Annotated in this window: 92 protein-coding genes and 1 pseudogene (1 of these 93 running past the window's edge); 34 read left to right on the top strand and 59 right to left on the bottom strand. The window is 45.1% G+C overall.

Features of this window, described 5'->3' with window-relative positions; genetic code table 11:
• The 16 genes from QUB30_RS10395 to nadD all read right to left on the bottom strand — a co-directional run.
• Positions 1-11: the 5' portion of a class I SAM-dependent methyltransferase gene (locus QUB30_RS10395; RefSeq protein WP_333332847.1), read on the bottom strand. The gene continues 649 nt to the left of window position 1, outside the view; only the first 11 of its 660 coding nucleotides appear in the window; its start codon is at positions 9-11; its stop codon lies off the left edge, out of view.
• A gap of 161 nt (positions 12-172) precedes the next feature.
• Entirely contained in the window at positions 173-2,047 is a 1,875-nt protein-coding gene (locus tag QUB30_RS10390; protein WP_333332844.1) for a B12-binding domain-containing radical SAM protein, read from the bottom strand.
• A 148-nt stretch (positions 2,048-2,195) separates the two neighbouring features.
• Positions 2,196-4,844, bottom strand: a complete 2,649-nt coding sequence (locus tag QUB30_RS10385) for a TIGR04372 family glycosyltransferase (RefSeq protein ID WP_333332841.1) — start codon at positions 4,842-4,844, stop codon at positions 2,196-2,198.
• A gap of 18 nt (positions 4,845-4,862) precedes the next feature.
• The gene (locus tag QUB30_RS10380; RefSeq protein ID WP_333332838.1) at positions 4,863-6,404 is read right to left on the bottom strand and encodes a tetratricopeptide repeat protein; all 1,542 of its coding nucleotides are present in this window, start codon (positions 6,402-6,404) and stop codon (positions 4,863-4,865) included.
• A 45-nt stretch (positions 6,405-6,449) separates the two neighbouring features.
• On the bottom strand, positions 6,450-9,029 hold the full coding sequence (locus QUB30_RS10375; protein WP_333332834.1) for a tetratricopeptide repeat protein: 2,580 nt from the start codon (positions 9,027-9,029) through the stop codon (positions 6,450-6,452).
• A 44-nt stretch (positions 9,030-9,073) separates the two neighbouring features.
• Complete coding sequence (locus QUB30_RS10370; RefSeq protein ID WP_333332831.1) at positions 9,074-10,072, bottom strand: GDP-mannose 4,6-dehydratase; 999 nt, start codon at positions 10,070-10,072, stop codon at positions 9,074-9,076.
• A gap of 9 nt (positions 10,073-10,081) precedes the next feature.
• A complete protein-coding gene (locus tag QUB30_RS10365; RefSeq protein ID WP_333332828.1) occupies positions 10,082-11,143 on the bottom strand; it encodes an alpha-ketoacid dehydrogenase subunit beta in 1,062 nt (353 codons plus the stop codon).
• A gap of 8 nt (positions 11,144-11,151) precedes the next feature.
• Positions 11,152-12,117, bottom strand: coding sequence for a thiamine pyrophosphate-dependent dehydrogenase E1 component subunit alpha (locus QUB30_RS10360; protein WP_333332825.1), 966 nt, complete (start codon positions 12,115-12,117; stop codon positions 11,152-11,154).
• Positions 12,118-12,179: 62 nt separating this feature from the next.
• Positions 12,180-13,169, bottom strand: a complete 990-nt coding sequence (locus tag QUB30_RS10355; RefSeq protein WP_333332822.1) for an SDR family oxidoreductase — start codon at positions 13,167-13,169, stop codon at positions 12,180-12,182.
• 121 nt (positions 13,170-13,290) lie between these two features.
• On the bottom strand, positions 13,291-13,920 hold the full coding sequence (locus tag QUB30_RS10350) for an HAD family hydrolase (RefSeq protein WP_333332819.1): 630 nt from the start codon (positions 13,918-13,920) through the stop codon (positions 13,291-13,293).
• Positions 13,921-13,922: 2 nt separating this feature from the next.
• A complete protein-coding gene (locus QUB30_RS10345; RefSeq protein WP_333332816.1) occupies positions 13,923-15,470 on the bottom strand; it encodes a PfkB family carbohydrate kinase in 1,548 nt (515 codons plus the stop codon).
• 321 nt (positions 15,471-15,791) lie between these two features.
• Positions 15,792-17,783: a hypothetical protein gene (locus QUB30_RS10340; protein ID WP_333332813.1), complete on the bottom strand. Its 1,992-nt coding sequence runs from the start codon at positions 17,781-17,783 to the stop codon at positions 15,792-15,794.
• 255 nt (positions 17,784-18,038) lie between these two features.
• Positions 18,039-18,815, bottom strand: coding sequence for a glucose-1-phosphate cytidylyltransferase (gene rfbF / locus QUB30_RS10335; RefSeq protein ID WP_333332810.1), 777 nt, complete (start codon positions 18,813-18,815; stop codon positions 18,039-18,041).
• Between the two features lie 93 nt (positions 18,816-18,908).
• A complete protein-coding gene (locus tag QUB30_RS10330) occupies positions 18,909-19,868 on the bottom strand; it encodes a GDP-mannose 4,6-dehydratase (protein ID WP_333332807.1) in 960 nt (319 codons plus the stop codon).
• A 421-nt stretch (positions 19,869-20,289) separates the two neighbouring features.
• Positions 20,290-21,309 carry a type I glyceraldehyde-3-phosphate dehydrogenase gene (locus QUB30_RS10325; RefSeq protein WP_333332804.1) on the bottom strand — a complete coding sequence of 340 codons (1,020 nt, stop codon included), beginning with the start codon at positions 21,307-21,309 and terminating at the stop codon, positions 20,290-20,292.
• Between the two features lie 190 nt (positions 21,310-21,499).
• On the bottom strand, positions 21,500-22,216 hold the full coding sequence (gene nadD, locus QUB30_RS10320; RefSeq protein ID WP_333332801.1) for a nicotinate (nicotinamide) nucleotide adenylyltransferase: 717 nt from the start codon (positions 22,214-22,216) through the stop codon (positions 21,500-21,502).
• A 629-nt stretch (positions 22,217-22,845) separates the two neighbouring features.
• On the opposite strand from nadD, the gene murC reads away from it, so the two are divergent.
• The 4 genes from murC to QUB30_RS10300 all read left to right on the top strand — a co-directional run bounded on the left by murC (position 22,846) and on the right by QUB30_RS10300 (position 26,579).
• The gene (murC, locus tag QUB30_RS10315) at positions 22,846-24,399 is read left to right on the top strand and encodes a UDP-N-acetylmuramate--L-alanine ligase (RefSeq protein WP_333332798.1); all 1,554 of its coding nucleotides are present in this window, start codon (positions 22,846-22,848) and stop codon (positions 24,397-24,399) included.
• Between the two features lie 152 nt (positions 24,400-24,551).
• Positions 24,552-25,508, top strand: a complete 957-nt coding sequence (gene murB / locus QUB30_RS10310; protein ID WP_333332795.1) for a UDP-N-acetylmuramate dehydrogenase — start codon at positions 24,552-24,554, stop codon at positions 25,506-25,508.
• A 62-nt stretch (positions 25,509-25,570) separates the two neighbouring features.
• Entirely contained in the window at positions 25,571-25,921 is a 351-nt protein-coding gene (locus QUB30_RS10305) for a YbaB/EbfC family nucleoid-associated protein (RefSeq protein ID WP_333234470.1), read from the top strand.
• 166 nt (positions 25,922-26,087) lie between these two features.
• Positions 26,088-26,579: a low molecular weight protein-tyrosine-phosphatase gene (locus QUB30_RS10300; RefSeq protein WP_333332791.1), complete on the top strand. Its 492-nt coding sequence runs from the start codon at positions 26,088-26,090 to the stop codon at positions 26,577-26,579.
• 10 nt (positions 26,580-26,589) lie between these two features.
• On the opposite strand, the gene QUB30_RS10295 is transcribed toward QUB30_RS10300, so the two are convergent.
• Both QUB30_RS10295 and QUB30_RS10290 read right to left on the bottom strand, forming a co-directional pair.
• Positions 26,590-27,330, bottom strand: a complete 741-nt coding sequence (locus QUB30_RS10295) for a response regulator transcription factor (protein WP_333332788.1) — start codon at positions 27,328-27,330, stop codon at positions 26,590-26,592.
• Positions 27,331-27,393: 63 nt separating this feature from the next.
• Positions 27,394-28,986, bottom strand: a complete 1,593-nt coding sequence (locus tag QUB30_RS10290) for a glucose-6-phosphate isomerase (RefSeq protein ID WP_333332785.1) — start codon at positions 28,984-28,986, stop codon at positions 27,394-27,396.
• A 475-nt stretch (positions 28,987-29,461) separates the two neighbouring features.
• Between QUB30_RS10290 and dusB the strand changes: the two genes are divergently transcribed.
• Positions 29,462-30,475 carry a tRNA dihydrouridine synthase DusB gene (gene dusB / locus QUB30_RS10285; RefSeq protein WP_333332782.1) on the top strand — a complete coding sequence of 338 codons (1,014 nt, stop codon included), beginning with the start codon at positions 29,462-29,464 and terminating at the stop codon, positions 30,473-30,475.
• 196 nt (positions 30,476-30,671) lie between these two features.
• On the top strand, positions 30,672-31,592 hold the full coding sequence (argF, locus tag QUB30_RS10280) for an ornithine carbamoyltransferase (protein ID WP_333332779.1): 921 nt from the start codon (positions 30,672-30,674) through the stop codon (positions 31,590-31,592).
• 155 nt (positions 31,593-31,747) lie between these two features.
• On the opposite strand, the gene QUB30_RS10275 is transcribed toward argF, so the two are convergent.
• The 5 genes and pseudogenes from QUB30_RS10275 to QUB30_RS10255 form a co-directional block, all read right to left on the bottom strand.
• Positions 31,748-32,332: a Uma2 family endonuclease gene (locus QUB30_RS10275; protein WP_333332776.1), complete on the bottom strand. Its 585-nt coding sequence runs from the start codon at positions 32,330-32,332 to the stop codon at positions 31,748-31,750.
• A gap of 210 nt (positions 32,333-32,542) precedes the next feature.
• Positions 32,543-34,042 carry a family 10 glycosylhydrolase gene (locus QUB30_RS10270; protein WP_333332773.1) on the bottom strand — a complete coding sequence of 500 codons (1,500 nt, stop codon included), beginning with the start codon at positions 34,040-34,042 and terminating at the stop codon, positions 32,543-32,545.
• A 227-nt stretch (positions 34,043-34,269) separates the two neighbouring features.
• A pseudogene (locus QUB30_RS10265) lies at positions 34,270-34,410 on the bottom strand (alpha-E domain-containing protein); the annotation flags it as partial.
• Between the two features lie 4 nt (positions 34,411-34,414).
• Positions 34,415-35,212, bottom strand: coding sequence for a Rho termination factor (locus tag QUB30_RS10260; RefSeq protein ID WP_333332770.1), 798 nt, complete (start codon positions 35,210-35,212; stop codon positions 34,415-34,417).
• Positions 35,209-36,573 carry an AAA family ATPase gene (locus QUB30_RS10255; protein ID WP_333332767.1) on the bottom strand — a complete coding sequence of 455 codons (1,365 nt, stop codon included), beginning with the start codon at positions 36,571-36,573 and terminating at the stop codon, positions 35,209-35,211. Before QUB30_RS10255 ends, QUB30_RS10260 begins: the two co-directional genes overlap by 4 nt.
• Before the next feature lie 121 nt (positions 36,574-36,694).
• On the opposite strand from QUB30_RS10255, the gene QUB30_RS10250 reads away from it, so the two are divergent.
• On the top strand, positions 36,695-38,836 hold the full coding sequence (locus tag QUB30_RS10250) for an Eco57I restriction-modification methylase domain-containing protein (RefSeq protein WP_333332763.1): 2,142 nt from the start codon (positions 36,695-36,697) through the stop codon (positions 38,834-38,836).
• A 134-nt stretch (positions 38,837-38,970) separates the two neighbouring features.
• Positions 38,971-40,335 carry an MFS transporter gene (locus tag QUB30_RS10245; protein WP_333332760.1) on the top strand — a complete coding sequence of 455 codons (1,365 nt, stop codon included), beginning with the start codon at positions 38,971-38,973 and terminating at the stop codon, positions 40,333-40,335.
• Positions 40,336-40,546: 211 nt separating this feature from the next.
• On the opposite strand, the gene QUB30_RS10240 is transcribed toward QUB30_RS10245, so the two are convergent.
• Both QUB30_RS10240 and QUB30_RS10235 read right to left on the bottom strand, forming a co-directional pair.
• Positions 40,547-41,902: a calcium-binding protein gene (locus tag QUB30_RS10240; protein WP_333332757.1), complete on the bottom strand. Its 1,356-nt coding sequence runs from the start codon at positions 41,900-41,902 to the stop codon at positions 40,547-40,549.
• A 215-nt stretch (positions 41,903-42,117) separates the two neighbouring features.
• A complete protein-coding gene (locus QUB30_RS10235; RefSeq protein ID WP_333332754.1) occupies positions 42,118-43,479 on the bottom strand; it encodes a calcium-binding protein in 1,362 nt (453 codons plus the stop codon).
• Positions 43,480-43,615: 136 nt separating this feature from the next.
• Between QUB30_RS10235 and QUB30_RS10230 the strand changes: the two genes are divergently transcribed.
• The 4 genes from QUB30_RS10230 (at position 43,616) to QUB30_RS10215 (ending at position 46,301) form a co-directional block, all read left to right on the top strand.
• Complete coding sequence (locus QUB30_RS10230; protein ID WP_333332751.1) at positions 43,616-43,819, top strand: hypothetical protein; 204 nt, start codon at positions 43,616-43,618, stop codon at positions 43,817-43,819.
• A 4-nt stretch (positions 43,820-43,823) separates the two neighbouring features.
• Positions 43,824-44,360 (top strand): GNAT family N-acetyltransferase, encoded by a 537-nt coding sequence (locus QUB30_RS10225; RefSeq protein ID WP_333332748.1) that lies wholly within the window; start codon positions 43,824-43,826, stop codon positions 44,358-44,360.
• 242 nt (positions 44,361-44,602) lie between these two features.
• Positions 44,603-45,349, top strand: a complete 747-nt coding sequence (locus QUB30_RS10220; protein ID WP_333332745.1) for a HEAT repeat domain-containing protein — start codon at positions 44,603-44,605, stop codon at positions 45,347-45,349.
• Between the two features lie 37 nt (positions 45,350-45,386).
• Positions 45,387-46,301: an Rpn family recombination-promoting nuclease/putative transposase gene (locus QUB30_RS10215; protein ID WP_333332742.1), complete on the top strand. Its 915-nt coding sequence runs from the start codon at positions 45,387-45,389 to the stop codon at positions 46,299-46,301.
• A 111-nt stretch (positions 46,302-46,412) separates the two neighbouring features.
• Here the strand turns inward: QUB30_RS10215 and QUB30_RS10210 are convergent, their stop codons facing one another.
• From QUB30_RS10210 to QUB30_RS10185, 6 genes are all read right to left on the bottom strand, one after another.
• Positions 46,413-47,186 carry a class II aldolase/adducin family protein gene (locus QUB30_RS10210; RefSeq protein ID WP_333332739.1) on the bottom strand — a complete coding sequence of 258 codons (774 nt, stop codon included), beginning with the start codon at positions 47,184-47,186 and terminating at the stop codon, positions 46,413-46,415.
• A 132-nt stretch (positions 47,187-47,318) separates the two neighbouring features.
• Positions 47,319-47,987, bottom strand: coding sequence for a hypothetical protein (locus QUB30_RS10205; protein WP_333332735.1), 669 nt, complete (start codon positions 47,985-47,987; stop codon positions 47,319-47,321).
• Positions 47,988-48,152: 165 nt separating this feature from the next.
• Complete coding sequence (locus QUB30_RS10200; protein ID WP_333332731.1) at positions 48,153-49,418, bottom strand: NAD(P)/FAD-dependent oxidoreductase; 1,266 nt, start codon at positions 49,416-49,418, stop codon at positions 48,153-48,155.
• Between the two features lie 24 nt (positions 49,419-49,442).
• Positions 49,443-49,601, bottom strand: a complete 159-nt coding sequence (gene rd, locus QUB30_RS10195) for a rubredoxin (protein ID WP_333332727.1) — start codon at positions 49,599-49,601, stop codon at positions 49,443-49,445.
• A gap of 321 nt (positions 49,602-49,922) precedes the next feature.
• Entirely contained in the window at positions 49,923-50,690 is a 768-nt protein-coding gene (locus QUB30_RS10190; RefSeq protein ID WP_333135748.1) for a ChaB family protein, read from the bottom strand.
• 360 nt (positions 50,691-51,050) lie between these two features.
• Positions 51,051-51,212 carry a DUF433 domain-containing protein gene (locus tag QUB30_RS10185; RefSeq protein ID WP_333036613.1) on the bottom strand — a complete coding sequence of 54 codons (162 nt, stop codon included), beginning with the start codon at positions 51,210-51,212 and terminating at the stop codon, positions 51,051-51,053.
• Positions 51,213-51,291: 79 nt separating this feature from the next.
• Here QUB30_RS10185 and QUB30_RS10180 point away from each other — a divergent pair, with 79 nt between their 5' ends.
• The 4 genes from QUB30_RS10180 to QUB30_RS10165 all read left to right on the top strand — a co-directional run bounded on the left by QUB30_RS10180 (position 51,292) and on the right by QUB30_RS10165 (position 55,073).
• Positions 51,292-51,981: a polysaccharide deacetylase family protein gene (locus QUB30_RS10180; protein WP_333332723.1), complete on the top strand. Its 690-nt coding sequence runs from the start codon at positions 51,292-51,294 to the stop codon at positions 51,979-51,981.
• A gap of 4 nt (positions 51,982-51,985) precedes the next feature.
• Entirely contained in the window at positions 51,986-52,972 is a 987-nt protein-coding gene (locus tag QUB30_RS10175) for a DUF6263 family protein (protein WP_333332719.1), read from the top strand.
• A gap of 265 nt (positions 52,973-53,237) precedes the next feature.
• Entirely contained in the window at positions 53,238-54,719 is a 1,482-nt protein-coding gene (locus tag QUB30_RS10170) for an S-layer homology domain-containing protein (RefSeq protein WP_333332715.1), read from the top strand.
• A 180-nt stretch (positions 54,720-54,899) separates the two neighbouring features.
• A complete protein-coding gene (locus QUB30_RS10165; RefSeq protein WP_333332712.1) occupies positions 54,900-55,073 on the top strand; it encodes a hypothetical protein in 174 nt (57 codons plus the stop codon).
• A 139-nt stretch (positions 55,074-55,212) separates the two neighbouring features.
• Here QUB30_RS10165 and QUB30_RS10160 read toward each other — a convergent pair whose 3' ends face one another.
• On the bottom strand, positions 55,213-55,410 hold the full coding sequence (locus tag QUB30_RS10160; protein ID WP_333332709.1) for a hypothetical protein: 198 nt from the start codon (positions 55,408-55,410) through the stop codon (positions 55,213-55,215).
• A 514-nt stretch (positions 55,411-55,924) separates the two neighbouring features.
• Here QUB30_RS10160 and QUB30_RS10155 point away from each other — a divergent pair.
• Positions 55,925-56,869, top strand: a complete 945-nt coding sequence (locus QUB30_RS10155) for an acetoacetate decarboxylase family protein (RefSeq protein WP_333332706.1) — start codon at positions 55,925-55,927, stop codon at positions 56,867-56,869.
• 37 nt (positions 56,870-56,906) lie between these two features.
• Entirely contained in the window at positions 56,907-57,338 is a 432-nt protein-coding gene (locus QUB30_RS10150) for a VOC family protein (protein ID WP_333332703.1), read from the top strand.
• A gap of 221 nt (positions 57,339-57,559) precedes the next feature.
• On the opposite strand, the gene QUB30_RS10145 is transcribed toward QUB30_RS10150, so the two are convergent.
• The gene (locus tag QUB30_RS10145) at positions 57,560-58,036 is read right to left on the bottom strand and encodes an orange carotenoid protein N-terminal domain-containing protein (protein WP_333332700.1); all 477 of its coding nucleotides are present in this window, start codon (positions 58,034-58,036) and stop codon (positions 57,560-57,562) included.
• A 288-nt stretch (positions 58,037-58,324) separates the two neighbouring features.
• Between QUB30_RS10145 and QUB30_RS10140 the strand changes: the two genes are divergently transcribed.
• Complete coding sequence (locus tag QUB30_RS10140) at positions 58,325-58,909, top strand: Uma2 family endonuclease (RefSeq protein WP_333332697.1); 585 nt, start codon at positions 58,325-58,327, stop codon at positions 58,907-58,909.
• 86 nt (positions 58,910-58,995) lie between these two features.
• On the opposite strand, the gene QUB30_RS10135 is transcribed toward QUB30_RS10140, so the two are convergent.
• The 4 genes from QUB30_RS10135 to QUB30_RS10120 form a co-directional block, all read right to left on the bottom strand.
• Positions 58,996-62,166 (bottom strand): MFS transporter, encoded by a 3,171-nt coding sequence (locus QUB30_RS10135; RefSeq protein ID WP_333332694.1) that lies wholly within the window; start codon positions 62,164-62,166, stop codon positions 58,996-58,998.
• Positions 62,167-62,534: 368 nt separating this feature from the next.
• Positions 62,535-62,840, bottom strand: a complete 306-nt coding sequence (locus QUB30_RS10130; RefSeq protein WP_333332691.1) for a hypothetical protein — start codon at positions 62,838-62,840, stop codon at positions 62,535-62,537.
• 80 nt (positions 62,841-62,920) lie between these two features.
• Positions 62,921-63,898, bottom strand: coding sequence for a hypothetical protein (locus QUB30_RS10125; RefSeq protein WP_333332688.1), 978 nt, complete (start codon positions 63,896-63,898; stop codon positions 62,921-62,923).
• A 158-nt stretch (positions 63,899-64,056) separates the two neighbouring features.
• Positions 64,057-64,449: a hypothetical protein gene (locus QUB30_RS10120; RefSeq protein WP_333332685.1), complete on the bottom strand. Its 393-nt coding sequence runs from the start codon at positions 64,447-64,449 to the stop codon at positions 64,057-64,059.
• Here QUB30_RS10120 and proS point away from each other — a divergent pair.
• The 3 genes from proS (at position 64,448) to QUB30_RS10105 (ending at position 71,575) form a co-directional block, all read left to right on the top strand.
• Entirely contained in the window at positions 64,448-66,253 is a 1,806-nt protein-coding gene (gene proS / locus QUB30_RS10115) for a proline--tRNA ligase (RefSeq protein ID WP_333332682.1), read from the top strand. The two genes, QUB30_RS10120 and proS, sit on opposite strands and share 2 nt — an antisense overlap.
• A gap of 174 nt (positions 66,254-66,427) precedes the next feature.
• Complete coding sequence (locus QUB30_RS10110) at positions 66,428-69,400, top strand: adenylate/guanylate cyclase domain-containing protein (protein WP_333332679.1); 2,973 nt, start codon at positions 66,428-66,430, stop codon at positions 69,398-69,400.
• 114 nt (positions 69,401-69,514) lie between these two features.
• The gene (locus QUB30_RS10105; RefSeq protein ID WP_333332675.1) at positions 69,515-71,575 is read left to right on the top strand and encodes an adenylate/guanylate cyclase domain-containing protein; all 2,061 of its coding nucleotides are present in this window, start codon (positions 69,515-69,517) and stop codon (positions 71,573-71,575) included.
• 84 nt (positions 71,576-71,659) lie between these two features.
• On the opposite strand, the gene rpmB is transcribed toward QUB30_RS10105, so the two are convergent.
• The 5 genes from rpmB to rppA form a co-directional block, all read right to left on the bottom strand.
• Complete coding sequence (gene rpmB / locus QUB30_RS10100) at positions 71,660-71,896, bottom strand: 50S ribosomal protein L28 (RefSeq protein ID WP_015177569.1); 237 nt, start codon at positions 71,894-71,896, stop codon at positions 71,660-71,662.
• Positions 71,897-72,066: 170 nt separating this feature from the next.
• On the bottom strand, positions 72,067-74,055 hold the full coding sequence (gene htpG, locus QUB30_RS10095; protein ID WP_333332672.1) for a molecular chaperone HtpG: 1,989 nt from the start codon (positions 74,053-74,055) through the stop codon (positions 72,067-72,069).
• Positions 74,056-74,308: 253 nt separating this feature from the next.
• Positions 74,309-75,640, bottom strand: a complete 1,332-nt coding sequence (gene rppB, locus QUB30_RS10090; RefSeq protein ID WP_333332669.1) for a two-component system sensor histidine kinase RppB — start codon at positions 75,638-75,640, stop codon at positions 74,309-74,311.
• A 129-nt stretch (positions 75,641-75,769) separates the two neighbouring features.
• On the bottom strand, positions 75,770-76,057 hold the full coding sequence (locus QUB30_RS10085; protein WP_333332666.1) for a hypothetical protein: 288 nt from the start codon (positions 76,055-76,057) through the stop codon (positions 75,770-75,772).
• Between the two features lie 160 nt (positions 76,058-76,217).
• Entirely contained in the window at positions 76,218-76,907 is a 690-nt protein-coding gene (gene rppA / locus QUB30_RS10080) for a two-component system response regulator RppA (protein WP_333332663.1), read from the bottom strand.
• A gap of 307 nt (positions 76,908-77,214) precedes the next feature.
• Between rppA and QUB30_RS10075 the strand changes: the two genes are divergently transcribed.
• The 3 genes from QUB30_RS10075 (at position 77,215) to QUB30_RS10065 (ending at position 80,440) form a co-directional block, all read left to right on the top strand.
• Complete coding sequence (locus tag QUB30_RS10075; protein WP_333332660.1) at positions 77,215-78,219, top strand: multicopper oxidase domain-containing protein; 1,005 nt, start codon at positions 77,215-77,217, stop codon at positions 78,217-78,219.
• A 160-nt stretch (positions 78,220-78,379) separates the two neighbouring features.
• On the top strand, positions 78,380-79,408 hold the full coding sequence (locus tag QUB30_RS10070; protein ID WP_333332657.1) for a helix-hairpin-helix domain-containing protein: 1,029 nt from the start codon (positions 78,380-78,382) through the stop codon (positions 79,406-79,408).
• A gap of 87 nt (positions 79,409-79,495) precedes the next feature.
• A complete protein-coding gene (locus QUB30_RS10065) occupies positions 79,496-80,440 on the top strand; it encodes an FTR1 family protein (protein WP_333332654.1) in 945 nt (314 codons plus the stop codon).
• A 114-nt stretch (positions 80,441-80,554) separates the two neighbouring features.
• On the opposite strand, the gene QUB30_RS10060 is transcribed toward QUB30_RS10065, so the two are convergent.
• The 6 genes from QUB30_RS10060 to QUB30_RS10035 form a co-directional block, all read right to left on the bottom strand.
• Positions 80,555-81,034 carry a hypothetical protein gene (locus tag QUB30_RS10060; protein ID WP_333332650.1) on the bottom strand — a complete coding sequence of 160 codons (480 nt, stop codon included), beginning with the start codon at positions 81,032-81,034 and terminating at the stop codon, positions 80,555-80,557.
• Positions 81,035-81,073: 39 nt separating this feature from the next.
• Complete coding sequence (locus tag QUB30_RS10055; protein WP_333332647.1) at positions 81,074-84,187, bottom strand: efflux RND transporter permease subunit; 3,114 nt, start codon at positions 84,185-84,187, stop codon at positions 81,074-81,076.
• Positions 84,188-84,252: 65 nt separating this feature from the next.
• Entirely contained in the window at positions 84,253-86,208 is a 1,956-nt protein-coding gene (locus tag QUB30_RS10050; RefSeq protein WP_333332644.1) for an efflux RND transporter periplasmic adaptor subunit, read from the bottom strand.
• 193 nt (positions 86,209-86,401) lie between these two features.
• Complete coding sequence (locus QUB30_RS10045) at positions 86,402-86,536, bottom strand: hypothetical protein (protein ID WP_333332641.1); 135 nt, start codon at positions 86,534-86,536, stop codon at positions 86,402-86,404.
• Between the two features lie 256 nt (positions 86,537-86,792).
• Positions 86,793-86,918 (bottom strand): hypothetical protein, encoded by a 126-nt coding sequence (locus tag QUB30_RS10040; protein WP_333332639.1) that lies wholly within the window; start codon positions 86,916-86,918, stop codon positions 86,793-86,795.
• 21 nt (positions 86,919-86,939) lie between these two features.
• Positions 86,940-87,659 carry a DUF305 domain-containing protein gene (locus tag QUB30_RS10035; protein ID WP_333332636.1) on the bottom strand — a complete coding sequence of 240 codons (720 nt, stop codon included), beginning with the start codon at positions 87,657-87,659 and terminating at the stop codon, positions 86,940-86,942.
• Between the two features lie 316 nt (positions 87,660-87,975).
• Between QUB30_RS10035 and QUB30_RS10030 the strand changes: the two genes are divergently transcribed.
• The 4 genes from QUB30_RS10030 (at position 87,976) to gloA (ending at position 91,564) form a co-directional block, all read left to right on the top strand.
• Positions 87,976-88,182 carry a heavy-metal-associated domain-containing protein gene (locus QUB30_RS10030; protein ID WP_333332633.1) on the top strand — a complete coding sequence of 69 codons (207 nt, stop codon included), beginning with the start codon at positions 87,976-87,978 and terminating at the stop codon, positions 88,180-88,182.
• A gap of 291 nt (positions 88,183-88,473) precedes the next feature.
• Entirely contained in the window at positions 88,474-90,729 is a 2,256-nt protein-coding gene (locus QUB30_RS10025; RefSeq protein ID WP_333332629.1) for a heavy metal translocating P-type ATPase, read from the top strand.
• Positions 90,730-90,823: 94 nt separating this feature from the next.
• Positions 90,824-91,060 carry a hypothetical protein gene (locus tag QUB30_RS10020; protein WP_333332625.1) on the top strand — a complete coding sequence of 79 codons (237 nt, stop codon included), beginning with the start codon at positions 90,824-90,826 and terminating at the stop codon, positions 91,058-91,060.
• 75 nt (positions 91,061-91,135) lie between these two features.
• Positions 91,136-91,564 (top strand): lactoylglutathione lyase, encoded by a 429-nt coding sequence (gloA, locus tag QUB30_RS10015; protein ID WP_333332622.1) that lies wholly within the window; start codon positions 91,136-91,138, stop codon positions 91,562-91,564.
• Positions 91,565-91,686: 122 nt separating this feature from the next.
• On the opposite strand, the gene QUB30_RS10010 is transcribed toward gloA, so the two are convergent.
• The 3 genes from QUB30_RS10010 to QUB30_RS10000 form a co-directional block, all read right to left on the bottom strand.
• A complete protein-coding gene (locus QUB30_RS10010) occupies positions 91,687-93,459 on the bottom strand; it encodes a hypothetical protein (protein WP_333332618.1) in 1,773 nt (590 codons plus the stop codon).
• Positions 93,460-93,729: 270 nt separating this feature from the next.
• Complete coding sequence (locus QUB30_RS10005; protein ID WP_333332616.1) at positions 93,730-94,707, bottom strand: DUF459 domain-containing protein; 978 nt, start codon at positions 94,705-94,707, stop codon at positions 93,730-93,732.
• Positions 94,708-94,712: 5 nt separating this feature from the next.
• Entirely contained in the window at positions 94,713-96,065 is a 1,353-nt protein-coding gene (locus tag QUB30_RS10000; RefSeq protein WP_333332613.1) for an MBOAT family O-acyltransferase, read from the bottom strand.
• A 338-nt stretch (positions 96,066-96,403) separates the two neighbouring features.
• Here QUB30_RS10000 and QUB30_RS09995 point away from each other — a divergent pair, with 338 nt between their 5' ends.
• A complete protein-coding gene (locus tag QUB30_RS09995; protein WP_333332918.1) occupies positions 96,404-99,355 on the top strand; it encodes an AAA family ATPase in 2,952 nt (983 codons plus the stop codon).
• A 185-nt stretch (positions 99,356-99,540) separates the two neighbouring features.
• On the opposite strand, the gene QUB30_RS09990 is transcribed toward QUB30_RS09995, so the two are convergent.
• Positions 99,541-99,771, bottom strand: coding sequence for a photosystem II protein, Psb35-related (locus QUB30_RS09990; protein ID WP_333037381.1), 231 nt, complete (start codon positions 99,769-99,771; stop codon positions 99,541-99,543).
• Positions 99,772-100,359: 588 nt separating this feature from the next.
• On the opposite strand from QUB30_RS09990, the gene treS reads away from it, so the two are divergent.
• Positions 100,360-103,728: a maltose alpha-D-glucosyltransferase gene (gene treS, locus QUB30_RS09985; protein ID WP_333332610.1), complete on the top strand. Its 3,369-nt coding sequence runs from the start codon at positions 100,360-100,362 to the stop codon at positions 103,726-103,728.
• 188 nt (positions 103,729-103,916) lie between these two features.
• Here treS and QUB30_RS09980 read toward each other — a convergent pair whose 3' ends face one another.
• Both QUB30_RS09980 and QUB30_RS09975 read right to left on the bottom strand, forming a co-directional pair.
• Complete coding sequence (locus tag QUB30_RS09980) at positions 103,917-104,237, bottom strand: 2Fe-2S iron-sulfur cluster-binding protein (RefSeq protein ID WP_333241388.1); 321 nt, start codon at positions 104,235-104,237, stop codon at positions 103,917-103,919.
• 173 nt (positions 104,238-104,410) lie between these two features.
• Entirely contained in the window at positions 104,411-105,058 is a 648-nt protein-coding gene (locus QUB30_RS09975; RefSeq protein ID WP_333060700.1) for a sigma-70 family RNA polymerase sigma factor, read from the bottom strand.
• A 217-nt stretch (positions 105,059-105,275) separates the two neighbouring features.
• On the opposite strand from QUB30_RS09975, the gene QUB30_RS09970 reads away from it, so the two are divergent.
• The gene (locus tag QUB30_RS09970; protein WP_333332608.1) at positions 105,276-106,064 is read left to right on the top strand and encodes a phage Gp37/Gp68 family protein; all 789 of its coding nucleotides are present in this window, start codon (positions 105,276-105,278) and stop codon (positions 106,062-106,064) included.
• On the opposite strand, the gene QUB30_RS09965 is transcribed toward QUB30_RS09970, so the two are convergent.
• From QUB30_RS09965 to QUB30_RS09955, 3 genes are all read right to left on the bottom strand, one after another.
• On the bottom strand, positions 106,045-107,169 hold the full coding sequence (locus tag QUB30_RS09965) for a three-Cys-motif partner protein TcmP (RefSeq protein WP_333332605.1): 1,125 nt from the start codon (positions 107,167-107,169) through the stop codon (positions 106,045-106,047). The genes QUB30_RS09970 and QUB30_RS09965 overlap by 20 nt on opposite strands.
• Positions 107,170-107,206: 37 nt before the next feature.
• Positions 107,207-110,920 (bottom strand): hydantoinase B/oxoprolinase family protein, encoded by a 3,714-nt coding sequence (locus QUB30_RS09960; protein ID WP_333332601.1) that lies wholly within the window; start codon positions 110,918-110,920, stop codon positions 107,207-107,209.
• A 145-nt stretch (positions 110,921-111,065) separates the two neighbouring features.
• Positions 111,066-112,025, bottom strand: a complete 960-nt coding sequence (locus QUB30_RS09955; protein WP_333332598.1) for a M28 family peptidase — start codon at positions 112,023-112,025, stop codon at positions 111,066-111,068.
• 47 nt (positions 112,026-112,072) lie between these two features.
• Here QUB30_RS09955 and QUB30_RS09950 point away from each other — a divergent pair, with 47 nt between their 5' ends.
• Complete coding sequence (locus tag QUB30_RS09950; protein ID WP_333332595.1) at positions 112,073-113,182, top strand: AAA family ATPase; 1,110 nt, start codon at positions 112,073-112,075, stop codon at positions 113,180-113,182.
• Between the two features lies 1 nt (position 113,183).
• Complete coding sequence (locus tag QUB30_RS09945) at positions 113,184-113,855, top strand: phage tail protein (protein WP_333332591.1); 672 nt, start codon at positions 113,184-113,186, stop codon at positions 113,853-113,855.
• A 30-nt stretch (positions 113,856-113,885) separates the two neighbouring features.
• Here the strand turns inward: QUB30_RS09945 and QUB30_RS09940 are convergent, their stop codons facing one another.
• Both QUB30_RS09940 and QUB30_RS09935 read right to left on the bottom strand, forming a co-directional pair.
• On the bottom strand, positions 113,886-114,962 hold the full coding sequence (locus QUB30_RS09940) for a DMT family transporter (RefSeq protein WP_333332587.1): 1,077 nt from the start codon (positions 114,960-114,962) through the stop codon (positions 113,886-113,888).
• A gap of 56 nt (positions 114,963-115,018) precedes the next feature.
• Positions 115,019-115,343 (bottom strand): hypothetical protein (locus tag QUB30_RS09935; protein WP_333332583.1); only part of this gene is annotated, 325 nt, incomplete at its 5' end.

Raw genomic sequence — 115,343 nt, 5'->3', positions numbered from 1 at the left:
ATTTCGGTCATTTTATTTATCTTTCCTTTTCTGTTATGTCAATTGGTTGATTTTTTTGTCATTTTATGATATTAACCCTACTGAAACTGGTAAATTTCTAAGAAATTAGTTTCCTGATTTCAGCATCATATCAGAACAGCTTGATTTGTCGATAGAGCGCATTTTACCACTATTATGCAACTGTGCGTTCGCGGTTCTGTCCTGGCAAATCAACTTCAGCAAATTCTAACATCTCTGGAAACTCCTGAATTCGGCGTTGCCAATAAGAGGATTCTGAGACAATGCTTAGAAACTTGTGTTGATAAAAGCTCATTTTTTCTTGGTTGCCCAGTAGCTTGTAGCCTTTCACCAAACCAGCACACATTGAGGCATCATAGGGATAACCCCAATGAATGGACTCAAACCAGCGAACTATCTTGGCTGGATTTCCCCCTGGAGCAAAATTGGGATTGTCTAGGAAGTTGGCGACAAAGTTGAAGGTAAACCAAATCTCTTTTAACTGTTCACGACTGGGTACTGAGTCGTAGGGAAAGTTAAAAATGTCTTTGCCTGTGAGAATATGCGAAGTTCCCTGACCAGCAAGTACGCCAAATTCCCCGCGTTTGGACGAGCGACCTGGGTTGAGGGTTTTGTCGTAGTTTTCGACTTCACAGCCGTCATCTCCCAACTCTTGGAAAGCCGAAAACATTTCTGTCCCTTTTAGGGGTTGGCAGATGTAGATGCTTGCCCAGTCCCAGTTGAGCTCGCGGGCAAAGTTGTAGGTATCCATCATTTGCCCAAAGGTTTCGTTGGGAAAACCGATGATGAAGTTGCCACTGAGGAAGACTTCGGGATACTTCTTAAAGAGTTTACTCTTTTTTAGTAGGGCTGGCTTGGTTGTCGGCTTCTTGACCAGTTTGAGCATTTCGTCATTGCCGGTTTCAATCCCAACTTTAAATGCCTTGAGCCCGGATTTGACCATCCAGTACATGATCTCTTCCGTGACGGCAACGGCAATGAGCCCGTTATTGCAAACCCATTCTAGTTCGGGGACTTCTTCGGCCAGCCGCTTAAAGAGTTCTAGGGAGCGATCGGCATTAAACAATAAGTCATCATCAAGCCAGTCAATTTGTTTGATGCCTTTTTCCCGCACTAAAAATTTTATCTCCTCAATTACGCTTTCTACTGAGCGCTGTCTCACCCCCTGTCCGTTAAAGTCGCGAACGGTACAGAAAGTACACTGAGCACGACAGCCACGATTGCTCAAAACTGTGGCAAAACTTTTTTCTTCGCCGTTGTAGCGGGAGAAAGCAGCTAAGGAACCATACTTGTGATAGTTTTGGATGTCTAGGAGGTCGTAATAGGGTCTAATGTCTCTGTCCCAATCTTCTACGCCAGGCCCTGGTGTCCCCAGTTCATAGACTTGACCGCCTAATTCAAAAGCTGCTCCCCAAGGGAGAGACACGGCTTTCCCTGTTAGACAGGACTCCATAAAAGCCTTGAACTGGGTTTCTCCCTCTTTGCGGAAGAGAATATTGCAAAGCTTTTTAGTCAGTAGTTCTTTATAGTCATAGCTGGCTTGAACGCCGCCTGAGAGAATAGGGAGATTTGGAAAGTTTTCTTGAATGAACCGCACTATGTCAACAAAGATGGGCATCGTGCTGCCAAACATACAGGTGATGACAACATAGGGGTTGTTTTCAGGGTGAATGTTGTTGAGGAGAATTTCTTGCCAAGTGCGTTGGTAAGAAAATTCATTCGATTGAGCAGCCCGGAGGATTTCATAGTTGAGGTCTATCACCTGGACATCTATTTGGGGATTGACTTCCCTGGCGATCGCTGCCAGGTGCATTAATCCGATGGGGGGGTAAGCATAGTAGCCTCGATTTCTGGCAGTCGCTATGTCGAAGACATCTTCGGGAACCAGTTGTGGGTTGATGAAAATAAGCTGCTTGGGATTAGAAAACGCTAGGGTATTGAGAAAAGATTGAAAAACCGGAATTAGGTGATTATCTTCTTCCTGGTGAGGAGCTATTGTGCTGACTAAGCTGGGGCTGGCGACAGTCATAAGCAATCTATCCTTTGAGACTGGGTGTTATAGAACTTTATAATTAAACTCATCTAAATCATAGCAGTATATTAAGTTTATGGCAAGTCAACAGTTGTGGAGGAGCGACTTGACCTAAGCATTAATTTCAGCATTTATGAAATTAAGCTTAAGGCAAAAGATAGGCATATTTCCTTAAAAAAGCCTGTCCTAAACGACTACCTCTGTAGCTTCCATGAGCCACCGCTTGCTTATGGAATTGTTGCTGCAAGTATTCATCTTCTTTTGTGTACTTGATTGTTCCCTCTATACTTTCTAACATTTCCAGAACTAAATCATTTATTTCTTCGGCTGTATTATCCATGACGGATACGTTTATAGAATCAAAGTATTTGCTAAATTCTTTGTAAATCATTGGAGAATCAAATATTTCTAAAAAATTTAGATAGCGATTTTCACGGTCTGACCAGTAAAGCTTAGGAATAAATATGTTTTTGGGAAAAGCTGGGGGGAGACCTATTGGTGTCCAGTTGGTGAGAGCGCAAGGAACGCCAAAAGTAGGTGGTACCCAAGCTAGACCAGAACTTGTACCTAGAAAAAAGTAACAGGTTGCACAAAGAAAAATATCCATCCAATCACTCTTAAATTCGCTGTGGGCATAGTCGAGCACTTGATCCATTTTTGGCAGCGGTGCCATGTTTGGGTCTCCCATGCGAATTACCCAGCCACCACGTGCTGTAATGGATTCAACTGCTAGCAAGTAGGTATTAATATCAGCATCGCGGGTGGCAGGATGTACTTTATTCCACTTCCCGTGAAAACCCGGCTCTCGAACGTGCAGACCAACAAACCAAGCATTTTTTGGTACGCCGAGCTTTTGCAAGCAATCCCAGCCCTGCTCGGTATCTGAAGCTGATAAAGAGAGCAATGGCGGACGGTTTTCAGCTTCCCACCGCTTGTAAACAACTGCCGCAGCCTGGGTGGAGTGCATCAGTGTCTTCCCATTAGGTAAAGTAGCAGCCCAATAGTAGTCTGTGATGTAATTTGCTAATTGGCCGGAAATCGGCATTTGCGAAGGATCGGATACGAATTCTATATACTGGCTCCAGTAGTTCAAGAAAGATCGGTTAGGCACTTTTGTGTTTGGAGTCACCAGCATCATAATTTTTTGGGCTGGCTTCCAGCCCAGCATCATTATCTTCAGATAAACATCTAAACAAGCAATGTGACCGAGGGCTAAGAGCCAACTGCGAGGGTCGAGCAACCGAATTTGCAACGTATCTAATTGATGCTCTTTAGCAAATTTATTTTGCGCTTCAATTGCTGCGTGCCATGCTTGATTTGCTTCATCGATCTTACCGCTGATAAATAACTGAGACCCCATTGCCAAATATGTATGTATCCAGTCTGGCTTGAGAGCGATCGCCTGTTGAAAGCTGGCAACTCCCTCATCATGTTTTCCATACTGCAAAAACGCTGTTCCGAGACCCAAGTATAGTTCTGCGGCATCGGGCTGAATTGCGATCGCTTTTTTGTAGCAAGCAATTGCATCATCGAACTGACCGGATTCTAAAAAGAAATATGCAACTTGCGTGTGCAAAGGTGCTGAATTGGGTTCAAGAGCAAGCCCCTTTCGAAGGCTTGCTCTTGATTCTTCCAGCTTGTCTTGCTTTAACAAGGTATTTCCGAGTTGGATGTGTGCTTGTGCCCAGTCGGGTTGAATATCTGCGGCTTTCTGAAACCTATCTGTTGCCTCTTCCAGTTTGTCCTGCTTGAAAAGGGCAGTTCCAAGATTAAAGTGTACTTCTGCCCAATCTGATTTAATAGCAACTGCCTGCCGATAACTCTTAATTGCCTCATCTATTTTCCCCTGCTGTGCCATTGCATTTCCCTGAGCGTAATGTGCTTCTGCTAAAATATTTTGCCCGGGTAGGGGGATTGCCTGCTGGTAATTCTCAATTGCCTCATCTATCTGACCGCGCTCTGCTAGTTCCTTGCCCATTTGGAGCAGAGCTTTCCCCAAGCTATCGCTAGACTTGCTAGAGTTGGGATTTAATTCAATTGCACGACGGTACGCGGCAATTGCTTCTCGGAGGCAAAATGAGGAGAGCGAGAATTTTAATAGGGATGCAAACTCTGGGGATTGACGGAATCCAGAGACAAGTTCTTGACGAGTCATGCGTTCCCCAAGATGCCGAATATAGTGATTTTTGCCCTCCATGTCTGGTGTGCGTTTCAAGTATGTAACGTAAGCTTTCTCTACAAAATCTTCATTATTGAGTCGCTCGCTTATCTGCAAAAACAATTCGTCATCTAGGTAGCAAAGCTCAGTTAGAGAGTCTTGCTTTTTATCGGAATGTAGCGATTTGTCTAATCTTTTGCATAGTTCTATGTCTTCCTGTAAAGATTCTAGGTTAAAGCCAATAGCCAATTGATAAAATGTTTGACCATACTTGTTGTAAAATCCATAATATTTTTTATTAAGCTCGATCGCGTAACTATAAAAAAGAATTGCCTGGTCGAAATGACCGAGTTTTACCCAAACGTCTCCTAAATTATGGTAAGACCAAGCAGATTTAGGATTAAGTTCTATCGCCATACGGTAAGATGTGGCTGCCTCATCCCAGCGACCTAGCAGTGCCAATACTTCCCCCATATTGTGGTGATATAAGTAAAATTGTGAGTTGTGTTCAATTGCTTTCGAGTAGAAGGCAACGGCTGCCTCTAATTTACCTTCATGCTTTAGTTTATTGGCAGTCTGAAAGTAGTTTTCTGTTACTTCTTTACCTTGGGGTACCATCTGCATAATTTGATTCATTTTGATCGTCAGGACTATTTATCTTTCGACCCATCCAAATCTTTCTAGCATACGCTTAGGAATCATGCTAGAAGATTTTTCTGCCTGTTCTGCTGTGAATACTTCCCGCCACTCGTCAATCCTTCCTTTCCGGTGATGAGTTCCCTGCTTAAATTCTGGTTTTTGGGGGAATTTAAAGCGAGATTTTTCTATTTCATAAAAATCCAAAATATCTTCAAAAAAACCTTGAGGATTACTTGCTAAATCTTCGTGCCTAGTAAATAGGATTTTCGGATAAAATGAAGGGTTTGCTTCAGCGTCTAACCAACCTTCTATCCATTTAATTGCTTGGGGCAAATAAAAATTATTTATGTGCCAAGTGATCTTATCTGTCAGCGGCATAAAAAAATAGTTTTCTGGAAACCATGAAAATGATATCAAATAATGTGATGCCTGATCTTGACCTTTATCAATCATCTCGCTATATAGGTTATCCCAGTAGTGTATTAGGGATAGAAGTCCTTGACGCGGATCGCGAATATTGACGACTAGCCTATCTACTACCATACTTATAGTAAATAAATTCCAATCGTTAGCATTAGTATGATTAGCCGCCATGATACAAGATACTGACTTCTTAAATAATTCTGACGATTGCACTTTCCAGTAATAATCTGGCCAAACACCTTCTACGCACAAATGCTCAGGTGAATATGGTGGTAAACTCAATCCATCCATTAAGGAATTCATAATATAGACAGTGCCAGATTTGGGTAAGATGCACAAACATATTGTCCCTATTTCCCCTTGATTTCGGGCTTCGGCTAATTTAATTTGGTTTGACCGATAATAGCTGCGTAGCGCTTCATCTCGTTTGCCTTGCAAGAGAAGGTTCTTCGCCAATTGGAAATGATTTTCTACAGAGTTAGGGTTGATTTTTATAATCTGTTTACAGTAGTAGATTGCTTTTTCTAGCTGGTTGTTACGTCGCATTTCTTCAGCCAGCTTAGATAATGCTTCTACAAAATTAGGATTTAATTCGATAACACGGTTGTAGGCTTCTATTGCTTCTGCTTTTTGGTTTTGGTTCGCTAATTGATTTCCTAATTCAAACCAAACTTCCCAATTTTTGGGTTGAAGCTGGAGAATTTTTTTGTAGCCTTCTAGCAATTCTGGATTAAGCTGAATAACTGGCTGGTAAACATCTATGGCTTTAGCACAATCTAAATAAGTTCGCTGCCTCAATGCCTCTGCTAAATTATAGTGATTTTCATAATCTTCTGGAGCAAGGTCTACATTTTTTTGATAGCAGGCGATCGCTTCATCCCAGCGACTCAGTTTCGCCAAGGCTTCGCCCAAATTTTGGGATGAATGAACTGAGTTGGGATTAAGTTCTAAAGCCTGTTGGTAGGCATCAACAGCTTCATCCCACCGACCCAGTTTTGCCAATACTTCCCCCAAATTTTGATGATAAGCATAAAAATCAGGGTTCTGCTCTATGGCGTTGTTATAGTAAGCGATCGCTTCCTCTAATGAGCCTTCTTGTCTGAGTTGATTAGCTTCTTCAAAGTAGTTGATCATCTTTTTTCTTAAATCCTCAAGGTTAACTATTTGCACTGAACTTAATTATCTTTTAATAACCATGCCCTGTGATGTTGGAAGTTCTAAAATGGTATATCCCCTTTCTCGGAACCATTCATCTTCGGCACTCCTTTGCATTTCGTGGTCGATAAAACCATAATCATCAAAGATAATTATACCACCAGATACAACACGATCGAATAAAGTATTTAGTACACCTATTTCTGCATTAGGAGAATTTAAATCTATATGAAGATAAGAAATCAGAGACGGAGAATTTTCTGCGAGTATATCAGGCAATACACCTTTAACAACTCGAACCTTTTCAAATTTTTCAAATCTTTGCCTCACTGTTTCGTATAGATTTGGTATTTTATACGCTCGGTCAGCATAATCCAAAAAGTATGGATTTGTCGGGAAATCTTCTGGACACGAGTATTTTTCGGAGAAACCTTCAAATGTATCATAAAGATAAAAATTTTTATTAACTTTAGTCAAGTCTATACAATTAGCTATAACCCAACTCATATCTCCTTTAAATACACCGCACTCTACAAAATCTCCGACAAGATTTACTGCATTTTTTGCGGCCCAAACTAAGGTATGTAGCCGCCAAGCAATTCCATCCGTTTGCTCTCGCTCAAAATGCTGATAATTACCTCTAATTTGATTAAATGCTTGTGAAAACATATCATCATTCCAAAAGCCCATAGCCTTGTCAAAATTAAGTAGCCCATCTCCCCAAAAAACTGTTCTGTGGTACTTTCGGACAACAACATTTATTACTTGATTTACAAAATGACCTGCAAATGCTATGGACTTGTTGCTGATAGGGCGAGGATTATCCGCTAATTTTGCCAGTTCAACGTTAAGGCTGTTAAATTGATTTTCTTGCCAGTCTGATTTAAGGGCTACTGCGTGTTGATAGCTCATAATAGCCTCGTTTGGCTTGCCCTGACGTGAAAAGGCGTTGCCAAGTTGGAAGTGAGCTTCCGCAAAGTCTGGTTTGATAGCAATAGCCTGCTCGTAACTCTGCACCGCCAGATCGTATTGATTATGCTGTGCCAGTACATTTCCTAAGTTGTAATGCGCTTCTGGTAAGTTAGGAGCAAGGGTGAGGGCTTGCTGATAAATTAAAATAGCCCGTTCGAGTTGATCGTGCTGTGTTAATGCCTTGCCTAAGCTATTGTAAGACTCATAATAATCTGGGTTAAGGACAATGACGTGGCGGTACGCTGCTATTGCCTCTTCCCAGCGATTTTCTTGAGTGTAAATATGACCTAATCGATACCATATTTCCCAATTTTCAGGTTGCAGTTCTGACAGTTTTTGGTAGGCTTCTACAAAATTTGGTTTGATTTTAATGACGTGCTGGTAAGCTGCTACCCCTTCCTCTCTGCGGTTCTGTTGAGCATATAAATTGCCTAATTGATACCAAATTTCTAGGTTATCAGGTTGGAACTCGGTCAGTTTTTGGTAAGCCTCGACAAATTCGGGATTTAATTCTCTAACTCGTTGGTAGGCTGCGATTGCTCTGAGAGGATGCTGTAGTTTAGCGTGTAAATTGCCCAATTTCCACCACATTTCCCAGTTTTCAGGTTGAATTTGTAGCAAAGACTGGTAAGCTTGCTCCCCTTCAGGATTTAGCTCAATCACGCGCTTGTAGGCTGCTATCGCTTCTTGCCGTCGATTCTGTTTGGTGTAAATATTTCCTAGCTGCAACCAAATTTCTATGTTGTCAGGTTGCAGTTCTGACAGTTTTTGGTAGGCTTCTACAAAATTTGGTTTGATTTTAATGACGTGCTGGTAAGCTGCTACCCCTTCCTCTCTGCGGTTCTGTTGAGCATATAAATTGCCTAATTGATACCAAATTTCTAGGTTATCAGGTTGGAACTCGGTCAGTTTTTGGTAAGCCTCGACAAATTCGGGATTTAATTCTCTAACTCGTTGGTAGGCTGCGATTGCTCTGAGAGGATGCTGTAGTTTAGCGTGTAAATTGCCCAATTTCCACCACATTTCCCAGTTTTCAGGTTGAATTTGTAGCAAAGACTGGTAAGCTTGCTCCCCTTCAGGATTTAGCTCAATCACGCGCTTGTAGGCTGCTATCGCTTCTTGCCGTCGATTCTGTTTGGTGTAAATATTTCCTAGCTGCAACCAAATTTCTATGTTATCAGGTTGCAGTTCTGACAGTTTTTGATAAGCCTCAACAAATTCAGGATTTAATTGTATAGCTTTCTGATAAGCTGCAATTGCCTTAGCAACACCTAACTGAGTGCGCTGTCCCAGAGCTTCTGCTAAACGATATTTCATTTCATTGTCATCTGGATGCAGTTCAAGAGCCTTTTGATAGCACGCGATCGCTTCATCCCAACGACCCAGTTTTGCAAATGCTTCGCCTTGATTGTAATACGAGCAAGCCGAGTTAGGGATGAGTTCAATCGCCCGGCTGTAAGCATTAACTGCCTCATCCCAACGACCCAGTTTTGATAACGTTTCCCCCAAATTTTGGTAAGACCAATAAAAGCTGGGGCTCTGCTCAATAGCCATTGAGTAAGAAGCGATCGCTTCCTCCAATCTTCCTTCCTGTTTCAATTTGTTTGCCGTATCAAAATAGCTTTTATTCATTAATTAACCTCACTTTATTTCGGTTTTAAGCATACTAAAAATTACTAGGCTTTGTGAACATAATCTAGCGGTTGCTGCTGAATTTCATCCCAAAACCGATCGACCCATTTGATAACATCAGCAAGTCCCTCAGTTAAAGAAATTTGCGTATTCCATCCCAATTCAGTTCTGACCTTAGTCGAATCTATCACGTAAGCTGCATCTTGTCCCAGTCGTTCAGCAACGCTCTTTGTTGCTTCTGCAAACGAGCAGTTCATTGCCTCGCAAATTCCCTGCACCACTTCCCGTACCGCATATCCCCTATCTGGAGATAGGTGATAAATTTCTCCAACCCGTCCTTTTTCCATCACTGCCAGTTCGCCTCTTGAAACATCACGAATATGAATGTAGGACTTCACTGCATGTCCCCCGCCGTGCAACTCAATAGTCTTGCCCAATTTCAAATAAATCGCCGCTCGCGGAATAATTTTGAATATTTGCTGATAAGCACCGTAAACATTGGTCGCCCTAACTGTTACCAACGGGAATTTGAAATTTTTATAATAGGTATAAAGCAGCAAGTCCGCCGCAGCTTTAGAAGCTGCATAAGGTGTAGAAGGGTTCATTGGAGACAACTCGGTTATATTTCCTTCACAAGTTCCATACACTTCAGGAGAAGAAATATGAACATAACGCTGCAAGTATTTTTGGTCTTTCAAATGATTAATTAGTTGAGCCAATGCCACTGTATTTGTTTGGAACCAGTGATCGGGATTTACCCAACTAGGAGCAACTTCGCTCTGGGCGGCAAAATTAACAATATATTCCGGAGAAAACTCATCTATGACTTGTAAAAGCCTGACCATATCCCGGTTTAAATCAAGTTGATGAAACTGAAACCGAGAACTTCTATGCCTTAGATAAGGTAAAAATAGAGACCCTTTTTCCGGAGAGCGGCTAATTCCTAGGACTTCATTGTGACCATCTTCTAAAAGCAGATCAATGAAATTGCTCCCAGAAAATGAATTACTACCAAAAACAGCAATTTTACGATTGATCGTCATCTGTCACTCCTAGAACGGACCTGTAAAAAATTTGTCTGGAACATCTAGCTGATTCGAAAGTAGTATATCTGGCTCTACATCCGAGTGAGGCAATCCCATCATCTCACAGCTAGCTTTGTACAAGTCAACAGCTCTGGGGTAATAAAACTGTGCCATCGCATGGCTGGTCGGGGTCGGTGTGTCAGGTAACGCAACTCGGCAAGGGGGACACAGAAGATGAGAGAACGCTTTCTCAGCTACTAAGGCAACAATTTCAGCGCTAAAGCCACAGAAAGTCCAACTGGTATCAGTCACTAGCAAGCGCCCTGTCTTCCGCACGGAAGCCAAGATGGCCTCTGCATCCAGTGGACGCAAACTGCGAACGTCAATCACCTCAACTTCTACTCCGGCGACACTGAGCCAAGTTGCCGCCCGCAGGGCTTCTAGCGTCATGTAGGATGTGCTGACAACTGTTAAATCTTGACCGCTGCGAGCTACTCTTGCCTCGCCCAAAGCTATAGTGTAGCTTTCGGTGGGTACATGACCAACAATATTGTGCAACCATCGGTGTTCTAAAAAAATCACTGGGTTGTTATCCCAAATGCTAGCCAGCAGCAAACCCTTGGCATCGTGAGGTGTAGTTGGCATCACCACCTTTAACCCCGGCACATGGGCAAACCAAGATTGCAAGCTTTGCGAGTGTTGAGGGCCTTGTCCCCAACCCCGCCCAATAATCAGACGGATGACCAAAGGAACAGAATGCTGTCCGCCAAACATATAGTGCCATTTAGCAGCATTGTTCACCATCTGATCCATTGCTAATAGCGCAAAATCTACTCGCTGGTGGGTTAAAACAGGGCGCATTCCCATTAATGCAGAACCAATGGCAACACCTGTCATGCCGTTTTCCGCCACTGGCATATCCAAAACCCGCTCTGAGCCAAATTTCTCCCGAAGTCCTAGGGTAGTGCCAAAGATGCCTTTAGGATCGGGTACGCCTTCACCGATGATGTAGACTGAATTATCTTCAGCCATTGCCTGCATCAGGGCTTCATTAATTGCTTGGCCAAAAGTGATTTCGCGCTGATTCATGGAACACCCTAAACATAAATATGGTCGAAGATAGTTTGCTGTTCTGGGAAAGGACTAGATTTAGCAAAGGCGACAGCTTCCGCCAGTTCTAGTGCGATCGCCCCTTCCATCTCCTCTAGTTCGGCCTCTGTCAAAAGCTGACGTTTTAACAATTGGGTCTGGGTAAGCTGAATTGGGCAACGCTCTTTCCATTGCTGAAATTCGGCCTCCGTGCGATAACCTATGTGATTGTCGTAGTTAGGGCCACAATGTTCCCGCCAGCGATAGGTTTTAAACTCCAAAAAGGTTGCACCGCCTCCTGTTCTAGCTCGATCTACGGCTTCCCTCGCCATCTGATAAACTTGCTCTACATTGTTGCCGTCTCCTTGAAAGCTCGGAATATTATGTGCTTGAGCGAGGGTGTACACTTCACGCTTTGCTGGCTGTCGCTCAGCCAGAGGCGTATAAACCGAGTAAAAATTATTCTCGCATACAAAGACAATTGGCAAGTTTTTTAGGGCAGCAAAATTAAGACTCTCGTGGAATACACCCTCCTCACAAGCACCCTCCCCAAAGAATATAACAACCACTTTGTTCAAGCCCTGCATCATAGATCCAAAAGCAGCCCCTACCCCTACAGGAATAGTACCCCCAACAATCGGAGTAGAGCCGATAAATCCTACATCTAAGTCCACTAGGTGCATCGATCCACCCTTCCCCCGACAACAGCCAGTGGCTTTCCCATACATCTCAGCCCAAAAAGCCTTCAAGTTCCCTCCCGTTGCTAAATAGTGACCGTGAGCTCGATGACCGCTAAATACAGCGTCTGTCGGAGATAGAGCCGTGCAAACTCCAACGGCTACGCTCTCCTGACCGATACACAAGTGTACTGGACAACGCATTTCCTGTTGCGGGTAAAGTTCGACGATTTTCTCTTCCACTCGGCGGATGCGGAGCATGGAAAAAAATAGTTTTTTTTGCAGTTCTGGGGGCATGGTAAAACAAATATTTAGCCGAGCAATAATAGGGAATACCCTCTGTTTGAAATCTCCTTTTTTTACTTAAGACTTAGCTCTTGCATCGTCTTAATATTGTAATAAAGGCTATCTGTCATCGGATTGGGAATCAAATTAGCATTAAACGCCTTCACCAAATCCTGTACAGCATCTTCAATTGTGTGCTGCGGCACAAACCCAAGTTCCTTCTTAATCTTCTCCGAAGAAATGTGATAAGAGCGGTGGTCGTTGGTCGGCGTGGTAATTATTTCTACTGTTTCTCCTACCACATTTCGCACCATTTGAGCAATTTGCATCACAGTATGATTTTCATATCCCGCGTTAAAAATCTTACCGTCGATAGCCTCATCAGACCACTGGAGCGACTTGATATAAAGGTCGGTCATATCCTCAATGTGAATATTTGGTCGCTTTTGTTCGCCGCCAAACACTGTAATCTTACGATTATTAACCGCGTGGTTAGTGAGAATATTAACGGTCAAATCCAGTCGCAATCTAGGCGAGTAACCGCACACCGTCGCCGGCCGCAGAATCAAGGTGACAAACCCAGGCTCCCGCTTTGCCAGCAACACGTCCTCGCACATTGCTTTATACTTTGAATAATCTGTTAAAGGTTGCAGTGGCAGTTCTTCGCTAACATTTTCGGTTTCTTTGATGCCGTACACGCTTGAAGAAGAAGCATATATAAACCGTTTGACTCCACTGTTTTTTGCAACATCTACTAAGTCTACAAAAGCATCGTAGTTAATCGACTTACCGAGGTCTGGGTCTAATTCAAAACTGGGATCGTTGGAAATGCAAGCTAGATGGATGACAGCATCGCATCCGGGGAGAATTTTTTCTAGGAGTGGGCGATCGCGAATATCTCCCTTAATCTCTTCTAACCCCGGATGGTCTTTGACTGCGGATAGAACATCTGCTCCATAAATGTACAAATCCACAACCTTAACTCGATATCCAGCTTGAAGTAGTTTAGGAACTAGAACAGCCCCCACATAACCCGCTCCACCTGTGACTAAAACTTGTTGCATTTGATTCCCCCTACATTTCTCAATTATTTTGACTTTGGTTAATAGACCTCTATAAAAACTGTTATGGGGTAGGCATCTTGCCTTCCCTACACTTTATTTTTACCCATGTCTAATATATTAATTATCCCACTAAAGGTGTTACATTTAACATTTTTGACCGCGTAAAATTCTTCCTGTTTTGGATAAAGTCACTAATTTCTGCCATTGACGAAATTACCGTTATTCGATCGTAAAACGGAGATTTAGACAAATCTTGGTGTTCCTGTATTCCATAGCCAGTTTTCACCAGAAAAGCTTTCATCCCTAACTGCAAACCAGGCTCTAAATCCCTGAGTCTATCCCCGATCGCCCAGCACCGCCTCGGGTCTAAACTGTGGTCCGCCATCGCTTGCAGAAATAACCCAGGCGACGGCTTGCGACACTCACAAACGTAACTATACTCGATAACTTCACCTTTGGGGTGATGGGGACAGTAATAAAAATCGGCGATCGCCCCTGAAGCCACTTCAGCATCCCGTCGCATTCGATCGTTAACTGCCTCCACTGCCTCCACTGGGAAATAACCCCTAGCTACTCCCGATTGATTAGTCAGCACCAATACTGAGATGTCCTGAGTCTTCAGGAATTTTAGCGCTTCGAGCACTCCCGGAATCCACTCAATTTGGTCGGGGTGGCTAAGGAAGTGGCTATCTTCAATTAGAGTGCCATCGCGATCGCACAAAATTGCTTGAGGCTTGCTAAAAGATGGCATCTCTATACCTTTAAAACTGTGGTAGCAAATTTCAACAACCGAGCTTTTTCTACTGGTTCAGCATTGCCAAGAGTATTCGCTGAAATCGCCCCAGCCAAATTCCCCAGCAGCGAACCAACTGCGATCGGTAATTCCAACTTCGCACTCAAGCTAGCCAGAGCAAAAAACGCATCGCCCGCCCCAATTGTATCCTTGACCGCCAACGTCATTGCTGGACTCAAATCTTCTTCTCCTTTAGCATTGATTCCCAACGCTCCCGCAGAACCTAGAGTGAGCCATCCTTGCTGAGCATCTAGATTTTTGAACAAGCCTTTAAGCAGATAATTGTGGTCTCCGTAACGGCTAGAAAAAGCTAAACGTAGTTCTTGTTCATCCAAGCAAAAAACATCAGCTCGACGGTACTTAGTAATTAAGTTATAGCCGTAATTTGCACTATTTGTTTGGCAGTTCAACGCCAAAAAAGGAGCTTCATTTTGAACCATATCCATGAGTTCAGAATCGAGCAATCCATGTCCGTAATCTGCAACCACCACCATGTCATAATCCCGAATCGTTTTCCGCAAACGATCTAATAAATTTTGCCGCTGATTGGGATCTGGTCCTTCTTCTTGCAGCTCATTAATAGAAAACAGCTTGGTGTAATTATCCCTCATTCCCTGCCGCTCAATGTAACGGCGTTTGGTAACGGTGGTGGCACCATTTTCATATTGTAAATCTAGCCTAATACTGCCATTTATGTTATTCAAAATTAAGCTGTGAATGTCTGGCTCATTCCCTACAACACCAGCCACAGTTACAGAGTCTACAAAACTCGCAATGTGGCGGGCAATAGCCAAAGAACCTCCTAAATGCTGCTCTTTTTTCAAAAAGCGAGTCGAAATAACTCTGCCTTTAGAAGTCAAACCCTGCACTGTACAGTGAACAAATTCATCAATAATTACGTCCCCCAACACTAAGACTTTGAGCTTTTGCATCGCATCAACGCCCTTGCGAATTGCCTCAAAAGGGTATTGCTGGCTTAATTGGATGGCATAGGTTTTGATATGGGGTGGCAACACATCCGTGTAGTTATTGAGCAGCTTTGTTGAGCTAAAAACAATCTCGCCTGTATAGCGAATTTCTCCGCCGTAAGCTTTGACTCGATCTGCTTCCCGGTCAATGTTTTTAGTAACATCTTGACTGTGGTCAGCATATTCGTGACCTTTGCAGTAAAAATTTGGCTGAACTCGATCTAGTACATCTAAAGCTGTGGCAACAGGAGCCAATAGCACGTAATCTACGCAAGCTAGAGAGGCAATAGAATAAAGTCGCAAATCATCAGAAAAAACTGGTCTTCCAGGGCCTCGGTTGACATAATGAGCTGCGGTAATTGAAACTACCAATACATCTCCCAAAGCTTTTGCTTCTTGCAAGTGGGCAATGTGACCGGGGTGAAGCAGGTCAAACACCCCATGACAGAGAACTATCTTACGGTTCTGCTCTCGGACATTAGCAAGTAACTCTTTACAAGTTTCAAAATCAAGATATTTTTCTGTGTTCTTTGTCAGCATCTTTGAACTAAATGGTGTAATTTCCTACTCTGACGAGCTTGCATACCCACCCTACAAGACGGGAGAATCCGAGTTTTTGTAACTATATCAGGTGATGTTCGCGATGGCGCATCTACAAACTTGCGTTAAAAAAGATGAACGGACTTTTTTCACCCAAACCGGAGCAGATTTCACTTTTGCGACGCTATTCCTGAACAGTTTTAAGGGCAGAGCTACAAACAGACGATGCTCTCAGGGAGAATGGGTATGTGCGCTGAGCTTCCCGGTGGCTATTTTAAACACTAGACTCTCGCTTAAGCCTAGTGTTCCCGCCACCTGAGCCTAGATACGCCCTACCGTAGTTTTAACAGCAAGGACACGCCTCATCAATTCTTTCCATTCGAGGGAATTGCTCAGGGAGTTCGTATCGAGATACTCGCCTTTTTCTAAGGAAAATCGACCAAAATTTTCCAACCAGTTCACAATAGTTTCTGTCGGTGAGAAAGGCGTACAATTCAAAGATTTCTGTAGAGAATGAGACATCCCAGCCCTATCGTTGTTGCGATAAGCATACCAGGCTTCCCATACTAGAACGCCGTACTGCACTGGATTATTTTCATCTGGATTTTTGACGGCATTTTCCTGAAAACGCCATCTCTCTAATTGCCCCGCAGTTTTGTGCAGTTGTGACTGCGACTCTTCCAATTCTTTCCGAGTCGAGTGGAGTTGCGACTGCGACTGTTCCAATTCTTTCCGAGTTCGATCGTGTTTGGCTTGGGATAATTCCAATTCTTGCCGAGTCGAGTGGAGTTGCGACTGCGACTGTTCCAATTCTTGCTGAGCTTGATAGTGTTCGGCTTGGGATACTTCCAATTCTTGCTGAGTCGAGCGCAGTTGAGACTGTGACTGTTCCAATTCTTGCTGAGTCGAGTGCAGTTGAGACTGTGACTGTTCCAATTCTTGCCGAGTCGAGTGCAGTTGAGACTGTGACTGTTCCAATTCTTGCCGAGTTTGATGGTGTTCGGATTGGGATAGTTCCAATTCTTGCTGAGTTTGATGATATTGGGCTTGGAATAGTTGTAATTCTCCCTGAATTTGATGCAGTTGAATTTGTATTAATTCGCAATCTTCCTGAGCCTGATACATTTGCGACTCAAATCGATCGCGATCTTCCTGAGTTTGATATAGTTGAGCTTGGGTTAATTCCAACTCTCCCTGAGTTTTGTACAGTTGTGACTCGCATATTTCCAACTCACTTGTAGTTTGATGTAGTTGGGGATGGACTTTTTCTAACTCTTCCTGAGCTTGATATAGTTGGGACTGAAATTGATCGCACTCTTCCTGAGTTTGATAGAGTTGAGCTTGCGCCAGTTCCAATTCTCCTTGAACGGGATAAATTTGACCTTGGACTACTTCTAACTCTTTCTGACTTTGATTTAGTTCCGTCAGGGATTGTTCTAACTCTGCCTGAGTTTGATATAGTTGTGACTGCGACTGCGCCAACTCTCTCTGAATCTGATGAAGTTGGGCTTTGCAGTTTTCAAACTCTCTGCGTTGTTCGTAAGCCATATTATAATACAAATCAGTTTGTTCTAGGTTTAAGTTGAGATTAAATTCGCTGGAAACTTTGGTAAGTTCTATCACGGCAATTGCATTGGACTGTGATAAAGGCCATCCGTATTCGCTATTGCTAAGTTCTCTATCATCTACCTCTTGCCAAAGCATATAATGCTTTTCATCTATTGTTTCTCTATCTATTAGCTTTAAATAGTTGGTAGATATAGCATCTTTCGGGATCCCATATTTTTTCCATAAAACCTCTAAATACTCTTTGCTAAATTGAATGTACCATTCTCCGTCTGTAAGTCTTCCAAAAGGAACAGTAATCAAGGCTTTTCCATCAATAGCCAGTAGATCGTAAATTTTAGCGATCGCCTTTAGAGGACCTTCTAGATCGCGGGACTCTATATTTTCGCCATAGCCTCCTGAAGGATCGTCTGCTTGCCCTACGTGTTCGACACTCGAAATTGATACTATTGCGTCATATTTTTCCGTTAATGGCAAACTCATCAAATCCTGATTTTCTACACCTAGATCGACTTCAAATTTATCTACAATTCGTCTCGATCTGATCCCAATATTTTCGCTCAAAGAGTTTTCATAGTGGGAGAGTACGTTGCCCACTTCTAGGATTTTTTGAGGATTTTCCAGATTGGCAATAAAATCAAAGGCAATGGAAATTTCTACGGCTCTTTCTGTCGGATTATTAAATTTTATCCGATTGTAATATAACTCTTTACCTTTAAAGGTAAAGGTTCTTGTCCACTTACTCATTTTTTCCTCAAAAAGCAAACTCTGAAGTTTTCCTGTGCAGGTAACGCTGAAGGTAGGGACTTCTCGCTGGGAGTATCAAATTTAGCGTTCAACCAGCCATTATAGTTCCCAATTGCACCACAACTTATAAAATTTAGCGATCTTAACGGTCCTTAATACAGTAACTGTAAATAAATATCTGCTCGCCTTTCGTTAGCTTCGTCTTGGCTTTCGACTTCGAGGTGACTGGCAATCGAACATCGCGCCAAAATTCACTCATTCCCACACCCTCCAAGGAGCCTCTCCATTATCCCAAAGTTCGTTCAAATATTTATACTCGCGGTAAGTATCCATCGCGAAAAAGAAACCTTCGTGGCGGTACGCCATCAATTGTCCCTGGGCAGCTAACCGCTCTAGTGGCTCTCGCTCAAAAAAACAATCATCCCCGCTCAACGCCTCAAATATGCTGCGGTGAAGTACCAAAAATCCCGCACTAGCCCAGCCATCTATTTGAGGTTTTTCCGTAAATTCCAGAACTTTGCCTTTGTTGTCCACATCTAAAATCCCATATCGAGATATCGGACGCACTGTACTAACAGTTGCTAGCTTACCGTGAGACTTATGAAAATCCACCAGCGCCCCAATATCGATATCAGCAACTCCATCACCGTATGTCACCATAAAGGTATCATCAGTAATGTATTTCTCCACACGTTTCACCCGCCCCCCAGTCATGGTGTCCGGGCCTGTTTCAGCCAGTGTCACCTTAAAATCTTGCTCGCGGTGCTCCTCGTGATAGGTAATCTGATTTTGGCGGCCCAGGCAAATAGTAAAATCATTATTCATGGCTTCATAATTCAGGAAATATTCCTTAATCATGTTGCCCCGATAGCCCAAACACACAATAAACTCGCGAAAACCGTAATGGGCATAGGTTTTCATAATATGCCAGAGAATCGGATATCCGCCCACATCTACTAGCGGCTTAGGACGAAATTCTGTTTCTTCTCGGAGACGTGTCCCCAAACCGCCGGCTAATATAACTACTTGCATGGTTTAACATCTTGAAAATTGTACACAACCGCCGATCGTTCACAACAGGTATTTATTGTTGCAAACCAAGAACTATCTTTTCTGAAAAAATCCTCAAACCTTAGCCATCCTCGCCTCTACCATCATCCGCACCACATCGGGCATTTTATATTTTGCCTCCCAGCCCAATTTTTCTTTTGCCTTACCCGGATTTCCCCTCCCAACAGCAATCTCTGTCGGTCTGTAAAGACTCGCATCGGTTACTAAATGTTCCTGCCAATCCAAACCCGCAGAAACAAACGCTGTCTGCACAAACTTCTCCAAAGGATAACTTACACCCGTGGCAATTACATAATCGTCCGGTTCTTGCTGCTGCAACATCAAATACATCGCCTCCACATATTCTGGAGCCCAACCCCAGTCCCGCTGCACTGAAATATTTCCCAAATGCAGTTTTTCGGAACTACCCGCAGCAATTCGGCAGACAACAGATACAATCTTTTGGGTAACAAACCTCTCCGGTCGCAGCGGCGACTCGTGATTGAACAGAATACCAGAACACGCAAACAAATTGTACGCTTCCCGATAATTCGCTACTTCCCAAAATGCTGTTGCTTTTGCCACGGCGTAGGGGCTTCTGGGACGAAAGGGGGTATTTTCATCCGCTGCACTGCCTCCGGTATCCCCAAAACATTCGCTGGAACTGGCATTGTAAAGTTTAATTTTACCGCCTGTAAACCGAATTGCTTCTAACAGATTTAATGTTCCTGTGGCAATGCTTTCAAGGGTTTCTACTGGTTGTTCAAAAGACAGCCCGACGGAACTTTGACCTGCTAGATTATACACTTCGTCGGGTTCAATTTTCGCTAGTACCTGCAAGACGCTGCGAAAATCGTTGAGAGACATGGATTCTAGTTTTACTCTATCTCGGATGCCCAAACGGGCCAGGTTTCCGAAACTAGACATTTGGGCGTCCCTGGAGGTGCCACAAACTTCATAACCTCGATCGAGCAACAGTTTAGCTAAATAAGCTCCGTCCTGACCTGATATACCGCTAATTAACGCTTTTTTCATATCACATTTTGCTTTCAAAACTATACCGTAGCTGTTGCTATTTTTCCAGTTGTTTAACTTTTATAGTCGTAATTTTTATTATTTTTAATATTTGGGATTTTCCCAGGACTTACCATATCAAGTTTAAGCGCTTACTAAAAACCAACAACAAATTTATCATCAAGCAGACCCGAAAGCCGGATCGAAGTATGATTGCAAAAAGTTCGATCGATAGCTGGGAGTAGCAGCATAAGGATATCGTAGGGACACGGCACTGCCATGTCCCTACGATATTTCATTTTGTACTCGCCAACTATCGACTGCCAAAAGTCTCTACCGCTCGAAAACAGAAATAATCAGTCAGCTAGAAATCGACTCAAAAGTACAAAATATCAGCATTTTTACCTTCTGCCGAATGACTAATGCCTTCTGCCTTTGGGTACTAGGCTTCCCATCTTTGGGCGACCAATTCAGCCAAGTCAACCACCCGCTGACTGTAGCCCCATTCATTGTCGTACCAAGCCAACAGCTTCACCATGTCGCCATCCATCACCAGCGTTAAGCTGGAATCCAGAATCGAAGAAGCATCACTTCCGCGATAGTCGCAGGAAACTAAAGGCAAATCGTTGTACTCCAAAATCCCTTTCATGGAGCCAGAGGCAGCTTCTTTGAACACTTGATTTACTTGCTCGGTAAAAGTCTTTTTCTCTACCTGAGCCACAAAATCGACTACGGAAACATTGGGAGTCGGCACGCGCATGGCGATACCGTTTAACTTGCCCTTCAATTCTGGAATCACCAAAGCCACAGCTTGGGCTGCTCCGGTAGAAGTCGGCACAATATTCATTGCTGCCGCCCGGGCCCGCCGCAAGTCGCGGTGGCTGGCATCCAGCAAGCGCTGGTCGCCAGTATAGCTGTGGGTAGTGGTCATCATGCCTTTGACGATGCCAAAATTTTCGTGCAGCACTTTCAGTACAGGAGCCAGACAGTTGGTAGTACAGCTAGCATTGCTGATGACTGTGTAGTCACTGTGCTTGTAGTTGTGGTGGTTGACTCCCATCACATAAGTGCCAACTTCAGAACCCTTGCCGGGAGCGGTAATTAGCACTTTTTTAGCGCCGGCAGTGATATGCTTCGATGCACCAGCTTGGTCAACGAAGACGCCGGTCGATTCAATAATCAGATCAATACCCCAATCTTTCCAAGGCAAGTTTAGCGGGTTGCGATCGCTCACGCATTTAACTGTCTTGCCGTTGAGAGTAATGGAATTTTCATCCGCACTGATGTCCACATTCTTCAACGTTCCCATCATGGAATCGTATCTGAGCAAGTGAGCATTACTTCTGGGATCGGAAGTGTCATTAATAGCTACCAACTCTAGCTGGCTGTTTTCTCTGCCCAGCCAGCAGCGCGCAAAACTGCGCCCGATACGTCCAAAACCATTGATCGCGACTCTAATCACCTTGTACCTCCTAACGATGGCAGCCTCTAGCTCAGGCTTAAATTTTGAAAAAATTTAAGAATTGACTTATGAGACAAGATCATATCGCAAAGGTCGATCCTTTCTAACTTTTTGTGTCGATCAAAAAAGCTTGAACTTTTCTAGAAGGCTGAAATTGCAAGGCAGAAGGCATTAGGCTTTCTGTCGCTGGTTACTGGTAAAGCTGATGGGCTGCAATATAACTGCCGACAACTTCCGGGACTAAGTAGCGGAGGTCGATCCTTTCGGCGCAGCAGCGGCGGATGTGGCTCGACGAAATTTCGATCGCCGCCATCGAAAGCACCTCCCAGTGAATTTCCACGTCCAGAAGAGCCATTTGTTCGGCAACTCGCCGGCCAACAGCATTTGCCTGAACCTGCATCCTGTCTCCCCCGGAATCGATGGGTTTTCCACTCGGACAATCTCCCCACTCCGACACTCCCTCAATCTCCTGGCTTTCTCCTGTCTCTGGATCTCCCTGAGTCGGACGCGGGGCCACCAACCAGTCGCACAACCCGGCAATTTCCATGCACCGATGCCATTTGGGGAGAGTAAGGAGTGCGTCGCTACCAATAATCCAGTACCACCGATCGTCCCCTGGATACAATTTTTGCAAATACAGCAGGGTGTCAATCGCAAAAGAACTGCCTCTGGGATTGGCTTCCGGCGGCGAAAGCAGGAAGTCTGGGCGATCGGCGATCGCGAGAGCGAGCATTTCCCGGCGCTGCTCAAAACTTGCCAAATTCGGACGCCACTTGTGAGGAGGAGAGCGATCCGGTACCCAAATGACTCGATCGAGATTAAATTGACTCGCAGCCGTCTGGGCCACCAACACGTGACCCCAGTGAACCGGGTCAAAAGTCCCCCCCAAAATCGCTATTTTCGCCATATTTCCCAAAAATCAGGATTAGTAGAGACATCGCCCAAATTTTATGTTTGTATCGTTTTACCCGTAAGCTCTATCGCTTTTCGACTTATTCGACTAACTGCATAACTTGGTATATATACAATTAAGTGAGAACACATACTATCTATAGTTGCTGTAGTTGAGTTGCGATCGAGTCAATCTCTCACTTTCAAGAAAAAATGACCGTACCACTAGATAAATGACTACAAAATGAGCGAAATTTTGTTGTTCGTGGTAGTGTTTGTAAATCCTTATGGGTTTTACCCTCAATCTTGGTAAAAAGGTTGTGGGGCTTTTGCTGCCGTATCCCAGCACAGCAGGCGGATAGAAATAGAAAGAATGCAGGAGTATGTAACCGCTCAAAATTCGTCTGTTGGCCCAGACCCCAGACCCCATTCTCTCTGACCTGCAATTTTCGAGCTGTGACTGTTCCGGAAAACTACTCGGTACTAAGTCATATAGGATACAAGACAAACATCTCTACAAGTCCCGCAAATCTAGGGACGCGCAGAGAATTTTGTACAAAATCTCTAGCGAACTGTATCCTGAAAAAACAATTCTTGATATGATATCGCGTGTTATTGGCGTGGTGTGGTGTGTGAGGAGCGAAGATGCCGAGTTCTGTTGATTTCAACGGTAGACCATTTCATTTCATCGGCATTGGTGGGATTGGGATGTCAGCCCTTGCCTACATTCTAGCTAAACGCAAGTTGCCTGTGTACGGCTCGGACATTAAATCGAGTCACATAACCGAGCGCTTGCAAGGAATGGGAGCTCACATTTTTTGGCGTCAAGACGCCAGCAATTTTGAATTATTTCAAACTGCCCTCAACGGTAGTAGTCCCGACCGGGGGGCGCTTGGGGTCGTATCCTCGGCAGTCGCTGGCACCGCAGGGACTTCCGTCGCGACAGCCCAAGCTCCCAAATTGAACGGCAACGGTTCAAGCGCCCAAGCAATTCCAAGATTGCCTCAAGTAGTATGTTCGACGGCAATTCACCCGGAAAATGCCGAATATCGAGCTGCTTTAGATTTGGGCTGTCCGATTTTTCATAGATCGGATGTGTTGGCAGCGTTAATTCAAGATTACCAAAGCATAGCCGTAGCTGGGACTCACGGCAAAACTACTACTAGCAGCTTAATCGGTTTCATGCTGATGGCTGCGGGTCTAGACCCGACGATTGTGGTAGGAGGCGAGGTAAATGCTTGGGAAGGCAATGCCCGTTTGGGGGAAGGGCCCTACTTAGTTGCCGAGGCTGATGAATCCGACGGTTCTCTCGTCAAGCTAGTAGCCAAAATTGGCATAGTGACGAATGTGGAACTCGATCATCCAGACCATTACGATACCCTCGACCAGGTAATAGACACATTTAAGGTGTTTGCCCAAAACTGTCAAACCTTGGTGGGCTGCATTGACGACCAAATCGTCAAAGATTGCCTTCAGCCTAATGTCAGCTACAGCTTGCAGCAAAACAGCGGTGCTGACTATACGGCTTCAGGCGTGGAATACGGATCCGAAAGCACCAAGGCTGGCATTTGGGAGCGAGGAGCTTTCCTGGGGGAAATGGAGTTGAAGTTGCTAGGCAAACACAATCTCAGCAATGCACTAGCTGCGGTAGCAGTGGGTCGATTGTTGGGGTTAGAGTTTTCGGCGATTGCCAAAGCGATTGCTGGTTTTGAAGGAGCTCGCCGCCGTTTTGAGGTGCGGGGTTTTCACAATGACATCCTGTTTGTGGACGACTACGCCCACCATCCTAGCGAAATTCGTGTCACCTTGGCGGCGGCTCGCTTGCGCATTGAAGGTAGCGAAAAAAATCCCAAATCCCGAAGAGTGGTTGCGATTTTTCAACCGCACCGTTACAGCCGGACTCTGACATTTTTGCCAGAATTTGCTCAATCTTTTGGGGATGCTGATTTGGTTGTGGCTTGCGATATTTATAGTGCTGGAGAACCGAATTTAGGAGAAATTAGCGGGCAGCAGGTTGCTGATTTGATTGCTAAAGAAGGTCGAAAGGTTGAGTTTGGGCCTTCCCTGGAGTCGGTAAGTAAGTTTTTAACCGAAAATCTGCAACCGGGGGATTTGGCTCTGTTTTTGGGTGCTGGCAATCTGAATCAGATTATTCCAGAGGTTATGGCTTTTTATCAACAAGCCGATCGCCCGAATTAGCTCAATCGCACGCCCAAAAGAGTTGAGCCACAGCCAGGGCGGTGCAGGTTATACCGACACTGCTGAAAGGCTCGCTCACAGGGGCGGCATAAGTTAGGTAAATGAATTTTCAACCACGTCTTCGAGCGCAGGTATTTTTAAGGATTTTCAAGATGGTGACTATCTCGAATGACTCCTCTGTTAAGGACAATCGGCGAGTGTATTCTCCTATTTCTTTGCGGGGAACTGATTGCAAGATTAACTCCCAAGTTTCGCTGGCAGGCCTGACTTCGTTCCGAGTCGGCGGCCCGGCCGAGTGGTACATTGCTCCCCGTAGTATGGAGGCTTTGCAAGCGAGTTTTGCCTGGGCACACGATGAAGGGATGCCGGTGACTCTGCTGGGTGCAGGTTCTAATTTGTTGGTGAGCGATCGGGGTTTGTCCGGTTTGGTCGTCGGCACTCGCTACCTCAAACAGGTGAATTTTAATCCAGAAACAGGTCAAGTTACAGCGGGGGCGGGGGAGTCAATTCCCCGCCTCGCTTGGTTGGCTGCTAAACGGGGCTGGAAAGGTCTAGAATGGGCAGTCGGCATACCGGGCACCGTGGGAGGGGCTGTGGTGATGAATGCAGGCGCTCACAGAGGCTGTACTGCTGATATTCTGGTCAACGCTCGCGTCCTCTCCCCTGGTGGCAAGGTGGAAATTCTGACTCCCCAAGAGTTGGAGTACCGCTACCGGACTTCGGTGCTGCAAGGGGGCGATCGGCTAGTAACAGAAGCGACTTTCCAGTTACAGCCGGGATTTGACCGATCGCAAGTAATGGCAGAAACTAATGACCATTTCAGCCAGCGGCGGACAACTCAACCTTACCACTTACCGAGCTGTGGCTCAGTCTTCCGCAACCCCGGCCCGAAGACTGCAGGTTGGTTCATCGAACAAGCGGGACTGAAGGGATATCAGATCGGCGGGGCGCAAGTAGCTCAGCGCCATGCTAATTTTATTCTTAACTGCGGGTCGGCAACGGCCAATGATATTTTTCAAGTGATCCGCCACGTTCAACAGCAAGTCGAGCAGCGGTGGTCGCTGTTGTTGGAGCCAGAAGTTAGAATACTGGGAGAGTTTCCCTTCTAGGGCATTATTAAAGTAATAAGGAAACGGCAGACTGCCAGCCCACACACCATCACAAAGTAGCTATGACAAAATCAGGACAAGGATTTGGCTTCGGCCTGGGCAAAATGAAAGAACTGACTGAAGCTTTCAAAAAAGCTCAGCAGGTTCAAGAAGGAGCTAAAAAGCTCCAAGAAGAGTTGGATCAAATGGAAATTGAGGGAACTGCCGGCGGCGGCTTGGTCAAGGTTTTTCTTAGCGGCAACCAAGAACCCCGCCGCGTGGAAATCTCACCGGATGCCCTCGGTGAAGGTGCTGATGTGGTTTCTGAACTCGTCACTGTGGCGATGCAGGATGCTTACGCTAAGTCTACGATGACGATGCGGGAGAAAATGGAAGAACTCACCGGCGGACTGAATCTCCCCGGTTTCGGTTAGTCATCAGTCATCAGTCATTAGTTATTAGCTATCTGTGTTTAAAAATGGCTCTATAGCTAATGACTGATTGATTTCTCTGAATCAGGAAACATTGCGAAAAAGGAGAAAGGAAAAATTTTCTTTCTTCCTTCCGCTGACCAATTACTAATTATCAATTACTAATTTAATGTCTTATAAATTATTATTTGTCTGTCTCGGAAACATCTGCCGATCGCCCTCAGCAGAAAATATTATGAATCACTTAATTCAACAAGCTGGTTTGAGCGATCGCATTACCTGCGATTCGGCCGGAACAGCTAGCTATCACATTGGCAGTCCCCCTGACAGGCGGATGGCATTGGCGGCGCGGAAGCGAGACATTGAATTGTTAGGCGAAGCCCGCCAATTTACCAGGAAAGATTTTGAAAATTTTGATTTGATTCTGGCTATGGATCGCGACAATTATCGCAATATTCTTGCCCTGGATGCTACGGGAAAGTATAAAGATAAAGTGCGGCTGATGTGCGATTTTTGCCAGAAATACGACCTTAAAGAAGTGCCAGATCCTTACTACGGCGGCCCGGAGGGATTCGATCGAGTAATTGATTTGCTGCACGATGCTTCCGAAGGTTTGTTGGAGTACGTTATAAATCAGGAAAATTTAACAATTACCAATTAACAGTTACCAATTACCAATTACCGACTAAATGGTGTTCCATCGCAAAGCGAACGAGTTCTGCTCGGTTGTTGCTGTCGGTTTTTCTGAACAAGCTGCTGACGTGCTTTTCGATCGTTCGAGGGCTGAGGTGGAGTGTGGAGCCTATTTGAATATTAGAAAGACCTTCTGTCAGCAAATCTAGGACTTGCCGCTCTCGCTGAGTCAAAGTCGGAGCATTTTGGCTGGGAGATGCCCGTGAAGCGGAGCTATCCCGTAGGGAATCGCCTGTCTTTGACTTTTGAGTTGAAAAATCCGCTTCTGGCTTGCCATTGGCTCTGCTGCGTGCCTCTGTTGGCATTGGTTCGGGTTCCGGGGAACGAGAGGGGGCCTGAGCGATTAAAGCGTAGCGATCGAGCAAAGAGCGAATAACCGCCCCCAATTCCTGGAGTTCAAAAGGTTTAGCCAGATAATTGTCGCACCCCATCTGATAGCCGCGAATCCGTTCCTGCGTGCTCGTGCGTTCCGTCAAAAAAATCACCGGCAGCAAGCGGAAAGCGGGACGAGTCCGAACTCGCCGCACGAATTCGTAGCCATCCATCTCGGGCATTGTAATGTCGGTAACAATCAAGTGGGGCTGAAATTCATCTACCAGGCCTAAAGCTTCTTTGCCGTTCTCAGCAGCTATTACAGAGTATCCGGTAATTTCTAGATAATCAGTAATTGACAAGCGAGTCGCGAAATCGTCGTCAGCAACCAGAATCGTTAATGGCATGGGGGAATTAAAAATTAAACATTAAAAGTGACTAATTTCACTTTTAATGTTTAATTCTACTGTTTAATTCTCTTGATAACTTGCAGTTAAAGTAGCCGGTTGTCCTAATTTGCCCTCCAAAGCTACGCCGCGCCCGTTGGCTGCCAAATGCCGCAGAGTTTTGTAAATTGTCTCGATTTGCTCTGGTCTTCCTGCTTTTTTGGCTAGTTCTGCTACAGACAGAGGTTTTTGGGCGTCTTTGAGCACTTGCAGTACCCGTTGCTGCAAGTCCAATACAGCAGCGGCAGCTTTTTTGCCTGCTTCAACCCCTGGCTGGTGATAGGCATTGACATTCACCAAGGAACCGTAAAAACCTACGGCTCTTTCGTAGAGGGCGATTAATGCTCCTACTGTCCGAGGGTTGACTTGGGGAATTGTGACAGTAATGGAATCTCGGTGATTTTCGTACAAAGCTTGTCGAGTTCCCTGCAATAAACCCGACAAATAATCTCCTGAAGTGACGCCGGTTTCTACTTCTGGGGAAATGCCTTGCCTGTCTTCCAAAACTTCGATAAATGTTAGGAAGAAATTCGGCACGCCGTCTCGCAGTTGCTGGACGTAAGCGTGTTGGTCGGTGGTGCCTTTGTTGCCGTAAACTGCGATTCCTTGATGAACTGTATTGCCGTCTAAATCTTCCTGTTTGCCGATCGATTCCATGACTAATTGCTGCAAGTAGCGGCTGAACAATAGCAAGGAATCTTTGTAAGGCAAAACTACCATATCTTTTTCGCCACGTCCGTTGCAAGCAAAATACCAGGACATTGCTAACAAGGCGGCGGGATTGTTTTTAATTTCGGGGGTTCTGGTAGCTTCGTCCATGACTTTAGCGCCGTCTAGCATCGCCCGAATGTCGATGCCTTGCAAAGCTGCTGGCAAAAGTCCGACTGCTGACAATTCGGAAGTGCGTCCTCCCACCCAATCTGCCATTGGAAAAGTGGTGATCCAGCCTTCGGATTTGGCTAATTTGTCTAGTTGGCTGTCAACTCCGGTGATGGCAATTGCTTGTTTGGCAAAATCCAGTTTTTCGGCGGCGAAGGCTTTTTGAACTTCGATCATACCGTTGCGGGGTTCGGGGGTGCCGCCGGATTTGGAGATAGTAATTACTAGGGTGCTGGCGAGTTTGTCTTTGATTTTGTTGAGGATTCGATCGATCCCGGCCGGGTCAGTGTTGTCGATAAAATGAATTGCTAGGGGCGGAATGTCTGGGGATAAAGCTTCGGCGACAAATTGGGGGCCGAGGGCAGAACCACCGATGCCGATCGAAATTATGTCGGTAAATTGCGGAGCAAAGGGCGGTTTAATATCGCGGTTTTGAACTTTCTTGACAAATGTTTCGACTTGTGATATCCCTTCGACTATTTCTTGTTTTAATTCTGGAGTGGGAGCTAAATCGGGGTTTCGCAGCCAGTAGTGGCCCACCATGCGGTTTTCGTCGGGATTGGCGATCGCACCTGCTTCTAAAGCTGCCATGTCTTTGAAAGCTTTGTCAAATTTGGGCTTCAGTGCTGCTGCGAAAGCGTCGTCGAATCCCATGCGGCTGATATCGAGGTAAAGTCCCAATCCCTCGTGATAGTAAAGCCAGTCTTGATAGCGTTGCCAGAGTGCTGCGGCGTCCATAGGAATTCTCTACAATTTTTTTAATGTTCGATCGGGGTCGTCAGGAATCCACCAATTGTAGTTTAAAACGATCTGATGTACGGCTTTTGCAGAATCCCAATAAATTTAAGCATTAGTCGTCTGAAGGCAGCCTGCGCCGAAAGCAGCCAAACCATTCGGCAGAATTAAACAACAAAAATATGACTTGGGGAACACTCTTAGTAGGTAGATCCCCGATTGATGGCAACACCCCATAGATAGATCGAAAGTCAAGCAGCAGCAGCACAGAGTTTTAAATGTGGTCGAGGTTGGGCTTTGGGCACTGGTTTAACAATATTCAAATTCGGGCGATCGGGATCTGTAAAATAGGCATTGCCGTCAGGTTAAATATACTTTTAGCTGTCACTCAATAATCGGCTAAAAATATAGTTAACAACGGTCAACTATCTGAAGTGTAGTATAATATACAGATATTAGAATAAAAGTGCGATCGACTATGCTTGCTCTATCTCCCGAATTAAAAGAAAGGTTAGCAACTCCGCTCAAAATCGGCGATTTTGAAGTTAAAAGCCGCGTCCTGCAATCGCCCTTATCCGGCGTTACCGATTTGGTATTTCGCCGCCTGGTGCGCCGCTACGCGCCGGATTCGATGATGTACACGGAAATGGTGAACGCTACGGGTTTGCACTACGTGAAGCAACTGCCGAGAATTATGGAAGTTGACCCGAACGAGCGCCCGATTAGCATTCAATTGTTTGACTGCCGGCCGGATTTCTTGGCAGAAGCGGCCCAGAAAGCTGTGGCAGAAGGAGCGGATACAGTTGATATTAATATGGGCTGTCCGGTTAACAAAATTACTAAAAACGGTGGCGGTTCTTCCCTGCTGCGGGACCCGGAAACGGCCGAGGCAATTGTGCGGGCTGTTGTGGAAGCGGTAGATGTTCCTGTCACCGTTAAAACTAGAATCGGTTGGACTGACAAAGAAATTAATATTTTGGAATTTGCGAAGCGGATGCAAGATGCGGGAGCAAAAATGATTACCGTGCACGGCCGCACTCGATCGCAAGGTTACACCGGCCCGGCAAAATGGGAGTGGATTCGCCGAGTCAAAGAAGTTTTATCGATTCCAGTTATTGCTAACGGGGATATTTTTTCAGTGGAAGCAGCGATGCGATGTCTGGAAGAAACCGGGGCAGATGGAGTGATGTGTTCGCGGGGAACTTTGGGCTATCCTTTTTTGGTGGGAGAAGTTGATTATTTCTTGAAAACTGGTGAAGAAAAGATAGCTCCGACACCAATTGAACGCCTCGAATGTGCTAAGGAACATTTGCGGGCTTTGTGGGAATATAAAGGTGAAAGCGGTGTCTGCCAAGCGCGCAAGCACTTAACCTGGTATGCTAAGGGTTTCCCCGGCGCTGGGGAATTGCGGGGCGTGTTGGCTGTGGTAGAAACGGTTGAACAAGGTTGCGATTCGATCGATCGCGCGATCGAGCAATTGCCCGCAAGTTGAAATAAACTTAGATATTGCACCATTGTTAATAAGCGTTTCACGGGCGGGCTCTCCTGCCCACCCCACAATAAAATCTAATCTTTGTGGAACAGGCATCTTGCCTGTTCTTGAGAATGGTGCAAGCTAAAATAAACAAAACCCACCTCTGCGGGCTAAGATTTAAGACAAAGTTAAAAATTTGTGTGTGGGGGAAAGCATGGATTCCTTAAAAGGGCGAGATTTATTAAGTCTGGCAGATTTAAGCATTGACGAATTAAATTATTTGCTGGATCTAGCAGCCAGTTTAAAATCGGGAATGGTCAAGCTGAAACGCAATAAAGTTCTCGGCTTGTTATTTTCCAAAGCTTCAACGCGAACGCGGGTAAGTTTTACGGTGGCAATGTATAAATTGGGAGGGCAAGTGATTGACCTCAATCCCAACGTTACACAAGTCAGCCGCGGGGAACCTTTGGTAGATACAGCCAGGGTTTTAGACAGATATTTAGACATTTTGGCGATTCGGACTTTCGAGCAAAAGGACTTAGCAACTTTTGCCAATTATGCGAAAATTCCTGTAATTAATGCGCTGACAGATGACGAACACCCATGTCAAGTGCTGGCGGATTTAATGACAGTAAAAGAGTGTTTTGGCAAGCTAGAAGGATTGACACTGACTTATTTTGGCGACGGTAACAACATGGCAAATTCGCTGATGTTGGGCTGTGCAATGACCGGGATAAATGTCAGAATTGCTTGTCCTGAAGAGTTCGGGCCGAATCTTGATATTGTGGCAAAAGCTAAGGCAATTGCTCAGGGAAAAACCGAAGTTACTGTAACTGCTGATGCGGAAGCTGCTGCTAAGAATTCTCAAGTGATTTATACTGATGTTTGGGCGAGTATGGGACAGGAAGAAGAAGCAAAAATCAGGATTCCTTTGTTTGAACCCTATCAGGTAAATGAACAATTGCTGAAGTTAGCAGATAAGAATGCAATTGTATTGCACTGTTTGCCCGCACACCGGGATGAAGAGATTACCGATGCAGTGATTGAAGGCAGTCAATCGCGCGTTTGGGATCAGGCAGAAAATCGGATGCACGCTCAGCAGGCTTTGCTGGCAAGCATTCTAGAAAGCGATTAGGAATAGAGAAGGGAAGAGAAGAATCCCCCGAATGAAGAATAAGAGAAAAGCCATTCTCTCCATCTCTTCTATTCTCTTTCTCTGCGCCCTCTGCGCCCTCTGCGGTTAACAAAAAAAACATAATTCACAAACGAAGACAATTGATACAGCCGTCTTCAATTTGATACCAGAGGGGGCAACATTGCCTGAATTGCGATATTGAAAGCGGGAAATTCGATCGGTGAAATGCTCGCAGCTTCCCCAAGAATTACTTCGCTTTGATACCCATCCACCGCGGGTTCTCGAAAAACCTGGAGTTGTCGATCGCCCACATTTAGCACCCAATAATCGGCAATTCCCGATCGCGCGTAAATTTTGGCTTTAATTTCGCGATCGAAAGTTAAGCTGCTGTCTGCCACTTCGATAATTAGATATACTTCTGAGCGAGTGGGATGGTGAGTCGCATAGTCAAAAGGATCAATTCTGACTGCGGCGATATCCGGTTCTGGTTCAGAATTGTCATCAAGGGCGATCGGATCTTGCATTCGTACCCACGCCAGATTTGCAAAAAGGCTTTGCAGCAATCTATCTGTACGCCCTAAAGCGGAGGTATGAGCAGTTCCTTTTGCACTCATTTTGATGATATTTCCTGAAAGTAATTCGACTCGTTCCTCTGGGTAAAAAAATCCCATCTCTCCCAGTTTGTGATACTCTTTAACTGTCCATTTACGGAGCGTAAAAGCAGCGTCTGTTGTTAGCATATCTCGATTGATAAATTTATAATTAGATGTGGGATGATTTTATTTTAGCTTATGATATTAACGGATTTAACTGGTTCCCCGGCTCTGCCTGGGAACCGATATCTAGAGGCTCTGCCTCGGAAGCTTTTATGGAAATTGGAGGCACAGCCTCCGGATATGCGTTACCAGGCAGAGCCTGGTAACGAGTAGACGAGTAGACGAGTAGACGAGTTAAGATGCTCCGAGATTGATTTTTGTTACTTCACCGGCGAGAACATTAACTGTTTGTTGAATTTGACTTCCGTCAACTTTCAACTGATAAGTTCCCGGAGAAAGCTCGATCGCCCCAAACCATCCTTTACCATCGGCGCGCAGTTGGCGCACCTGGCCAACAGCATCGATCGACTGCAATGTCAAGCTAGCACCGTCGCAATTTCGAGTGCACCGCTGCAAATTTCCGGCGATCGCACCTGTAGTCGGCCGCGACTTCCAAGGCATATCGGGAACGGCTGCTGCTGTCGCCCACACAGGCTGAGTTTCATAGGTTTTGCCCGTCGCAGCATCAACGTATTGACTCGGCACAGAAAGCGCGGTGTAAAACAAATCGTTGCTTTGGGGAACGTATTTCCAAGGCTGGCGGGGCAAATCACCGCTACCGCCCGATCGCAGTTCCACATTCGTGTACACGTTGCTGCTAGCGTAGGAATAAAGCACCGTACCCGCTACGTGATTTCCTTTTGCAGACGGCTGTTCGGCGCGGCGTACCTGGGCTAGGGTGTCTTCGATGTAGTTGAGGTAATTGCCGGGGCCGATCGCAATTTGGCGGTTGTACTGGTGGTCTTTGGCGTACTCGATCCAGTTGTCGTAAGCGAGTTTTTGCGATCGTTTGTACTCGCGCTGGTAAGTCATCGGCATCGCCATGTCTACGATCCCTTCTTCCAGCCAAGCGCGCCAATCTTGCAATACTTCTTTGTAAGGCTGCGTTTGATACCACCCTGCATCGTTTTGCGGGCCGTCTCCCCAGGCGATCGTGGCGGCGGTAATTTTAACGCGCGGTTTAATCGCAAGGCTTTCTACATAAAGCTTTCGCACCAAATTTGTTACCTGGTCGCGCCGCCACTGCATCCACGCGGGATCGGTGGGTGCGGGTTTGCCCGATCGACCTGTTTGCTGATTGAAACGGGCGATCGAAGTCGGATTGTAGCCCCAAGTCGGCCCGCCGTAGCGCACATAATCCAACTGTACGCCGTCCACATCGTAGCGTTTCAGCAAGTCCAAATAGACGGAAACAGTATAATCTACGGCGTCTGGATGACCGGGATCGAGATAGCCTTGGGCTTCCCCACCGTAAGTCAGCATCGCCCAATTGTCGTTCCCTGGGGCCGAAGGCCCGTGTTGTTGCCAAACGTGACCGGCGGGAAGTTTGGTACCCGAAACCACAGGCAGCGTCACCATCCAAGCGTGTACTTCAATGCCTGCGGCGTGGGCTTTGTCAATCAAATCTTGCAGGGGATCGAAACCGGGGGGAACGTTGGGATCGAGGGTGCGGGGTTCGATCGCACTCGTGTAAAAAGCATCGCCACGGCGGCGGACTTGGGCGACGATCGCGTTGGCATTGGCCCGCTGCGCGTCTGCGATCAATTTTGTGACTTCTTGAGGCGTTTTGAAGCCGGGGTTGAAGGCGTCCACCCAGAAGGCTCGAAATTCGGCGGTTTGGGTTTGCGGGGGCATAGTTGCGTTAGCGAAGCCCTCGAAGAGGATCGCGCGGGATGGGAAGTTTGAGAACCAACCAGGAGTCAGCAGAAAACTAATTGTTAAGCCAATCAGGAACAAGCTTGACAAAAAGAATGTTTTGGTATTTCGCATCAGAAATGTGTGAGAGAGCGTTTAACAATCCTTTACGGACTTTTGGTTTGAGCGTCCGCTTGACATTTTCGCACAATGGTAAATTAATTGGGCAGATCGGTAAATAGTTGAGTAATACCGCTGGGAGAGTCGAGAATGAGATTAAAATTGACCTCGGCAAAATGGGCGATATTTTCCGATCTTTCAATATAGCGGTTGAGCCAGTAAATTGAATCCGCTACACCACTTAACATAGTTTTACAGGCTAAATACGGTTTTAATGATTTTCATTTTGGCTGTATCAATGCCGCATTCAAGTTTGGAAATTGGAGTTAGGCTTTTCCACTTGCCTTTATTCGCGGTGAAGATAGCATCGGCAGTTTTTTCGGCATCAATATTTTCAAAGCCGCCTATTTTATTAGTTGATAAATAGTTGAGACGGTCAAAAATTTCATCTCTTGATGCACGTTTCACACTGACTATTTCAGGTGCTGGCGGTGGCGGTGCAACTGGAGCAGGCGATAGAAAGAAGACTTTGGCAAGTGCATCCAACTTTTTACCCTTAGTAATGCCACATTTTAAGCTGATAACAGGGTTAAAGTTTGACCACGTTTCCCGATTGGCTGCTGAAATGCGATTAGCTGCTACAATAACATCCAATCCCTTCAATGCACTTCCTGGTTCTGCAACCAAATATCTAAGTGCAGCGAGAATAGTATCTCTTGATGCTATGCTAAGGTTAACTTTTGGTATGACTTCCCTTGCCAAAATTTTAGCTTGCTCAATGTTTTTAGATTCTGGCTCAATGATTATGCACCAGACTCGCTCTAGTTCAGCTTGTTGAGCGACTGCATAAATAAACGAATTGCTGACTACTTGATATTGATAATCACCTGTTTCTTTAACAATCACAGGAATCCAATTGTGTCCGCCAGCTTGCAGAACTGCCTCGGCTGCGGCGGTGATGATAAACTCTGATTCAGAGCAGGGTTCTCCTGGTTCAATATCAGCTAATGGCAGGTGCATCAGCTTACCGATGTCATCATACTTACTCATTCTAAGAAATACTCCTTAATTAGACCCGAATAGTGTTCTAAAGCGATCTTGTTGAGAAAGACAGCGGGAATGTGAGAGAAGGCAGCATTAGCAACACTAGCATAACTGGGAATACTGAAGATAGTTTTAATATCTTTTCCACTTGTAGATTTAGGCCAATAATATGGTAGCAGATCAAAACCATCGTTTTTAGCTTGATTAATTATTTTTCCAATTTCCTGATTGGCTGTCTGAAGGGCCGGATCTGTGAGCTTCTCTCCATTGAAAAAGATTGGTAGGGCAATTGGCCCACCATCTGCTCTTACTTTTTTAATTTCAGGAATAAACTGCGTAATCACCCTAGCTGCATTGTGTAGTGAGGCTAATCCATTATGCTTGGTAGGGATGAGAACAACATCAGAGGCATAAACACTGCTTTGGCTGAAAAATAACCATTGGGTAGGGCAATCAATCAATATGTAATCATATTTAAAAACAAAAGGTTTAAGGATATCTCGCAATCTTTTTGCACCTTTTTGAACTTTTGATTCAGCTAGACGCTGATCTGTAAAGTCTTCCATGTCCTCACTTGATGGAATCACGTCAAAAAAATGTATGATTTTTCCTGGCTTGTCAATGTGAGTAAAATGAACAACTGTTTTGTTAACATCTGCTTTTGTATCAGTCAGACAGTCAGATAAAGTAATAGCTCCTACGTCTAGCCCAAGAGTTCTAGTTAAATCTCTTTGTGAATCAAAATCAACTACTAGAACCTTCTTTTTCTCTTTTCGCAAAATTGATGCTAAATTGAGCGTTGTTGTCGTTTTGCCCACTCCTCCTTTATTGTTATAGATACAAACCGTCAATGCCTGGGGCGGGTTGTCAATCAAAGATTTGATATGTTGGACAGTGGCACTAATATTACTTTTGTTAATCAGAGTGCAAGCAGTTGCTGGAATTACAACTTTCCCATGCCTCCGAAATAACTGGATATGAATGCCATTGGTAATAATGCCCCATTGAGCCGTTTGACATTTAGGAGATAGCAGATATCTTTTAATCTGTTCCCTAGACTCGTTATATTTGGGAGTACCTTCCGCTAAGCTAATTTTAGCTCCTGTCGCTATTGCCCGTCCCTTGCCTTCAACAAGTAAGTAGGGAGCGACAGGAGAGAACAAAAACTTCTCACTCTCAGTATTTTTACGCGCTGCGAAATCTACTTTCTGAGCACCCTGACCTGTTGGAAACTGTGGAAACTGGTCATTTTTAGTGAATCCAAGTGCTTCTATTAGAACCGACACAAATTGAGAGTTGACGATCGCTTCAATGGCATTCTCTGGAATGCTATCTAAAACTTGACCCCAGTTGATAGTTGTCATCATTTACAGTTAGATACTTAAGTAAAATCATAACGCTTGGTTTGAGTTTGTGTCATCGTTAGCTACCTCCCGCTCTAGCTATACGAACAGTCAACATACTTTTGGATAAGTTATATATTTTATAGTGCGCTTGACATTTTTGCACATCGGTGAAATTTTAAGCGAAAATAAACTGAACTGGCGATCGCACTTTTCTCAACAAATGATAGCACCTCACTTTCAAACCCTAGCCCTGTCGCAGGACAGCACCTCAACTGCAAGCAATTTACTCGATCGAGTAGATGGCTGGCGCCAAGAAGCAACTCGAAAGTTGCAGCAAAGCCAGAGAGGAGAAAAGGGACAATTTTTAACACCTTCCTCAGTCGCAAGTTTGATGGCGGGAATGTTTGAATTTAACTGTCCCGATATATCGCTTTTAGATGCCGGGGCTGGTATTGGTTCGCTGTTAGCAGCAGTTGTTTGCGAACTTTGTCAGCGCCCAAACAAACCGCGCAGCCTGCACGTTACAGCTTATGAAATTGACCTTATTTTGATTGAATACCTCAAGCAAACTTTAGAATTGTGCAGTATTGAATGTCAGCATTTTGGAATATCTTTTACCTGTGAGGTCCGCGAAATTGATTTTATTCAAGACAGCGCCGATATGTTGCAGCCCAATCTATTTACACAACCAGTAAAACGGGAATTTACCAATGCAATTATCAATCCTCCATATGCTAAAATAGACGCTAAATCCCCAGCCCGAACCTTGCTGCGTTCTATAGGAGTAGAAACCAGCAATCTCTACGCTGGCTTCACAGTTGCTGCCGCTCACCTGCTCAAACCAAACGGTGAATTAGTATCGATTACTCCCCGCAGCTTTTGCAACGGTTTATACTTTCGAGATTTCCGCAAAGTATTCCTTCAAATGATGGCTTTACGCCAAGTACATATCTTTGAATCCCGACAGTTGCCATTTCGCGATGATGCGGTACTGCAAGAAACTATTATTGTTCGCGCCACCAAACAAATAGAACAGCCCGATACTGTACTAATTACCTCAAGCAGCAGCGTTGGCGACGACTTGGTTTTGTCTCACCAACTGCCCTATACGGCCCTAATTAATCCCAAAGATTCAGAGCAATTTATTCGGATTCTACCGGATTCTTTCAGCCAGAAAGTAGTCGAGCAAATGGCTCAATTTACTTGCACACTAGAGGAATTAGGCTTAACAGTTTCCACCGGAAAAGTTGTAGATTTTCGCGTTCGCTCTGACTTGCGACTAAAACCTGAGAACGGTACAGTTCCGCTGATTTATCCCGCACACTTCTCGGCTGGCGGTGTTGAATATCCCACAGCAACGAGAAAGCATCAAGCTTTAGCTGTCACGGAAAAAACTGCTGCACTCCTCGTACCTAACGAACATTATGTTTTGAGCAAGCGCTTCTCCTCAAAGGAAGAGAAAAAGCGAATTGTTGCAGTTGTCTGGGATGCCAATAAAATTAATAGTTCTCGCCTTGGTTTTGAGAACCATTTGAATTACTTTCACCAACAGGGACGCGGATTAGACCTCACCCTGGCGCGGGGATTGGCCGTTTATCTAAATTCGAGCTTGGTAGATGCGTTTTTCCGACTGTTCAACGGACACACTCAAGTTAATGCTACGGATTTACGCAATTTGAAGTATCCTAATTTAGAGCAATTACTTTTACTTGGCGCTCAAATAGGAGAAATATTTCCTACACAGCGGGAGATCGATCAACTTGTCGAGACACAACTGCTAAACGCGACCAATCCGTTAGAAAATAGCCCAATGACAATCAAGAACCGTATTGATGAATCTCTAGAAATACTTGCAGCGCTGGGTTTTCCAAAAGGTCAGCTTAACGAACGTTCCGCCTTAACCCTTCTGGCTTTGCTTGACCTCAAGCCAAAGGATGCTTGGGAATCGGCAAAATCTCCACTTCGGAGAATCACACCAATTATGGAATTTATGGCTCAGCAATACGGTAAAAAGTATGCGCCAAATACGCGGGAAACTGTGCGCTGCCAGACTGTGCATCAGTTTCTAGATGCAGGTTTAATTGTTGTTAATTCTGACAGTCCCGAACGTCCGGTGAATAGTCCAAAAACTGCATATCAGATAGAAGAAAGTGTTCTCGAACTGCTGCGAACTTATGACACTTCTGACTGGGAAAAGAATGTTCGCGCTTACCTCCTTGATTTTAACGGAGAAAATCTTTTGCAGGCTTATTCAAAAAATAAAAATAGTTTCGAGTCTGAATGATGCTAAAATGCACTATTTATATGGCTGCCGCTGGCATCGGAATGGCATATACTGTGATGCCAGGGGTTGAATTGACCGGAATTGTCGATCGCACTCAGTAAATCAAATAAGTAACTAGGTAAAATATCTCTGCAATGGAAAAAAAGCATAACGCTGGATTGTGGGTATCAGTATTATACTTCGCTCAAGGTCTCCCTTACACCGTCGTTAATTTAATGTCGGTGATTTTTTTGAAAGGTATGGGAACCAGCAACGAACTCATCGGATTGACAAGTCTGTTGTCTTTCCCTTGGGTTTTAAAAGGTTTATGGGGCCCAGTGGTTGATTTGTATTCCACCAAACGCAAATGGATTTTAGCAACCGAAATCATTTGTGCTTTTCTGTTTGCTTTCCTAGCTTTTGGCGTATTAACGCCGGCACCGATTATTATATCGCTTGTTATCTTTACGGCGATCGCATTTGTATCAGCTACTCACGACATCGCTATTGACGGATTTTATTTAAACACTCTCAATAAAGACCAACAAGCACTATTTGTCGGGGTTCGCAACACGGCTTATAGAGGTGCTGTCATTGCCGGTAGCGGTTTATTGGTGTTCTTAGCCGGGAAACTGGCCGAAAACCATTTAGTCACCAGAAATACAGGCGACACCAAAATCTATCAAAACATTCCACTGTCACTTTTCGGTTCGGATTTTAGCGTGTCTGCGCTTAACTACGGATGGGCGACAGCCTTTGGCATTTGTGCGATTATGTTTGTGCTGATATATCTCTTTCAGCGGTGGTATCTTCCCTATCCTCGAAATTACGAGCTCGAATCCGACACCCCCCAACAAACTACCAGCTTTATTGAAGCATTCAAAACCTATTTTCAGCAAGATAAAATAGGTTGGATTGTGGCTTACGTCTTGATTTTTCGCTTGGGCGATGCCTTGACTTTTAAAATGGCTCCGCCATTTTTAATGGATAAAGTTGAGAAAGGAGGATTAGCAGTTTCTACGTCGGATATGGGCTTATTATCCGGTACTTTAGGGGTAATGTTTTTGTTAATAGGAGGGTTGCTTGGTGGCTATTTGATTGCCAAACAAGGATTGAAAAAATGGATGTGGCCGACGGCTATTCTGCAAAATTCGACTAACGTGCTGTATTGGCTGTTGGCAATTAATCAACCGGGGATTGAATGGGCTTATGCCGTAAACTCGATCGAGCAATTTACTTACGGACTTGGCGTAGCTGCCTATACAGTGTTCTTGATGCGGACTGTCCGCCCTGAATACGAAGCATCTCACTATGCAATTACAACGGCTTTTATGGCCGCAGGAGTGCTGATTCCGGGCGTTTTCAGCGGCTACTTGCAGGCGAATCTCGGCTATCAAAATTATTTTTTGATGAGCGCGCTGGCTGTGATTCCCGGTATGCTGACGATTTTCTTTCTGCCCCTAGAAGATGAGAAAAAATTAGCATCCATGCCCAGACCTGGACTGGACGATTTCGATTAATATCCAGTGCGATCGCTATAATTATCAGGTGCGGGTGGGTCGGGTTTACGAATATCTGCACTACTTTTTCGAGATTTCGGTGAACCCGCGCCGGCAGCAGGAATATGGATGTTTTTAATCACTAACTGGTATAAATTGTGCGTGCCTTCATAAGATAAAATAAGGACACAACATTGTTGTGTCCCTACCGAAGATCTGTATTGCCAGCCACCTAAATCGCAATAAAATCAGTGGCTGTTAGCGGACTACTTAGAATGCCAGGAATACTGGCAATAACTTCGCCGTTACGGGCAATTTCAATCGTCGTTGAAAAATCTCCTTCAGTAACTCTCACTTGGTTGAAGGTCAAACCTCCGCTCAAACCGATTAAATCTTGACCCTTTTGAAAGTCTATAAGTGTATCTGTACCGGCAACCCCTAACACAAATATGTCGCGTCCAGCGCCACTAATTAAGAGATCGGAACCCGCCGCGCCAATGAGCGTATCGTCTCCTTCTCCCCCGTTCAAATTGTCATCGCCTTTGCCACCTAATACCTGGTCGTTGCCGGTGCCACCGCTGATAATATCGTTGCCTTTATTGCCGCTGAGAGTGTCGTTTCCCCCATTGCCAGTGATAATATCGTCCCCTGCCAAACCTGATGCTGTATTGTTGGCATCGTCGCCGACTAAATTATTAATTTGGGATAGATCTAGAGCAGTTTGCATTGCCCTAAAATTTCCAAAAAAGCCTTTTCCAGGAGTGGTTCTCAATTGCTCTACTGTGCTGCGCGATTGCAGCGCATCTCCCAATTCTGGTAATGCAAAGTCTAAGCCAGCTAACAGTTCTAAATAATCGGAATCTGTAAAAGTGAAATCAGGGCGGTTTAACTGGTCTACAGAGATTTCGGCCTGAGTCAAGCCGGGAGGTGGAGAAGTTAACAAACTGCTTTGGCTGTGCTTGTCCAAGACAAGTAGCGGGTTGATAATCGGGTTAGTAAATGTTTGAAGAACTACTTTTCCAGGTAGGAAAGCTTCTCCTCCCAAACTAACAAAATCGCCGCTAACTATGTAGTGAGTTACATTTTTTCCGGTGCCGGCTTTCTGCTTAAATGAATTGACTGTAGTCTGAGCAACTCCCGGAGAATTGAAGGTGACAACATCTCCGATAGTAGAGGTAAATTCAGTGGCGGCTAGTTGCGTTATGGCACCGCCCAAGCTGTGTCCGAGAAGGTCTGGTGGCAAGCGGCTGGGGTTTTTTGCTGTATCTTGACTGATTTGGGTCAGCCAATTTCCTAATGCCTGTTTGTTGGCTTCAAATTGGTTGAAACCGACGCCGCGCTTGTCTGCGTTGGCAAGATCGTCTACGGGCGAGTCGGTGCCGCGAAATACCAAAACAGGCGGTTTGTCTGGGGTGGTGGAAATTAAGCCGATCGCGTGAAATCCAGTCCCGGGATCGTCAAAGGTGCGATCGATTTGGTAGCCAGCAGCGATCAAACCTGTTTGAACTAAATTTTGAAACTGGGCGTTGTTATCTATGTAAACAAGTTGCTTGGCTATAGTTTCGTAAGCGGCGGGGGAGGAGGGCATATTTTTTTATTTCCTGTCGTTTGAGTGGGAATTAGTTTTTAAGCTACTTAACTAAGTTTACAATAAACTCCGTTTATTTGCCATATTAATTGGTAATTTTTAGTTGTTTTTTAGAGGCAAGTGGATGGAATATTTTTTGATTCCAAAAACAATCTCGCTACCAAACCTACCGAGGTTTCGCGCCACTCAAACTATCAACTTTTATCGCCCTCAAACTAGACAAAATCTACCCGCGTAATATCGCTGGCAGCTACGCCTCTGAGACTAGCAAGAATTTCACCAGTAATCGGGATAGTAATTAAAGCTCCGTCACCACCTTGGGTTATTCTAATTTGAGGAAAAGTTAGACCCCGGGACAGTGCAATTAAATCTTGAGAATCTTCAAAATCTAAAATCACATCTGGTCCGCCGCCGGATTCCAATACAAAGCGATCGCGCCCCGCGCCGCCCATTAAAAAATCGCTGCCAAACTCGCCGGAAATCAAATCATTTCCGTCGCCACCGTCCAAATAATCGTTATCTCTGCCGCCGTACAATAAGTCGTCGCCAGCACCACCGGTGATGCTGTCATTACCTCGATTGCCTCTGAGAGTATCGTTACCGCGGTTGCCGATAACTGTATCCTCTCCAGGGCCGCCAGTAGCAGTATTGTTGCGATCGTCCCCTGATAAATAATTCGGTTGTAATGGAGCTAAACCGTATTGCATTTGTCTGATTAACTGCACAAAAGAAAATTCAGGTGCTGTTCTCACACTCTCTGCGCCGCCTCTGGTTCTGATGGCTACTGACACATTGGGCAGGGCCAAATTCATTGCAGCGATAAACTCGTTAAAATCTGAGTCGTTGTTATAAGCAAACTCGCGACTGTTTAATTGTTCTACAGAAATTTGCCTCTGCAAAAAACCGACTGGCGGAGCAGTTAATAAATTTTCGGTTCGATGTTTTGCCAAAACAGTTAAGGGATTAATACTCGGGTCTGTAAAACTTTGAATAAATACTTTTCCCGGCAGAAATGCTTCGCCAAACAAGGTGACAAAATCTCCGCTGACAATGTAGTGATTGACATTTTTGTTGCCGGCCCTGCTGAGATTTTTCCGAAAATTGTTGAATGTACTCGCTGACACTCCGGGAGAGTTGAAAGTAAAGATATCGCCGGAAAGAGATGTGTATTCGCTCGCTACAATTTGAGCCACTGCTCCGCCCCAACTGTGCCCGATGACATCGGGCAATAATTTGCTGGGGTTTTTAGCAGTATCTTGACCGATTTCTGTCAGCCAGTTTCTGATATTATCTTTGTTCTTTTCAAATTCAGGTAAACCAATGTCCCGCGAGTCGGAAAAGATAGCGTCGCCGTCGATGAAGTCTGTACCTTTAAATACCAGGGCGGGCGGGTTTTCGGGATTGGATGAACCGAACCCGATCGCATAAAAGTTTGTTTCGGGGTCGTCGAATATGCGATCGATATAGTAGCCATTAGTATCTAGGAAAGTCGAAACTTGATTTTGCGCGCTCGGCTTTTGATTCAAAAAAACAATTGATTTAGCTAGAGCTTCATAAACAGCAGGCGAGGCACTCATAATATTATATTTTCTGTTTGTTGGTATTTGCGATCGCTCTCTTCTTGAGCTAATTGTCCAATGGCAGCCATTATAGCTGACAAGATTTGTATGCTACACTTGATAAGATCAACTCAAGAATTAAGTTTTTGCGGTTATGGGTATCATTCGTCAATACATTGCTCCATTAATAGCGGTATTAGTATTTTTCGCGGCTCTGGTAGCAGTCAGTGCTCGCATCTTTTTGCCTGGTGACATGGCTGCCCCCGCACCGATTGAGGAAGCGATCCCCCAAAAGCAAGCGGCAGTAGTCAATCCAATTTTCTTGGGGCTAAATTATGCCGCTCTCGGTGTCCGCTGAGCTGATGTCTGCTCAACTAATACCGGGCTACCGGCTGCGCTCAGGATCGGGACTCGATCGAGCAAAACTGGTAAAGTTTATGCACCGGACATACCAAGAGCTTTACCCGGATGGGGAATTGGGACATTTGGCTCAAACAGTCGAGCAGTATTTTTCTAACCAGACGCCGGTTTGGTGGGTAGAGTGCCAGAAAAACAGCCAGGAAGAGGCAGAAATTTTGCCGGTGCTTCCCTCGCAGCACCTCAATCCTCAATCTCAAGCCCAAAATCTGACATCGGTTGTCGGATGTTTGTGGTTGGGAAATGCGATCGACCAAACCACCGGAGAACGCTACGCTCACATTTTTTTGCTGTACGTAGCACCGGAACATCGCCGTCTAGGAGTCGGTGCAGCTTTAGTTATTCATGCTGAAAATTGGGCGCGGGAAAGGGGCGATCGGCAAATGGGTTTGCAAGTATTTCTGAGCAATCAGCCTGCGCTGAATCTATATCAAAAATTAGGCTATCAAAGTCATTCCCTCTCGATGCTCAAGTCTCTGTGAAAAATAAAAGGTACTGTTTGTAGTAAGGACGAAGAGTCCTGATACATAAAGAAGCTGAAAACTTCGTGACTTTATGGGGACTTAAGTCTTGACGGAGAACTTTATGGAGGAGTGAAGTCCTCACTATGAACCACATGAGGACTTCACTCCTCCCTCGGAATACTTTTATTGGTATTATCCTAGTTGCTGTTGACCGTTGTCTGAGTTGCTGAGGAGCATCCTCAGTGCGGTAAAGTTTTTTTATGCACAATAACGACTACTCCAACGCCCTTGATACTGACACGGAACTGGAAAGCCCTTTGGATCAATTTGACGGATCCGAACCCCCGCTGCCAGATCCTGAGGAAATGCTGCCTTTGCTGGAATCCCCGGAACCTCAGCACCGGATGATTGCGGCGCGGGCTTTTTGCGAACTGCAGGACGATCGAGCAATTTCGCATTTAATTAATTTATTGAGAGACGGTTGCCCCTTGGTGCGAGTGAGCGCGGCTTATGCGTTGGGGCGAAATCCGAGTCCCGATGCTGTGGAACCGCTGATTGTTCAGCTTAACCGCGACTGGAACGGTTACGTTCGCAAAGGGGTAGTTTGGGCCTTGGGAAATTGCAGCGACCACCGCGCTTTGCCATCTTTAATTGATGCTTTGAAAACTGATATTTCGGCGGTGCGTTTGTGGGCGGCGAGTTCTCTGGGTCAAATGGCAAAAGTTGGTTACTATGTGGTAATTACTGCGATTCCGCCGTTGATTCAAGCGCTGCGGGGAGATTCTGTATCTGCTGTGCGAAGTAATGCCGCTTGGGCGATCGGGCAACTGGCGCGGGAATTGCCGAATAATGTAGTGTACGCTGGGGCGATCGACGGTTTGATTGAAGCTTTAGAAGAAGATGAAGACATGGGCGTGCGGGAAGATGCTAAATCTTCGCTCTTGCGAGTCGGCGACCCGCGCGGATTGCAGATAATTGAAGACTTAGAAATGGAAGGACTTTTGTGATTTAAACGCCCAAATTACTAATTACCCATTACTAATTATGCCTTTCATTAGCGCTAAAACAGATTTTGGTTTCAAAAAAATATTTGGTTCGCCCCAGAGCAAAGACATTTTGATTAGCTTCCTCAATGCGATGCTCTATGACGCACAGCCAACCATTGAAGACTTAGAAATTATTGACCCTTACGCCGCGCCGAGCGTTACTGGATTAAAAGACACTTACCTGGATGTTAAAGCCAAAATTACAGGCAACAAAACTGTGATTATCGAAATGCAGGTAATAAATGTAGAAGCTTTTACTAAACGGGTAGTGTACAATGCCGCCAAAACCTACGCAACTCAACTCCGACCCAGGGAAGGATACTCGAAATTAAATCCTCTGATTGCTTTAACAATTACAGATTTTATTCTATTTGAAAATACAGAAAAATTTCTCACCCATTTTGTCTTTAAAGAACTCGAAGAAAACTTCGAGTATTATAACAGAGAAATCGAATTAGTGTTTGTAGAACTGCCCAAGTTTAACCAAGAACTAGAACAAATCGAAAACCTAATTCAAAGCTGCATTTATTTTATCAAAAATGCTCCCCTCTTCGATGAAATTCCCGAAAAATTTGCATCAATGCCCGAAATTCAAACAGCTTTTTCCATCGCCAGCAGAACTAATTTAACCCTTAAGGAATTAGAGGAATTAGAAAAGCGGGAAATGTTTTTTGAAGACCAACGCGGTGCTGTTATTAAGGGGATGCAAGAAGGTCGCCAAGAAGGCATAATTGAGGGGCAAACAGCATTAATCCTGCGTCTACTCGCGCGGCGCACTGGCGAAATCCCACCAGAAACTAAAACTCGCATTCGGCTGTTATCTCTAGAACAATTACAGGATTTAGGTGAAATCTTGTTAGATTTTACCACTCAAGAGGATTTGATAGCTTGGTTGGAATCGGCTTCAGCATGAATTTATAACTTTTGCACTCCTGATACTAAATCCGGCTTTAATACCCCCTTCATGCTTTATTAGCCACAGGCGGGCTGTGTTTGTGTAGTAGCTGTTTCAACCGCCGAGTTTCTAATCTAATAAGTCGGGTTCCCGACGCACTATCATGTCATAAAGCGGTTGAAAGCTAAACCATCCCATGCGGTGAGACCCTACTTGTTGCTGTGTCAAACGCGCACATTCCGGCTTGATGAGAATTGGTTTTCCCGCTGCTTCGGCCATTAACTGCGCTTGACAAGAACGTTCCATTGCAATAAACCACCAAGCTGCTTCATCTACTGTTTGACCTACTGTTAACAGTCCGTGATTTTGTAAAATAATCGCTTTTTTCTCACCTAAAGTTTTGGCGATGCGTTTAGCTTCTTCAATTTCCAAAACAACTCCGGTGTAATCGTCAAATAAAGCTTGGTCTTCATAAAAAGAACAAGCATCTTGCGTCAGCGGGTCAAGCAGGCGGCCCAAACTCGACCAACTTTTGCCGTAGGGAGAATGAGCGTGGGCTGCTGCGATTACGTCGGGGCGGGCGCTGTGCACTTGAGAATGAATGGCAAATGCTGCTTCGTTTACGGGTTTATTTCCTTCAACAACTTCGCCTTTGTGGTTGACTAAAATTAGGTCGCTGACTCGAATTAAACCAAAGTGCATTCCAAAAGAATTGACCCAGAAATGGTCTAGGTGTTCGGGGTCGCGGACGGTGATGTGTCCGGCAATTCCTTCGCTGAATCCGAAGCGGGCAAATAATCGAAATGCGGCGGCTAAACGCTGTTTGCGGTGGCGGCGTTCTTCTTCAAGTGAGTGGAATGTTGGGGGTTGAAAAGTGACTTTTGGGATTTTTATTGCAACCATATATTTTATTAGTGAAAAGACAGGAGGCAGAGCCCCCGAATCGGCATTCCCAGTCAGAGACTGGGAACGAGATAAATTTTGAATTGGGAAATTTGAATTGGGAACTGTGGGGCCGGCATCTTGCCTGCCCTACTAAACTGCGACTTCACTAAGGCGCAAACCTGCGATGTTTTTGCAGTCGAAGGTGGCGTTATTGCCGGGGCGACGTTCTATTAATTCGAGAATTTGTCCGGCGGGGTTTTGCATAAACCACTGGGTTAATGAGCCGTAGTCTAGAGGACGCTCTGATAGCGGTTTAAAGTTTTTATTTTGCCATATTGTAGCAACATTCTGCACGTTTTCGACTCGAATCGCGACGTGGTGAACTGCTGCTAATCCTCTTTCTTCCTGGAAGCGGTTTTTTTGGTCGCCGGCTGCGTGGGGCGCATCTAATACTACTAAGCCGCCCGCTGGCATTAATAAGGTCATTAAATGCAGCCACAAGTCGCAGGGAACGTTAATGTTTGTCGAACAAAAGTTAATGGGGAACAAGTCTGGGCCTTCGACAATTTTGGCGCCGAAGGGATAAAAAGATTCGGCGTATTTTTCGAGTTCGGCGCGGCTGGGAAATGTGATGACAAAGTGGTCGATCGCAACTTGTTCGTCGTACAGGTGTGTTTCAAACGTCCAGGTTGTTAAAAATTCGGGAGTGATAAATTTGGGGTTGAATTCCAGCAAGCCATTTTGTTCGATGAAAGGTGAGTCAAGATGGCTGTCAAGGTTGCGATCGAACTTTAGGGTTTGTAGATTCAAGTTTTTCATCTGTCTTCCCCGATGTTAACTTCGCAAAACTGCGAATTTTGTCTGCAAGCCGAAGTTGACCCACATTTGGTGCGCCTTAATTCAAAAATAACACAAAATTTAATACTGCGAAGCCGAGCGCGCGATCGCAAGTCCCAAACCTTTACAGAGCAAATCTTCCCCAATCTAAAATCTAAAATCGGATGGTTGGCCGATCGCGTTCCCGGCCAACCACGCCGTAGTCCAAGCACTTTGGAAGTTGAAACCGCCCGTCACCCCGTCGATATCCAAGATTTCGCCCGCAAAGAAAAGTCCGGGACAGCGGCGGCTTTCCATTGTCTTGAAATCGACTTCTTTGAGGTTGACACCGCCGCAGGTGACGAACTCTTCTTTAAATGCCCCTTTTCCTGCAATCTGATATTCGCCTTGAACGAGTTCTTGCAGAAGGCGATCGAGGATTTTGTTAGATAAGTCGGCCCAGCGTTTTTGCTCATCAATGCCGATCGAACTTGTCAAACGTTCCCACAGGCGGCGCGGCACCGGAAACGGACAGCTAGAGACAATCAATCGGTGCGACAACTGCGACTTAACCGCTAGCAGTTGCTGTCGCAAAACTTCCGCATTGTACTGGGGAAGCCAATTAACCAGCACAGGTGTTTTATAATGCCGATCGTGCAAAAATCTCGCACCCCAAGCCGAAAGTTTGAGTACAGCAGGCCCGCTTAAACCCCAGTGAGTAATTAGCAAAGGCCCGCTTTGTTCTAATTTAGATCCCGGCAATTTCACCTTAGCATTAGGAACAGAAATTCCGGCTAAATCTTTGATTCTGCTGTCGGAAATATTAAAAGTAAATAGAGAAGGAACGGGCTGTTCTACAGTATTACCTAACTCTTTTGCCCACTTATAACCCGAAGGATTGCTGCCTGTAGCCAGAAGAATGCGATCGCACTTCAATTTCTCCCCGGATTTCAACTCAATTTCAAAACTAGGGGCGGTGTCTCCGTGTTCGCCCTCGGCCGTATTTCCGGTTAATTTATTTACAGAAACTACTGCATCGCCGGTGCGAATTTTTACGCCTGCATCCTCAGCAGCGCGGATCAAACAGTTAACAATAGTCCCCGAATCGTCTGTGATCGGAAACATTCGCCCGTCTTCTTCTGTTTTCAACTTCACACCGTGACCTGCAAACCATTCTACAGTATCGCGGGGTTGAAATCGAGTAAAAGCACCGCGCAGAGCTTTCCCTCCTCTGGGGTAATTCTGCACTAAAACACCGGGGTCAAAACAAGCGTGAGTAACGTTGCAGCGCCCGCCGCCAGAGATGCGAACTTTTGCCAGAACTTGCCGGCCGGCTTCTAGTAAAGTGACGCGGGCCTGCGGGTAGGTTTTAGCACAGGTAATTGCACTAAAAAAACCAGCAGCACCGCCGCCGATGACTGTAATTTTGAGCATTCGATCGGACAAATTTTTTCTCGCTTATTCTGGTTCAAAATCGGATTTTGTTGCCCCGCAAGTGGGACAAACCCAATCGTCGGGGATATCTTCAAAGGCAGTACCGGGAGCTATCTCTCCGTCGGGGTCGCCTACTTCTGGATCGTAGACGTAATTGCAAACTGTACAAACGTATTTTTGCATTTGCTTAACTCAATTTTAGATTGTAAGCCTATAGATTGTACTTGACAAGCCAACTTTGTGCAATCCCAGAAAAATTAAATCTTTCACAAGTTACAATTCACAATTATAAAATAGACAAGATTGAAAAAATAAATAGGACGGGCTAGAAGCCCATCCCACAAGTTTTTTTTCTTGTGGGATGGGCTTCTAGCCCGTCCCAAAATTTGATTAAAAAGACTGAGACAATATTTTATAATCTAAACTCTCAAATATTACAAGCCTCTAGAACCCAAGTTCTAGAGGCTGCATTCTATCTTTTATTAGTTTACTGCGATGGCAAGACTAGACTTTCGCTAAAGGCTTAGTCCAAACGCCGTTTTCATCTTCTTCGTACTGCTGGTGAATGGCGTTCCAAGCGGTGTGTTCGGCTTGTATCGAGTCGTTGCTTTCATCAAATGCGGCGTTGTAGGATTCCATAAAGGTTTTTTGAGCAGCTTCCGACAGGTGCGATCGCACTTCTGGAGACAAATCTGCCGGACTATTGCAGCGACCTTTGACGGCGCGCGGCAGGGTCATTTCGCTAACTGAAACTTCTTCGCCACCTGCACTTTCTAGCAAGAGTTGAAATTCGCCCGATTTATCTGCAGGAACTTCTGCCATCACGAGAAATTCGCCTGCTTCAACGCGGGTTTGATAGATTGTTGCTTTGTCTTCGGGCATTCCCAAAGCGACTAAAGCGGAAACTAGACCCGCACCGGCCGAACCTGCGATCGCGCCGCTAGCTGCACCCAACAGTACCGCACCCAGCGGGCCCGCCGAGACTACTGCACCGACAAAGGGAATAAACAACACGCCGACGCCAGTTAGCAAACCCAAAAAAGAACCGAATAAGGAACCAAAAATTGCCCCGCTTCGCAGACCGCCTAATATCACATCTTTTTTAGTAATAAAGCCGGCAATTTTAGTTTTAGATTGAAAGTTTTTTCCCATTACTGAGATGTGGTCCCGGGAAACTCCGCGATCGAGCAACCGCCGAATTACGCCGTCTAATTGTTCTTCTTCCTTAAATACGGCTGAAACTGTGCGTTCGGCTAAATATTCCTCGGTCATTGTTCCTCCTTGATGGTTGGTAGATTAGCTGTGCTAGTTTTTAGTATAGGAAGACACTGTAGGGTAAGCGCATCGACCCCGAGATAGAGGTCGATTAATGGGACATAGTTTGAGGCTCTATCAAAAGACTTAAGAGATTTTTTAAGGAGTGATTACTCATCTATTACAGATAGTTATTAACCTCTCATATAACCTTACTAATATTATGATCGTATTCTATTTTAACGGTTTGAGTTGGATTATGTATTCAGATTTTCCGGAGTCAAAATCAGCATTTTATGCTGCTATATCCGCGTCGAGTTTGTCTTGATTCGCCAAAGAATAGGCTAGTAAACCATAAATTTGTGTTTGCGATCAAGTCTAGTGCGGTTTTTGATCGATGATTTGTTCTGGAGTCAGCCTAGCATTAACATCAATAGCAATATTTTTTACGGTAATTCGGGTTTGGGCGATGCGCGGGTGTGTGCCGCAAGTTCCCGGCGTGCTGACAATTAGCGTTCCAATCTCAACGGTAGTTGTCATCTTTACCTAGATTAAGTTAACTTTATTTTATTGTAACGCAGCTTCATTTCTACCCGATCGCATTTAACAAGGTTAATCAATGCCACTAGCACCCCTGTTTCCTGTCGTTCATCCCATCCTCAAATCTGCTTTTCCCAGATGTCTGTGGACTGGAGATATCAACAGCCGAGAGATCGCCCTCACATTTGACGACGGGCCGCACCGTCAGCACACACCTCAACTGTTAAAAATTTTAGATAAATACGACATCAAAGCTAGTTTTTTCTGGCTGGGATTTTGCGTGGACAGGCATCCCGAAACGGCTAAAGAAGTGTACGATCGCGGACACTGGATCGGCCTCCACGGCTACCAGCATATATCGTTTCCCAAACTCAAAACCCACGAACTAAAACAAAGTTTAGAAGACACGCAGAAAGCAATTGCCAAAGCTTGCGATTTAGACCCAAAATTAATCCTGGACGTGCGGCCGCCCAACGGCATTTTTACGCCGCGAACATTAGAGTTATTGCAACAGTGGGAATATCGCCCCGTAATGTGGAGCGTCGTCCCGGAAGATTGGGTGCGGCCGGGGGTGATGAAAGTTATTAGTCGCGTCGTGCAGCAAACTGAAAGCGGCTCAATTATTGTACTGCACGACGGCTTTTGCGGTGGCGAAGATGTTGCAGCTTCTGCTGATAAAATAATTCCATTGCTTTTGTATAAAGGTTACAAATTTGTGACAGTAGATCGACTTTGGCAACAAGCAAACATTCAAATAACCGGAAATTAAGTTAATGAAAAAAACACTGTTTATTGCATCTCTTTGTTTGGCGAGTGCCGGATGGGCGATCGAGCTTTCTCCTGCTTCCCTCAGCGCTGAAACTCCACTTGTAGTTCAGCAGCCAGCCCGTGGCGTATCCGCGCCTGCCGCCAACTCGAAAACCCCGCAAGTGGAATTGCTAAATCCGGGAGTGGAACCCCGACAGGAACTGCGTTTAAAACCAGCTATCGATGTCAAAGAAACAAGTGTGATGACCGTAAAAATGGATATGGACATATCCGCATCCGGTCAGTCTTCGCCTGCGGCTCAAATTCCAGTATCGGTGATGACTTTCGAGACCAAAGTCACTAAAATTGATCCCAACGGCGATATTTACTGCGAGTTTGCTTATACTAATGCAGATATCGTCGGTGATACTGGAAATACCCAGCCCGCCGCCCTAGATGCCATGCGTTCTGCACTCAAAAACATTGTGGGAGTGAAAGGATCTTTCATCATGGACAATCGCGGTTTTCATAAAGGAGGTGACATTATTTTGCCCGAAGGATCTGACAACTTCGTCAAACAAATGGTTGGACAAATGTCTAAATCTCTTGAGCAAATTGCGTCGCCGCTGCCTGCTGAAGCAGTCGGAAAAGGAGCCAAATGGCGCGTTTCTTCTTCCTCTGATTTCAGTGGCATGAATGTGAATCAAATTGCTACCTATGAATTGGCTAGCTGGCAAGATGGAGTTGTCTCTATGAATGTAAGTATAGAGCAGCAAGCAAACCCCCAAAATATTACCTCTCCCCTACTGCCTGCTGGAACTACCTTAACCCTAAAATCTTTTAGTTCTCAGGGTCGGGGAAAAGTTACAGGGCGCTTGGATAGATTAATGCCTTTTCGCTCTACTGTGTCTATTAGTTCAAATAGCGAAATGAGTGCTAAAAATGCTGGCAGTTCTCAAGAATCAACAATCACAACAAAAATGGCGATGGAGATGACTTTAGAGTCGAAATAAGGTTTATTATACCAACTCTAAAAAGTAGGGACACGGCACTGCCGTGTCCTTAGTCGCCGGTAAAATTTTAACAACTGGTATTAAATCGGGTTAATATACCTGATATAGCAATCCTTGCAGGAGTCGTAAATTTTTTACCCCACCCCAACCCTCCCCTTAGTAAGGGGAGGGAGTAAGAAATTCAAAAAAGATTTACGATAGCTATATAAAGTATAAAAATTCCGAAAGTTTCGATCGCCAATTTGCAAGTAGAGGAGTCTGTTCTATGATTCGATCGCACAGATGGCAAGCTATCATCGGTTTAGTGGTAGCCCTGGGGATAATCATCGGGAATTTAGTGTTTCCAGGTCTGAATGTAGCGCCGGCATTTGCTGAACCCAAATTTAAGGATGTTAACGACCATTGGGCCCAAGCTTGCATTGAGGAGTTAGCAGAGAAAAAAATTATCAGCGGCTACTATGAAGACGGCACTTTTCGCCCGAATCGCCCAGTCAGCCGCGCTGAGTTTGCGGCGATGGTTCGGAGGGCTTTTCCCGATGCGAAAACCGTCCGCAATCCGATCGACTTTGCAGATATTCCTACAAATTACTGGGGTTTTAAAGCGATTCGAGAAGCTTATCAAACAGGTTTTATGTCTGGATACAGCGGGAGTATTTTTAACCCGACTTTGAATATTCCCCGCTGGCAGGTTTTGGTAGCTTTAAGCAGCGGCTTGAAATATACGCCTGCGGGGCCGGCGGCTGAGACTTTGGATGCGACTTTTGAGGATGCGCCGGAAATTCCAGAACTGGCAAGAAATGCGATCGCCGCAGCCGCAGAAAAACAACTGGTGGTCAATTATCCAGCCGTCAAACAGCTAGAACCTACGCGCAATGCTACTCGCGCCGAAGTAGCAACTTTCCTGTGTCAAGCAATTGCCAAACCAGGCCAAACTGCCTTAGTTCCTGCGCAATATATCGCCCAAGTTCCGGCGAATATCGGCCCGGCGAGAACAACAGAAATCTCGGAAGCGGGGAAAGTTCGGGCGGAAGTTTCTTTCGTAAAAGAAGCAGAAAATGCTAAAAATCTCCGCATCAAAATTATCCGCGACGGTAAAAGTTTATTAGAAGAACCAGTGCTGATTCCGACTCGTTCTCTAGTAGATAACCCCGACCAAAGGGTCAGCGAAGAAATATCAGAAGGACGTTTGTTATCGCTGCGAATTCGCGATTTGGACGGCGACAAGGAACCGGAACTGCTGGCAGATTTAGTCTCAATCAAAAGCGGCGTCCGCTGCTGCAATTATTCGTTTATTTACCGCTACGACTCGGCAGCTAACAAATACACTCACATCAAGCATTTCTGGGGCAATGTGAGTTACGAAATTGTCGATTTTGGCAAAAATGATATCCCAGAGTTCAAGAGTCAGGACGGGCGATTTGCGGAGGCTTTTACAAATTATGCTGATTCTCGCTTCCCGCTGCAAGTTTGGCAGTACCGCGCCGGAAAAATGCAAGATGTTAGCAAACAGTATCCGGTGGAAGTATACACGAATTCTGCTGAGCTTTGGCTGGAATCTAACAAGCGTCTGAGTGAAAATGGGGAGGCGAAAGGGGTTTTGGGGGCCTTCATCGCAACCAAGTATGTCATGGGCCAGGAGGCGGAAGGTTGGCAGTTGTTGGAGAGGGTTTATCAAGGGCGCGATCGCACTCAATTCTTTGGGAAGTTGCGGGAGTTTTTGGTAAGTACGGGTTATGCTAGTAAGTAGATTTGCAGGTTTTTAACCGCAGATGAACGCGGATAAACGCTGATAATATCTGTAAGGGCGGGTTTCGCCAAAAAGTTTGTATTCCCACAGATAAGATTAGGGTTTTGTCGGAGGTACAAACCCCAACCCAAGTCTCAAAACCGAAAGCGCAGCCACTGGGGAAGTAAACTGCTGCCCGTTGTGAGTCAGCCCAAGGGGAAGAAATCTGCGATCGGACAGATGACACTACCTTGGGCTTTTTGGGAGCCAACCCCTGAAGCAATTTCTCTCGTTGCCGAAAAGTTTGTGCCCGCTAACGGCTACCCCACAGTGCCAGATATCGTCGGAAAAGCGACCGGGGGAGGGGGAATTTGAGAGCTGAACAGGGGACGGGGGAACAGGTCGACAATCTCTTCCTTGAGTTTTCTAACTTTTTTGGTTACGGTTATCATAGTCAGTCGGCTGTCCCCCCCCCTTCTCTCCGCCTCTTCTCTCCGCCTCTCGCCTCTTCCCTTCACCATTCTCCAAATTTTAACGGCTCGGTTGTATTAATTAATCGGAACCCCAACCCCACCCGAACACCCCCCACGACCGTGGCTAGTTGCACATCGTCCAGTTCCAGTTCTTCCTCCAAAACCGAAGCCATGTCGCCGTTCACTTTTTCTTCTTCTTGGGACGCTTCGGGTTTGCTGGTTCCTTGGTTTAAAAACATTTGTTTTTTCCTCAAAAGTATTTTCAATAATAATAATAATAATAACACATATTATTTTAATCAAAATATAAAGATTAAATAAAAATAACACATCTTATTTTAAAGATTATATAAAAAAATTTTATTTTACTATTTTTTATTTCGAGGGGTTGGGCTTTTTGGGAGCCAACCCCCCAACAAATTTACTGAGATTGCCCAGAAGTTTGTGCTGGCTAATCGACTGAAAGCTGATAGTTGTTATCACCAAAGCTGGAAATGTCACAACAGCAGGCACTCTCACCCTCACCCCCAGCCCCTCCCATCAAGGGAGAGCAGGGTGGTTTCATACAAGGAGAGAAAAATTATGATGTGGATGAGCGATCGCCCGTCCTGTCACGCGCGTGTGTAGCAAGCAAAAAATCTGGGAAATCTACCTGGTCGGGCGCTGGCTAGCCCGATCGGGGCGGAGTTCGACTTGTTTACGCGATCGCCCTGCTCACTCACGAGGCAAATGTACTGATTCAGGGTAGAAAAAGTGACTAATATCCATCTCATTGAACCGTTGCAACTTCTCAATGACGATCGACACATTCGGGGTACAAGACATCAATTGTGGTTGGTCTTGTTACTCATCTTATTAGGAGCGATGACTGGCTATTGGGGCTACCGACCACTTGCAGACTTCATTAAAGTACATCGAGAGAGCTTGATTGAGCTGTTAGATCGGGATGATCCAATCGAGTTTCCATCTTACTCAACTTTCCAAGCTAAAATAAATAAAATATCAGACCTTAAATCACTTAAAATGGTATATCCATCTGCACCTTGGAATCTGCAAGGTTATGCTGTTCAGACTTTACAATTGGTAGATGTGGCACGAGTGCGCCCCTTGGTTCCCTCTGAGTTAGAAATTGTCTCTTTATTGCCCGGAAAAACCCTAGGCGGCATTTATATATCGTCCTACGGGTTGGGTTCGGTGATGGAGTACAATGAGTTAATTGTAGTTAGCGCGATCGCCAATTATGCCGGAGAATGGGGCGCTTGGATTTCTCACATTTATGTAGACAACCCTAACTCGGTAGCCGGCGGACGCGAAATTTGGGGACTTCCTAAAGAATTAGCCCAATTTAGTTGGGAAGGCAGCGATTCGGTAAAGGCAGCACCGCTAGGCTACCGCGTCACAGTTCACCAAGAAAACCGTCAACTGTGCAGTCTCAATTACAGCCAGCAAACTTTAGCTTTACCGCTGCCTTTGAGCGGAAATGTTTTCAGCGCTGACCGCAGCAATTTGCTGTTGTTTAAAGGAGAATTTAAATCTCGAATCGGCTTGATTAGAGGCGAATTAGAAATACCTGAAGAGAGTCATTTTGCCAATATAAACTTAGGTCAGCCCTTGCTAACAGTTGCCTGCGAAGATATGCGTTTAATTGCAGGTGCACCGGAAGTTGTGGGGAACATAACTGCTGAATTCAGTTATTAGCGCTAAAATTTGCGTACATGATAGGAGGAAAGTTCCCATGAGCGATCTTGGTTTTACCCACATTGCACTGTCAGTTAGCGATGTAGACAAAAGCATCTCGTTTTACGCGAAGTACGCCGGCTTCAAAGTGGTTCACCGCCGGGTAGATCCAATTACATCATTAGATGTTGCTTGGATTTGTGATTTGATTCAACCGTTCGTCATTGTGCTAATTAAAGCACGATTAGTGAATGGCAAACTTTTGCCAGATTCCCATCTGGGCGTCGCCTGCGAAAGTCGTGAAAAAGTCGATCAGCTTTGCCGTGAGGCTGAGTCAGAGGGGCTTTTATTGAACGGCCCTACTGACTCGGAACCTCCTGTCGGTTACTGGGCTTATATCCGAGACCCTGACGGTCATACGCTGGAAATTGCCTACGGTCAGGAAGTTAGCGCGCTGTTAGAAAAGTTATTAGCGCAGCCAAAGTTATGAGGTCAAGCATTAAGTTTTCTAGACAGGGCGTACGCAAAGCCTATGTGTCATGCTGAGTGAAACGCAGTGCAACGAAGCCTCTGTAAGATTCTTCCCAACGCTTATGAATGACAGGATTACCTTGAAATGCGTCCAGGACTGCTAGATTGAGCAACCCCAGCTAATTTAATCACAAATTAACCGGGGCGGCGGGCAATTAATTCGCTGAGTAATTCCTATTTTTAAATGCCAGCCCCCGGAGCGGCTTCAGCACCCATTTCTAAAATTGTACCGCGAAGAAAATCAATTTGCTGCTGGAAGTCCATGCCCTCAATCTTTCCTAGTAAAGCTTTTCCTGCTTCGGGAAGTTGATAGTCTGGAGGGACAGGAATAATAGTTCCTTCGTCCATTCCTACTGCTAGGAAATACCAAAAAGCCAGCTTGGTTTCAGGACTCATCGAGCCGTACATCCGGCTGATTTCAGTATTGGCTTTTGAGGCAATGTCGCGCATTACTTGTAGTTGTTCTTCGTGGGGCAGAGGCTTGACTTGATCGAACAAACCCTGAGCGATGTCGGAACCGGAAGCACCGGGAGCCGCTGGCGTTATTGACTTGCCCATTTGGGTGTAAACAAACCACAGCAAACCTAATTGGTCGTCTACACTCAACTGCTTAATATCTGCTTTTCCTTGGTCGTAAGCACTGGTAGTAAAGGTCATTCAAGCCTCCAAAATAATATGTATTGCTCAGTTTTCTTATTTGTGAGAAAACTTTTGTTTGCTACTTAAGTTAAAGTACCTAATAAATAGTGATGCTAGAATCTTGCTTAAGACAGAGATGATCCCGGACATAAGTTCGGGGAGTAAATTTACCAAAATTGGGAAAAATTGCAACCAAAGGATGAGGGAAATTTGCCAAGATTGTTGTTAGCGGAGCTCATGATTAGCATGGTTTAGCCGATCGACGATCGCCTATAATCGCAACAGACCTGTATTGAGGTGGCTGTTATGTCCGCAACTGCAAAACGCTTCACGATAGCGGAATATCACCGCCTGACAGAACTGAGGTTCTTTGGTGAGGACGATCGAGTTGAGTTAATTAATGGAGAACTTGTGAAAATGGCAGCTAAAGGTACCGCTCACGAAACCTGTCGGAGAAGATTATTGCGGGAATTAAGCGCCATAGTAGCAGAGCGGGCAACTTTACAGTGTCAATCTCCCATCGTTTTACCGACAAACAGCGAACCTGAACCTGATTTTTCGCTCGTACAAAATCGCCCTGACGACTATCTATCCTCTCACCCCTGTCCAGGGGATATACTGTTGCTGATTGAGATTGCAGATTCTTCTTTGAGTTACGACAAACAGGTTAAGCTCCCCCTTTATGCTGAAGCCGGAATCTCGAACTATTGGATATTTAATTTATCACAAACTTGCTTGGAATGTTACAGCGAGCCGTATCAGAATGCCCCTGGCCAATTTGGTTATCGCAGGACGCTGATTTTTCTGCCCAACGAGTCTGTTAATCTGCCTTATTTTCACGACTTGGCGCTCGATTTATCGAGAGTGTTTCCGCCAACTATAGCATCCTGAAGGACTGTGATATTATTCCAAAGAAAATAGGCTGGCAAACAGCCAGCCTAGAATCAGGAGAACTTTATTTCAAACTCGTTGAAAATCTAGCTAAACAAACCCGAAATACCACCGACTGCTATTGCTCCAGCCAAAGCCGAAACAACCACAGAAGTCAGAGCCGTACCGAACAGCCACCAAGCAGCAGTTGCTGCGGCTTCGCGCGCATCTTCTGCTTGCTGCTTGGCCTTGTTTTTGAGCTGTTTGATGCGTTTTTTGGCTTCAGATTGCAGGCGTTCCGAGCGCAATAAAACGCTGTCCCGGGCTCCTTCCATTTGGTCAACAATTCGGTGCGCGTCAGTCTCGGAAATATCGGAACGAGAACTCAGCAGGGCAACTAAAGTACCGCGATCGAACTCACCTAAACGCTCTTTAATCGCGTCAAATCCGGCCTGCGGGTCGTCAAACACTTTGCGTAAGTCCCGCTTGATGCCTTCGTAGTTGAGTTCAGGTCGATCGAGCGAATTGAGGTAATCGCGGATTTTTCCGAAAATACTGTCCATTGCTGACTGAAACTTTTCCTGAACCATTTGAACTTGTTCGAGAATTTGGTTGCGGACAGATTCAATTTGGTCGGCAATTCTGTTAGCTTCCTCTTCCGAGATGTCTTCCCGCTGCGACAGCAATGCTACCAGAGTCGATCGATCGAAGTGCTTCAGGCGATCGCCCAAACTTTGCATCCCCATTCCCGGCTCGCTAAACAGCAACTGCAAATCGCGTTTGATGCTTTCAGGATTGAGTTCTTCCTTGTCCGTATTCCGCAAGTAATTTTCCAAACTGCCTTGGAAATCGCGGACTGTTTTTTGAGCGCGAGAGGCCAAGCGGCGGGGCGATTTCACGATGCTGCGAATCGAATCTTGCACGCGATCGATCGTCCGATTGATCTGTTCTTCGCTCAAATCTTCCCGCTGCGACAGCAACTTGACTAAAGTTTCGCGATCGACCTGAGAAAGTCTTTCCCGAAGTGCCAAAGCACCCTCTTTCGGATTTTCAAACAATTTAGTCAAATCCCGACTGATACCTTCTGGATCGAGTTCTTCGAGGTTTGTATTCCGCAGGTACTCGCCAATTTTTGCAGTAACTTCCTCGTACTGTTGCTTAGCTCTATCTGCCACTATTTGCGGCGCGTGGATAATGTTGTCGCGCACAGATTCGATCCGGTCGATCGCCTGATTTATCTGTTCTTCGCTGAGGTCTTGGCGCTGTGACAGCAACTGCACCAGCGTATCGCGGTCGAATTGAGACAAGCGTTCTCTCAGCGCTTTAAATCCAGCTTCCGGGTCGTTTAACAGCGTTTGAAACTCGCGCTCGATCGCTTCAGGATTGAGTTCTTCCTTATTAGTATTGCGGAGATAGTCTTCTACCTTTTGCCGCAATTCTTGGGCTTTCGATTGCGCTTGCTCTTGCAATTCTTGAGCTCTAGAAATAACGCGATCGCGCGAACTCTCCAGTCGGCCGATTAACTGATCGGCTTCCTCTGGACTGAAATCTTCCCGCTGACCGAGCAACTGCACCAAAGTATCGCGATTAAACTGCGACAGGCGATCGCGCAAAGCCTCAAAACCAGCATCCCGGTCTTCCAAAAGCGCTTGGAAATCGCGTTCAATACCTTCAGGATTCAGCTCATCTTTGCCAGTCGATCGCAAATAATTTTCAATCCGGCTGCGTAAATCTTGAGACTGTTCTTCACCAGCAGCATCTCGCACGATTTCCAACACTTCTTGGCGGACACCTTCAAGCTGTTCGGCAATTTCCGTCACCTGTTCAGGAGCAAACCCCTCGCGGCGGCCCAGAATCCCTACAAAATAATCGGGATTAAACTGCTCTAACTGGCGCAAAACGGCTCCCGGAGAAGCTTCCGGGTCGTAAATCACATCCCTAAATTCCTGCTTGATTGTCTCCCGGTTGAGATGCCAAGGTTGGGTATTCAGCAAGTAGTTTTCCACATCAGCCTTACCTGTATTGAAAGGCAGCGCAGGCACTTTGTCGCCCACCTTAGAAGCCAAAGATTTAGCTTGTTCCGTCCCTTTGGCTGTCAGTTGCTGCAACTGACCAGTGATTTTTTCAACATCCAAATCAGACAAATCCGTCCGCGACAAAACAGTGCCCACAAGAGCTTCCACACCCAACTGCATCGCTCGTTTCATGCCGCTGCTGGATTCCGATTTGTTTTCCCGACTTTCCAGAATTTGAGACAGCTTGGCGTTGAGTTCGTCAGATTTCAGCAAATCGGGAGCCGCAAACTTGAGAAAATCAACTAACTCTAAATTCGGGTCTTTCTGCTCTTGCTGCTTGCCGAAAGTTTGCTTCCAAACGCCTTCGAGTTGGTCAGCAACTTGAGTTATTTCCTCTTGAGAAAAGTCGGTGCGACTCTTAACTAAATCCACAAAAGTCTGGCGGTTAACATTCTTCAGAACGTCGCTTCCCGCAATAGATTTAATATCTGCATCGCCCAGCAACTTTTCAAATTGACCGCGAATTTCCTTAACATCTAGTTTCGGTAACTGCAAAGAACCCACATAATCTTGCAGTGTTTCGCGAATGCTATCCGGGTCTACCGCCGAACTCAATTCGCGGCGGACAGCGGCAACTGATGCCTCTACAGTGTTGACCATTTGGTCGCTGGCCATCTTGCCGCCGATCGCAGCACCAGCAGTACCCATGAGGCCTTGAACGCCTGAAAAAGCAGTTTTTATCAAGGAACCGATCATCGAACCGACGGCGCTAGAACCGAGCCACACCAGCGTTAAAAAGTACGCAGCCCAGATGACCACACCAATAATTGCCGCTCCGTCTACGCTGGCAATTGAAGTTAGTTTGACTGCCAAAAAACAAGCCAAAAATAAAGCCAGGTTAACGGTGACTAAAATCCAACCCCCGACTAAACCTTCGATTTTCCGAACTTTCTTGCCTATACTTTCGGACTCATCATCATCATCGTCATCGTCGGGTAAAGCCTCGTCCCAATTTGATATCTTGGCGGCGATCGAGAAATTTGTTAACAGGAATTGGAAGCCGAAAGCCATAATGACTCCGGCGATTAAGGCTACGAAAAACTGCGGGCTTAAAAACATCAGCCCTCCGATATCGGGGTGGTCAAATGGCACATCTATTTCTACGGGCATTTGTACTGGCATTTGTACTGGCATTTCTACTGGCATTTGGCCCCTATCGAGTTTTGGAGTGTACAGCGACATTAATAACTCGCTTTGAAACATAATTTACCTCCTAAATTTTTATGCCTAACTCGGCATAGCGAAAATTGCCCCCAACTTTTTTCTAGGGGTGTTTGTAATCTTTAGATGAGGTTTTGTTTGGGTTCGGCTTTATCTTACGGAAGCCCTTCTTAGTGACATTGGGATGAGTGGTAACTCAGTCCTATAGTGATCTCATCCTTACTGCTCATTATTGCTGTGGAAGCTAAAAAATAAATCCGTCTAAAGTCAGAAATTACTTTTTAAGGGACTGGTAGCAGCAGAGTCCGCATAAAAGTGGCAAGTTTGAGGCGGGCGCAATCCCCACCAATTATCAATAGTAGTAAAGTACGATGTGATGCACTCTACAGATCGTATAGTGCGCTACCGAGTTAGGATTCCGTTGGATTTTCAGGCTCAAAACGAGCGAGTAATTGCGATCGATCGAGCTGCATACTCAGTCGCGTGATTTCCAGAGGTTCTAGTTGAATCAAAGGCTCGATTATTTGGGCTAATTCTTCATCAATTTCGCCAAATCTTACTTGTAATATACTCTCAACAAGCTCGCGTTTGCTTTGCTGAATACCTTGCTCGATACCTTGCTGAATACATTGCTCGATACCTAGCTGAATACATTGCTCGATACCTCGCTGAGTTGCTTCTTCAAGCCGTTGTAAATAGAGGGGTGATAGTTCCATAATTAACTCCAGATTTTGTCGATAATAAATAGTAAAGTGATATTGAGCGCACCCTACCGATTGTAGAGTGCGCTGCTGAGTCAGGATTCCGGTTGATTTTTTTGTTCAAAATGAGCTAGCAATTCAGAGCGATCGAGCTGCCTAATTAGTCGCGTGCGATCGAGGGGTTCTAGCAGAATCAAAGGCTCGATTATTTGGGCTAATTCTTCATCAATCTCGCCAAATTTTAGTTGTAGGAGACTCTCAACCATCAGGCGTTGAGCGCGCTGCATAGCTTGCTGCATACCTTGCTGGATACCTTGCTGAATACCTTGCTGGATACCTTGCTGGATACCTTGCTGGATACCGCGCTGAGTTGCATCTTCCAGCCGTTGCAAGTAGAGGGGTGACAGTTCCATAATTAACTCCCGATCTTCTCGATCTATGTCTTGACGTACTTCTAATATCGTTCGCAAGTTGTACAACAATTCTAACGCATTCAACCGAAACACATTATCTGAGGGTAACTCTCTCAATTCGGCAATAGCTTGCTTCTGCACGTTTCCCTTCCCTAAAACTCTCAGCCACAGGGTTTCTGGAGTCCGGGGGAGTTGGTGAATGGCAATAATCGCTGCTTTCAGAGATGGGCCCAGAAAATAAACTCCACTTACCCAATTTTCTGGTTCGGGAATCGCTCGAAATCCAGCTAATATCGTATCGGAAACAGTAGGCGACAGTATCCAGAGTTGGGGCAAGTCTGCCTCTGCAATCCGGGTATTTTCTCTAGCTGCGGCGCGTTCAAATTCGCCGTGGATATCGAAGAGTTTGCCCAGACAACTGCGAATTTCTCCGATTTGGACTGGGCTGCGGAAGGGTTCAAATACAGCGGGTTTTGCTGCGATTTGACCCAGAATGCCGAGGGCTGTTGCTTCGACTTCCGGTTCTGGTTTCGGGGAAAATAAAACGTCAACCTGCCTTACTTCTCCAGCGACATCCCGGCTGGTTTCTACATTACCGAGAGGGGTTAATAGTTCTTTCAAATACTGTTTAGCAAATTGGTCGTGGATGAATCTAGTCATGCGATTTTAGATTTTAGATTTTAGATTTTAGATTGGGAATTAGTTACTGGATATGGGTTGGGCGCTTGCCTAAAGTTGCATGGTTTTTTGAATCAGGTCATTAGAATGTAACTGCGGGTCATTCAACAAACATGATATCAGGTGCGCCGCAGCCTAGGCTACGAATTTTTTCCGCAGCATTTACCCTCACAGTTGCGAAGGCTGCGAATACAGCCGTACTCCTCGAAACGTTGACTGTGTTTGCGAACAGTAGGATAGGCCAGTAAATATAAGGGAATTCCGATTAGTTTGTAAAGCAATCGACCAGCAGCATGAACAATATCCCAAATTTCGCTTAAATTAGGTTCTCGAACAAATTCTCCTATTTCATCTTTTAAGGCAAGCCACTGAGATTGCACAGTAGGAGAGTGACAATTATCAAATACTGCCATACCTTTTTCGTAGTTTTGCCAAATTTTATTCATATATTTAATCAAATCCGCCTCACGTCTGATAATATCAGAAGTTAATCTGAGATTACAATCATCCGGTATTTTAAGGAAATCAGCCATGCGACTCTCTCAAATGCTTTTTGTCACCCTGCGTGAAGACCCGGCAGAAGCAGAAATTCCCAGCCACAAATTATTACTCCGTGCCGGATACATCCGGCGCATCGGTAGCGGAATTTACGCTTATCTACCTTTAATGTGGCGAGTTCTCAAAAAAGTATCTCAAATTGTGCGCGAAGAAATGGACGCTACCGGCGCTCAAGAATGCCTTCTCCCGCAATTGCAACCGGCCGATTTGTGGCGGGAATCCGGTCGCTGGGACACCTACACTCAAGCTGAAGGTATTATGTTTGCCATGACAGACAGGCAGCAGCGAGAATTGGGACTGGGCCCTACTCACGAAGAAGTGATTACTACAATTGCTAAAGATATGATTCGTTCCTATCGGCAATTGCCTTTACATCTTTATCAAATTCAAACTAAGTTTCGCGATGAAATTCGCCCGCGTTTTGGGTTGATGCGCGGTCGCGAATTCATTATGAAAGATGGCTATTCTTTCCACACTAACGAAGAAAGTCTGAAAAAAACTTATCAGGATATGGCTCAAGCTTACAGCAATATGCTGCGCCGATCGGGCTTGCAATTCCGAGCAGTAGATGCTGATTCGGGAGCAATTGGCGGTTCTGGTTCTCAAGAGTTTATGGTGCTGGCAGAAGCGGGAGAAGATGAAGTTCTTTATACTGAAGACGGTCAGTATGCCGCTAATGTGGAAAAGGCTGTCTCGATGCCTGCTGATGCGGAACCGTCGCCCTTTGCCACTTTTGAAAAGCGGGAAACGCCGGGAACTGAAACAATTGATAAACTTTGCAAGTTTTTGAAATGTTCTCCGACGCAAGTTGTCAAAAATGTGCTTTACCAAGCTGTTTACGACAATGGGATCACAGTCTTGGTATTGGTAAGCATTCGCGGCGACCAAGATGTGAATCAGGTAAAGTTGCTGAATGAATTGACGAAGTTAGCGGGCAATTATCAAGCTAAAACTGTTTTATTTTTGACTGTTCCCGATGCGGAAGCTCAGCAAAAATGGGCTGCTAAATCTTTACCTCTTGGTTATATGGCTCCCGATATTGCTGATGATTATATCGCTGGGAGCAAGGAGGTAAACTCTAACTTTTTGCGTTTAGTCGATCGCACTGCAGTTGACCTGACAAACTTTGTCACCGGTTCAAACGAATCAGGATACCACGTTGTCGGGGCGAATTGGAACAAAGAATTTCCTCTACCAGCAACGGTTGTAGGCGTCAGAACAGCCAAAAAGGGCGATCGGGCCGTGCACAACCCCGAACAAACCTTGCAAAGTGCCAGAGGCATCGAAGTCGGCCACATCTTCCAATTAGGCACAAAATACTCCCAAGCAATGGGCGCCACCTACACCAGCGAACAAGGCGAAGAAATGCCCTTTGTGATGGGCTGCTACGGCGTCGGCGTGTCGCGGCTAGCTCAATCGGCAGTAGAACAATCCTACGACAAAGACGGGATAATTTGGCCGGTGGCGATCGCCCCGTATCACGCCATCATTAGCATCCCCAATATTTCCGACGCCCAACAAGTAGAAGTCGCCGAAAAACTCTATGCAGAACTCAATCAATCTGGCATTGAAACCTTGATAGATGACCGCGACGAACGAGCCGGAGTTAAATTCAAGGATGCCGATTTAATCGGGATTCCCTATCGCATTGTTCCGGGCCGTTCGCTGAAAGTCGGTAAAGTTGAAGTCGTAGAAAGAGCAAATCACAAATCACATGAAATTCTTGTTGATGAAGTCAATTCTACTTTGAAACAGTGGATTGATGCCGCCATCAAATAAGACTTTTTAACCAGTAAGGTGCGCGGTGCGCACCCTACATTTAGGCTCGCAAGGTGCGCGCTGCGCACCCTACATTTAGGCTAGATACCCCCAATATCCATCCCTTCAATCCGTTACAAAATCCGCTGCCCCTCTTCCTTCTGATGTGAAATTATCTAAAACTTAAAACTCGATATGAATCTGAACCTAAATCAGTTTCTTCGATTCCCTCAATCCAGAATTGGGCGGTACTTAGCCCAAGTAACGGTCGTTGCTGTCGTTTACGCCGTGGGGGCGAGGCTAGCAATTTCAATTCAAGGTGTCAATCCGTTTGCTTCCTCGGTGTGGCCGCCTGCTGGAATTGCCCAAGCCGGACTTTTCTTGTTTGGGAGTAAACTCTGGCCTGCCATAGTTTTGGGTACATTTTTGCTCAATTTGGTTAACCCAAGTGAACAGATATTCGAGGTTTGGCTGGGAGGAAACGTTGGGGCGATTCTGCAAGCTGTTTTTGCCGTAAAGACCCTGGGCTGGCTCGGGTTTCGTCCGTCTCTGGCTCGCTTGAAAGATGTAGTTAATTTAATATTGTTTGGCGCTCTAATTTCTACTCAAATCAGTTGCACTATTGGCGCGTTTTCTATATATTTAGCAGGAAGAGTAGATTGGGCAGGATATTGGTCGCTTCGGTGGAATTGGTGGTTGGGAGACACAATGGGAGTTTTAATTTTAACTCCCTTAATCCTAATATTTATTCGCCCTCAAGTAACCGCAGAGCGTTTAAAAACACCAACAGATAGCCAAAAAAAATATTTAATGGCGCGGGGAGTATGGTTAATATTATTAATAGGGGTTAGCTGGCTGGTCTTTGAGTCGAAACATGAAGCTTCTATTGCTCGTTATCCCCTGGAATATTTGCCATTTCCTTTGATAATTTGGGCAGCGCTCGAATTAGGTCAGCGCTCCGCTGTCCTCGCATCGTTTGTTGTCTCAATCATCGCAATTTTGGGCAGTTCTCATGGAGGGGGGCCTTTCATAGCCAAAGCCGAAAATATCAATCAGGCTATCTTATTTTTACAAGCTTTTTTGGCTGTAGTTACAATTACCTCGCTGTTATTGGCAGCGACAGTAGCTGAACGGACATCAGCGGAGTATTCTTTACGGGAGAGCGAAATTAAATATCGAGAATTGGTGGAAAATGCTAACAGCATTATTCTGAAATTGGACGGAGACGGGAATATTACTTTTTTTAACGAATTTGCAGAAAATTTCTTTGGTTACAAGGAGGAAGAAATCCTGGGCAAAAATCCAGTGGGAACAATTATTCCCCACACAGACCTCGAAGGGAATAACTTAGAGTTGGTTTATAATGAAATTTTACACAATCCCGCTCGCTTTATCAGCTATGAAAATGAAAATATGCGGCGCAGTGGCGATCGCGTTTGGGTATCTTGGGCAAATAAACCGCTGGTTGATGCAGCGGGAAAACTCCTGGGAATCCTCTGCATCGGCACAGATATCACCGATCGCCGAAAAGCTGAAATAGCCCTGCAAAAGCTAAATGAAAAGCTGGAAATCCGAGTTGAAGAGCGGACAAATGCCCTGAAACAAAGCGAACTTCAGCTACAGAAACAGAAATCGGCATTAATTGATTTAGCCAAAAATAAAGCGCTGAATCAAGGCGACTTAACAAAAGCGCTTCAAGAAATAACTGAAACTGCTAGCCGTACTCTGGAAGTTACCCGATCGAGCGTCTGGCTGTACGATCGCACTAAATCCAAGATCGAGTGCCTGGATTTGTTCGATAGCGCTCTCAACCAACATTCACACGGCTTGGAATTAGCAGCAGCAGACTATCCTGTCTATTTTCAAGCACTGCTAGAAGAACGCGCAATTGCTGCCTTTGACGCACAAAACGATTTTAGAACTAGAGAATTTGCGGAATCTTACCTAATTCCGTTCGGCATCACTTCCATGCTAGATACGCCGATTCAAATAGGCGGAGAAACAGCAGGAGTTGTCTGTTTAGAACAGGTAGGAATGCCCCGCTATTGGACGATTGAAGAACAAAGTTTCGCTGTTTCTCTAGCAGACTCTGTAACTTTCGCAATGGAAGCGCGAGAACGCCAGCGTGCTGAAGAAGCGCTGCGGCAAGCTGAGGCAAAATACCGCAGCATTTTTGAAAATGCGATCGTCGGCATCTTTCAAACTACTCCAAATGGGGAATATCTCAGCATCAATCCTGCTTTAATTCGTATTTACGGTTACAGTTCCTCTGAGGAGTTGAGGCGAAACTTAACTAATATTAACCGACAGTTATATGTAGACCCAGAACGCCGCGCAGAACTAATTAAGTTAATGCGAAAAAACGGCAAAATATCAGATGTTGAATCTCAAGTTTACCGCCAAGATGGCAGTATAATTTGGATTTCTGAGAATGCTTATACTGTCTGCGACCGAGATGGAAATTTACTTTATTACGAAGGTACTGTTCAAGATATCACAACTCGCAAACAAGCTGAGGCAGCTTTGCGCTTAGAACAAGAAAAATCCGACCGTCTCCTACTCAACGTTTTACCGCAACCCATCGCCGACAGATTAAAACAAGACCAAAGCATCATCGCCGATACTTTTTCCGAAGTAACAGTATTGTTTGCAGATATAGTGGGTTTTACGCAAATTAGTTCCAAAATCTCTCCGCCGGAATTAGTTTCCTTGCTTAACGATATTTTTTCCACATTCGATCGCCTAGCAGAAAAGCACGGATTGGAAAAAATCAAGACGATTGGCGACGCCTACATGGTAGTAGGAGGCCTGCCCATGCCCCGCAGCGATCATGCAGAGGCGATCGCAGAAATGGCCCTCGATATGCAGCAAGCAATTATTGACTTCAGCCATACCCACAATCAAGATTTCAGGATCAGAATCGGCATCAACAGCGGCCCGGTTGTCGCCGGAGTCATCGGTATTAAAAAATTTATTTACGATTTGTGGGGAGACACCGTTAACACCGCTTCCCGCATGGAATCTCACGGCTTCCCGGGGTGTATTCAAGTCACCTCGGCCACTTATGAGCGATTGCAAGACAAGTATTTATTGCAAAGTCGCGGCACAATTGAAGTCAAAGGCAAAGGCGAGATGAACACTTATTTTTTGACAGGGAGCAAATTATAGCAGAAGGAATAATTTACAAGGAATAAGCAATATAATAACTCATATTTCAGCAATTAAAAATCTCCTAAGATTCCGGCGCGGTTGCTATAGTTAGTTAAACATATAACACTCAGTATGAACCCAAACAAAAATCAGTTTCTGCGATTTACTCAATCTAGAAATTGGCAATACTTAGCAAAAGTAGCTGCCATTGCTTTTGCTTACGCTTTGGGAGCAAAAATAGCAGTTTCAATCCCAGGCGTAAATAAATTAGCTACCTGCGTCTGGCCGCCCGCAGGAATTGCACAAGCTGCAATGTTATTATTTGGTAGCCGCATTTGGCCGGGAATAGCTTTAGGCGTATTTTTTTACGAGACTATTAACCTTCAGGTATCTTTAACACTTGCAGCAATTAGTGCCTTTTGCGCTTGTTTACAAGCTTTCTGCGCATTTACTTTGCTGCAAAAGCTCAAGTTTCGCCCCTCACTCCATCGGCTGATCGATGTAGTCAATTTAGTCTTTTGCGGTGCTGTAGTTGCCACTCAAATCAACTGCACTCTCGGCACGCTGCGCCTCTGTGTAACTGGTTTAGTTGACTGGAGCCAATATTGGCAAATTCGCTGGAATTGGTATCTCGGAGATACATTAGGAGTTTTAATTTTTACTCCCCTGCTGTTGATTATATACAACCACCAACAAGCGCCAAGCCCTTCACCAAATACAGGTTCTCAAACAATTGTAAATCGCATCGGTGCCGGAATATGCCTGCTGTTATTAGTAACAGTCAGTTGGCTAGTATACAACTCAAAAAGTGAAGGTCATCTCTCCGGTTATCCCCTCGAATACTTGCCATTTCCCTTAGTAATTTGGGCAACCATTCAATTCGGTCAGTGCGGGGCTGTTTTAGCATCTTTCATTGTATCCAGTATCGCCATTTGGGGAGGTTCTCAGGGAGGTGGCCCCTTTATTGCCAAAGCGGAAAATATCAATCAGGCAATTTTATTTTTGCAGGCTTTTATGAGCGTAATTGTAGTTACATCGCTGCTGTTAGCCGCCACTGTAGCCGAACGCGCCTCAGCAGAGGATTCGCTGCGGCAAAGCGAAATTAAGTATCGGGAATTAGTCGAAAATGCTAACAGCATTATTTTAAAAATAGATACAGAAGGAAATATTACTTTTTTTAACGAATTTGCACAGAAATTTTTCGGTTACGACGAAAAAGAGATAATTGGCAAACACGCAGTGGGAACAATTATTCCCGAGATAGATACAAAAGGAAATGACTTGGGAGCAAAATTGAGAGATATTTTGCAAAACCCAGAACAATACACGCGAAATGAAAATGAAAGTATCCGGCGCAGCGGCGAGCTGGTTTGGGTATCGTGGGCAAATAAACCGCTGTTTGACGCGGCAGGAAAGTTCGCAGGAATGCTGGGAATCGGTACGGATATCACAGAGCGCAGGCGGGCTGAAATGGCGCTTTGCAAGCTCAATGAAGAGTTAGAATTTAGAGTGAAAGAACGAACTAATGCTCTGAATGATACTTTAAATGCACTGCGAGTTCAACAGGAACAATCCGAGCGATTGCTGTTGAATATTTTGCCTGAAGAAATAGCAAATCGGTTGAAGCGGGGAGACAGTACGATCGCAGACACTTTTGCTGACGTTACTGTCTTATTTGCGGACATAGTAGGCTTTACTCAACTCAGTTCGCTAGTTTCTCCAACGCAATTAGTAGCCTTGCTGAATGACATCTTTTCGACCTTTGACAACCTAGCTGAAAGGCACGGTTTGGAAAAAATTAAGACGATTGGCGACGCTTACATGGTAGTTGGAGGGCTGCCAATTCCTCGCCCGGATCACGCAGAAGCTATTGCAGAAATGGCCCTGGATATGCAGCAAGCAATTACTGACTTCAGCAATACCCACAGCCAAGCTTTCAGCATCAGAATCGGCATCAACAGCGGCCCGGTTGTCGCCGGAGTCATCGGTATTAAAAAATTTATTTACGATTTGTGGGGAGACACCGTTAACACCGCTTCCCGCATGGAATCTCACGGCTTCCCGGGGTGTATTCAGGTAACAGAGACAACTTATCAACGGTTGCAAGAAAAGTATTCCTTTGAAAACCGCGGCGCGATCGAAGTTAAAGGCAAAGGCCAGATGACTACTTATTTACTGCAATGCCGAAAATAGCTCTAGTAAAGGTTTTTCTCTAAAAGTAAGGGCGATCGCACTCTTAAATGTGCGATCGCCCTCATTTTAATTTAGCCAAGTTTTTTAAAGCTTGTACAAGTTAATTCCAGCTTCCTTCGCCATGATTTCCAAACCCTTGTTTTGCAAGGTTTTAATCGCCTTTGTAGAAAGGTGCAATCTTACCCAGCGCTTCTCCTGCGGCCACCAAACCCGCTTCCACTGCAAATTGGCGTCTTGCAATTTGTGAGTGCGGTGGTGCGAGTGAGAAACTGCAAAACCGTTATTAGCCTTCTTCCCCGTTAGCTGACATTTCCGTGACATACTTCCCTCCAGATTACCGTTTTTTGCGTGCAGCCTTTTATTATATAGCAACAGCGCAGAACCCCCCTAGCCCCCTTGTTAAGGGGGGACAAAAAACACCCGATCGCCCGCTCAGCAATAGAAATAAACTCTTGCTCCCCCCCTTAGCAAGGGGGGGTTGGGGGGGGTAATTACATTGCACGTTCTGTCAGTTTTGTCAAGACTTGATTCGATCGCTCGACAAAATCCTTCATCCCTTCAGCATCGAAACCCTTCTGGGCCATCAAAGCCAAGTCGTAAACGTGGTGACAAATCATACTCGCCAACTGACTTGACGGAGACTCCCCGCCGCCTTGAATAATCGCACCCTGACTCAAACTAGCCAGATTTTGAATCAGCGGGTGAGAGGTATTCACCAGCAAAACGTGTTCTTCGGGGAATTCGGCGGCTTGCTGCTGCAAAAGCGCCGTCATGTCGCGCATCCGGCGCAAAGCTTCCGGCAAAAGTACGATCGCAGGTGGCGTCGCCTCCGCAGAGTCAGACTTCAAAGCTTCAGTGCGAATGTTCACTTTCGGCTTATTGAGAGCTTTTTGGAACATTTCTTTAACTTGTTCGCTGCGAGTTTTATTCGTCGCCGGATCGACAATTTCCGCTTCTTTCTCTTTGTCAATTAGCGTGTCGTCGATGTCGGAATCAACCCGCGAGAATTTGACATCTGAGTATTCTCTTTCCAAGAAACTGATAAAGTGCGTGTCGATGAAAGAATCCATAAACAGCACTTCTAAACCTTGGCTTTTGTGCATTGCCACGTAAGTTGCTTGAGACGCAGGTTCCGTACAGTAAAACACACGATTTTCGTGGCGTTTTTGATTGCGTTCCAAATATTCTTTCAGCGTCGTGTAAGGTTGCCTCGAAGTAGAACTTTCCGACTTCGGAGTGACATCTTGCCACAAATCTCCTTCCTCACTTTGCACCTGAACTTCGGGCGTTACAGTTTCTGGCTTCTCGGCTGTTGGTTCGTAAGTGCTGCGGTAGATTAAGATATCTTCGACTTGCTTTTTGAACTTGTCATCGTTGAGAGTTCCAAACTTGACAAAAGTGCCGATATCTTGCCAGCAGCGGATGTACTCGTCGCGGTCGTCGCGGTAGAGTTCTTTCAGGCGATCGCCCACTTTTTTGGCAATATAATCAGCGATTCTCCGCACTGTGCGATTGCTTTGCAAAGAACTGCGAGAAACGTTCAGCGGAATGTCGGTACTGTCAATAACGCCCCGCAGCGGCATCAAGAATTTCGGGATAATTTCTTCGCAGTGGTCGCTGACAAAAACCTGATTGCAGAATAGCTTAATATTGCCTTGGGTAACATCGACATCCGGCCGCAGTTTTGGAAAGTAAAGAATCCCGTTGACAATAAAAGGATAATCTGTATTCAGGTGTACCCACAGCAGCGGCTCGTCTTGGAACGGGTAAAGGTAGCGGTAAAGTTCTAAGTAATCTTCTTTTTGCAAATTGCTGGCTGATTCCCGCCAAATTGCTTTGTGCTTGTTGAGTTCTTCTCCTTCAAATTTGATGGGAACGGGCATGAAATCGCAGTAAGTTTTGATTAACTGCTTAATGCGACTGGGTTCTACATATTCTTGTTCTTCGTCTTGGAGGGTAAGAGTAATAGTAGTGCCGCGTTCCGTGCGGGAAGATTCTGATAGTTCAAAAGCGGGAGAACCGTCGCAAGACCAGTGTACTGCTTGGGAGCCTTCTTGGTAAGAAAGAGTATCAATCTCTACTTTCTTCGCCACCATGAAAGAAGAGTAGAAACCTAAGCCGAAGTGACCGATGATTGCGTCGTCGCCACTGCCTTGGTATTTTTGAATAAATTCTTCTGCGCTGGAGAAAGCGACTTGGTTGATGTATTTTTTTACCTCATCGGCGGTCATGCCGATGCCGTTATCGGAAATTGAGAGGGTTTTGTTTTCTTTGTCGATCGCTATGTTGATTTGCGGTTCGCCCATGTCGCCGCCGTATTCGCCGGAACGGGAAACCATTTTGAGTTTGGCAATGGCATCGACGCCGTTAGAAATTAGTTCCCGCAAGAAGACTTCGTGGTCAGTATATAGCGACTTCTTGATAATCGGGAAAATATTTTCGGTATGGATTGAGATTGTTCCCTGTTCTAAAACTGTCATAATTTTTCTCTCTGATGACTGCTAATTGCTGAGAAATAGCTATTTAATTATTTTCGGCGATCGTGATCTCTTCTGCAAAAGGGATTACCACAAAAAGATGATTCGGTTTTCCCCACATCTTGCACAATTGTCAATAAGCCTTTGACTGGCGGGCAGGATGCCCACCCCACAACAAGAATCACTCTTCGCTTCACAGGCCCGAAAGCCTGTTCTCGAACATGGTGCAAGATGTCAGTTTCCCTCACATAGTAGCTCACAAAGGTAACTGCAGGAGAAAGGTGCTGCCGGAACCCAATTCGCTGCGGGCGCTGAGGCTGCCGCGGTGTGCCCGGGCGATGGTTTGGGCGATCGCCAATCCCAGTCCCGAACCGCCGGTATGGCGCGATCGATCGCTGTTGACTCGGTAAAATCGATCGAATATTCGCTCTAAATCTGCCGCCGCTATCCCAATACCGGTATCTTGAACCTGAACGATCGCCTCCTGGTGGCTGCAATCTAAAATAACTGTTACTTTCCCGCCCGCCGGAGTGTATTGAATCGCATTAACAATTAAATTAGCAACTAAGCGATAAAGTTGGTCGGAATTGCCGACAACATTTAATTGCTGCTGCACCCGCACGGAGGATGTTAGCGCTACCTTAGAAGCGATCGCCATTGCTGCCAATTCCTCGACTAAATCGCTAACAAGGTCATTCAAACAACACAATTGAGGGCGATCGCGTATCGCTTGATTATCCATGCGAGCCAGCAGCAGCAAATCAGCAACTAACTGAGTCAATCGTCGGTTTTGGCGATCGATCGTCCGCAAAATTTCCCGCGCCTCTTTTTCATCCAATTGAGGCGTCAACAGCGCTGATTCTACTGTCGCCTGCGAAGCCGCTAAAGGCGTCCGCAATTCGTGGGCGGCATCCGCTGTAAACTGTTGGATTTGTCGGTAGGAAGAATAAATCGGTTTCATAGCCAGTCCTGCCAATAACCAACTAGCAAAGCCTATCAGAATCAATGCTGTAGGCAATCCTAATTTCAAAACCCATTTCACTGTACTGAGATAATCATTGAAGTCTTGCAGGCTCCGACCAACTTGAAAATATCCCCAATCTTGCTGTGTTTGGGTGTGGAGCGCTACAGAAATTTGGTGATAAACATTACCTTGGGTGTCAGTTATTGTTTGCCAATATTGGGAGTTAAATGCTGGTGGTAATTCTTCGGGATACGCGCCTGCTGTAGCAATTAATTTACCGGAATAATCAAATAAACGAATATAGTAATAGCCTTGGTTGATAGCGCTTAAAATATGGCGGCTTGGCAACTGTTCTTTAATGCCTTTAACTCCCATTAGGCGGAGGTTGGGCAAAAGTTCGTTTACTATTGGCTCCAAGCGTCCGGGCTGCTGCAATTTGAGTTCTAGGCTGTCGTGCAGCGTCCCCGCTACCGATTCTAATTCCCGGTCTATGGCTACCCAGTGAGCGTGGGCGATCGCCTTGTATACGCCAAATCCCAACAAGCTTAAAATCAAACCCATTACTGCTGCATAGGAAAGGGCTAATTGCCAGCGAGTTCGGTTAAATAGTTTATTTTGATTCATTTAAACTTAGATTTTATATAATTGTTAAGAACAGGCAAGATGCCTGTTCCACAAAGTTAAATTTTACTCATTTTACTCGTTCCCAGGCTCTGCCTGGTAACTCATATCCAGAGGCTCTGCCTCCAATTTTCAGGGAATCTCTTCGAGGCAGAGCCTCGGTAAATCGGTTTCCAGGCAGAGCCTGGAAACCAGTGAATTTTCATGTTTTAGGAGTTCTGCATATTCGCTTATTCCGAGTTCCACAAATTGTCTGTCTTCTTCTGCAAATTCGCAGTAGAGTGCAGCTAAGTTAGTTTCATCGATTGCTGGAATAGTAGCTAATCTGGCACGGAATTTTAGGAAGGAAATAAATTCAAATACTTGTTTGAGTTGTTCTATATCGAGCTTTTCTAACTCTTGTTGGATCGAATCTTTCATAGCAGTAATTTTTACGATCGAGTTTTCTATATTCTACGGGCTCCCAGATTCGGGCTGGGAACCCGTAGAATGCTTAAGAACAGGCAAGATGCCTGTTCCACAAAACTTAAATAATTTTTTTTGTGGGGAGTAGGGGTTGGGCCGGAGTTCCCGCCCTACTTTAATTTCTCATGCGGTATCCGACGCCGTGAACGGTTTCAATTAAATTCGCGCCGCCAACCGACTCAAGTTTGCGGCGCAGCAAGCGCACTTGAGCTGCTACCACATTGCTAAAGGTATCTGCACTAGCCTCCCATAGCTGATTCCGAATTTGGTCAGTGGTGATAATTTGGTTGGGATGTTTCATAAAGTATTGTAACAGTTGAAATTCTTTGTTTGTCAGCGAAATGATCGGCTTTTGGCCGTTGCGATCGAGATGACAAGCAGTGCGATTTCCGCAGTCCAAAACCAGATTTCCTACCTGTAGCTGTTGCGGTTGAATTTGGGGCGATCGCCTCTGCAATGCCCGCAACCTTGCTAACAGTTCCGCCATCCCAAACGGTTTAACTAAATAATCGTCAGCCCCGGCATCTAGTCCCGCCACTTTATCTTCCATGCGGTCTTTTGCTGTTAGCATCAAGACGGGCAGGGCGCTATTTTTAGCACGCAATCTCCGCAGCAGTTCCAATCCTGACAATCCTGGTAGCAACCAGTCAAAAATAGCCAGGTTATATTGCGTCCACTGACTGTCTAAATATTCCCAAGCTTCACTGCCATCCAAAGCCCAATCAACTATATATTTTTCCTGCTTTAAAGTGCGATCGATCGCTTTCCCTAAATCTGGCTCATCTTCAACTAGCAAAACTCTCATAATTCTAATTTATAGCGCTAAATCCTTATACATTGTTAGCGATCGGCAGCATCTACCCTACATCTAAGATCACATACTGACATGAAATCAGCATGAAATTTTATGACCGAAACTAATTGGATCGCAAGCCCCCGGATTCATTCCAACGCACAGGCTGACTGACGGGAATAAATCTAAAATCTAAAATCTAAAATCTAAAATCGATTGACTTCGCAGAAAAAGCTCACAGTTGACAATAATTGACAACAAGCTGGTAATGTCTTATAATCAACCACGAGTGAATTTTTGAGAAAAATTTTCAATAAGTATGACAGATTTATCAGATCGTCCCGCCATTAAAAAGGCTGGGCGCTGGAGTCGCCGCCAACTGCTACAGCTAGGAATAGCTGGGGCTGGGGTAGCGGGGGGCGCGATCGCACTTCAACACTTGACTCGCAAACCGACATCAGTCGCGAGAATACCGCCAATGCCCGCAGATGCACTCACCGTCAGCAATATCAACCCGATGCAAATTGCGCGGGATTTTGATTACGGCACGGTGACGCGCGAAAACGGGCGCACGGTTCGGGAATTTCGCCTGGAAGCTAATACTTCGATCGTCCAACTTAACAGCGCCGTCACTTTCAACACCTGGAACGTGAACAATCGCGTGCCGGGGCCGACATTGAGGGCAACAGAGGGCGATCGTATCCGCGTCATTTTTTATAACAAAGCCGGACATTCTCATTCGCTGCACTTTCACGGCGTTCATACCAGCGAAATGGATGGCGTTAAACCAGTGAAAAACGGTTCGGTATTTATTTATGAATTCGATGCCAATCCTTACGGATTGCATCTATATCACTGCCATATTGAACCCGTAACTCGCCATGTAGGTAAGGGACTATATGGAATGTTCATCATCGATCCGCCCAAACCCCGCCCTCCCGCAGATGAAATCTTATTAATCATGGGAGGATACGACGTAAACGACGACGAAAAAAACGAACTTTACGCTTTTAACGGGTTGCCCAATTATTACATGAACAACCCGATCCCTATTTACAGAAATCAGTTAATCCGGCTGTACGTTCTCAACCTGATTGAGTATGAAGCGGCAGTAACTTTTCACCTGCACGCCAATTTCTTTGACGTATATCGCACGGGAATGACTTTAACTCCCAGTGAAAGAACCGATGTAATCACAATGGGAGTAGCTGAACGGCATATTTTAGAATTCACCTACGGCTACGCTGGAAAATTTATGTTTCATCCCCATCAAGATGCGATCGCCGAAGCTGGCTGCATGGGTGTATTTGAAGTCATCACTTAAACCCTATCCTGCTACCAGGGTGCGCCGATTCAAATAAAGTATGAAATTATTTGACAAGCTCGATCGCAAATAGGTACAATGAATAGCTCGCAAATAATTGAGAATCTTTCTTAATAACTTGTGAGTCAAAATGCACATAACGTAAAAATTAGCAACTGCCATGTTATCCACATTTCGTTTATTACCTACAGTCACTGCTACAGCCATCCTCGTTGCTCTGACTGGTTGCGTTTCCCCCACAGCCAGCAACACCGACAGCACACCCTCACCCGCTGCTACAGCCAGTCCCGCAGCAACAAGCGGTCACAGCGGGAATCACGGAGGAAAGCCCGGCATTAACATCAATACTGCCATTCTTTCGGAGTTAGATAAACTCGAAGCCAAGTTAGGAATACCGGCACTTTCTAACAAAATTCAAGCCAGCCGCCCTTACGGAAAAGTCGAAGAATTGGTTTCAAAAAATGTCATTACTCAAGCCCAATTCGACCAAATCAAAGACTTGGTAACTATTGAAAACGTGGTGCTGACAGGCGAAGCCAAAGATGTAGACTACATGACTAAACTTGGCTTGATGAAAGGGCATCTTTTCGTAGCCCAAGAACTATTGGAGCAAGGCAAACCCGACCAGGCAGAACCGCACATCGGGCATCCAGTCGAAGAAATTTATGCCGATGTGGAAGATCAGTTAAACGAGCGTAAAATTCCTGAATTTAAGGCTACTTTAATTAAATTGCAGGATTTAGTTAAAGCGGGTGCAAAAGATCCGGCTCAAGTGAATGCGGAATTCGACACATCAATGCAAGCAGTTGATGGAGCAATTGCCGCCCTTCCCGAAACGCAGCGAAAAGATCCGAAATTCGTGCTGCAAGTGATTAACGGCTTGCTGGATACAGCTAATTCCGAATACGGAGCGGCAGTTGCTAACGGCAAAATTTCCGCAATTATTGAATATCAAGATTCGCGGGGTTTTGTCATGTACGCGGAAATGCTGTACAAAGATATCGCCGAACAAGTGGCTAAAGCCAGCCCTGAAATTGACAAAGCAATTGTTGCCAACATGACTGAACTGAAGACAAATTGGCCAACGGCGATCGCACCCGCCGCCCCCGTAAAAACCACCGAACAAGTCAACCAGCTAGTTAAAACGATCGAAAGCGACAGCCAAAAAGTTGTCAAACCCGCATCATAAAAACATCACTCTCATCAAGAGCGGTAATTGGTAAATAATCTGCCAATTACCTAGCTCATTAACCACTCTCATTCCCACCATAAAAAAATGAATTTTGGCGAAGCATTGCCCACATTTGTAATTACCCTCCGCGAAGGAGTCGAAGCCGCCTTAGTTGTCGGAATTGTTTTAGCTTGCCTCAAAAAGTCGGGACAAAGCTATTTAAGCCCTTGGGTTTTTGGGGGTGTTGGGGTTGGACTTATTGCCAGCGCTTTGATAGGTGTACTGTTCGGCTGGACTCTTCAAATTTTGTCCGCATCCAATCAGCCTTTTGCACCGATTATGGAATTGCTGCTAGAAGCAATCTTTGGGGTTATAGCAATAGCAATGCTGAGCTGGATGCTGATTTGGATGACCAAGCAAGCGCGATTTATGAAAGCCGAAGTTGAAGGCGCTGTAAGTGCTGCTTTAACGCAAAACTCTCATGCCGGTTGGGGCGTATTTAGTTTAGTTTTTATTGCTGTTTTGCGCGAAGGGTTTGAAACTGTTTTGTTTGTCGTCGCCAAGTTTCAACAAGGCATTATTCCAGCCCTCGGCGCTTTGGGCGGCATTCTCTCAGCCACCGGACTTGGTGTCCTGCTGTTTAAATGGGGAGTCAAAATTAATATCCGCCTGTTTTTCAAATATATGGGCATTTTATTGCTCTTCATTGTAGCAGGCTTAGTGGTATCTACTTTGGGACTTTTTGACAGCGCGATGAATATTTTATCGCAAACAAATCGCGAATCAGCAGCACTGTGTTTCTATTACGAAAGATTTACTAAAATCCACTCTTGCATTCTCGGGCCGATGGTCTGGAATACCTCGCAACTGCTTCCCGAAGACAAGTTTCCAGGTTTGTTGTTGAGTGCGCTGTTTGGATACACGGATAAGCTCTATGTCGTGCAGGCGATCGCCTATTTGATGTTTTTAGGTACTGTCGGTGGCATCTACTTCCAAAGTCTGGCAGGTAGAGTTTTCTTCCCATTCAAAAAAACTCAGGCAACTAAATAGGAAATAAAGTGCGATCGAAATACGATCGGCTTTTTACTGGAAATGCAGGAGGCAGTTGTTTGTGGCTAATAACTAATGCGCCCCTAACTTAGAGCGCATTAGGAAATCAGCTATCTATTGATTGAATGTAAAACGACCGTCAACTTTTTCTCCGTTAATATCCGCAGTAACTTTCACGGGATAACTTCCTGCATCTTTGCCGGGAAACACCACAGCGTAATGTTTGCCCTCAGCATCATACTTGAGAGCTAAAGTTTGCTGCTTTCCATTCGCCAACTGCACTTGAGCCGTCACTTTGGCGTTAGGAACTGGTTCCTTTTTCTCCCCTTTTTGCAAAAAAACATCTAAATGAGTTCCGGTAGCTTCTTTTTCAGGTACAAACTCTAAATAGTAAGCTCCAGACTTTACAACTTGCCCCCCTTTAGTTGCTGTTGCAGGATCAGTGGCGGGAGTAGAAGACGCAGGTTGAGAGGCGACAGGAGGGGATGCTGGAGTGCTATTTGGATCGCTTGCTTGGTCGCCTTTACTGCAAGCTCCCAAAAACAGCAATCCCACACTACCTAGAACAATTAAATTTGACTTGAGCGATTTCATTGGTTTGACTCCTTGCTGACTGACAATAATTAGAAAATATCACACATTAACGACCTTCCCGTCTTCAATAACTAGCTGAGGTTGTTGAGGTCGTAAAAAATGACCAAATTGAGCATACAAAGCTGGCAAAACTAACAAAGTTAAGGCTGTAGAAGTAAATAACCCTCCTAAAACTACTACTGACAGCGGTTGCAAAATTTCCTTGCCCGCCCCGCCTTCAAATACTAAAGGTGCTAAACCCAAAGCAGAAGTTAAAGCGGTCATCAAGATGGCGTTGAGCCGTTCCATCGAACCTTTAATAATTGCTTCCTTAAAAGGCACTCCTTCAGCAAATTTAGTGTTGTAGTTGTCTACTAAAAGCAAGCCGTTACGGGTAGCAACGCCGAATAATGTGACAAAGCCAACCAGGGAAGCTACAGAGATGATGCTACCAGTCAAAGCTACCGCAATTACTCCTCCCACTAATCCGAGCGGCAAATTAATCATAATCATAGCAGTTGAAGCGATCGACTTGACGGACAAGTACATCAATACTGTAATTACCAAAAAGGCGATCGCACTAAATATCATAATATTTAGCGAAGCTCTTTGTTCTGCTTCAAATTGACCGCCGTACTGGATAAAATAGCCAAAAGGCAACTGCACCTCTCGTTTGACTTTAGCTTGAATTTCATTCACAACCGATCGCAAATCCCTATTTTTAGCATTAGCCGCTGCCACAATCAACCGGGAAACATTCTCGCGGTTAATCGTATTTGGCCCCGTACCGTATTTAACAGTCGCAACTTGGGCGAGGGGAATCTTGTTGCCACTCGGAGTATCAACCAGCAAATTCTGAATAGTTTCTAAGTTATTTCTAGCTTCAGGCTGCAACCAAACAACTAAATCAAAAGTTTGCTGCACCTCCAAAACTTGAGAAACAACTTTGCCGTTCAAAGCTGTTTCAATAATTTCTGAAAGTTCTCCGATTTTCAAACCGTATCTACCCGCAGCTTGGCGGTTAAACTTAATTTGAATTTGTTGAACTGGCACCTGCGGTTCTAGTTGCAAATCCACAATTCCTTCAACTGTTTTCATTTGCTCTTCAACTTGGGCACCGATGCTGCGAAGTTGATCCAAATCCGGGCCAAAGATTTTGACAGCAATCTGACTTCGGACACCAGATAAAACCTCATCCATCCGGTGAGAAATAAAACCGCCGATATTGGGTGCAACTCCCGGCAATCTAGCAAATTCCTGCCGCAGCGACTCCAAAGTTTTCGACCGATTTTTCATCCCTACCTCGCTCAAACCGATATCAATGTGAGCTAAATTAACTCCCGCAGCATCAGCATCTCCCGGAGCTCTGCCCGATCGCACTTGCACGTATTCAAACCTGGTATCACTCTTAAGTGCATCTTCAATAGCAAAAGCCGCGCTATCTGTTGTCTCCAAAGACACCCCCGGATAAAGCATAATAGTATTCACCAAAGTTTGCTCCTGAAACTCCGGCAAAAACACCCGTCCAAAGGATGGCAAAATAATTAATGCAGCCACCATGCTAGCAGCAGCTAAAGCTAAAATAATCCGCGAATAGCGCATTGACAAATTTATCAAAAAATGATATACTTTCTTGCAAAATCTCGGCAGCCAAGGTTCCGCAGCACTCATGCGTTTGTTAGGCAACAAGATAGCGCAAAGGGCCGGAGATATTAACAGCGACTCCAGACTAGAAATCACCACAACTACCAGATAAGTAATTCCCATAGGCGTAAAAATTCGACCTTCTACACCGGGCAAAGTAAAAATTGGAGAAAACACCACAATACCAATAACAGTCGCTCCAATTAACGAATCGCGCACCTCCTGACTGCCATCAAAAATCACATCCATCACCGGACGTGGATGAAGAGAAGACGTATTTTCTCTCAAATTGCGGTAGGTATTTTCCGCATAAACGATCGCATCGTCGATCGCAGTGCCGATCGCCACCGACAAACCCCCCAAAGTCATCGTATTTAATCCCAGCCCCAGCCAATACATCGCCAGCAGCGCCAACAGCCAAGTCAGAAAGAAATCCAGCAAAACAACCGCCAGAGTGCGCCAATTCATCAAAAACGGGATGAGAATAAGGGTGACGATAATACTGCCTTCAATTAAAGCCGATCGCACATTCTCCACCGAGGAATTGATATACTCTTCCTGTCGAAAAGTCACAGTAACTTTAATATCTTTTGGCAGAGCTTGCTGCACCTCAGCCATTGCTGCCTCAACCGCTTTAGTTACCGTCGGAGTATCAGCAACTGGCTGTCTGTTTACCATCACAATCACAGCTTTTTTGCCGTTAAAACTGCCATCGCCCCGCTTGATTGCAGCACCAATCTTGACATCAGCGACATCACCAATTCTGACGGGCGTTCCTTGCCGAGAGGCGATCGCCGATTGCTGCAAATCTTCCAGAGACTCAATCCGCCCCACCCCCCGGATTAAAGTTTCTCGATCCGGCGTAATTAAATACCCCCCCGGCGCGTTAACATTCGCAGCAGCCGCCGCTTCGGCAACTTGCTGCAACGACACATTAAAAGCTTTCAACTTGGCAGGTTCTACTAATACTTGATACTGCCTTTCTTCGCCGCCGTAAGCTACTACTTGAGCAACGCCAGTTACTGCCAAAAGCCGATTTGTGACTTGCCAATCAACTAGACGGCGCACTTCCATTAAAGGAGTTGTTTCCGAGGTAAAAGCATAGGTAATAACAGTGCCCACAGGAGAAGTTGTGGGAGAAATTTGCGGTGTTTCTACCCCAGCCGGGAGTTTGCTTTGCGCTTGCTGTAAGCGTTCTGTGATCAACTGCCGCGCTTGATAAATTTCAGTTCCCCAATCAAAGATAACCTTAACCGCAGAAAGGCCCACAGCCGAAGATGAACGCACTGCTGTTACTCCTGGAGTTCCGTTAATCGCACTTTCGATCGGTAGTGTTACCAAAGACTCGATTTCTTCCGGCGCGAGCCCCGGTGCTTCCGTCTGAATTTCGACTTGCGGGGGTGCAAAAGGAGGGAAGACATCAAGCGACATTTGGGGGATGATAGAAAATGTCCAAAGGCTAACAATAATGGTAGCGATAACAACTAGCCAGCGGCGGTTTATTACCCATCTAAGAATAGTGCTGAACATTTTATTATCTTGGAGTTAATAGATACATACTTCTGCAAACTCAATTGCTATATTCACGCAATTGTTTACTTCAAACTCTTGACTTCTGTCTCTTGAGTTTTAACGTGATGGTTGTCATTGTGTAACAGCAGTTCATTGTCTAACGCCGATGCAGAGCTGGAAAAACTATTGTTTCCGGCATTGTTTCCAGAATCCGCTGCTATTGCTGGCAATTTGCCCCGATTTCCCCACAACACGCCGGCTGTGAAAGTTAGGGATGCGATCGCGACTCCTCCCCCTATTCCCGCCCACCATAAAGACACGGGTAAATTATTAAAATTAACCTCTGTTAGCTTTGCAGTTGCCTTTTTGTTTTCCTCGTCTTTTGAGGGCTTGCTGCCGCCCCGCAAAGATTGTGCGTAAAGTTGAGGTGCTCGCTGCGTTACTATCAAATCTCCCTCGAATAAACCCCTCTTCACTTCAACTAAATCTCCGGCCGTTTGACCGAGCTCAATTTCAACAGCTTGATAAGCATTGCCATTTTGGACGTAAACGGTTTTTTTACCGCTAACATCCACTACCGCCGCACTCGGAATTGCTAAAATATTTGTTGCAGTTTTGTCGGTTAAAATCTCCAACTCAGCAAACAGTCCTGGCTTTAATTCACCGTTAATATTATCTAGTTCTGCTTTCACCGGCACCACCCGCGTTTCTCCTTCCACTGATGACCCAATTAAGGCGATTTTTCCCTTGAAAGTGCGATCGGGTAAATTAGCGACTTTTACCCTGACTTCCTGACCCTGTTTTACTTGATTCAGGTCTTTTTCGTAAATATTGGCTGTGGCAAAAACGCGGCTATCATTTAACAGACTCATCAACGGTTTTTCAGCGTTTACTGACTCTCCTGGGGTGATTTCGCGATCGGCTACCGTCCCGGAAATCGGAGCAATTACGGTAACGAGTCCTCGATCGTTGGCAACAGTTCCTAATTGTTGCAGCCGCGCTTGATAGGCTGCGTCAGCCAAGCGAATGCGCGACTGAGCGACTTCGACGGCAGTTTTGCCGCGTTTGAGTTGGTTCTCGGCTTCTAGGACTTCCCGGCGGCTCTGATCTCTGGTAAGTTGAGCTTTTGCTTCTGCTACTCTGCCTTGAGATTCCCGCAATTCCCGCATAGGGAGGTCTACTTCGGCTTGTTTAATTTCGGTTTCGGCTTTGATAACTTCAGGACGGCTTTTTGCCTTAGCAACAGCGGCTTTTGCTTCGGCGAAATGGGCTTGCGATTCCAGCATTGTCCGCCGCGCGATCGCTCCTGATGCCGCTAATTCTTTGTCGCGATCGAACTGTTCTTTAGCAATAGTTAATTCTGTTTCGGCCCGCGCTATTTCGGCTTGCGCTATTTCAACTTGACGCTGATAATTTTCTTTAGCGGCTTGCACAACTGAACGATTCTTTACTAATTCTTGTTCTTGTTGGTACTGCTTAGTTACCGCTGTCAATTGGGTTTGGGCTTGGGCGATTTCTGCTGCGGATATTTGAAGTTGGCGATCGTAATTTTCTCGTGCTAGTTTGAGATCGCCTTCGGCTTGCTGCAAATCTGCCTCAGCTTCGGCACGTTTCGAGAGAGATTCAACCCGCAACTGTCCTAATTCTGAACTAGATAAAACCGCCACCGGTTGACCTTTTGATACTTTGTCGCCAGGCTTAACCAGCAACTCTACTACTTTGCCCGCAACAGGAGCCGTAACTTCTACTTTTTCGTTGGGTAAAGTTTCAATTTGTCCTGTGGTTTTGATGCCGATATCTAGTCGCTGGCGGGCGGCAGGGGAGACTTTAATTCCTAATCGTTTTGCTGTTTCGGCATCGACAGAAATAGCAGCAGGAGTTTCAGTTGTTTCGCCGCTTTGGTGAAATTCATCTCCGTGTCCCGCGTGTGCCAAAACGACAGCCGGAGAACTTAGCAAAATTAGGCTGAACAACGTTCCAGAAAATCTGCTAATAATTGCCCGAGATTGAGCATATTTGTGGAATATCATCGTTGGCATTGTCCTTGAAATCAGGTTGAGTGCCACAGGTTTAGCAGTTGGTATTTTGCCAAGGTAAGTAAGTGATACCCATTAAGTAAAGTTACTTATTAGCATTTTCCAAGAAGCGACCGCTAAGCAATGACCAAGAGCTAGAAATGCTCTACTCAACCTAGTATTTCAGGGTCAAATGAAATTAGGATGAAATTTCGCATCAGCAGCCCAGATGCCCACCAGATTCTAAAATACGAAGATAAGTTTCGCCTAATGCGAAGCGATTGCCCTCTAGCTCTTTTTTCTGTTTTGTTATCTCTGCTTGCGCTTCAATTTCCTGTGTCAATTCACTCACTCGCTCTTCTACGGCTGCATTTTATGGATAAGTTGTGTTTAATTCCAAGCTGTTCAAGATCATGAACTACCCCCTCTATATAGCTTTTGACTGACTGACCTACTACTTTAGGGGGTAGGGCAACTCAATAGTCTACAGTATTTTTACGCAATTTTCTACTACTTTAGACGTAGGGTCACTCTATTGTCTACATTTAGGTAATCTAAGGAAACTGAGGTGGAGTCAGACAAATGCTGACAGCCACAGTCGAGCTAAATTACTGTTTGTACCAAAGTTGTCGCCACTTTTTCATGTCTTCAATTTCTGGCTTTTGTGAAGCAAGTATTTCCTGAACATTTGACCTAACGTGATTCATGTCACTCATGTTGTGGATTTGTGTCATGTTTTGTTTACGGTAGCTAAATTACTGTTTGTACCAAGCTTGCCGCCACTGTTTCATTTGCTCAATTTCTTGCTTTTGCGAAGTCAGAATCTCTTGAGATAATGTCTTCATTTCCGACCGTTTTGACTTCTTCAAAGCATCTTCAGCCATCACTAAAGCTCCCTCGTGGTGAGGAATCATCGCATTGATAAACCGCAAATCAAACTGGTCGTCAGCCGCCCCTAAATCCATAGTCATCATCATGCTTTGCATCTGTTCGGGAGTCATTGCCATCATGTGACCCATTTGATCGTGATAAGCCATTGGCGTACTGCTGGCTTTGGAATACCAAGTTTTTCGCCACTCTTTCATTTGATTGATTTCGCGGTTTTGAGCAGCAATAATGTTATTTGCTAGTTTTTTCATTTCCGGACGTTTGGATTTATTGAGTACCTCTTTAGCCATGTTTACAGCACCTTGATGGTGTACTGTCATGCCATCAATAAATCGCAAATCGTAGTCGGCATCAGCAGGGCCTAAATCCATTGACATATTGTGATTCATGCCATGATTCATCCCACCCATGCCGCCGCCTTGTGCCACGTCTTGCTTGTTGTTTGCTTCGGTTGCAGTCGTAACATTTGGGGCTTGAGTTTCGCTGGAAGGGGCTTTGGAACAAGCTGCAAGGACTCCGCTGCTTAAAGCGGCTGTGGCGGTCAATATCAGCGCTGCAAAGCCTGTTTTTAATGAAATTGGTTTCATAGATATTATATCCTTAAAACGGCCATTTATCTTCAGTTTTCCACATATAAATGAAATTAGGATGAAATTTTTGATTCGGAATTGTAAAGAATTATTCTTGGGCCTCGATCGCACTCTAATTTAAGATTGACAGGACTCACTTGAACGTAATTAGGTAGGGTGCACAGTGCGCGCCTTACCCATATGCGTAGCGTGTCAAACCACTTTTTTCATAATTCCTGATTTATTTCGCAATTCCCCTTGACTCTCCTGCTAACTGGAGACTTTACAATGGAGTTAATTCACTTATTGAGCAGTTTCTGGTGAGGTTCAAACTATGACTTTACAGCTAAAAGTTCCTAAGATGGCTTGTTCCGCTTGTGCAAATACGATCGCAAAAGCAGTCCGAGACATTGACTCAGCCTCCACGGTTGAGGCGGATATCAAGACAAAATTGGTCACAATTCAAACCGCCAAGTCGGAAAGTGAAGTTAGGAAAGCGATCGCATCTGCTGGCTATCCAGCAAGTCAATTTGAGATTTGAGATTTGAGATTTGAGATTTACTTGCAGCTTTGAATCTGGGAGATTTAACAAGAGTCTAAAATTTTTGATTCTCCACGACAGGAGTACGTCGCACGTTATCCGTTTTTAGGCGAGGTCAATCGATTTTAGATTTTAGATTTTAGATTTTAGATTGACCCCACGGATAAATGCGGGGGCTTGAGGATTTTCGATTTTGGATTGATTCCACGGATAAATCACGTGGCGGGTACCATCAAGAAATTCTTGGTCATTTGAAGACAGAAGGTAACTTTATAACTTAGGAGGGCATCTATGGACAATCTCACACTTAAATTGCGGGGCATGAGTTGTGCTTCTTGTGCTTCCTCTATCGAACAAGCCATTCAATCTGTTTCCGGCGTAATTGAGTGTCATGTCAATTTTGGGATGGAACAAGCAACCATCCAATACGACTCCCAGCAAACCAACTTAGAAACAATTCAATCGGCGGTTGATGATGCGGGATACCAAGCTTTGCCGCTTCAAGAAATGGCGACGCCAGAGGATGATTCCGAACAAGCCGATCGCAAATCTGAATCTCAAACCTTGCAGCGGAAACTCTGGACAGCAGGTATCATCAGCATCCTGCTAGTTGTGGGCGCTATTCCAGCGATGACCGGCTTGCATCTGCCATTTATTCCCGCATGGCTGCACAATTTTTGGCTGCAATTAGTCCTGACATCACCAGTACAATTCTGGTGCGGGAAATCGTTTTATGTGGGAGCTTGGAAATCCCTAAAACGGCGAGTGGCGACAATGGATACCCTGATTGCCTTGGGAACGAGTGCTGCTTACTTTTATTCTGTATTTGTGACATTTTTTCCCGGTTTCTTCACTGCCCAAGGTTTGACTCCTAGTGTTTACTACGAAGTAGCCGCTAGCGTTATCGCCTTAATTTTGTTGGGGAAAACCCTAGAAAATCGCGCGAAGGGAGAGACTTCGGAGGCCATTCGCAAACTCATGGGTTTGCAAGCAAAAACTGCTCGGATAATTCGCAACGGGGAAGAGTTGGAATTGCCGATCGCCCAAGTGGAAATTGGCGACATCGTGCAGGTGCGGCCGGGAGAGCAAATCCCCGTAGATGGAGAGGTAATTGAGGGTGCTTCGACGGTAGACGAAGCAATGGTTACGGGAGAAAGTTTGCCTGTGAAAAAGCACCTTGGCGACGAAGTTATCGGAGCCACAATTAATAAAACTGGCAGCTTCAAGTTTCGGGCGACAAGAGTTGGCAAAGATACATTTTTAGCTCAAATTGTCAAGATGGTGCAGGACGCACAGGGGTCAAAAGCACCGATTCAAAAGTTAGCAGACCAAGTGACTGGTTGGTTTGTTCCCACAGTAATTGCCGTCGCTTTAGCTACTTTCATTATCTGGTTTAACGCGACGGGAAACTTCACTCTAGCCACAGTGACAATGGTGGAAGTGCTGATTATTGCCTGTCCCTGCGCTTTGGGTTTAGCGACTCCGACTGCTGTGATGGTTGGCACGGGTAAAGGTGCAGAATATGGAATTTTAATTAAAGGAGCCGAGAGTTTAGAATTGGCTCACCAAATTCAAATTATTGTGTTAGATAAAACTGGAACTCTTACTGAAGGCAAGCCAACTGTCACTGATTTTGTGACAATAAAAGGAACGGCGAACAGCAATGAGTTAAATTTGCTGCAATTGGCGGCGTCTGTAGAGCGAAATTCGGAGCATCCTTTGGGGGAAGCTGTTGTTCGATACGCTCAATCTCAAGAGGTAAATTTGACGGATGTTAAGGATTTTGAGGCGATCGCGGGGAGTGGTGTTCGCGGGGTTGTAGGCTCCAAGTCGATCGCCCTGGGAACGCTGAGGTGGATGCAGGAACTAGGCTGCGATACTGAATATCTGGAACTGCGCGGGAGAGCTTTGGAAGCTGCGAGCAAAACGGTTGTTTGGATGGCTGTAGAAGGCAAAATAGAGGCAATTCTGGGCATTGCGGATGCTCTCAAACCCTCGTCAGCGCAGGCCGTGAAAGCACTTCAAAAACTCGGTTTGGAGGTGGCGATGCTGACTGGAGATAATCGCGCGACTGCGGAGTCGATCGCCCAATCCGTGGGCATTACTCGTGTTTTTGCCGAAGTTAGGCCCCACCAAAAAGCAGCTCAAATCCAAGCCCTGCAAGGGGAAGGAAAAATTGTCGCGATGGTGGGAGACGGGATTAACGACGCGCCGGCTTTGGCCTTAGCAGACGTGGGAATTGCGATCGGCACCGGCACAGATGTGGCGATCGCCGCCAGCGACATTACCTTAATTTCAGGAGATTTGCAAGGCATAGTTACAGCAATTAAACTTTCCCGCGCCACCATGCGAAATATTCGCGAAAATCTGTTTTTTGCGTTTATTTATAACATCGCTGGAATACCGATCGCGGCGGGCATTTTGTACCCCATTTTCGGCTGGCTGCTCAATCCAATTATTGCCGGTGCAGCAATGGCTTTCAGTTCAGTATCTGTAGTTACTAATGCTTTGCGATTGCGGAATTTTCAAGCCAAATCTAGTGGATAAGTTAGGATTTTTTCCCAACCTCCTGGTACGCAATGCCCACCATCCACCGATTTATCAACAACAATCTCTTGCATACACTAGGAAAAATAAAAAAATGTTGAAGCAGCGCCAAATCTTAGGAAGCCTCGGAAGTTTAGGAATTATGCTCGGAATTGCATCCGGAGTGCGAGCAAATCAAATATCAATCCCTCCTGCAAATTCAACCGCTCAATTTCCGCATATCGAACAGCCGTTAAGTTTAAAAGTTGGCGTAACAGCAGGCGGATTGACATTAATTGGTTTAGAATTGTGGTGGTTTTTGTTCAGTAAAAAGCAAGCTAAAACTAGGTAAACTTTGCCGGCGCGGTTTTTTCCAGCAAGAAATCGCTAAAATAGATGAAAGCTTAAGAAATTTGGAGTGAGCTAAATGCAATTACTACACACGATGCTCCGAGTCGGCAACCTGGAAGAATCCCTCAAATTTTACACCGAGGTTCTGGGCATGAAATTGCTGCGGCAAAAGGACTATCCAGACGGTAAATTTACTCTGGCTTTTGTTGGCTACGGCGATGAATCCGACACGACAGTTTTGGAATTAACATACAACTGGGGCGTCGAACAGTACAATTTAGGGGATGCTTACGGTCATATTGCGATCGGCGTTGACGACATTTACGGTACTTGCGAAGATATTAAAGCCCGCAGCGGTAAAGTTATTCGGGAACCCGGCCCGATGAAGCACGGTTCAACTGTCATCGCTTTTGTGCAAGACCCAGATGGATATAAAGTTGAATTAATTCAACTGGAAAATCAAGGTAGCAACACCCAGAAAGTAGCAGCAACAACCGCATCCTAACTTTCTTAAGAGGGGGAAGGAGAAGGAAAAACTATCTTCCCTCTTCCGTTTTCCTTTTGACAACAGTCGTACCCACAACTGTCAACTGTCAACTGTCAACTGTCAACTGTCAACTGAAACTTTTAATGCGATCGCACCGACGGTACAAACTGCTGCAAGTAACTCTTTTGCCACAAAATAGAAAAACTGTTGCCTATTTGACTTAAACTATCAAATTTAGGAATTAGTTTAGATTCTCGGCGCTTGTCTAAGGCAGCTAGCGCCGAAAAGAAGACAGCTAATAATAACAAAAATACCACCATCACAATAAAGAAAATAGTCCAATAAACTACAAATTCGCTTTTGTAGCTAACGGTGAATATCGAGTTAATCACTGAATCCGATAAATACAAGAGCAGCCCTACTGAAAACCACACTCCGAACAATACCCACGTCCACTTAAACATATCTGTTGCAGTCTTGTTATTTTTAGACACAGAAAGTTCTAAATCTCTAATTAGGCTGTTAATTTTTGACGTGACTTCATACAAAGTATATTGCAAAGACTCTCTGATATAATTTAGCTCGTTGTCGAGGTTTATGCACTGCTCGGAGGTGCTTTTGTCAAAACTGAGGTTTTGGAGTTTCTTGCGGTGCACAGACAGTTTATGGCCTAGGGTGTAATCCCATTTTTGCAGCCGCTCTATAGTCAAATACAAAAGTTCCCTATTAGCATCTAACAAGCTCTGGCAATCTACGATCGACTTAACTAACTTGCTGAGATTGTTGATCTGCTCGTCTACAGTATTTTGGTATTCCCTCTGTTTAGCTGACAAGAAACTTGCCATTTCGACATCCCGATCGCCGCACAGCGACAAAGCCTCACTATACACCTTGTCAATTTCCATTTTATCTAGATACAGTGACGCTTTGCACTCCTCTATTTCGGGAATAGTCAGACATTCTAAGGGCTGATGTTTTACATTAAATTTATATACTAGCGCTGTCAGAATCTGCGCCGATTTCCGGTCAAGCTTGTCTTTGTAAGGTTCTAAAATAATTGCAGCTAGATTTTTGACTCTCGCTTCCGGGTGGTGCAGGAAATCAAAAATTTTGGCAAGTATTTTGGAGAATTCCAAGTCATTAAAATTATTTTCCGCAACTTCCAAAAAGTTTGTTACCGCTGCATCCTTTTTGGCATTCAATTTGTACGGGCCCGTAAGTGTGATCGCAGCAAATACTCTCTCGATCCAAAACAAATATTCCTCGCAATCCATTGGCAGGCCCGGCAGCAGCCAGCTAGGGCCGTACACCCAAAAATCGAGACAATTCTCATATTCCTGACTGCTGTCATTTCTACTGTCGCCCAAAGCAAATTTGTTGATTCCTAACAGTTTAATTTGCTCTTCTACAACCAGCCGCTCAATTTCGCCTGGATTAATTTTGACATTGACAGCACATTCATCGCCTTGTCGTTGCCCTGCTTCATCCAACCAAATTGACTTAATAGTAACAGCCGCAGACCACCGAATTAAAGGAGTCGATCCCCCTACCGCTTCCTGTTCTAACGCCGCCAGCAGATTTTTGCTAAAATTACTTGCTCTAGCCGCTCTCTCACTTGATATCAGCTCATCTCGCACCTTCCCCAATGCCTGAATCCCCAAAGCGCGAAACAGCAAATTCGGATGGGGTTTTCTGACGGATTCGGGTATATTTTCTCTGAATATTCCGCTTTTCGGTAGGCCCACAACTTCAGCAAAAGGCTCAATGCCGCACTGTTGCAGGATTTTTTCAACTATGTTTATTCTTTGCCAGGGCTGAGTATATTTAGTGAGAATGAAGATTAGCGCTGTGCCGCTGCACCCGATTGACTCAGGGATGCTAGTGCGATCGACTTTCCACAGATTGCTCGTCATAATTTGTCGCGATGACAATTGTTAGATATTGACGCCGTTATTTTATGCTTTATTCAACCTTACATCTACTACTGGTTTTTGTCAATATTCTTCCGGGACGCATAGGGAGCTATAAACGCGGTTTAACAAGTAAATTTCTCGTGATTAAACCGCAGATTTTTCCTATAAACCGGGTTGAGAAAGGCAAATGTGCGTCCAGAACTAAATATATAATTTTGCAGTAATCGGTCAACAGTAAAATTTTTAGGTTGGGTTGCGTGACCCTACCTACTATAATGTTTTCTTTTTCGGAGTTTTTAATATTTTGTCCGTCACCATTTCGTCAACGATTAAGTCGCTGATAATTTTAGCTCCGTGGGAGGTAAAATGCACGCCATCATTAACTTTTACATAGCCTCGTTTTCCCGATTTGTCAGCAACTACGGGAACAAATTTTCCTGCTTCTGTAAAACGCTCCCAAGTAGAAATAAATTCGATTTTGGCTGAAGATTTGCTGGCATTTTTATATATCTCGTTCATCACAGGAAAAGCTTTGAGATACAAAGATTTCTTAGGTATCGATTGACCGATCCAATACACTTTTCTTACGGATGACGAATCCAGTAAATTTGCATATCTTTCAACTCTTTCTTGATAAGCTTTTTGCCATTCTTTCGTCATAACAGCCCGGGCTTTTCCTTGAAAATCAATAATATTTTGAGGGTCATTGGCCCCGAACAAAACTATCACTACATCCGGCTGGTAATTATTAATAATTTGGCGACTTCTGGCATACCAGTCATAATAATCTATCCGATTTAGTCCAGTCGATACCTTGTATTCAATTTTTGTATCGGGGATATTGTATTTTTTCTTAAGAGTGTACTGGAGTTGAATTCCTAAGTCGAACATTACGGAATCTCCAATACATAAAAATTTGCGATAAGGTCTGGTCAGTTTTGGTTTAGCTGGAGTTGGTTTTTTAGCATTAGCAGGCTTTGGAGGTTCAACAGCCGCTTTTCTTTCGGTTGTGACCGGAGGAAGTTCTGATTCTTTGGGGAGGCTATCGAAGTTAATATCTTTAATTTGGCTCCAAAAATCTTGTTCGGATTTTCTGAAACCGTCTATTTCGATCTGGCGCGCGGCTTGTTTAATTTCTGGACTGGCGAAAGGAGTTGAAGCAAAGCTTTTCAGAAATAATGATAAGTTTGAAAATATTAAAGTGAGAATTACAGAAGTAACAATCAGCAAAATTTCCCGGTCTTTCATATTTCTTAGAAATTAAAGTAAATAAAAGGCGGAACGGTACTAGGCCCCAACATCAAGATAGTATACACGAGCAGCGAAACTAAGACAACCCGAAAGAAAATGTTTTTTAATGACAATACGGTTTGCAATAGTTTCGCGATGCGATCGCCCCACAAGTTGAGCGCGCCAATAACTGCAATTACTAAATACAATTGCCAAAAGTTAAATTGAAAAGTTGCGACGGCAGGATGGACAATTCCTTCAAAAAAACTCACCGCAGTTTCCCAATTGGGAGTGCCAAAAAATACCCAGCCACAAGTAACAAAAGTAAATGTTAGCAGCCAACTGCAAAATTTAGCAAATCGGGGAAACGCATAGTCTAATTTAAAGTGGATAGCTTGGGGGATATCTTTACATAAATGGTTGACAATTAATCCTAAACCGTGAATTGCTCCCCAGAAAATAAAGTTTAAACCTGCGCCGTGCCAAAATCCACCGATCGCCATTGTTAAAAATAGATTTAGGTACTTTCTCAACTTGCCGTATTTGTTGCCGCCAAAGGGAAAGTAAACGTAATCTCTCAGCCACTCCGAAAGACTGATGTGCCACCTTTTCCAAAATTCTTGCAGACTGAGCGATCGGTATGGCATATTAAAGTTGGCAATGGGTTTGAAACCCAGCAAACAGGAGATACCGTTGGCTAAATCCGAATAGCCGCTGAAATCTACATAAATTAAACAGGAATAGGAAATTGCCGCGAGGATTAAATCTATGCTGCTGTACTGCTGGGGGACTTTGAATGGTAAGTCAGTGAAGTTAAACAAAAAGCTCGATAAAGTATATTTTTTGAAGAGTCCAGACAAAATCAAAACTATAACTTCTTCGATTTGATAGTCGTATTTTTCTGGTGAATGTAGCTGCAAGTAAAATTCGCGAGCTCGCGAGATTGGCCCAGAGGCAATTTGCGGAAAGTAGGTAATGTAGGCGGCATAGTCTATAAATTTTGGACAGGGTATTTTTTGCTGGTAGCAGTCGATTAAATGAGAAATCATTCTAAAAGTGTAGAAAGACACGCCGACGGGGGCGATTATTTGCAAAACTGGAAAGCTGGCTGGAATTTGTAGCTGGTTCAGTATCTCAAATAAAGAAGTTACAAAGAAGTTGCAATATTTAAAGATGCCGAGATAGGCAATGTTGAAAACTAAGCCGGAGATTAAAGCAATTTTTTTATACTTATTGTTGCCGAGAACCCGGAGAATGATATAGTTAGAAGCTGTAGAGAAAACGAGGAGCAAGAGAAAGTCGAAACTCCAAAAGGAATAAAATAATAAACTTGAAATTAACAAGACAATTTTATACAAATTGACTTGGGGTTTCACAGAGACTATCGCGCTAAAAATAATTAGGAAAAAAACTAGAAATTGGTAAGTGGGAAATAGCATAAGTCTCAGCCGATAAAAAATCTTGTTTGTGGCAATATTTTTATAAGTACGGCCAGCCAACCTATCCCGAAGGATATCGCCAGAGTCGGTCTGAACGCACCAAATTTCGGGGTGGATAGCGGACTGTAAGCTTTTGCAAGAGGTCAATTAGGCCACAACTTCCGCCCTAGTTAACCGCACTCATAAATTCATAATCCTGTTTAAAGATTATGATGGTTGTGAGACGATGTATTAACGGATAACAACAGGAATCCCCTTGATTGCGAGGAACCAACGTGCAGCCAACAGACCCTAGCAAATTTACAGATCAAGCCTGGGAAGCCATTGTCAAATCCCAGGATGTCGCCCGCCGCTTTGCCAATCAGCAGCTAGAGGTTGAACATTTAGCCATCGCCCTTCTCGAACAGCAAGGCCAGGCCAACAGCATTCTTAGCAAAGCTGGAGTCGATGCCGCCCGCTTTGCCCAGCAGTTAGATGCTTTTGCCAAACGACAGCCCAGAGTTGCCAACGCTGACCAACTATACCTCGGTCGCGGCTTAGAAGTGATGTTAGATGTTGCCGAGGCCACCAGGGCGACTTGGCAAGATAATTTTATCGCCGTTGAACATTTATTAATTGGCTTAGTAGAAGACGAACGAGTCGGCCGCAGGTTGCTGACAAAAGGCGACGGCCCGCCGGGCCGCCCCGGTTACGATCGCAAACCCCCAGCCGGTACGATCGATCGACCAAAACTCGAAGAAGCAATCAAATCTTTCCGCGCCACTGCTAAAACCCAAGAAAAAAATTCCGAAACGGGGAAAGGCAGCCGCAGCAACGCTAAAGCCCAAGATCAAGATGGCGAAGCTAACTCCGACGCCCTCAGCAAGTACGGACGCGATTTGACAGAAGCCGCCAAAGCCGGCAAACTCGACCCAGTAATCGGCCGCGACGAGGAAATCCGCCGCGTGGTACAAGTTCTTTCCCGTCGTCAAAAAAACAATCCGGTGTTAATTGGCGATCCCGGAGTCGGAAAAACTGCGATCGCCGAAGGTTTAGCCCAGCGAATTGTCAACGGCGACGTACCGGAATCTTTGAAAAATCGCCAGCTATTTAGCCTCGATATGGGCAGTTTAATTGCTGGGGCAAAATTCCGGGGCGAATTTGAAGAACGATTGCGGTCTGTACTGCGGGAAGTCATCGATTCCGACGGGCAAATTGTCCTATTTATTGACGAATTACACACGGTTGTCGGCACCGGCGGCGGTGGCAGTTCCGGTTCGGGAATGGATGCGGGAAATTTGTTAAAACCAATGTTGGCGAGAGGCGAATTGCGCTGCATCGGCGCTACAACTCTCGACGAATTCCGCAAGAATATTGAAAAAGATCCTGCACTAGAACGCAGATTTCAACAAGTATTTGTCGGCGAACCTAGCGTTGAAGATACTGTTTCGATTTTGCGCGGATTGAAAGACCGTTACGAACGCCACCACGGGGTAAAAATTACTGATTCGGCCCTGGTAGCTGCTGCAACTCTGTCTTTTCGCTATATTTCCGATCGCTTTTTGCCGGACAAGGCGATCGACCTCGTAGATGAAGCGGCCGCCCACTTGAAAATGGAGATTACCTCTAAACCTGTGGAATTGGAAGGCATTGACCGCCGGGTGATGCAGTTGGAAATGGAAAAATTGTCGATCGAAGGCGAAGGAAAAGGTGCTCTAGCCCCTGGGCTCGGCTTCCGCGTCGAACGCATCACCTCTGAGATTGACATTTTAAAAGTCAAGCAGGAAAAATTGTCCTCTCAGTGGTTGGGCGAAAAGCAGTTGTTGGATGCAATCAATAAATTGAAAGCAGAAGAAGACCAATTGCGAGTCCAAATCGAACAAGCAGAAAGGGCTTACGATTTGAATAAAGCCGCACAGTTAAAGTACGGCAAGTTGGAAACGGCGGTGCGCGATCGCGAAGCGAAAGAAGCGGAACTTTTGAAACAGCAAGCTCAAGGTTCTTCCCTGCTGCGCGAAAAAGTTACTGAGGGCGATATTGCGGAAATTGTCGCTAAATGGACAGGCATTCCGGTTAACCGGTTGTTAGAGTCCGAACGCCAAAAATTGCTGCAATTGGAAAAACACTTGCACCAAAAAGTCATCGGTCAAGAGGAAGCTGTAACAGCCGTGGCGGCGGCAATTCGGCGCGCTAGGGCGGGGATGAAAGACCCCGGCAGGCCGATCGGCTCTTTCTTGTTTATGGGGCCCACAGGCGTCGGCAAAACTGAGTTAGCGCGGGCGTTGGCGGAGTTTTTGTTTGACAGCGATGATGCGATCGTCCGCATCGATATGTCGGAATACATGGAGAAGCACAGCGTTTCCCGGTTGGTAGGAGCTCCCCCCGGATATGTCGGTTACGATGAAGGGGGACAACTTTCCGAAGCAGTGCGGAGACATCCTTATTCGGTAGTGCTGTTTGATGAAGTGGAAAAAGCGCACCCGGACGTATTTAACATTTTGCTGCAAGTGTTGGATGACGGCAGAATTACCGATTCTCAAGGTCGAGTGGTTGACTTTAGAAATACCGTAATTGTGATGACTAGCAATATCGGCAGTGACCACATTTTAGACGTGTTTACTAAGAAGGAAAAAACAGTCAAAAAACCTGCTAGCCGGAAGCAGGAAACGAAAGATTTGTCAAGTCAAAAGACAGATTATAAAGTGGCTGCCGACGGTACTGTCGAGGTGTCGGCCCAGCGAGTCGATGCTGATACTGTAACCAAGAGTGAAAACAAGAGTGAAAACAAGAGCGAAAATGAAAATTTATTGACTCAAGAACGGGAGACAGACCAAGAGTACGAACAGATGTTAAAACGGGTGATGACAGCGCTGCGATCGCACTTTCGGCCCGAATTTCTCAATCGGGTGGACGAGATAATTTTGTTCCACACTTTGAGCAAGGTGGAACTGCGGCAAATAGTCAGTATCCAAGTGAAGCGGATCGAGCGGTTGTTGGCCGAGCAAAAAATTACTTTGGAACTGTCCGATGCGGCGAAAAACCATATCACAGATGTCGGTTACGACCCGGTTTACGGCGCTCGTCCCTTGAAACGCGCCATCCAGCGGGAGCTGGAAAACCCGCTGGCAAACAAGATTCTGGAAAATGCGTTTGTGGAGGGTGATACAATTGCGATCGACTGCGAAAATAACACTTTGCAGTTTCGCAAAAAAGATTCTCGCCCAGCGCTAGTCGGTAATAGTTTGTAGTTGCCGAACAGCTAGGAACAGGCAGGATGCCTGTTCCACAAATAATAAGTCTTCTTGTGGAACAGGCATCCGCCCTGTTATTGAAAATTAGGAACAGGCAAGATGCCTGTTCCACAAACCCTCAATTCTCTTGTGGAACAAGCATCCTGCCTGTTATTGAATATGGTGAAACCTGTTACTTGATATCAAGAATTCGAGATGGTGCGGCTACCATAGGCATCCATGCTATAGGCAGGAACGCGAACGCTGTAATCCATCTCTGTTGCTGTGATTGCTACAGCCAATTTTTCAAAAGATTCATCGTTCCAATTCCGCTCGTGGATGGGCTTTGACTGTTCCCCGAGGAAATATGCTTGAGTGCCAATTAATGCTGCTGCGACCCAACCGACGATTAAAAGAGAGATTACAATAGCCATATTTGCTTTTTCCTTAACTTTTGTTGCTTTATGTAAACTAATGTAACGAAAATTAGTAATAAACGTCAAGGTACTGTAATGTCGTGGCAACCGTCCGGCAGGTAGTAAATACCGCACCTAATCCTGAGTCTGTAGGGTGCGCTTAGTGTCAACAAGGGCTCGCTCCCCCCTAGCCCCCCTTAATAAGGGGGGACAAGAGTGTTCTCAAAGTCCCCCTTATCAAGGGGGATTTAGGGGGATCTAGACTGGGCTACCAGCGAGAGATACAGAGGGGTTTCAGGCTTAAGTTGACACGCCTTGGTAGGGTGTGCACCGCGCACCGGTCTTTCGGGTGTGCACTGCGCATATGTATCGGAATTGTGAACTGTATCCGAAATAGCAAAACTGATTTTTAGGATTTTATAGTTAAGAAATTATAAGTTTTGCATTAATAAATTACGATTAACACTCTGCCGCTGGCATGAGGAATAGCGGCCAAATTATAAGTTATGATTTATCAGTTTGGATGGGAACTAACAAATCCCAATTACCAAATTTTAAGTACAAATTACCAATTACCAATCATCGCTACAAATCATGCCAAACTCAATGTTAAATGACGACCCGTTGTGGTTCAAAGACGCGATTATTTACGAAGTACCAGTTCGGGCTTTTGCCGACAGCAATGCAGACGGCATCGGCGACTTTAGAGGGCTGACAGAAAAACTGGATTACCTGCAAAACTTGGGAGTAACAGCAATTTGGGTACTACCATTTTTTCCCTCGCCGCTCCGAGACGACGGCTACGATACATCTCACTATACCACCGTAAACCCGATTTACGGCACATTAGAGGACTTTAAAGACCTTTTAGAAGCAGCGCACCAACGGGGAATTCGGGTCATTATTGAGTTAATTGTCAACCACACTTCTGACCAGCACGCTTGGTTTCAGCGAGCGCGCCGCGCCCCGAAAGGAAGTAACGAAAGAGATTTTTATGTGTGGAGCGACACGCCGGAAAAATATCAAGATGCTCGGATTATTTTCCAAGATTTTGAAACATCTAATTGGGCTTGGGATGCGGTAGCAAAAGCTTATTACTGGCACCGTTTTTATTCCCACCAACCCGATTTGAATTACGACAATCCGGCAGTCCGCCAAGCCATCTTAGATGTGGTAGATTTCTGGTTGGCACTGGGAGTAGACGGACTGCGGATGGATGCGGTGCCTTACCTTTACGAGCGCGAAGGTACTAACTGCGAAAACCTGCCAGAAACTCACCTATTCCTGAAGCAATTGCGGCAGCACGTAGATGAGAAATTTCCGAACCGGATGCTGCTTGCTGAGGCGAATCAGTGGCCGGAGGATGCAGTTCAATATTACGCTGCCGGGGATGAATGTCACATGAACTTTCATTTTCCGCTGATGCCGCGTTTATTTATGGCTTTGTATATGGAAGATAGCTTCCCAATTAGCGACATTCTCCAGCAAACTCCGCAGATTCCCAATAACTGTCAGTGGGCATTATTTTTGCGGAATCACGATGAATTGACGCTGGAAATGGTGAGTGATGAAGACCGAGATTATATGTATCGGGTTTACGCTCAAGACACTCAGGCGAGAATTAATTTGGGAATCCGCCGCCGCTTGGCTCCTTTGATGGGAAATAACCGCCGCCGCATCGAGTTGATGAATGCTTTGCTGCTGTCTCTTCCGGGTACGCCGGTGCTTTACTACGGCGATGAAATTGGCATGGGAGACAATATCTATTTGGGCGATCGCAACGGGGTGAGAACTCCGATGCAGTGGAGCGGCGATCGCAATGCCGGTTTTAGCCGTGCTAACCCGCAGCGGCTTTACGCACCGCCAATTGTTGACCCTGAATATCACTACGAATCTGTTAACGTGGACGCGCAGCGGGCGAATCCGAGTTCTCTGTGGTGGTGGATGAAACGCCTGATTGCAATTAGGCAGCGCTTCCAAGCATTCGGCCGCGGAACTTGCGAGTTTCTGTACCCGGAAAACCGCAAAGTTTTAGCTTTTGTACGCACTTATCAAGACGAACACATCCTCGTAGTGGCTAATTTGTCGCGCTTCGTCCAGACGGCAGAATTAGACCTTGCACCCTTTAAAGGTGCTGTTCCGGTGGAGATTTTCGGTCGCACGGAGTTTCCGGCTGTTGGCGAGTCGCCTTACTTTTTGTGCTTGAGTCCTCACACGTTTTACTGGTTTACTCTGACTGTTAAACAAGAAGATTTTTCGTTGCACGGTTATCAGACAGACTTGCCGAGTTTGGCGGTCATCGGCAATTGGAAAACCGCTTTTGCTACAAGTCAGTTAAGCGATATGCTGCTCTCTATTTTGCCGAATTACTTGCGGTCCAGTCGCTGGTTTATCGGTACAGACAGGACAACTCAATCATTAGAAATAAGTGAAGTTGTGCCTGTTGAAATTAAAGATAGTGCGGGGGAGCAATCTACAGTTTACATTCTGTTTTTGCAGTTAAATTATACTGAAGGTATGCCGGAAACTTACGTTTTGCCTTTAGGTTGGGAAGAGATGAAAGGCGATGCGGACGATCGGGCGATCGCGCGCCTGCACTTCCCAGAAACCAACGAAGTCGGGATACTATTTGATGCTGCGGGCGACAAAGGTTTCCTGAGCGCGTTGCTGGGGGCGATCGCCAGTTCTCGCAGTTACAAAGGTGCCGCAGGTCAACTGGTAGGAATTGCCGACAGTCCATTCAGATCAGAACAAGATTTATCGCACCTCGAACCTCACCTGTTCAAGAAAGAACAAAGCAATACATCCGCAGGTTACGGCGACCGCTTCGTCCTGAAAATATTGCGAAAAGTCGAGGAAGGCATCAACCCCGAATTAGAAATCGGACGCTTTTTAACAGAACGCAACTCGATTCAACACTACGCTCCAATTGCCGGAGCATTGGAATATCACACACAAGGAAAACAAGTCGTTACAGTCGGAATACTACAAAAATTAATCCCCGACAGCATAGACGCTTGGTCTTATACATTAGACACACTGCGCGACTATTTCGAGCAAGTAATGACAGTAGAAGCAAAGCATTCCGGCGATAATTTATCAACTTCCCCCGAAAATTATTTACCGAGCACTTTGACTGCACAAATGCAGCGGCCGTCCAACTCGCTAGTAGCCGATTTATCCCTAGAAATTCCCGCCTTAGCTCGCGAACTAATCGGCTCTTACTTAGCATCAGCAGAACTTTTAGGTCAGCGGACCGCCGAACTTCACCTAGCTTTAGCTTCTGACATAGAAAATCCCGCTTTTGCCCCAGAAAACTTCACATCATTTTACCAGCGTTCGATCTATCAACAGATGAGAAATCTAGCAGGAAGGACTTTGCTGCTACTAAAAAAACGGCTGTCCCACCTGCCACCTGCCACCCAAAAATTGGCACAAACTCTGCTCAACCGCGAAGACTTGCTGATGGAACGTTTCAAGTCTATTTTGAACTTGAGAATCACGGCTGATAGAATTCGCTGTCACGGTGATTTTCATTTCGGGCAAGTTCTTTATACAGGCAAAGACTTCGTAATTATTGATTTCGGAGGAGAACGAAATCGACCCTTAAGCGAGCGGCGGATGAAAAGGTCGCCCCTGCGAGATGTTGCGGGAATGCTGCAATCTTTTAATTACGCTGTTACTTTGGCACTCCGCAATGAAGTAGAAAGCGGCATGATTCGCCCTGAAAATCTCCCGGAGATGCAGCAGTGGGCGAACGTTTGGCATCGCTGGGTTACCCTGACTTTTGTCAAGAGTTATTTGGCGACAGCAGCCGATGCCAATTTCTTGCCAAAATCTATCCCGGAACTGCAAGTTTTGCTCGATGCTTACATCTTAGAAAAAGGGGTTGCCGAACTGGTATACGAACTCAATTACCGCTTGGATTCGGTAGAAATTCCCCTTCAGCGGATTCTACAGTTGCTGCCCCGTTGAGTAAATAAGTAGGATGCGTGACTTTCTAGTTGTTCAATTAACAGCGAGATGCTGGAGAGTCACGCACGTTACACCATACCAAATCTGCTTTGATAACGACTTTATCGACCAAGAGAATGCGCTGCTATACAAACAAATTCCGCGCGACGCGAGACTGCAATAAAAGATAGTAAAAAACAGATTTCCTATTACTTAAAATAAAGAGCTGCTTGATACAAAACTTGTTCTTGATGAGTTAACAAAGTGCAGTCAGAAAGCGGGTAAGCCACACAAGTAACAGCGTAGCCAGCTTGCAATTCTGACGGCTTCAAAAACTTTTGTTCGCTTTGGTCGATTTCACCGCTCAGCAGTTTGACAACGCAAGCTGAACACTCTCCTTGCTTGCATCCGTTCGGCAAGCGGATACCGGCATCTTCTGCCATATCTAAGATATACTGGTCGTCTGGTACTGCGATCGTGCGATCGAGCGCGATCGCCTCATTCACCAACCGAACTTGATAAACAGCCATTTCTACCTCTTATATTTGTACTGCTTGTATTCAATCAAAATAGATGATTGCCAATTCACAAAAAATCAAAATGTAGGGTGCGCACTGCGCACATTCCGCTATACATGATAGCTAAAAAAACCGATATTTTCAAAACACCGGTTTTTTTAGAAACCACAAACTTGAGCGCTATACTAGACAAGTGCTTCTTGATAATCGAGATTTTCATCTAGATAAATAGCCCGAATATCCTCCGGCAAGTTGGATTCTAAACTTTGATATCCTTTTTGCAGCAAAGCCTTTACCTGAGCGGGCGAAATAGCTTCGCCTTCTGCTTGCAAATAAGCTGCAATTCGAGTTTCGCTCCAGCGGAAAGTCTGAGCCATCAACACCACTAAACGCGGCAGGGGCGCTAACAATTCTAAGGCTTGTTTGACGTAACACCACAGGGGAGGCGGAGCCGATTGCAAAGAGTAGTGAATCGACTCAACAGGGGGCAATTCAGCTTGATTTATGCACACTGCGGTGACATTAATGAGCCAGTTTTGGAGACTGAGATTTCCGCCATCAGACTCTTGGGTTTCGCGGCGTAAATCGAGGCCTCGGAGTTCGTGATAGATGTGCAGCCAAGTGTGGGCAAACAGGTAATCGCCTTGTACGGGCGATCGTACGGAATGGCGAATCAGGGAGTGTACAATTTGAGCGTAGCGGCAAAAAATCGCCGTGAAGAAGCGACCCTGATCGGGATGGTTTTGAAACAGAGTCAATAATTCCTGGTCGCTGTGATGGAACAGGGATTTGACCACAGGATGGTTGAGTTCTGAAAAATTAGGGGTTTGCACAATAGTTATGGAAAGGTTTGGAGAATAAATGCGGGTGCAGCCCGATTCTACAACACGATATACATTTGATGCAAGTGCTTAAAAAATATGTTGATAATAAAGTCAAATTAATTATATAATTAAGTTGTAGGTGACGGTGAATAAACCTCAATTAGTAGAGCGATTTTTATTTGTTCACCGTCACCTACAAAGGTTGTTTAAATGGTAAATTATTTGTATGTCTAGCATTAATACTGGTATCGAATGGACTGACAGAACGTGGAATCCAACGACGGGCTGCGATAAAGTCAGTCCGGGCTGCACGCATTGTTATGCCGAAGCATTAACAAAAAGGTTTCACACTAATTTTCCTAACGGTTTTGATTTAACACTGCATCGCGAGCGGCTGCAAGAACCCAAACGCTGGCGAAAACCGAGCCGCATTTTCGTGAATTCGATGAGCGATTTATTTCACGAAGAAGTTCCTTTTTCATTCCTTCAAGAAGTTTTTGAAGTGATTCGAGAAACTCCTTGGCACGTATATCAAATTCTGACCAAAAGACACGAACGCCTTCGCGAACTAGCAGATAAATTAGACTGGCATGACAACATTTGGATGGGAGTTTCTGTGGAAAATCAAAAGTACGTTGACAGGATTGATTGTTTGCGAAAAGTACCTGCCAAGGTCAGATTTCTCTCGTGCGAACCGCTTTTAGGTGCTTTGGATATTGATTTAAAAGGCATTCATTGGGTAATAGTTGGGGGAGAATCTGGACAAAAACACCGTCCCATGCAAGCAGAATGGGTTGAGAGTATTCAACAGCAGTGTGAGGAGGCTGAAGTAGCATTTTTCTTCAAGCAATGGGGAGGTAGAACACCTAAAGCTGGTGGGCGACTTCTGGATGATAAAATTTGGGATGAGATGCCGGAAGCATGGGATAAACATCAAAGTCAATTTAATGGCTACACTTTCAGGATGAGTCGTAACTCAAATAAAGTAGTAGCACCTACTTTGGTAAAAATGTAACTGTCACCTTCTCTCCAAATGTAATTTCTCCTTTGTACTTCCTTCGTTTACTGGCAGGTGGAGCTGCTATTATTTTACCTTGTTGTTCGAGTTTCTTAAGAGCTTCTTTGTAATTTTTACTAATGTAGCGCTTGCCAACATGATGCTGATTGTAAATTTGTTCCATAGTCATCGTCTGAGCGGCAAATTCATCCAACAACAAATTTTCCAGCTCATCCAGAGGACGGTAAAGCTCATATAAGAGGGGATATCTAGGTGGAGCGGGATTGTATTCAAAAGAAGAAACACCTTGTTTAGCGCTAGAGCTTTCTCCAGCCATGATTTCTTTCATGATTGAATAACCCAAAACATTTTTTGATACAAAAATTAAATGATGGGTAGTCCGATTACCACCTTCATTTTTAAAGCAAAATGGGAGTACATATGAGCCACCTATTTCTTTCAAAGCCTGAGAGATAGCCTCCACAATTATTAACTCTCGCTCCTCTGGTTGCTTCGATTCAAGCTGTCCCCTAAGATTGTCGGCTCGTTCTTTACCGAAGAGAGAATTCATGTGCTTCTCTACGGCTGTATTATGCAATCCCATGTTGATCCGGTTGTAGTTAAAGAAAAATATACAATCACAACCCCAATCTTTGATGACCGCTCCAATTAGCGCAAGTGACAAGCCTTTATAACCCCAAGGGTCGATAAAGAATAGTGTAGGAATCTTAGTGATTTGTTTAATTGCTTGAACAATTTCTTCTCCAACCTCCTTATTTAAAAGTATTGGCTTATGGGTTAACCTGCCTATATCTGGGATGGATTCTATAGCCTGCTGGAGAGACTGAGTATTATTTGAGTCCTTATCATTAAACAAGGTTACTAGCATTTGTGACATATCTGGATCGGCAATAGCACGTTCCAAGATAAGTAATGGAGTAGACTTAGAACCGTCTTGATAGCGACCTGGCCCAGAGAACAAATCAATATAGGCAATTTTATTACTCCATTTCTTTGCTGTGGGTATAATTACCTTTGCCCAGGCCCAAAAGTATTTAGCAACTATTTCTGATTTTACTAAAGAATTATCTCTGGACTCATCAAAGAAAGAACTGTCAGGCATCACAGTCACCTCTACAATTTAGTTAATTTTACTGCGGCTACATAATTGTACCATAACCTCCACCCCCAGGAGTCTCAATGACAAACACATCCCCCGGCTGCATTTCCCCAGTCGCCGTACTCCCCAAATCCTCAACTTTTCCATCAACCTTTTCAACATAATTCCGCCCAACTTTCCCTGTTTCTCCCCCATTCAAACCGCAAGGAGAAATCACCCGCCGCCCCGATAAAATTCCCGCCGTCATCGCCTCTCGAAAGCGCACTCGCCGCACAACTCCATTACCCCCGCGATGATATCCATTCCCCCCACTATGAACCCGAATTGCAAAACTTTCTAACAACACTGGAAACCGCCATTCTAATACTTCAGGATCAGTTAAACGCGAATTAGTCATGTGAGTTTGAACCGCATCAGTACCGTCAAAATCTGCCCCAGCGCCCGAACCGCCGCAAATAGTTTCATAATATTGATAGCGCTGATTTCCAAAGGTAAAATTATTCATAGTTCCCTGAGAAGCCGCCATCACTCCCAAAGCACAATACAAAGCATCGGTAATATTCTGCGATGTCTCCACATTTCCGGCAACTACCGCCGCTGGATAGCGAGGATTCAGCATACAGCCTTCGGGATTGAGGATTTCGAGAGGTTTCAAACAGCCCGCATTTAGAGGAATATCGTCATCTACCAAGGTGCGGAAAACATACAAAACAGCCGCTTTGCACACCGCAGCGGGAGCATTAAAATTGTTGGATTGTTGAGCAGAAGTGCCAGTAAAATCTATTTTTGCACTGCGCGCAGATTTGTCAATTGTAATCGCTACCTTAATTTGTCCGCCGCTATCCATCGGATAAGTAAACTCGCCATCTTGCAACACATCAATTACCCGCCGCACTGACTCCTCAGCATTGTCTTGCACAAAGCCCATATAAGCTTGCACAGTCTCTAATCCATAATGTTCTACCATCTTGAGAAGTTCTTCTGCCCCGCGCTTGTTAGCAGCAATTTGTGCTTGCAAATCGGCTAGATTTTGAGCGGAATTGCGAACAGGAAAATTACCCGCTGTCAGAATTTCTAGTAATTCTTTTTCTCGAAAAAGTCCCTCGCTTACTAACAGGAAATTGTCAAGCAATACGCCTTCTTCGGTTACTATTGTACTGTTGGGAGGCATGGAACCGGGAGTAATGCCGCCGATGTCTGCGTGGTGTCCCCGCGAGGCAACATAAAACAAAGGAAGGGAGGAATCGCGATCGAATACTGGAGTAATAACGGTGATATCGGGTAAATGCGTGCCGCCGTTGTAGGGATTGTTAGAAACATAAACATCGCCCGGTTGAATCGCATTGCCTCGTGCTAAAATTAAAGCTTCAACGCTTTCGCTCATCGATCCCAGATGTACGGGAATGTGGGGCGCGTTGGCAACTAATTGGCCGTTTTTGTCGAAAATTGCACAGGAAAAGTCGAGACGTTCTTTGATGTTGACTGAGGAACTTGTGTTTTGCAATGTGACGCCCATTTGTTCCGCGATCGCCCGAAACAAATTATTAAAAATTTCCAGCAAAACCGGATCTGATTTAACCGCAGATAAACGCGAATGAACGCCGATATTATCTGCGTCCACCTGCGTGCATCTGCGGTTCAAAATTAGATCGTTTCTTTCTGTTAATACCCCTTCCCAGCCCGGTTCTATGATATTAGTTCCCGTAGCTTCAACAATCATAGCAGGGCCTTCTATGCAGTCGCCCGATCGCAAATCGTCTCTCTGATAAACAGGCGTTTCCCGCCACCCGCCAGCAACATAGGTTTGCACCGTTGAAATTGGTTGCACAGGCAAGATGCCCGTGCCACCAGAGGGGGAAATTGTGGATGCTTCCGGCACATCCATTCTTTCTACAACTTCCACCGAAACCGCTTCCACAATCAGCGGTTTTTCTGGCATAATAAAACTGTAACGCTGTCGGTGGGCAGCTTCAAATTCAGCCTGCATGACCTCAATACTGTCAGCAAAATCAACCGCCAAAACCGAGTCACTTCCCTGATATTTTAAGCGCAGCTTCCTAACAACTAAAACCTCTGACTCATTCTCTGTGTTCTCTGCGCCTCTGCGGTTCAATTCCCTCTTCCCCTCAGCCTCCAATGCAGTTAAAATATAATGCAAATCCGCTAATAATTCTGCATTTAATTGTTGCTCGATCGCCCTTTCGCGAATAGCCCGCACATCAGCCAAACCCATACCGTAAGCCGACAACACACCCGCATAAGGGTGAATAAATACCCGTTTCATCCCCAAAGCATCCGCGATCGCACAAGCGTGTTGGCCGCCCGCACCGCCGAAACAGCACAATGTATACTCCGAAACATCGTAACCGCGCTGAAGCGAGATTTTTTTGACAGCATTCGCCATCTTTTCCACCGCGATCGCCAAAAAACCCTCCGCCACCTGTTGGGCCGTCCTCTCGCCCCCAATTTCCGCCGCTAATTGCCCAAATTTTTGGTTTACTACGTCAGGGGCGATCGGCAAATCTCCATTCAATCCAAATACTTTCGGGAAAAAATCCGGTTGAATTTTCCCCAACATCACATTGCAATCAGTCACCGTCAAGGGGCCGCCTTTGCGATAACAAGCAGGCCCAGGATTGGCCCCTGCAGACTCCGGCCCGACGCGGTAGCGAGCCCCGTCAAAAAAGACAATTGAACCGCCGCCGGCTGCTACAGTGTGAATTGCCATCACGGGCGATCGCAATCTCACCCCAGCAATTTCCGTCTCAAATTCGCGTTCGTATTCGCCGTTAAAATGGGCAACATCTGTCGAAGTTCCGCCCATATCAAAGGTAATAATTTTATCAAAACCTGCCTTTTTGCTCGTTTGAACAGCACCGACAATTCCCCCAGCAGGCCCGGATAAAATACTGTTTTTTCCTTGAAATTGTGCCGCGTCCACTAAGCCGCCGTTGGACTGCATAAACATTAATTTGGGGGATTGGGCATTGGGCATTTCCTCGTTCCCAGGCTGTGCCTGGGAACCCATATCCAGAGGCTCTGCCTCTATTAATTGACTGGTTACTTGTTCGACGTATCGACGTAAAATCGGAGATAAATAAGCATCGACAACCGCAGTATCTCCCCGCGAAACCAGTTTCATCAGCGGGCTAACTTCGTGAGATACTGAAATTTGAGTAAAGCCAATTTCTTTCGCTATTTTAGCAACTTGTTTTTCGTGTTCCGAGTAGCGGTAGCCGTGCATGAATACGATCGCACAACTGCGAATTCCCTCATCGTATGCTTGCTGCAAAGACGGGATAAACTCGGGATTGACAGGAGTTAACTCCTCACCTTGAGCGCTGTAGCGTTCCGCAACTTCAATAACTCGATCGTACAGCATCTGGGGCAAAACAATGTGGCGGGCGAAAATATTCGGGCGGTTTTGATAGCCAATTCTCAGCGCATCGCGGAAACCTTTAGTAATTAACAGAATTGTGCGATCGCCCTTTCGTTCCAGCAAAGCATTTGTCGCCACCGTCGTCCCCATTTTAATCGCTTCAATTTCGGCGGCGGGTATAGCTGCGTCGGCGGGAATTCTCAAAATATCCCGAATTCCTTGAACTGCCGCGTCGGTGTAGCGTTCTGGGTTTTCCGACAGCAGCTTGTGAATGACTAATTTACCATCGGGGCGCTGGGCGACAATATCGGTAAAAGTACCGCCGCGATCGATCCAAAATTGCCAGCAAGTGCGATCGGGATAAGTAGGATTCATATCTCTTTTTTTTGAAATTTTTGCTTGATTAATTTACAAGTATTCAACCAACTTCTGTTCGAGTCAATTCATAAAACTCATAACTTCTGGTCATAAAAGTCATAATTTCTGGTCGCTCAAACTAGCAGGCGCTCGATCATGTTAATTATAGATGTCGAATGCCCTTGACTAACCCCTGACAAACACCAGCCAGAAAATCTAAATCCAAAGTCTCAATCCTATCGCTTTCTCGATGATAATGCGGATTCCGCATATTAGCAGTATCAGTCACCATAATAGCCGGATAACCATTATCCCAAAAAGGAACATGATCGCTGCGGCGAGTATCCGGCACAATTAAACCTCGATTCGGCACCGATAGCCACTCGCAGGGCTGACCCGATTTGCGAATTTTGCCACTCAAATTAATCAAATCGGGAACCGTCCGCAAAGTGCCAATTAAAGCAATAAAATTGCCACTATTTGGATAAAAATATTTCAAGCCAGCGGGATAGCTTTGAGAATTAGGAGTATGGCGGCAATAACCCAACATTTCCAAAGAAATCATTAACCGGATTGACTCTTGCTGTTGCTTGTATTTAGCTGCATGATGACTGCTTCCAAAATAACCGTATTCTTCCATATCGAAGGCAACTAATTGCACTGGATATTTGAGCGGCGCAGATGCGATATCCCTTGCGAGTTCCAGCAAAACAGCAACACCAGTAGCATTATCATCGGCCCCAGGTGATCCGGGTACAGTATCGTAATGAGCACCAATTACGATCGGCGGCAACCGCTTCTTAATCTGCTTTTCAATACCCAGATTGTCTTGCTTCGCCCCCGAAGCTTGGGGTGATTCTTCTTGCTTCGCCCCCGAAGCTTGGGGTGATTCTTCTTGCTTCCGCCCCGAAGCTTGGGGGGGACTGAGGGGGGGTAAATCCAAAATCAAATTGTGATGAATTCGGCCGCGAACCGAAAAATCGTCAATTTCTACAGTCCCCCACTGTGCCAACTGTTCGCGGATGTATTGCTGAGCATAAAAATGCCCTTCGGATGCGAGGTATGGATTGCGATCGCGTACAATTTGAATCAGATGGCTGTGCAAGCGTTCTTTGAGATTCATGCGATCGGAGATACAATGAGTACACTAAGATTATATGGGATTGAATTATGATTGGAGAAGTCAGAATCGAAAATTATAAGTCGATTCAAAAGCTGAAGCTAGAATTAGGACGAGTCACCGTATTGATTGGCGAAAATGGCTGCGGCAAAAGCAATATCCTAGAGGCGATCGCCCTTGCTTCTGCTGCGGCCGATATTAAGCTGGATAACGAGTTTTTAGCTTCTCGGGGCATCAGAGTTACAGAACCTCAATTGATGCGATCGGCTTTTGAAATGGAAAATTTGGTTAAAGAGATCAAAATTGACTTAAGATGGAATGATGGTCAAGAATTTAAGTGTCGTTTACAAAATGATAACTCTCCCTATTCTCAGTGGGTTTATGACAGCAATTATTATATTTCTTATAGTCCAGTTTACGATTTTGTAAGTTATCATACTGGCACCAATATAGAAAAAAATAAAATTTTTAAACATCAGGCTTATCAAATAGTTTGTCTAAAAAAATTTATAATTTACTCTCCTGAAAACCAAGCTTTACGAACTTTTGAAAAAGAAGGCCAAATTCAACCATTAGGGATTAATGGAGAAGGTTTGTTTAAACTTTTAAAATTTTTGAATTCTGATGATCACCAAGAGCACCTTAAGGAAATCAAAAAAAAGCTGCAACTGATAGATTGGTTTCAAGATTTTGAAGCTCCTCCAAATTTATCAAATATTCAAAACTCTCTCCAAATTAAAGATAGATACTTAGACCCAGATTTAACTTACTTTGACCAAAGAAGTTCTAATGAAGGCTTTTTATTTTTGCTTTTTTACTTCGCTTTATTTATTAGCGATATCACACCTAAATTTTTTGCAATAGATAACATTGATGCTTCCCTCAACCCCAGATTGTGTCGCAGATTAATGCAAGAATTAGTCGAATTAGCAAAAAAACACGACAAACAAGTTATATTCACAACCCACAACCCGGCAGTTTTGGACGGTTTGGATTTAGATGATGATGAACAGCGGCTGTTTGTGATCTACCGCAACCAATTAGGGCATACTAAAGCTAGACGCATTCTCAAACCTGAACCTCTAGAGGGACAAGAACCTGTAAAATTATCCGAGGCTTTTTTGAGGGGCTATATCGGAGGGCTTCCTAAGAATTTTTAATATGATTAGTTTTGGATTAATTACTGAGGGATTGACTGACCAGATTGTGATTGAAAATATTTTAGCAGGATATTTCAAGAATCCCGATCTAGATATTAGACCGCTTCAACCCGAAAGAGATAAAAAAGATGAAAACAAATTTAAAGGTTATGGTAGTTGGAGTCAAGTTTTTGCTTATTGCCGTTTAAAAGATTTTCAAGAAGCGTTTCAATTTAATGACTATATAATTATCCAAATAGATACTGATGTTTCAGAAGAGTATGGTATCCCACAGCACGATGAAAATGGTGAATTTACTCCTAAAGAGTTGATTGAAAAAGTTATCGAAAAGTTTAAAGAGGAAATTGGCGAATATTTCTACAGTCAATGTCAACAGCGAATCATTTGGGCTATATCAGTACACTCTATTGAGTGTTGGTTGCTGCCACTGTATTATAAAGACAACAAAAAGTCTAAATTCAAAAATTGTTTGGAAACGTTAAATAAGGAGCTTGTAAAGAAACATGATTTTACAATTGACGCCAAAAACCCTGAATATTATCGGAAAAGTTCCAAACAATATAGCAAGCATAAGGATTTGATGGCTTGTTACCAACACAATCCCAGTTTGACAAGTTTTCTAGTAGAGATTGAAAGCAAAAAAATTGTTGTTGTTTTAGAAGACGAGTGGTAAAGTTTCCCAATTCTCCATAAACTCCACCTGCTAAACTTCCGATTCCATTTCGCCTACCCGCACCTGCACCGGCAAGTCCACGGAATTCAACTCAGAAGACTCTAACAACCCCGCTGCTTCCTCCTCAGAATTTGCTTTGCCCGATGATCGCACTTTTCGCAATTTCTCACCCAAAGTATCCCGCTGGTTAATCAAATAAATACTCACCAAAGTCAGCCCAACTCCCATCGATTGTAGCGGATTGAGCACTTCGCCCAAGAACAAATTGCCGAATAGCAAAGCAAATACAGGCGTAAGAAAGGTAAGAGAACTTAAACTTGTCAGACTGCCACTCGAAGCAAAATAAAAGAATAAACCGTAGGCGATCGCACTTCCGAACACAGTAGAATAACCTAACGCCATCCAGCCGGAAAAATCGATATTCACAAACTGCTCAGACTCAGTTGCAGCAGAAATTGCCAACAGCGGCAAACCGCCTAAAATCATGTGCCAACCAGTCGCCACCACCGGGTCAACATAACGGCAAACCCAGCGCACCAAAACCGTACCCACAGCCATCGACAAAGCTGCCAACAGCATCAACCATTCTCCATCCTGAAACAACTGTTCGATACCGCCAGAAACCGGCGCGTTTTCAGGATGAAAAAGCCCCAAAATCCAGCCATCCGGCAACCCAATTAAACTGATGCCCGCAACGCCAATAACTAATCCCAACCAGCCCCAAAAACCAATTTTTTCTTGAAACAGCCACAAACACAAAATCGCCACAGCTAGCGGTTGAGAATCAATCATCACCGAACCCAAGCCGGCACCGGTTCTGGTCAAACCTTCAGCTAAAAAGCCTTGAAATAAAGTACCGTCAACTAAAGCAAACAGCGAAATCCACAGCCAAGCTTTCCAACCCTGCGGCTGCGGTTTTCCCATGAATGCGGCCGCCAGCAGCACCAACACGCCCGCAGGTATCAAACGCACGACGGCCACAAACAGTGGCGTTGTGTGCGGCATCACGCCCTTCATGGCTACCATCGCGGTTCCCCACAGGAAAAACGGCGCAATTAGCAACAGCGGGGCAAAAGGCAATTTTGAATCGGTAAGTTTTAGCTGCATGGCGAAGACTCCAAATAATTGATGAGAGTGGCTCTCATGAGAATGATGTAGATTTGTTAAGCAATTTTTACAATTATATATTGGTGTTGAGTTAAATGCGATCGCACAAATCTCGGCCATGAGGAACAGGCAAGATGCCTGTTCCACAAAATCAAGGTGGAACAGGCATCTTGCCTGTTGCGGCCATGAGGAACAGGCATCTTGCCTGTTCCACAATCGAGAATTTTCTTGTGGAACAGGCATCTTGCCTGTTGCGGCCATGAGGAACAGGCATCTTGCCTGTTCCACAATCGAGAATTTTCTTGTGGAACAGGCATCTTGCCTGTTGCGGCCATGAGGAACAGGCATCTTGCCTGTTCCACAATCGAGAATTTTCTTGTG

Source organism: Microcoleus sp. BROC3, assembly GCF_036702515.1.
Lineage (GTDB): Bacteria > Cyanobacteriota > Cyanobacteriia > Cyanobacteriales > Microcoleaceae > Microcoleus.
This window is presented reverse-complemented; position numbering and strand designations above follow the sequence as displayed.

Excerpts from the sequence above, each read along its gene's own strand:
- QUB30_RS10390 (WP_333332844.1), bottom strand. The coding sequence starts at position 2,047 with ATGACTGTCGCCAGCCCCAGCTTAGTCAGCACAATAGCTCCTCACCAG.
- QUB30_RS10385 (WP_333332841.1), bottom strand. The coding sequence starts at position 4,844 with ATGAATCAAATTATGCAGATGGTACCCCAAGGTAAAGAAGTAACAGAA.
- QUB30_RS10380 (WP_333332838.1), bottom strand. The coding sequence starts at position 6,404 with ATGATCAACTACTTTGAAGAAGCTAATCAACTCAGACAAGAAGGCTCA.
- QUB30_RS10375 (WP_333332834.1), bottom strand. The coding sequence starts at position 9,029 with ATGAATAAAAGCTATTTTGATACGGCAAACAAATTGAAACAGGAAGGA.
- QUB30_RS10370 (WP_333332831.1), bottom strand. The coding sequence starts at position 10,072 with ATGACGATCAATCGTAAAATTGCTGTTTTTGGTAGTAATTCATTTTCT.
- QUB30_RS10365 (WP_333332828.1), bottom strand. The coding sequence starts at position 11,143 with ATGAATCAGCGCGAAATCACTTTTGGCCAAGCAATTAATGAAGCCCTG.
- QUB30_RS10360 (WP_333332825.1), bottom strand. The coding sequence starts at position 12,117 with ATGCCCCCAGAACTGCAAAAAAAACTATTTTTTTCCATGCTCCGCATC.
- QUB30_RS10355 (WP_333332822.1), bottom strand. The coding sequence starts at position 13,169 with ATGCAACAAGTTTTAGTCACAGGTGGAGCGGGTTATGTGGGGGCTGTT.
- QUB30_RS10350 (WP_333332819.1), bottom strand. The coding sequence starts at position 13,920 with ATGCCATCTTTTAGCAAGCCTCAAGCAATTTTGTGCGATCGCGATGGC.
- QUB30_RS10345 (WP_333332816.1), bottom strand. The coding sequence starts at position 15,470 with ATGCTGACAAAGAACACAGAAAAATATCTTGATTTTGAAACTTGTAAA.
- QUB30_RS10340 (WP_333332813.1), bottom strand. The coding sequence starts at position 17,783 with ATGAGTAAGTGGACAAGAACCTTTACCTTTAAAGGTAAAGAGTTATAT.
- rfbF (WP_333332810.1), bottom strand. The coding sequence starts at position 18,815 with ATGCAAGTAGTTATATTAGCCGGCGGTTTGGGGACACGTCTCCGAGAA.
- QUB30_RS10330 (WP_333332807.1), bottom strand. The coding sequence starts at position 19,868 with ATGAAAAAAGCGTTAATTAGCGGTATATCAGGTCAGGACGGAGCTTAT.
- nadD (WP_333332801.1), bottom strand. The coding sequence starts at position 22,216 with ATGGCGAAAATAGCGATTTTGGGGGGGACTTTTGACCCGGTTCACTGG.
- murC (WP_333332798.1), top strand. The coding sequence starts at position 22,846 with ATGCCGAGTTCTGTTGATTTCAACGGTAGACCATTTCATTTCATCGGC.
- murB (WP_333332795.1), top strand. The coding sequence starts at position 24,552 with ATGGTGACTATCTCGAATGACTCCTCTGTTAAGGACAATCGGCGAGTG.
- QUB30_RS10305 (WP_333234470.1), top strand. The coding sequence starts at position 25,571 with ATGACAAAATCAGGACAAGGATTTGGCTTCGGCCTGGGCAAAATGAAA.
- QUB30_RS10300 (WP_333332791.1), top strand. The coding sequence starts at position 26,088 with ATGTCTTATAAATTATTATTTGTCTGTCTCGGAAACATCTGCCGATCG.
- QUB30_RS10295 (WP_333332788.1), bottom strand. The coding sequence starts at position 27,330 with ATGCCATTAACGATTCTGGTTGCTGACGACGATTTCGCGACTCGCTTG.
- QUB30_RS10290 (WP_333332785.1), bottom strand. The coding sequence starts at position 28,986 with ATGGACGCCGCAGCACTCTGGCAACGCTATCAAGACTGGCTTTACTAT.
- dusB (WP_333332782.1), top strand. The coding sequence starts at position 29,462 with ATGCTTGCTCTATCTCCCGAATTAAAAGAAAGGTTAGCAACTCCGCTC.
- argF (WP_333332779.1), top strand. The coding sequence starts at position 30,672 with ATGGATTCCTTAAAAGGGCGAGATTTATTAAGTCTGGCAGATTTAAGC.
- QUB30_RS10275 (WP_333332776.1), bottom strand. The coding sequence starts at position 32,332 with ATGCTAACAACAGACGCTGCTTTTACGCTCCGTAAATGGACAGTTAAA.
- QUB30_RS10270 (WP_333332773.1), bottom strand. The coding sequence starts at position 34,042 with ATGCCCCCGCAAACCCAAACCGCCGAATTTCGAGCCTTCTGGGTGGAC.
- QUB30_RS10260 (WP_333332770.1), bottom strand. The coding sequence starts at position 35,212 with ATGAGTAAGTATGATGACATCGGTAAGCTGATGCACCTGCCATTAGCT.
- QUB30_RS10255 (WP_333332767.1), bottom strand. The coding sequence starts at position 36,573 with ATGATGACAACTATCAACTGGGGTCAAGTTTTAGATAGCATTCCAGAG.
- QUB30_RS10245 (WP_333332760.1), top strand. The coding sequence starts at position 38,971 with ATGGAAAAAAAGCATAACGCTGGATTGTGGGTATCAGTATTATACTTC.
- QUB30_RS10240 (WP_333332757.1), bottom strand. The coding sequence starts at position 41,902 with ATGCCCTCCTCCCCCGCCGCTTACGAAACTATAGCCAAGCAACTTGTT.
- QUB30_RS10235 (WP_333332754.1), bottom strand. The coding sequence starts at position 43,479 with ATGAGTGCCTCGCCTGCTGTTTATGAAGCTCTAGCTAAATCAATTGTT.
- QUB30_RS10230 (WP_333332751.1), top strand. The coding sequence starts at position 43,616 with ATGGGTATCATTCGTCAATACATTGCTCCATTAATAGCGGTATTAGTA.
- QUB30_RS10225 (WP_333332748.1), top strand. The coding sequence starts at position 43,824 with ATGTCTGCTCAACTAATACCGGGCTACCGGCTGCGCTCAGGATCGGGA.
- QUB30_RS10220 (WP_333332745.1), top strand. The coding sequence starts at position 44,603 with ATGCACAATAACGACTACTCCAACGCCCTTGATACTGACACGGAACTG.
- QUB30_RS10215 (WP_333332742.1), top strand. The coding sequence starts at position 45,387 with ATGCCTTTCATTAGCGCTAAAACAGATTTTGGTTTCAAAAAAATATTT.
- QUB30_RS10210 (WP_333332739.1), bottom strand. The coding sequence starts at position 47,186 with ATGGTTGCAATAAAAATCCCAAAAGTCACTTTTCAACCCCCAACATTC.
- QUB30_RS10205 (WP_333332735.1), bottom strand. The coding sequence starts at position 47,987 with ATGAAAAACTTGAATCTACAAACCCTAAAGTTCGATCGCAACCTTGAC.
- QUB30_RS10200 (WP_333332731.1), bottom strand. The coding sequence starts at position 49,418 with ATGCTCAAAATTACAGTCATCGGCGGCGGTGCTGCTGGTTTTTTTAGT.
- rd (WP_333332727.1), bottom strand. The coding sequence starts at position 49,601 with ATGCAAAAATACGTTTGTACAGTTTGCAATTACGTCTACGATCCAGAA.
- QUB30_RS10190 (WP_333135748.1), bottom strand. The coding sequence starts at position 50,690 with ATGACCGAGGAATATTTAGCCGAACGCACAGTTTCAGCCGTATTTAAG.
- QUB30_RS10185 (WP_333036613.1), bottom strand. The coding sequence starts at position 51,212 with ATGACAACTACCGTTGAGATTGGAACGCTAATTGTCAGCACGCCGGGA.
- QUB30_RS10180 (WP_333332723.1), top strand. The coding sequence starts at position 51,292 with ATGCCACTAGCACCCCTGTTTCCTGTCGTTCATCCCATCCTCAAATCT.
- QUB30_RS10175 (WP_333332719.1), top strand. The coding sequence starts at position 51,986 with ATGAAAAAAACACTGTTTATTGCATCTCTTTGTTTGGCGAGTGCCGGA.
- QUB30_RS10170 (WP_333332715.1), top strand. The coding sequence starts at position 53,238 with ATGATTCGATCGCACAGATGGCAAGCTATCATCGGTTTAGTGGTAGCC.
- QUB30_RS10160 (WP_333332709.1), bottom strand. The coding sequence starts at position 55,410 with ATGTTTTTAAACCAAGGAACCAGCAAACCCGAAGCGTCCCAAGAAGAA.
- QUB30_RS10150 (WP_333332703.1), top strand. The coding sequence starts at position 56,907 with ATGAGCGATCTTGGTTTTACCCACATTGCACTGTCAGTTAGCGATGTA.
- QUB30_RS10145 (WP_333332700.1), bottom strand. The coding sequence starts at position 58,036 with ATGACCTTTACTACCAGTGCTTACGACCAAGGAAAAGCAGATATTAAG.
- QUB30_RS10140 (WP_333332697.1), top strand. The coding sequence starts at position 58,325 with ATGTCCGCAACTGCAAAACGCTTCACGATAGCGGAATATCACCGCCTG.
- QUB30_RS10135 (WP_333332694.1), bottom strand. The coding sequence starts at position 62,166 with ATGTTTCAAAGCGAGTTATTAATGTCGCTGTACACTCCAAAACTCGAT.
- QUB30_RS10130 (WP_333332691.1), bottom strand. The coding sequence starts at position 62,840 with ATGGAACTATCACCCCTCTATTTACAACGGCTTGAAGAAGCAACTCAG.
- QUB30_RS10125 (WP_333332688.1), bottom strand. The coding sequence starts at position 63,898 with ATGACTAGATTCATCCACGACCAATTTGCTAAACAGTATTTGAAAGAA.
- proS (WP_333332682.1), top strand. The coding sequence starts at position 64,448 with ATGCGACTCTCTCAAATGCTTTTTGTCACCCTGCGTGAAGACCCGGCA.
- QUB30_RS10120 (WP_333332685.1), bottom strand. The coding sequence starts at position 64,449 with ATGGCTGATTTCCTTAAAATACCGGATGATTGTAATCTCAGATTAACT.
- QUB30_RS10110 (WP_333332679.1), top strand. The coding sequence starts at position 66,428 with ATGAATCTGAACCTAAATCAGTTTCTTCGATTCCCTCAATCCAGAATT.
- QUB30_RS10105 (WP_333332675.1), top strand. The coding sequence starts at position 69,515 with ATGAACCCAAACAAAAATCAGTTTCTGCGATTTACTCAATCTAGAAAT.
- rpmB (WP_015177569.1), bottom strand. The coding sequence starts at position 71,896 with ATGTCACGGAAATGTCAGCTAACGGGGAAGAAGGCTAATAACGGTTTT.
- htpG (WP_333332672.1), bottom strand. The coding sequence starts at position 74,055 with ATGACAGTTTTAGAACAGGGAACAATCTCAATCCATACCGAAAATATT.
- rppB (WP_333332669.1), bottom strand. The coding sequence starts at position 75,640 with ATGAATCAAAATAAACTATTTAACCGAACTCGCTGGCAATTAGCCCTT.
- QUB30_RS10085 (WP_333332666.1), bottom strand. The coding sequence starts at position 76,057 with ATGAAAGATTCGATCCAACAAGAGTTAGAAAAGCTCGATATAGAACAA.
- rppA (WP_333332663.1), bottom strand. The coding sequence starts at position 76,907 with ATGAGAGTTTTGCTAGTTGAAGATGAGCCAGATTTAGGGAAAGCGATC.
- QUB30_RS10075 (WP_333332660.1), top strand. The coding sequence starts at position 77,215 with ATGACAGATTTATCAGATCGTCCCGCCATTAAAAAGGCTGGGCGCTGG.
- QUB30_RS10070 (WP_333332657.1), top strand. The coding sequence starts at position 78,380 with ATGTTATCCACATTTCGTTTATTACCTACAGTCACTGCTACAGCCATC.
- QUB30_RS10065 (WP_333332654.1), top strand. The coding sequence starts at position 79,496 with ATGAATTTTGGCGAAGCATTGCCCACATTTGTAATTACCCTCCGCGAA.
- QUB30_RS10060 (WP_333332650.1), bottom strand. The coding sequence starts at position 81,034 with ATGAAATCGCTCAAGTCAAATTTAATTGTTCTAGGTAGTGTGGGATTG.
- QUB30_RS10055 (WP_333332647.1), bottom strand. The coding sequence starts at position 84,187 with ATGTTCAGCACTATTCTTAGATGGGTAATAAACCGCCGCTGGCTAGTT.
- QUB30_RS10050 (WP_333332644.1), bottom strand. The coding sequence starts at position 86,208 with ATGCCAACGATGATATTCCACAAATATGCTCAATCTCGGGCAATTATT.
- QUB30_RS10040 (WP_333332639.1), bottom strand. The coding sequence starts at position 86,918 with ATGACACAAATCCACAACATGAGTGACATGAATCACGTTAGGTCAAAT.
- QUB30_RS10035 (WP_333332636.1), bottom strand. The coding sequence starts at position 87,659 with ATGAAACCAATTTCATTAAAAACAGGCTTTGCAGCGCTGATATTGACC.
- QUB30_RS10030 (WP_333332633.1), top strand. The coding sequence starts at position 87,976 with ATGACTTTACAGCTAAAAGTTCCTAAGATGGCTTGTTCCGCTTGTGCA.
- QUB30_RS10025 (WP_333332629.1), top strand. The coding sequence starts at position 88,474 with ATGGACAATCTCACACTTAAATTGCGGGGCATGAGTTGTGCTTCTTGT.
- QUB30_RS10020 (WP_333332625.1), top strand. The coding sequence starts at position 90,824 with ATGTTGAAGCAGCGCCAAATCTTAGGAAGCCTCGGAAGTTTAGGAATT.
- gloA (WP_333332622.1), top strand. The coding sequence starts at position 91,136 with ATGCAATTACTACACACGATGCTCCGAGTCGGCAACCTGGAAGAATCC.
- QUB30_RS10010 (WP_333332618.1), bottom strand. The coding sequence starts at position 93,459 with ATGACGAGCAATCTGTGGAAAGTCGATCGCACTAGCATCCCTGAGTCA.
- QUB30_RS10005 (WP_333332616.1), bottom strand. The coding sequence starts at position 94,707 with ATGAAAGACCGGGAAATTTTGCTGATTGTTACTTCTGTAATTCTCACT.
- QUB30_RS09990 (WP_333037381.1), bottom strand. The coding sequence starts at position 99,771 with ATGGCTATTGTAATCTCTCTTTTAATCGTCGGTTGGGTCGCAGCAGCA.
- treS (WP_333332610.1), top strand. The coding sequence starts at position 100,360 with ATGTTAAATGACGACCCGTTGTGGTTCAAAGACGCGATTATTTACGAA.
- QUB30_RS09980 (WP_333241388.1), bottom strand. The coding sequence starts at position 104,237 with ATGGCTGTTTATCAAGTTCGGTTGGTGAATGAGGCGATCGCGCTCGAT.
- QUB30_RS09970 (WP_333332608.1), top strand. The coding sequence starts at position 105,276 with ATGTCTAGCATTAATACTGGTATCGAATGGACTGACAGAACGTGGAAT.
- QUB30_RS09965 (WP_333332605.1), bottom strand. The coding sequence starts at position 107,169 with ATGCCTGACAGTTCTTTCTTTGATGAGTCCAGAGATAATTCTTTAGTA.
- QUB30_RS09960 (WP_333332601.1), bottom strand. The coding sequence starts at position 110,920 with ATGAATCCTACTTATCCCGATCGCACTTGCTGGCAATTTTGGATCGAT.
- QUB30_RS09955 (WP_333332598.1), bottom strand. The coding sequence starts at position 112,025 with ATGAATCTCAAAGAACGCTTGCACAGCCATCTGATTCAAATTGTACGC.
- QUB30_RS09950 (WP_333332595.1), top strand. The coding sequence starts at position 112,073 with ATGATTGGAGAAGTCAGAATCGAAAATTATAAGTCGATTCAAAAGCTG.
- QUB30_RS09945 (WP_333332591.1), top strand. The coding sequence starts at position 113,184 with ATGATTAGTTTTGGATTAATTACTGAGGGATTGACTGACCAGATTGTG.
- QUB30_RS09940 (WP_333332587.1), bottom strand. The coding sequence starts at position 114,962 with ATGCAGCTAAAACTTACCGATTCAAAATTGCCTTTTGCCCCGCTGTTG.